Annotated in this window: 112 protein-coding genes and 3 tRNA genes (1 of these 115 cut by a window edge); 63 read left to right on the top strand and 52 right to left on the bottom strand. The window is 63.1% G+C overall.

Going from position 1 to position 109,349, the window contains the following annotated elements; translation table 11 throughout:
- The first annotated feature begins 331 nt into the window (after positions 1-331).
- The 3 genes from JQ573_RS10025 to JQ573_RS10015 all read left to right on the top strand — a co-directional run bounded on the left by JQ573_RS10025 (position 332) and on the right by JQ573_RS10015 (position 2,836).
- Positions 332-700: a hypothetical protein gene (locus tag JQ573_RS10025; RefSeq protein WP_249131578.1), complete on the top strand. Its 369-nt coding sequence runs from the start codon at positions 332-334 to the stop codon at positions 698-700.
- Complete coding sequence (locus JQ573_RS10020) at positions 697-1,545, top strand: alpha/beta fold hydrolase (RefSeq protein ID WP_212309791.1); 849 nt, start codon at positions 697-699, stop codon at positions 1,543-1,545. The genes JQ573_RS10025 and JQ573_RS10020 overlap by 4 nt, the downstream gene beginning before the upstream one ends.
- Positions 1,546-1,678: 133 nt before the next feature.
- Entirely contained in the window at positions 1,679-2,836 is a 1,158-nt protein-coding gene (locus JQ573_RS10015) for a DUF2652 domain-containing protein (RefSeq protein WP_212309790.1), read from the top strand.
- A gap of 36 nt (positions 2,837-2,872) precedes the next feature.
- On the opposite strand, the gene JQ573_RS10010 is transcribed toward JQ573_RS10015, so the two are convergent.
- The 8 genes from JQ573_RS10010 to JQ573_RS09975 form a co-directional block, all read right to left on the bottom strand.
- Positions 2,873-3,406: a hypothetical protein gene (locus JQ573_RS10010; protein ID WP_212310807.1), complete on the bottom strand. Its 534-nt coding sequence runs from the start codon at positions 3,404-3,406 to the stop codon at positions 2,873-2,875.
- A gap of 142 nt (positions 3,407-3,548) precedes the next feature.
- A complete protein-coding gene (locus JQ573_RS10005) occupies positions 3,549-3,779 on the bottom strand; it encodes a hypothetical protein (RefSeq protein ID WP_212309789.1) in 231 nt (76 codons plus the stop codon).
- A 183-nt stretch (positions 3,780-3,962) separates the two neighbouring features.
- Complete coding sequence (locus JQ573_RS10000) at positions 3,963-4,142, bottom strand: hypothetical protein (protein WP_212309788.1); 180 nt, start codon at positions 4,140-4,142, stop codon at positions 3,963-3,965.
- A gap of 85 nt (positions 4,143-4,227) precedes the next feature.
- Positions 4,228-4,416 carry a hypothetical protein gene (locus JQ573_RS09995; protein ID WP_212309787.1) on the bottom strand — a complete coding sequence of 63 codons (189 nt, stop codon included), beginning with the start codon at positions 4,414-4,416 and terminating at the stop codon, positions 4,228-4,230.
- A 721-nt stretch (positions 4,417-5,137) separates the two neighbouring features.
- Complete coding sequence (locus tag JQ573_RS09990; protein ID WP_212309786.1) at positions 5,138-5,317, bottom strand: hypothetical protein; 180 nt, start codon at positions 5,315-5,317, stop codon at positions 5,138-5,140.
- A 102-nt stretch (positions 5,318-5,419) separates the two neighbouring features.
- Positions 5,420-5,734, bottom strand: coding sequence for a DUF5658 family protein (locus tag JQ573_RS09985; protein ID WP_249131577.1), 315 nt, complete (start codon positions 5,732-5,734; stop codon positions 5,420-5,422).
- 176 nt (positions 5,735-5,910) lie between these two features.
- A tRNA-Thr gene (locus JQ573_RS09980) sits at positions 5,911-5,985 on the bottom strand.
- A gap of 163 nt (positions 5,986-6,148) precedes the next feature.
- Positions 6,149-6,595, bottom strand: coding sequence for a hypothetical protein (locus JQ573_RS09975; RefSeq protein WP_212309785.1), 447 nt, complete (start codon positions 6,593-6,595; stop codon positions 6,149-6,151).
- Between the two features lie 150 nt (positions 6,596-6,745).
- On the opposite strand from JQ573_RS09975, the gene JQ573_RS09970 reads away from it, so the two are divergent.
- From JQ573_RS09970 to JQ573_RS09955, 4 genes are all read left to right on the top strand, one after another.
- Positions 6,746-7,462, top strand: a complete 717-nt coding sequence (locus tag JQ573_RS09970; RefSeq protein WP_212309784.1) for a dienelactone hydrolase family protein — start codon at positions 6,746-6,748, stop codon at positions 7,460-7,462.
- A 70-nt stretch (positions 7,463-7,532) separates the two neighbouring features.
- Positions 7,533-8,264 (top strand): urease accessory protein, encoded by a 732-nt coding sequence (locus tag JQ573_RS09965; RefSeq protein ID WP_212309783.1) that lies wholly within the window; start codon positions 7,533-7,535, stop codon positions 8,262-8,264.
- 232 nt (positions 8,265-8,496) lie between these two features.
- Positions 8,497-8,970 (top strand): hypothetical protein, encoded by a 474-nt coding sequence (locus JQ573_RS09960; RefSeq protein WP_212309782.1) that lies wholly within the window; start codon positions 8,497-8,499, stop codon positions 8,968-8,970.
- Between the two features lie 91 nt (positions 8,971-9,061).
- Positions 9,062-9,487, top strand: coding sequence for a hypothetical protein (locus tag JQ573_RS09955; protein WP_212309781.1), 426 nt, complete (start codon positions 9,062-9,064; stop codon positions 9,485-9,487).
- Positions 9,488-9,548: 61 nt separating this feature from the next.
- On the opposite strand, the gene rlmB is transcribed toward JQ573_RS09955, so the two are convergent.
- Positions 9,549-10,373, bottom strand: a complete 825-nt coding sequence (rlmB, locus tag JQ573_RS09950) for a 23S rRNA (guanosine(2251)-2'-O)-methyltransferase RlmB (protein ID WP_212309780.1) — start codon at positions 10,371-10,373, stop codon at positions 9,549-9,551.
- A 194-nt stretch (positions 10,374-10,567) separates the two neighbouring features.
- Between rlmB and JQ573_RS09945 the strand changes: the two genes are divergently transcribed.
- Positions 10,568-10,653: transfer RNA gene (locus tag JQ573_RS09945), tRNA-Tyr, on the top strand.
- 91 nt (positions 10,654-10,744) lie between these two features.
- On the opposite strand, the gene JQ573_RS09940 is transcribed toward JQ573_RS09945, so the two are convergent.
- Together JQ573_RS09940 and JQ573_RS09935 are read right to left on the bottom strand one after the other, a co-directional pair.
- Complete coding sequence (locus JQ573_RS09940; RefSeq protein WP_249131576.1) at positions 10,745-11,056, bottom strand: AlpA family transcriptional regulator; 312 nt, start codon at positions 11,054-11,056, stop codon at positions 10,745-10,747.
- On the bottom strand, positions 11,044-11,388 hold the full coding sequence (locus JQ573_RS09935; RefSeq protein WP_212309779.1) for a hypothetical protein: 345 nt from the start codon (positions 11,386-11,388) through the stop codon (positions 11,044-11,046). Before JQ573_RS09935 ends, JQ573_RS09940 begins: the two co-directional genes overlap by 13 nt.
- A gap of 207 nt (positions 11,389-11,595) precedes the next feature.
- Here JQ573_RS09935 and JQ573_RS09930 point away from each other — a divergent pair, with 207 nt between their 5' ends.
- From JQ573_RS09930 to JQ573_RS09920, 3 genes are all read left to right on the top strand, one after another.
- Positions 11,596-11,823 (top strand): hypothetical protein, encoded by a 228-nt coding sequence (locus JQ573_RS09930; protein ID WP_212309778.1) that lies wholly within the window; start codon positions 11,596-11,598, stop codon positions 11,821-11,823.
- A gap of 430 nt (positions 11,824-12,253) precedes the next feature.
- Positions 12,254-12,427: a hypothetical protein gene (locus tag JQ573_RS09925; protein WP_212309777.1), complete on the top strand. Its 174-nt coding sequence runs from the start codon at positions 12,254-12,256 to the stop codon at positions 12,425-12,427.
- A gap of 18 nt (positions 12,428-12,445) precedes the next feature.
- Positions 12,446-12,838: a hypothetical protein gene (locus JQ573_RS09920; RefSeq protein WP_212309776.1), complete on the top strand. Its 393-nt coding sequence runs from the start codon at positions 12,446-12,448 to the stop codon at positions 12,836-12,838.
- On the opposite strand, the gene JQ573_RS09915 is transcribed toward JQ573_RS09920, so the two are convergent.
- On the bottom strand, positions 12,835-13,161 hold the full coding sequence (locus JQ573_RS09915; RefSeq protein ID WP_212309775.1) for a hypothetical protein: 327 nt from the start codon (positions 13,159-13,161) through the stop codon (positions 12,835-12,837). The two genes, JQ573_RS09920 and JQ573_RS09915, sit on opposite strands and share 4 nt — an antisense overlap.
- Positions 13,162-13,209: 48 nt before the next feature.
- Complete coding sequence (locus JQ573_RS09910; protein ID WP_212309774.1) at positions 13,210-13,770, bottom strand: hypothetical protein; 561 nt, start codon at positions 13,768-13,770, stop codon at positions 13,210-13,212.
- 407 nt (positions 13,771-14,177) lie between these two features.
- Here JQ573_RS09910 and JQ573_RS09905 point away from each other — a divergent pair, with 407 nt between their 5' ends.
- Positions 14,178-14,744: a hypothetical protein gene (locus tag JQ573_RS09905; RefSeq protein WP_212309773.1), complete on the top strand. Its 567-nt coding sequence runs from the start codon at positions 14,178-14,180 to the stop codon at positions 14,742-14,744.
- A gap of 7 nt (positions 14,745-14,751) precedes the next feature.
- Positions 14,752-15,294, top strand: coding sequence for a transcriptional regulator (locus JQ573_RS09900; protein ID WP_212309772.1), 543 nt, complete (start codon positions 14,752-14,754; stop codon positions 15,292-15,294).
- A 157-nt stretch (positions 15,295-15,451) separates the two neighbouring features.
- On the opposite strand, the gene JQ573_RS09895 is transcribed toward JQ573_RS09900, so the two are convergent.
- The 3 genes from JQ573_RS09895 to JQ573_RS40905 all read right to left on the bottom strand — a co-directional run bounded on the left by JQ573_RS09895 (position 15,452) and on the right by JQ573_RS40905 (position 18,136).
- A complete protein-coding gene (locus tag JQ573_RS09895) occupies positions 15,452-17,083 on the bottom strand; it encodes a terminase large subunit (RefSeq protein WP_212309771.1) in 1,632 nt (543 codons plus the stop codon).
- Positions 17,046-17,456: a phage terminase small subunit P27 family gene (locus tag JQ573_RS09890; protein WP_212309770.1), complete on the bottom strand. Its 411-nt coding sequence runs from the start codon at positions 17,454-17,456 to the stop codon at positions 17,046-17,048. Before JQ573_RS09890 ends, JQ573_RS09895 begins: the two co-directional genes overlap by 38 nt.
- A gap of 338 nt (positions 17,457-17,794) precedes the next feature.
- Positions 17,795-18,136: an HNH endonuclease gene (locus tag JQ573_RS40905; protein WP_212309769.1), complete on the bottom strand. Its 342-nt coding sequence runs from the start codon at positions 18,134-18,136 to the stop codon at positions 17,795-17,797.
- Positions 18,137-18,196: 60 nt separating this feature from the next.
- On the opposite strand from JQ573_RS40905, the gene JQ573_RS40900 reads away from it, so the two are divergent.
- Positions 18,197-18,475: a DUF6953 family protein gene (locus JQ573_RS40900; RefSeq protein ID WP_409363118.1), complete on the top strand. Its 279-nt coding sequence runs from the start codon at positions 18,197-18,199 to the stop codon at positions 18,473-18,475.
- Positions 18,476-18,657: 182 nt separating this feature from the next.
- Here JQ573_RS40900 and JQ573_RS09880 read toward each other — a convergent pair whose 3' ends face one another.
- The 5 genes from JQ573_RS09880 to JQ573_RS09860 all read right to left on the bottom strand — a co-directional run bounded on the left by JQ573_RS09880 (position 18,658) and on the right by JQ573_RS09860 (position 22,552).
- Positions 18,658-19,083: a hypothetical protein gene (locus JQ573_RS09880; protein ID WP_212309768.1), complete on the bottom strand. Its 426-nt coding sequence runs from the start codon at positions 19,081-19,083 to the stop codon at positions 18,658-18,660.
- Positions 19,084-19,146: 63 nt separating this feature from the next.
- On the bottom strand, positions 19,147-20,286 hold the full coding sequence (locus JQ573_RS09875) for a phage major capsid protein (protein WP_212309767.1): 1,140 nt from the start codon (positions 20,284-20,286) through the stop codon (positions 19,147-19,149).
- A 10-nt stretch (positions 20,287-20,296) separates the two neighbouring features.
- Complete coding sequence (locus tag JQ573_RS09870) at positions 20,297-20,824, bottom strand: HK97 family phage prohead protease (protein ID WP_212309766.1); 528 nt, start codon at positions 20,822-20,824, stop codon at positions 20,297-20,299.
- On the bottom strand, positions 20,821-22,047 hold the full coding sequence (locus tag JQ573_RS09865) for a phage portal protein (protein ID WP_212309765.1): 1,227 nt from the start codon (positions 22,045-22,047) through the stop codon (positions 20,821-20,823). Before JQ573_RS09865 ends, JQ573_RS09870 begins: the two co-directional genes overlap by 4 nt.
- On the bottom strand, positions 22,037-22,552 hold the full coding sequence (locus JQ573_RS09860) for a hypothetical protein (protein ID WP_212309764.1): 516 nt from the start codon (positions 22,550-22,552) through the stop codon (positions 22,037-22,039). Before JQ573_RS09860 ends, JQ573_RS09865 begins: the two co-directional genes overlap by 11 nt.
- 576 nt (positions 22,553-23,128) lie before the next feature.
- Between JQ573_RS09860 and JQ573_RS09855 the strand changes: the two genes are divergently transcribed.
- Positions 23,129-23,827 (top strand): toll/interleukin-1 receptor domain-containing protein, encoded by a 699-nt coding sequence (locus JQ573_RS09855; RefSeq protein WP_212309763.1) that lies wholly within the window; start codon positions 23,129-23,131, stop codon positions 23,825-23,827.
- 77 nt (positions 23,828-23,904) lie between these two features.
- Here the strand turns inward: JQ573_RS09855 and JQ573_RS09850 are convergent, their stop codons facing one another.
- The 5 genes from JQ573_RS09850 to JQ573_RS09830 form a co-directional block, all read right to left on the bottom strand.
- Positions 23,905-25,215 (bottom strand): hypothetical protein, encoded by a 1,311-nt coding sequence (locus tag JQ573_RS09850; protein ID WP_212309762.1) that lies wholly within the window; start codon positions 25,213-25,215, stop codon positions 23,905-23,907.
- A gap of 10 nt (positions 25,216-25,225) precedes the next feature.
- The gene (locus JQ573_RS09845; protein WP_212309761.1) at positions 25,226-25,543 is read right to left on the bottom strand and encodes a hypothetical protein; all 318 of its coding nucleotides are present in this window, start codon (positions 25,541-25,543) and stop codon (positions 25,226-25,228) included.
- Positions 25,544-25,644: 101 nt separating this feature from the next.
- A complete protein-coding gene (locus tag JQ573_RS09840) occupies positions 25,645-26,967 on the bottom strand; it encodes a hypothetical protein (protein WP_212309760.1) in 1,323 nt (440 codons plus the stop codon).
- Positions 26,968-27,036: 69 nt separating this feature from the next.
- Positions 27,037-28,200: a site-specific integrase gene (locus JQ573_RS09835; RefSeq protein ID WP_212309759.1), complete on the bottom strand. Its 1,164-nt coding sequence runs from the start codon at positions 28,198-28,200 to the stop codon at positions 27,037-27,039.
- 389 nt (positions 28,201-28,589) lie between these two features.
- Positions 28,590-29,465 carry a LysR family transcriptional regulator gene (locus tag JQ573_RS09830; protein WP_212309758.1) on the bottom strand — a complete coding sequence of 292 codons (876 nt, stop codon included), beginning with the start codon at positions 29,463-29,465 and terminating at the stop codon, positions 28,590-28,592.
- A 104-nt stretch (positions 29,466-29,569) separates the two neighbouring features.
- Between JQ573_RS09830 and JQ573_RS09825 the strand changes: the two genes are divergently transcribed.
- Together JQ573_RS09825 and JQ573_RS09820 are read left to right on the top strand one after the other, a co-directional pair.
- Entirely contained in the window at positions 29,570-30,181 is a 612-nt protein-coding gene (locus JQ573_RS09825) for a DUF1989 domain-containing protein (RefSeq protein WP_212309757.1), read from the top strand.
- Between the two features lie 24 nt (positions 30,182-30,205).
- Entirely contained in the window at positions 30,206-31,129 is a 924-nt protein-coding gene (locus tag JQ573_RS09820; RefSeq protein WP_212309756.1) for a LysR family transcriptional regulator, read from the top strand.
- Here JQ573_RS09820 and JQ573_RS09815 read toward each other — a convergent pair.
- Both JQ573_RS09815 and JQ573_RS09810 read right to left on the bottom strand, forming a co-directional pair.
- A complete protein-coding gene (locus JQ573_RS09815; protein WP_212309755.1) occupies positions 31,110-31,994 on the bottom strand; it encodes a polysaccharide deacetylase in 885 nt (294 codons plus the stop codon). The genes JQ573_RS09820 and JQ573_RS09815 overlap by 20 nt on opposite strands.
- 36 nt (positions 31,995-32,030) lie before the next feature.
- Positions 32,031-32,702 carry an FMN-dependent NADH-azoreductase gene (locus JQ573_RS09810; RefSeq protein WP_212309754.1) on the bottom strand — a complete coding sequence of 224 codons (672 nt, stop codon included), beginning with the start codon at positions 32,700-32,702 and terminating at the stop codon, positions 32,031-32,033.
- 297 nt (positions 32,703-32,999) lie between these two features.
- On the opposite strand from JQ573_RS09810, the gene JQ573_RS09805 reads away from it, so the two are divergent.
- Positions 33,000-34,454 carry a cytosine permease gene (locus JQ573_RS09805; RefSeq protein ID WP_212309753.1) on the top strand — a complete coding sequence of 485 codons (1,455 nt, stop codon included), beginning with the start codon at positions 33,000-33,002 and terminating at the stop codon, positions 34,452-34,454.
- A 22-nt stretch (positions 34,455-34,476) separates the two neighbouring features.
- Here the strand turns inward: JQ573_RS09805 and JQ573_RS09800 are convergent, their stop codons facing one another.
- The gene (locus tag JQ573_RS09800) at positions 34,477-35,403 is read right to left on the bottom strand and encodes a LysR family transcriptional regulator (protein WP_212309752.1); all 927 of its coding nucleotides are present in this window, start codon (positions 35,401-35,403) and stop codon (positions 34,477-34,479) included.
- 123 nt (positions 35,404-35,526) lie between these two features.
- Between JQ573_RS09800 and JQ573_RS09795 the strand changes: the two genes are divergently transcribed.
- On the top strand, positions 35,527-36,882 hold the full coding sequence (locus JQ573_RS09795; RefSeq protein WP_212309751.1) for an MFS transporter: 1,356 nt from the start codon (positions 35,527-35,529) through the stop codon (positions 36,880-36,882).
- A gap of 32 nt (positions 36,883-36,914) precedes the next feature.
- Positions 36,915-38,159 carry an amidohydrolase family protein gene (locus JQ573_RS09790; protein ID WP_212309750.1) on the top strand — a complete coding sequence of 415 codons (1,245 nt, stop codon included), beginning with the start codon at positions 36,915-36,917 and terminating at the stop codon, positions 38,157-38,159.
- Positions 38,160-38,418: 259 nt separating this feature from the next.
- On the opposite strand, the gene JQ573_RS09785 is transcribed toward JQ573_RS09790, so the two are convergent.
- Positions 38,419-41,565: an autotransporter outer membrane beta-barrel domain-containing protein gene (locus JQ573_RS09785; protein WP_212408704.1), complete on the bottom strand. Its 3,147-nt coding sequence runs from the start codon at positions 41,563-41,565 to the stop codon at positions 38,419-38,421.
- 474 nt (positions 41,566-42,039) lie between these two features.
- Between JQ573_RS09785 and JQ573_RS09780 the strand changes: the two genes are divergently transcribed.
- Positions 42,040-43,236, top strand: a complete 1,197-nt coding sequence (locus JQ573_RS09780) for an adenylate/guanylate cyclase domain-containing protein (protein ID WP_212309748.1) — start codon at positions 42,040-42,042, stop codon at positions 43,234-43,236.
- Positions 43,237-43,242: 6 nt separating this feature from the next.
- Here JQ573_RS09780 and JQ573_RS09775 read toward each other — a convergent pair whose 3' ends face one another.
- The gene (locus JQ573_RS09775) at positions 43,243-44,556 is read right to left on the bottom strand and encodes a chloride channel protein (protein ID WP_212309747.1); all 1,314 of its coding nucleotides are present in this window, start codon (positions 44,554-44,556) and stop codon (positions 43,243-43,245) included.
- Between the two features lie 169 nt (positions 44,557-44,725).
- Positions 44,726-45,121, bottom strand: coding sequence for an NUDIX hydrolase (locus tag JQ573_RS09770; protein WP_212309746.1), 396 nt, complete (start codon positions 45,119-45,121; stop codon positions 44,726-44,728).
- Positions 45,122-45,569: 448 nt separating this feature from the next.
- Here JQ573_RS09770 and JQ573_RS09765 point away from each other — a divergent pair, with 448 nt between their 5' ends.
- Together JQ573_RS09765 and JQ573_RS09760 are read left to right on the top strand one after the other, a co-directional pair.
- On the top strand, positions 45,570-45,866 hold the full coding sequence (locus JQ573_RS09765; RefSeq protein ID WP_212309745.1) for a hypothetical protein: 297 nt from the start codon (positions 45,570-45,572) through the stop codon (positions 45,864-45,866).
- A 155-nt stretch (positions 45,867-46,021) separates the two neighbouring features.
- Positions 46,022-46,249: a hypothetical protein gene (locus JQ573_RS09760; protein WP_021081740.1), complete on the top strand. Its 228-nt coding sequence runs from the start codon at positions 46,022-46,024 to the stop codon at positions 46,247-46,249.
- A 67-nt stretch (positions 46,250-46,316) separates the two neighbouring features.
- Here JQ573_RS09760 and JQ573_RS09755 read toward each other — a convergent pair whose 3' ends face one another.
- Complete coding sequence (locus JQ573_RS09755) at positions 46,317-46,643, bottom strand: hypothetical protein (RefSeq protein WP_212309744.1); 327 nt, start codon at positions 46,641-46,643, stop codon at positions 46,317-46,319.
- Positions 46,579-47,082, bottom strand: coding sequence for a MerR family transcriptional regulator (locus tag JQ573_RS40895; protein ID WP_212309743.1), 504 nt, complete (start codon positions 47,080-47,082; stop codon positions 46,579-46,581). Before JQ573_RS40895 ends, JQ573_RS09755 begins: the two co-directional genes overlap by 65 nt.
- 301 nt (positions 47,083-47,383) lie before the next feature.
- Here JQ573_RS40895 and JQ573_RS09745 point away from each other — a divergent pair, with 301 nt between their 5' ends.
- Positions 47,384-48,184, top strand: a complete 801-nt coding sequence (locus tag JQ573_RS09745) for a lytic transglycosylase domain-containing protein (protein ID WP_212309742.1) — start codon at positions 47,384-47,386, stop codon at positions 48,182-48,184.
- A 100-nt stretch (positions 48,185-48,284) separates the two neighbouring features.
- Complete coding sequence (locus JQ573_RS09740; RefSeq protein ID WP_212309741.1) at positions 48,285-48,692, top strand: hypothetical protein; 408 nt, start codon at positions 48,285-48,287, stop codon at positions 48,690-48,692.
- A 21-nt stretch (positions 48,693-48,713) separates the two neighbouring features.
- Here JQ573_RS09740 and JQ573_RS09735 read toward each other — a convergent pair whose 3' ends face one another.
- Positions 48,714-49,100 carry a YciI family protein gene (locus JQ573_RS09735; RefSeq protein ID WP_212309740.1) on the bottom strand — a complete coding sequence of 129 codons (387 nt, stop codon included), beginning with the start codon at positions 49,098-49,100 and terminating at the stop codon, positions 48,714-48,716.
- 491 nt (positions 49,101-49,591) lie between these two features.
- Between JQ573_RS09735 and JQ573_RS09730 the strand changes: the two genes are divergently transcribed.
- The 3 genes from JQ573_RS09730 to JQ573_RS09720 all read left to right on the top strand — a co-directional run bounded on the left by JQ573_RS09730 (position 49,592) and on the right by JQ573_RS09720 (position 50,746).
- A tRNA-Gly gene (locus JQ573_RS09730) sits at positions 49,592-49,665 on the top strand.
- Positions 49,666-49,780: 115 nt separating this feature from the next.
- Positions 49,781-50,428: a hypothetical protein gene (locus JQ573_RS09725; protein WP_212309739.1), complete on the top strand. Its 648-nt coding sequence runs from the start codon at positions 49,781-49,783 to the stop codon at positions 50,426-50,428.
- A gap of 36 nt (positions 50,429-50,464) precedes the next feature.
- A complete protein-coding gene (locus tag JQ573_RS09720; protein ID WP_212309738.1) occupies positions 50,465-50,746 on the top strand; it encodes a hypothetical protein in 282 nt (93 codons plus the stop codon).
- 41 nt (positions 50,747-50,787) lie between these two features.
- On the opposite strand, the gene JQ573_RS09715 is transcribed toward JQ573_RS09720, so the two are convergent.
- Positions 50,788-51,390, bottom strand: coding sequence for a hypothetical protein (locus tag JQ573_RS09715; protein ID WP_212309737.1), 603 nt, complete (start codon positions 51,388-51,390; stop codon positions 50,788-50,790).
- Positions 51,391-51,732: 342 nt separating this feature from the next.
- On the opposite strand from JQ573_RS09715, the gene JQ573_RS09710 reads away from it, so the two are divergent.
- The 3 genes from JQ573_RS09710 (at position 51,733) to JQ573_RS09700 (ending at position 53,853) form a co-directional block, all read left to right on the top strand.
- Positions 51,733-52,329 carry a hypothetical protein gene (locus JQ573_RS09710; RefSeq protein WP_212309736.1) on the top strand — a complete coding sequence of 199 codons (597 nt, stop codon included), beginning with the start codon at positions 51,733-51,735 and terminating at the stop codon, positions 52,327-52,329.
- A gap of 252 nt (positions 52,330-52,581) precedes the next feature.
- On the top strand, positions 52,582-53,358 hold the full coding sequence (locus tag JQ573_RS09705) for a hypothetical protein (protein WP_212309735.1): 777 nt from the start codon (positions 52,582-52,584) through the stop codon (positions 53,356-53,358).
- A 345-nt stretch (positions 53,359-53,703) separates the two neighbouring features.
- A complete protein-coding gene (locus JQ573_RS09700) occupies positions 53,704-53,853 on the top strand; it encodes a hypothetical protein (RefSeq protein ID WP_171947620.1) in 150 nt (49 codons plus the stop codon).
- A gap of 501 nt (positions 53,854-54,354) precedes the next feature.
- On the opposite strand, the gene pyk is transcribed toward JQ573_RS09700, so the two are convergent.
- From pyk to JQ573_RS09670, 6 genes are all read right to left on the bottom strand, one after another.
- Positions 54,355-55,770, bottom strand: coding sequence for a pyruvate kinase (pyk, locus tag JQ573_RS09695; RefSeq protein ID WP_212309734.1), 1,416 nt, complete (start codon positions 55,768-55,770; stop codon positions 54,355-54,357).
- 3 nt (positions 55,771-55,773) lie between these two features.
- Positions 55,774-57,069: a glycerate kinase gene (locus JQ573_RS09690; RefSeq protein ID WP_212309733.1), complete on the bottom strand. Its 1,296-nt coding sequence runs from the start codon at positions 57,067-57,069 to the stop codon at positions 55,774-55,776.
- Positions 57,059-58,378: an oxalate/formate MFS antiporter gene (oxlT, locus tag JQ573_RS09685; RefSeq protein WP_212309732.1), complete on the bottom strand. Its 1,320-nt coding sequence runs from the start codon at positions 58,376-58,378 to the stop codon at positions 57,059-57,061. Before oxlT ends, JQ573_RS09690 begins: the two co-directional genes overlap by 11 nt.
- Positions 58,379-58,443: 65 nt before the next feature.
- On the bottom strand, positions 58,444-59,226 hold the full coding sequence (locus JQ573_RS09680) for a fumarylacetoacetate hydrolase family protein (protein WP_212309731.1): 783 nt from the start codon (positions 59,224-59,226) through the stop codon (positions 58,444-58,446).
- Between the two features lie 5 nt (positions 59,227-59,231).
- Positions 59,232-60,248, bottom strand: coding sequence for a 2-dehydropantoate 2-reductase (locus tag JQ573_RS09675; RefSeq protein WP_212309730.1), 1,017 nt, complete (start codon positions 60,246-60,248; stop codon positions 59,232-59,234).
- An 85-nt stretch (positions 60,249-60,333) separates the two neighbouring features.
- Positions 60,334-60,747 (bottom strand): CBS domain-containing protein, encoded by a 414-nt coding sequence (locus tag JQ573_RS09670; protein WP_212309729.1) that lies wholly within the window; start codon positions 60,745-60,747, stop codon positions 60,334-60,336.
- Between the two features lie 238 nt (positions 60,748-60,985).
- On the opposite strand from JQ573_RS09670, the gene JQ573_RS09665 reads away from it, so the two are divergent.
- From JQ573_RS09665 to JQ573_RS09645, 5 genes are all read left to right on the top strand, one after another.
- Positions 60,986-61,828, top strand: a complete 843-nt coding sequence (locus JQ573_RS09665) for an IclR family transcriptional regulator (RefSeq protein ID WP_212309728.1) — start codon at positions 60,986-60,988, stop codon at positions 61,826-61,828.
- Positions 61,829-62,019: 191 nt separating this feature from the next.
- Complete coding sequence (gene gcl / locus JQ573_RS09660) at positions 62,020-63,807, top strand: glyoxylate carboligase (RefSeq protein ID WP_212309727.1); 1,788 nt, start codon at positions 62,020-62,022, stop codon at positions 63,805-63,807.
- 39 nt (positions 63,808-63,846) lie between these two features.
- Positions 63,847-64,632, top strand: a complete 786-nt coding sequence (hyi, locus tag JQ573_RS09655; protein WP_212309726.1) for a hydroxypyruvate isomerase — start codon at positions 63,847-63,849, stop codon at positions 64,630-64,632.
- Between the two features lie 124 nt (positions 64,633-64,756).
- Entirely contained in the window at positions 64,757-65,644 is an 888-nt protein-coding gene (locus JQ573_RS09650) for a 2-hydroxy-3-oxopropionate reductase (protein ID WP_212309725.1), read from the top strand.
- Between the two features lie 151 nt (positions 65,645-65,795).
- On the top strand, positions 65,796-67,388 hold the full coding sequence (locus tag JQ573_RS09645) for a gamma-glutamyltransferase family protein (protein ID WP_212309724.1): 1,593 nt from the start codon (positions 65,796-65,798) through the stop codon (positions 67,386-67,388).
- A gap of 52 nt (positions 67,389-67,440) precedes the next feature.
- Here the strand turns inward: JQ573_RS09645 and JQ573_RS09640 are convergent, their stop codons facing one another.
- From JQ573_RS09640 to JQ573_RS09630, 3 genes are all read right to left on the bottom strand, one after another.
- Positions 67,441-68,178 carry a TetR/AcrR family transcriptional regulator gene (locus JQ573_RS09640; RefSeq protein WP_212309723.1) on the bottom strand — a complete coding sequence of 246 codons (738 nt, stop codon included), beginning with the start codon at positions 68,176-68,178 and terminating at the stop codon, positions 67,441-67,443.
- A 142-nt stretch (positions 68,179-68,320) separates the two neighbouring features.
- Entirely contained in the window at positions 68,321-69,541 is a 1,221-nt protein-coding gene (locus tag JQ573_RS09635) for an amidohydrolase family protein (protein ID WP_212309722.1), read from the bottom strand.
- Positions 69,542-69,558: 17 nt separating this feature from the next.
- Complete coding sequence (locus JQ573_RS09630) at positions 69,559-70,542, bottom strand: polysaccharide deacetylase family protein (RefSeq protein ID WP_212309721.1); 984 nt, start codon at positions 70,540-70,542, stop codon at positions 69,559-69,561.
- 223 nt (positions 70,543-70,765) lie between these two features.
- Between JQ573_RS09630 and JQ573_RS09625 the strand changes: the two genes are divergently transcribed.
- The 15 genes from JQ573_RS09625 (at position 70,766) to JQ573_RS09555 (ending at position 89,178) form a co-directional block, all read left to right on the top strand.
- Positions 70,766-71,887: an ABC transporter substrate-binding protein gene (locus JQ573_RS09625; RefSeq protein WP_212310725.1), complete on the top strand. Its 1,122-nt coding sequence runs from the start codon at positions 70,766-70,768 to the stop codon at positions 71,885-71,887.
- 40 nt (positions 71,888-71,927) lie between these two features.
- Positions 71,928-72,803, top strand: a complete 876-nt coding sequence (locus JQ573_RS09620) for a branched-chain amino acid ABC transporter permease (RefSeq protein ID WP_212309720.1) — start codon at positions 71,928-71,930, stop codon at positions 72,801-72,803.
- A complete protein-coding gene (locus JQ573_RS09615) occupies positions 72,800-75,334 on the top strand; it encodes a branched-chain amino acid ABC transporter ATP-binding protein/permease (RefSeq protein ID WP_212309719.1) in 2,535 nt (844 codons plus the stop codon). The genes JQ573_RS09620 and JQ573_RS09615 overlap by 4 nt, the downstream gene beginning before the upstream one ends.
- 60 nt (positions 75,335-75,394) lie before the next feature.
- Complete coding sequence (locus tag JQ573_RS40765) at positions 75,395-76,291, top strand: DUF2877 domain-containing protein (RefSeq protein WP_312011439.1); 897 nt, start codon at positions 75,395-75,397, stop codon at positions 76,289-76,291.
- A gap of 204 nt (positions 76,292-76,495) precedes the next feature.
- On the top strand, positions 76,496-76,684 hold the full coding sequence (locus tag JQ573_RS09605) for a hypothetical protein (protein WP_050404632.1): 189 nt from the start codon (positions 76,496-76,498) through the stop codon (positions 76,682-76,684).
- Positions 76,685-76,694: 10 nt separating this feature from the next.
- A complete protein-coding gene (locus JQ573_RS09600) occupies positions 76,695-77,945 on the top strand; it encodes a DUF1116 domain-containing protein (protein WP_212309717.1) in 1,251 nt (416 codons plus the stop codon).
- The gene (gene fdrA, locus JQ573_RS09595; protein ID WP_212309716.1) at positions 77,942-79,450 is read left to right on the top strand and encodes an acyl-CoA synthetase FdrA; all 1,509 of its coding nucleotides are present in this window, start codon (positions 77,942-77,944) and stop codon (positions 79,448-79,450) included. Before JQ573_RS09600 ends, fdrA (JQ573_RS09595) begins: the two co-directional genes overlap by 4 nt.
- 4 nt (positions 79,451-79,454) lie before the next feature.
- On the top strand, positions 79,455-80,414 hold the full coding sequence (gene arcC / locus JQ573_RS09590; RefSeq protein WP_092115048.1) for a carbamate kinase: 960 nt from the start codon (positions 79,455-79,457) through the stop codon (positions 80,412-80,414).
- Positions 80,363-82,180, top strand: a complete 1,818-nt coding sequence (fdrA, locus tag JQ573_RS09585; protein WP_212309715.1) for an acyl-CoA synthetase FdrA — start codon at positions 80,363-80,365, stop codon at positions 82,178-82,180. Before arcC ends, fdrA (JQ573_RS09585) begins: the two co-directional genes overlap by 52 nt.
- On the top strand, positions 82,180-83,625 hold the full coding sequence (locus tag JQ573_RS09580) for a DUF1116 domain-containing protein (protein ID WP_212309714.1): 1,446 nt from the start codon (positions 82,180-82,182) through the stop codon (positions 83,623-83,625). The genes fdrA (JQ573_RS09585) and JQ573_RS09580 overlap by 1 nt, the downstream gene beginning before the upstream one ends.
- Positions 83,626-83,726: 101 nt before the next feature.
- The gene (locus JQ573_RS09575) at positions 83,727-84,713 is read left to right on the top strand and encodes a BMP family protein (protein ID WP_212309713.1); all 987 of its coding nucleotides are present in this window, start codon (positions 83,727-83,729) and stop codon (positions 84,711-84,713) included.
- 3 nt (positions 84,714-84,716) lie between these two features.
- On the top strand, positions 84,717-86,270 hold the full coding sequence (locus JQ573_RS09570) for an ABC transporter ATP-binding protein (protein ID WP_212309712.1): 1,554 nt from the start codon (positions 84,717-84,719) through the stop codon (positions 86,268-86,270).
- A gap of 13 nt (positions 86,271-86,283) precedes the next feature.
- Complete coding sequence (locus JQ573_RS09565) at positions 86,284-87,372, top strand: ABC transporter permease (protein WP_212309711.1); 1,089 nt, start codon at positions 86,284-86,286, stop codon at positions 87,370-87,372.
- Positions 87,369-88,292: an ABC transporter permease gene (locus JQ573_RS09560; RefSeq protein WP_212309710.1), complete on the top strand. Its 924-nt coding sequence runs from the start codon at positions 87,369-87,371 to the stop codon at positions 88,290-88,292. The genes JQ573_RS09565 and JQ573_RS09560 overlap by 4 nt, the downstream gene beginning before the upstream one ends.
- 58 nt (positions 88,293-88,350) lie before the next feature.
- Positions 88,351-89,178, top strand: coding sequence for a cysteine hydrolase family protein (locus JQ573_RS09555; protein ID WP_212309709.1), 828 nt, complete (start codon positions 88,351-88,353; stop codon positions 89,176-89,178).
- 28 nt (positions 89,179-89,206) lie between these two features.
- Here JQ573_RS09555 and plsY read toward each other — a convergent pair whose 3' ends face one another.
- Entirely contained in the window at positions 89,207-89,893 is a 687-nt protein-coding gene (plsY, locus tag JQ573_RS09550) for a glycerol-3-phosphate 1-O-acyltransferase PlsY (RefSeq protein ID WP_212309708.1), read from the bottom strand.
- 197 nt (positions 89,894-90,090) lie between these two features.
- Between plsY and JQ573_RS09545 the strand changes: the two genes are divergently transcribed.
- The 3 genes from JQ573_RS09545 (at position 90,091) to JQ573_RS09535 (ending at position 91,441) form a co-directional block, all read left to right on the top strand.
- Positions 90,091-90,606 (top strand): GNAT family N-acetyltransferase, encoded by a 516-nt coding sequence (locus JQ573_RS09545; protein WP_212309707.1) that lies wholly within the window; start codon positions 90,091-90,093, stop codon positions 90,604-90,606.
- A gap of 107 nt (positions 90,607-90,713) precedes the next feature.
- Positions 90,714-91,169 (top strand): cupin domain-containing protein, encoded by a 456-nt coding sequence (locus tag JQ573_RS09540; protein WP_212309706.1) that lies wholly within the window; start codon positions 90,714-90,716, stop codon positions 91,167-91,169.
- A gap of 89 nt (positions 91,170-91,258) precedes the next feature.
- Positions 91,259-91,441 (top strand): hypothetical protein, encoded by a 183-nt coding sequence (locus JQ573_RS09535; protein ID WP_249131574.1) that lies wholly within the window; start codon positions 91,259-91,261, stop codon positions 91,439-91,441.
- 27 nt (positions 91,442-91,468) lie between these two features.
- Here JQ573_RS09535 and JQ573_RS40600 read toward each other — a convergent pair whose 3' ends face one another.
- Positions 91,469-91,597 carry a hypothetical protein gene (locus JQ573_RS40600; RefSeq protein WP_283815061.1) on the bottom strand — a complete coding sequence of 43 codons (129 nt, stop codon included), beginning with the start codon at positions 91,595-91,597 and terminating at the stop codon, positions 91,469-91,471.
- A 119-nt stretch (positions 91,598-91,716) separates the two neighbouring features.
- Complete coding sequence (locus JQ573_RS09525) at positions 91,717-92,712, bottom strand: phosphotransferase (RefSeq protein WP_212309704.1); 996 nt, start codon at positions 92,710-92,712, stop codon at positions 91,717-91,719.
- A 109-nt stretch (positions 92,713-92,821) separates the two neighbouring features.
- On the opposite strand from JQ573_RS09525, the gene JQ573_RS09520 reads away from it, so the two are divergent.
- The 4 genes from JQ573_RS09520 to JQ573_RS09505 all read left to right on the top strand — a co-directional run bounded on the left by JQ573_RS09520 (position 92,822) and on the right by JQ573_RS09505 (position 96,486).
- Positions 92,822-93,325, top strand: a complete 504-nt coding sequence (locus JQ573_RS09520) for a copper chaperone PCu(A)C (protein ID WP_312011438.1) — start codon at positions 92,822-92,824, stop codon at positions 93,323-93,325.
- A gap of 143 nt (positions 93,326-93,468) precedes the next feature.
- Positions 93,469-95,241 (top strand): PQQ-dependent dehydrogenase, methanol/ethanol family, encoded by a 1,773-nt coding sequence (locus tag JQ573_RS09515; RefSeq protein WP_249131573.1) that lies wholly within the window; start codon positions 93,469-93,471, stop codon positions 95,239-95,241.
- A 79-nt stretch (positions 95,242-95,320) separates the two neighbouring features.
- Entirely contained in the window at positions 95,321-95,863 is a 543-nt protein-coding gene (locus JQ573_RS09510) for a c-type cytochrome (protein WP_212309702.1), read from the top strand.
- Positions 95,860-96,486 carry a hypothetical protein gene (locus JQ573_RS09505; RefSeq protein WP_249131571.1) on the top strand — a complete coding sequence of 209 codons (627 nt, stop codon included), beginning with the start codon at positions 95,860-95,862 and terminating at the stop codon, positions 96,484-96,486. The genes JQ573_RS09510 and JQ573_RS09505 overlap by 4 nt, the downstream gene beginning before the upstream one ends.
- A gap of 43 nt (positions 96,487-96,529) precedes the next feature.
- On the opposite strand, the gene JQ573_RS09500 is transcribed toward JQ573_RS09505, so the two are convergent.
- Complete coding sequence (locus tag JQ573_RS09500; protein WP_212309701.1) at positions 96,530-97,468, bottom strand: IclR family transcriptional regulator; 939 nt, start codon at positions 97,466-97,468, stop codon at positions 96,530-96,532.
- A gap of 309 nt (positions 97,469-97,777) precedes the next feature.
- On the opposite strand from JQ573_RS09500, the gene JQ573_RS09495 reads away from it, so the two are divergent.
- Entirely contained in the window at positions 97,778-99,553 is a 1,776-nt protein-coding gene (locus JQ573_RS09495) for an acyl-CoA dehydrogenase family protein (protein ID WP_249131568.1), read from the top strand.
- Between the two features lie 36 nt (positions 99,554-99,589).
- Positions 99,590-100,810, top strand: coding sequence for an ABC transporter substrate-binding protein (locus JQ573_RS09490; protein ID WP_212309700.1), 1,221 nt, complete (start codon positions 99,590-99,592; stop codon positions 100,808-100,810).
- A gap of 120 nt (positions 100,811-100,930) precedes the next feature.
- Here JQ573_RS09490 and JQ573_RS40760 read toward each other — a convergent pair whose 3' ends face one another.
- The 3 genes from JQ573_RS40760 to JQ573_RS09475 all read right to left on the bottom strand — a co-directional run bounded on the left by JQ573_RS40760 (position 100,931) and on the right by JQ573_RS09475 (position 104,446).
- On the bottom strand, positions 100,931-102,634 hold the full coding sequence (locus tag JQ573_RS40760; RefSeq protein ID WP_212309699.1) for a bifunctional protein-serine/threonine kinase/phosphatase: 1,704 nt from the start codon (positions 102,632-102,634) through the stop codon (positions 100,931-100,933).
- 30 nt (positions 102,635-102,664) lie between these two features.
- The gene (locus tag JQ573_RS09480; protein ID WP_212309698.1) at positions 102,665-103,924 is read right to left on the bottom strand and encodes an MFS transporter; all 1,260 of its coding nucleotides are present in this window, start codon (positions 103,922-103,924) and stop codon (positions 102,665-102,667) included.
- Between the two features lie 321 nt (positions 103,925-104,245).
- Positions 104,246-104,446, bottom strand: a complete 201-nt coding sequence (locus JQ573_RS09475) for a hypothetical protein (protein WP_212309697.1) — start codon at positions 104,444-104,446, stop codon at positions 104,246-104,248.
- 114 nt (positions 104,447-104,560) lie between these two features.
- Between JQ573_RS09475 and nirB the strand changes: the two genes are divergently transcribed.
- The 3 genes in view from nirB to JQ573_RS09460 are tightly spaced (at most 21 nt apart) and all read left to right on the top strand, a layout consistent with a single transcriptional unit that may run on beyond the window.
- Positions 104,561-107,020 carry a nitrite reductase large subunit NirB gene (gene nirB / locus JQ573_RS09470; protein WP_212309696.1) on the top strand — a complete coding sequence of 820 codons (2,460 nt, stop codon included), beginning with the start codon at positions 104,561-104,563 and terminating at the stop codon, positions 107,018-107,020.
- Positions 107,017-107,346, top strand: a complete 330-nt coding sequence (nirD, locus tag JQ573_RS09465) for a nitrite reductase small subunit NirD (protein ID WP_212309695.1) — start codon at positions 107,017-107,019, stop codon at positions 107,344-107,346. The genes nirB and nirD overlap by 4 nt, the downstream gene beginning before the upstream one ends.
- A 21-nt stretch (positions 107,347-107,367) precedes the next feature.
- Positions 107,368-109,349, top strand: the 5' portion of a protein-coding gene (locus JQ573_RS09460) for a nitrate reductase (RefSeq protein ID WP_212309694.1). Its footprint extends 682 nt past the window's final position; the window shows 1,982 of its 2,664 coding nt (coding positions 1-1,982); its start codon is at positions 107,368-107,370; its stop codon lies beyond the right edge, outside the window.

The following is a 109,349-nucleotide window of genomic DNA, read 5'->3' as shown; positions in this document are numbered from 1 at the left end:
AACCCCGGAAAAAAGAATCTCTGGGACTCCTCGGGTAGAATCGCCGGATGCTCCGAGCCATGAGAGCGATCCACCAGCCCCCCTACGAACGCGTGCAGCTCGCGCTTGCGGTTGTGCTGCTCGCAGCCTGTGCCGCCAACGTGGCGCTGGTCTGGTCGTGGCTCTAGGGAAATTTGGCTCCAGCCAAAGCCTGTATGTAGCGGCCCACGCGAAAACGCCGTGGCCGCGCGACGCCTGTAACGATTGACGGCCCAGCCATTCCTTCCATCATTGTCGGCAGAAGTGCCCGCTGCGGCCTGCGCGGACGGGCCGCGATCGGGGGGGAGCTGTCATGATCGAGATGCTGAAGGAACGGGTCAATTGCGACGCCGGCCTGGTGCGGCGCGGCCGCTACCTGACCACGACTTTCCTGCTCGAGATCGGCAAGGCCGCCTGGCTGATCGCGATCCATGAGGGCCGCATCGTCGCTGTGACGAGGGGCCCGTTCGTGATGCCGTCGTCGTCCTTCGCGCTGCGCACCTCGGACGAGGAGTGGGACCGGTTCTGCGAAAAGCGGCCGCCGCCGGGCTCGAACGACCTGATGGCGCTGATCAAGCGCCGTGTGCTGAAGGCCGAGGGCGAGCTGCAGATCTTCATGGCGAACCTGCGTTATTTCAAGGAGGCGCTCGGCAAGCTGCGCCGCGAGGGAGCGGCCGCATGAGCGCCAGATTCGAACCGATCATCGGCCGCTACATGCATCTCGAACTGTCAGGCCGGGCGCACCGCGTCTATGTCGAGGAGGCCGGCGAGGGCACGCCACTGCTCTGCCTGCACACCGCGGGCGCCGACGGGCGGCAATATCGCGGCCTGATGAACGATCCGCGGGTCACGCGCAACCATCGCGTCATCGCCTTCGACATGCCCTGGCACGGCAAGTCGTCGCCGCCCCAGGGCTGGCACGACGAGGAATACCAGCTCACCTCGGCGCAATACACGGCGATGATCCTGGCCGTGATGGAGGCGCTCGACCTCGACAGGCCGATCGTGATCGGCTGCTCGATCGGCGGCCGGATCGCGCTGCATCTCGCGCTCGAGCATCCCGAACGCTTCCGTGCGATCATCGGCCTGCAGGCCGGCGCGCATGTCGATCCCTATTACGACCTGAATTTCCTGCACCGGCCGGACGTGCATGGCGGCGAGGTCGCGGCCGCCATCGTCTCGGGCCTGGTCGGGCCCGACGCGCCCGACAATGAGCGGTGGGAGACGCTGTGGCACTACATGCAGGGCGGGCCCGGCGTGTTCAAGGGCGACCTCTATTTCTACAAGATCGACGGCGATATCCGCGCCCGCGTCGCCGAGATCGACACCCAGCGCTGCCCGCTGTTCCTGCTGTCGGGCGAGTACGACTATTCCTGCACGCCGGAGGAGACGCTGGCGGTGGCGAACAGCATTGCCGGCAGTGAGGCCACCATCATGAAAGGCCTCGGGCATTTCCCGATGAGCGAGAACCCAAGCGAGTTCGCAAAGCATCTGCTGCCGGTGCTGCAGAAGATCGGCGGCCGCTAGAGCGTTTTCAAGCGAAGTGGGTACCGGTTCGCGCTCAGAAAACGCGTCAGAACAAGGAGCGCCGCCCTCGACCTCGTATGGCGCGGTGTGACAGACTGCGCCATCGCACGAAAAGGTTACGCGGGAGGTCTCCATGCTTCCGAAGGCTGAAGCGGCGTATTTCGCGATTGCCGACATTTCCGGCTACACCAACTTCCTCGCGGCGGTCGAGCTCGACCATGCGCAGGACATCATCGCCGATTTCATGGACGTGGTGGTGAAAGGGCTGCGCCCGCCATTTCGCCTCGCCAAATTCGAGGGCGACGCCGCGTTCGTCTACTCGACCGGGACAATCGACGGCTCGCTGCTGCAGGACGCGATCGAGGGCGCCTATTTCAAATTCCGCCGGCGGCTGCGCGACGTTCGCCAGGCCTCGACCTGCGAGTGCAAGGCCTGCGTCGCGATGGGCGATCTCGATTTCAAATTCGTCGTCCATCACGGCGAGATGGTGAAGCAGAAGATGGGCGGCCGGGAAGAGCTCGCCGGGCGCGACGTCATTCTGGTCCACCGGCTGCTCAAGAACAGCGTCGGTGAGAAGCTCGGCGGCCGCGCCTACGCGCTCTACAGCGACGCCGCGATCCGCGCCATGGGCGTCGACCCGGTGGCGCAAGGTCTCATCCCCCATCACGAAACCATCGACATCATCGGCGATGTGACGCTGTGGGCGCGCGATCTCGAAACGGCGTGGCAGCATGACGACGCGCAAACGCGGATGGAGGTGACGCGCGAAGACGCCTACGCGATACTGGAGTTTGACATCGCCGCGCCGCGGCAGACGGTGTGGGAGTTCATCACCGTGCCCGGGCAATGGCGGAAATGGTGGGACGCCGACGACATCATCGAGGAGTCAGGCAAGGGGCGACGCGGTGTCGGCACCAAAAATCATTGCGCGCACGGCAACCATACCAACGTCGAGGAGACGCTCGACTGGCGTCCGGTCGACTACTTCACGGTCGGCATCACGCTGCCGGTGCCCGGAGCCCCGCGCATCATCATGACCCGCGCCGTTCTGGACGGCCCGGACGGAACGTCCCGCTTCGAGCTGCGGATCGCCAAGCCGAAGCCGAAGGACAAGGCGTTCCTCGATGGCGCCGCGGCCAAATTCGCCGAACGGATGACCCAGGCCGTGGCCGGCCTGCGATCGATTTTGGAAGGCAAGCAGCCTGCTGTCGACGCTGTGGAGGAGCCGACGCCGGCTCGATCGAGCGGACGCTTCCTGACCGAGCCGGTGAAACCGGGCGCGCGCGGCTGAAGGTCAGCGAACGATTCGGAGATTAAAGGGGGCCGGTTACTTGCCGGAGCGCGGCAACTCGCTGTTGTCGCGGATCGCAGCGCGGACCTTGGCCATGGTCGTGGTGCAGTATTCCTCGCGCTCCTTGAGGAAACGCTGCTGCTGCGCGCGGAAATTGGCCACCCGCTCGCGCACCTCGGATCCGAAGTCGCCGCTGATGTCGAGCTTGGCAAATTGCGGCGGCTGCGCCGGCGGCGGGACTTCCACGACGGTCACCGTCAAAGGCGGCGGCGCGGGGGGCAGGCCCTCGAGCACGGTCGGCACCGGCAGCGGCGGCGGCATGACCACCCTTTGGACCTCGGCCGCAGGCTTGATCTCCAGGGCGGGCTTTGCCTCCACGGCGGGCTTTGCGTCAAAGGCTGGCTCTGCGTCAAAGGCTGCCTCGACCGACGCGGTGGCGGGCAGCGGGGCAGGTGCTGGTGGCACGGCGGTCCGCGGGGCAGCCGTCGGCAGCTCGGCGTCGGGCAGCTTGCCCTTCACCGACTGTACGAAAGCCATTGTCTGCGCGATCAGGAGATCGCGTTCCTTCATCCACTTCATGGCGCACCTTGAGCGCGCGGATTGCATCAGAGCAACCCCGCGGAATCAAGCACTCGCCATCATGATGGTTGATGAAGACGCCTGTTTTGCAGGCGCGGTGACAAAATTGTGACGTGCCTGGGCGCGAGGGCGGTCAGCGCTGGCGGGGATTGGTGTTCGGGACGAACGGGGTACCGACGATCCGGACCGGCGTCTGGGCCGGTGCTTGGCTTGGGACCGGCGCCTGATTCGCGGCCGGCCGGGGCGCGGCGCTGGCCGGCGCGGGCGCCGGATCGAGCAGGGCGACGATGCCGGCGGCGGCCACGCTCAGCAGCGTGAAGCTGCCCAGAAAGAGTAAATTGCGGTTGATTTCGCGAACCCTCATGCGGGGAAAATCGCGTGAGGGCGCATAATGTTCCGAACAAATCCTCAGACGCTTTCGCGCGGTTTGGCGGCAGGCTTTAGAAAGTGCGTCAAGAGCAGACCTGAAAGCTTGGGTCGTCGGTCTCGCGAGGTGCTTCCTGGCCGCGATCGGCCCGGTGCGCCGGCGGGAGCGGGCGGGCTGAGCCTAATGAGCCATCGCCTGGGCAGGTGCCGGTTCGATGCTGCGGGCTTCGATCTGGTCGGCGTAGCGGCCATACTCCTCGGCCATTTCGAGCAGCTTTTCGCGCACCGCGGCGTCGGTGACCTGGCGGGCCAGCCGTCGCGCCTGATCGGACTGGAAGCGATAATGGGCTGTGTCGGACATCGTAGGCTCCTCACACATGTGTAAGGGCCGTCCGGCAAAGGTTCATCGAGCCGTCATGGAGGGAAGACGCCATGAAGGGCAGGCGTCATTGAAGGGTGTTGGGCCGATCGGTCACCGTAGCCGTAACCGGGTGGCCGGCCTTGTCCTCGCGGACCTCGACCTCGAACCAACCCATCTCCTTCAGCTCGCGCGCCTTCTTCTCGGCCGCGTCTTCGCTGTCGCGCTTCAGCACGATTTGACTGGTGCCGTCCCGGGCAAGGATCAAATAGGTCATTGGCTGAGTCCCATCCTACATTCTGCATACCGCGTTTCGGGCTGCAAGGACAGAAACAAGGCAAGGGATGGGGGATGCTACGGGGACGATTCCACGATTCCTGCCAATGCACAGGGCGTCCGGCTGTTCCCGGCTGCGGTCGATATCGACCGGCTAGGCTGGATGATCGCCGACATCCGCGGCGCGCTTGGGTTGCGTTTCGCGAAGCATGCTGAGATGACGGTCATCATCCAACCTTGCTGGCGAGCGAGCGAGGCTCATTCGACGAGTCACCCGTGCCTTGCGTACTCCCGTGCGTGCCGTAGACGGTGTGAGCCATCTCGTGGAGACCGGAAGACTACGGCCTCCGTTAAACGTTGTGGGTAATCCAAGCGAGTCTCTTTGATTGAACCGCGAATACATGCTCGGCTTGGTCAAAGGACAACGCGCGGCGCAAGCCGTGTCGATATGGATGGAGGACTCGATGCCCAGGCACTTCGGTTTGAAGGCAACACCGGCGGCGGCACGGTCGGCATTCACGGGATCATCAAGAGATTTGCAGCAGCGGACTGCGTCGGCATCTGCGTCGAAGAACCGTGCTGCGGTCAGTTCGCCGCCGACAAAGTCCGCTTCGCCATGCTCGGAGCTGCCGTATTCTCCGACGAGCTGGCGGGGCTGCTGCGGTCGACGGTCGATCTCGGCCGACTGAAGCTGCGCGCGACGAGGCCTGGTCCGCCGGTCTTCATGGCTCGGACGGCTCGTGCTTGTCGCGCTTCAGGTCCAGGCGATCGATGCGTTCATCGATCAGCCGATTCAGTCGCTCGTCGCGCAGCTTGTCCTTCCTGTACAGCCCGCCATGCAGGCGATAGGCAACCAGGAGCAGGACAACGGCAACGCCGACGAGATAGTAGGACCAGTCCATTATCAGAACCGCGTCTGGCCGTGTCCATTGTGAAACAGCGAGCTTCGGCAACTCTGCCAAGCAGCGCGACCGGCGGCTCGTCAGCACAACCGCAAGGTCGGCTCAGTTGGCGCCCGCGAGGATGAACAGATTGTTGTAGACGGGCAGTGCAATGAGGGCCACCACATAAGCCATTTGACGTTCGCTGTTGCCGTGCCAAAGCAACCATATCACGAGGTAGGTCAATCCCAGTTTGGCAACAAGCCACCATTCACCCAGCCACTCCTGGGTGAGCCACATGAACGGGTTCAGCTCGCCCATTCCCCGCTGCAGGATCTCGTTGGTGGTGATGAGATCCGAGTAGCCCATCAGCAGGGCAGAGACCAGCAGCATTGCCTTCAGCAACGACGTCCTCACCCGCAACTGCTTTTCCGTCATCCGGTGCCTGCCCGAAATCCGCTTGTGGCTCCCTGTTGCGCAATTTTGCGGGATGTTTTCGGCGAGTGCAAGCCTCCACCACCGGTTGTCCAACGCTCCGGCCTCCAAAGCGACCACGTTGGGTACCCCGTACCGGGCACGGTCAACTGACCCGCTTCATTGATTTCGTGAAAAGATGGTGCCGGCTGAGGGGATTGAACCCCCGACCTTCAGTTTACAAAACTGCTGCTCTACCGCTGAGCTAAGCCGGCGACACGGGTATGATTTGCGCGCTCGCATAGCAGACTTGGTGCGCCGGGGCCAGAACCTGAAGGCCAGAACCCGGGAGGTTGGGATCGACCCTTCGCCTCCACCGGCCAGGCGGCAAAAAGGCGGCCCGAAGGCCGCCTTTTGCGCGTCAGCGGTTCGCCTGAGCTACTGGCAGGGATGTCGCAGGCCGTCGCCGCCGCGGAACCAGGTGCCGGGGGTGCAGACAAAGCCGTTCTGCCGGGCATATTCCTCGCCGCCGATCGGGGTGCGGGCATAGTCGGGGCCGCCGAACGGGGCGGTCGCGATCGCAGCCGCCGTGCCGACCGCGCCGCCGACCACGCCGGCCGCGGCGTCGACGGGCCCGAACGGGCCAGGGTCAACCCGATTGTAACTGTCTTGCCAGCCTGGATTCTGCCAGTCGCGGTCCCGCCGGTAGATATGATGGCGATAGGCGGTGTCTGATCCCATCGCCTGGCATCGGGCGTCCGGATTGGCGTTCGAGCAGCGCATAGCCGTGGCAATCGTCTGTTGCGCCATCGTGGGGCCTGCCAGCACGGATGCGAGCAGGGCCGCTGCGCCAAGGAAGGCACCGTGGATTTTGAATCGTGTCATGCGAGATTCTCCTCTTGTCGTCGTGGAGAGCTAATCTCGCCGTGCCGCGACCGTTCCGACGCGGTCTTGCCCTGCGTTCAAACCAGTGTGAAGTTCCGTAACTCTCGCGCATGATGCGTCCCGGATGATGCGGTCTTTAACGAGAATTGCATGCACACTGGTGACGTCGACTACGCTGCCGGCGACGCCAGTTTGCGCGGCTATCTTGCGTTCGAGGACCGCGGCGTGAAACGTCCGGGCGTGCTGGTGTTCCACGAAGGGCTCGGATTCGGCGATTTCGCGATGGAGCGGGCGCGCAGGCTTGCCGAGCGTGGCTATGTGGCGTTCGCCGCCGACATGTTCGGCGAACGGCGGCAGGCGGCCGATCTGCAGCAGGCAATGACGCTGATCGGTCATTTGCGCACCAATCCCGCTACGCTCCGCGCACGTGCCCGCGCCGCGCTCGCGACGCTCACGGCATTGCCCGAGGTCGACGCTACCCGTTGCGCGGCGATCGGCTTCTGCTTCGGCGGCACGGTCGTGCTTGAGCTCGCACGCGACGGCGCCGATCTCAAGGCCGTCGTCAGCTTCCATGGCGTGCTCTCGACCACGCAGCCTGCGGCAGCGGGTAGGGTGAGGGCGAGCGTGCTGGTATTGACCGGAGCCGACGATCCGCTGGCGCCTTCCGACCAGGTCGCGGCGTTCGAGAATGAGATGCGCGCCGCCAAGGTTGCCGACTGGCAGGTGATCAGCTACGGCAACACGCTGCACGGTTTTGCCAACCCGGCCGCCGACGGCTCGATCATGAAGGCGGCGCTCTACGATGCGCGGGCTGACCGCCGCGCCTGGTCGGCGATGCAAGGCCTGTTTGACGAGGTGCTGGTTTGACGAGGTGCCGGCCTGACAAGGTCAGCGATGTGGTGTTTGATCTGCCGTCACGCGCCGGCGCGGGGGATTGATGTTCGGAATCTTGAGTCTTGGCTTTCTGCTCGGCATGCAGCATGCGCTTGAGCCGGATCACATCGCGGCGGTATCGAGCATCGCGGCGCGCCGTACCCATGTCGGTGACATTGTCAAGCACGGCCTGACCTGGGGCCTCGGTCACACGCTCACGCTGTTCGTCTTCGCCGGCGCCGCGATCCTGCTCGGGCACGCGATCCCCGCGACGGTGGCGCAGCCGATCGAGACCGCGGTCGGCGTCATGCTGGTCGGTCTCGGCGCGCATGTGTGGTGGCGGCTGTGGCGCGATCGCGTGCACTTCCACACCCATTCGCATGGCGACGGCATGACGCATTTCCACGCCCACAGCCATGCCGGCGAAACCGTGGCGCGTGCGTCCACCGTGGCGCTTGCGTCCACCAGCCCGCACGTCCGCACGGCGCACAGCCACGCCCACGGCTTCCGCTGGCGGACGCTGCTGGTCGGCCTGATGCACGGCATGGCGGGCTCGGCGGCGCTGTTGGTGCTGACGGTGTCGCAGGCCCCAAACCCGGTGATCGGGCTCGGCTATGTTGCGCTGTTCGGCGTCGGCTCGATGATCGGGATGGGCGTGCTGTCCAGCGTGATCGCGGTGCCGCTCGCGGCCTCCGCGCGCTGGCTGACCTGGGCCAATCGCGGCCTGCAAATGGCGGTCGGCGCGGTCACGATTGCGATCGGCATCCACTCGATCATCGAGAATGCCTTCACCTGACGCAGCAACGGCTCTTTTGAGCATGATCTCTTCGGAAAACCGCTTCGCACTTTTCCGGATCATGCTCCCGCGCCGGACCGCCGTTAACGATTTCTGATCCCGCACGGCCGCATTGACCGGATGCCGATGCTTACGCGTTAGGCTTACCGCCAGTTTGGCCCGCGTCCTTAACCCTTCCGCCAAGCCGTTGGATTAGGCTGCGGGTGGAACAATTCGGGACGCTGGGTAGAACATGCGCGGAAGTCTTGCGCTGGCGATATTGGCTGCGATGACCTCGACGGCGCTGGCCGGCGGCGGTTTCGACATCGTCGTGCCCAATCGCCCCGGCGTGCCCATCATCATCAATGGCGTCGACGCGTCCTACGCCGTGGTCGAAAGCGCGATGGGGCTGGCCCGCAACGACTCGATGGTGCCGACCGTCTATGGCGGCCGCCCGATCGATCCCCAGCCGAATGTCGGCCATTATTATCCGAGCCTCGGCCACATGCCGGGTTACGGCCGTCTCGAGATCGAGCCACCGGCCAACCGCCGCCTGCCGCAGCCGGCCGAGAGCTATCATGAATCGTGGTCGGCCCGGTCAGCGCCACTGCCGGCGCAGTCCAGCGTGCCGGTCGATCCGCCGCCGGTGATCTACGCGCCGCAATTCAACGGGCCGCAGCCGCTGCCGGGACCGGTCCCGCGGCCACCGCGTCCCCGAGGACCCTAAATCAACTGCTCCAAATCAACAGCCCCTCGCGGGGCGCCTTCATAGCCACCAAGAGCTAAGCGACGAACAGAGAGACCATCAGGAGAGAGTAATGCGTCAAATGATCAAAGGACTGATTGCGGCCGTGGCCGTCATGGTGACCGCGCCCGCAATGGCGTGCGGTTTCAACCCTTGCGGTGCGCCGGTTTATGCCGCGCCTGCCGTGACCTATGGCTGCGGCGGCTGCGGTGGCTACGGCTACGGCTACGGCTATGGCGGTTACGGCGCAGTCGAACGCCTGCCTGACCCGGATGCGGCCTACCCCGATGCAGCGCAGCAGTACTATTACGTCAACCAGGGACCGAGCTACGCCGGCCCGGGCAATTGGGCGCCGCGTCCGTACTACCGCCAAGGCTATGGCCGCCCGTATTACGGCTATCGCCACTACGGCTACCGCCATCACTATCGGCACTACGGCTATCGCTACGGGTACGCGCCGCACCGCTACGGCCATCCGGTGCTGCGCCGCTACTACTGATCCAACGATCGATCGAAAAGATATCAGCGCCCGTTCGCGTCAAGCGAGCGGGCGTTTTCGCTTACATCAGCCCGAGCCGGCTGGCGCCGATATAGAGCGCGAGCACACAGGCGTTCGAGACGTTGAGGCTCTTGATCTCGCCCGGCATGTCGAGGCGGGCGACGACGCGGCAGGTCTCGCGCGTCAATTGCCGCAAGCCCTTGCCTTCGGCGCCGAGCACCAGCGCGATCGGCTGCTGCAACTGAACCTTGCCGAGATCCTCGGTGCCCTCGCTGTCGAGGCCGACGGTCTGGAAGCCGTGGTCGTTCAGTTCGTTCAGCGCGCGCGCCAGATTCTGCACGGTCACCATCGGTACCAGCTCGAGCGCGCCGGAGGCGGACTTCGCCAGCACGCCGGTCGCCTCCGGGCTGTGGCGGGCGGTGGTGACGATCGCCTTCACCGCAAATGCCGCTGCCGAGCGCAGGATGGCGCCGACATTGTGCGGATCGGTGATCTGGTCGAGCACCAGCACGATGCCCTCCTGCGCCAGCGTGTCGATGCCGGGCGAGGGCAGGGGATCGGCCTCCGCCAAAAGGCCCTGATGCACGGCATCGGGGGTGAGGCGCCGGTCGATATCGCCGGGCCGGACGATCTCCGGGGTGACCCGGGTCGCGATGTTTTCGTCGGCAAGGCGCTTGGCGGCGTTCTCGGTGAGGTAAAGCTTGCGGATCTGGCGGTCCGGGTTGGCAAGCGCGGCCGCCACCGTGTGCCAGCCATATAGAATCACCGGCCCGTCGGAACCGGATTCGCGCTCCCGCCGGGCCGGCGGGCGGCCGAATTTCGGCCCTTTTTGGAAGGGTTTACCGCCCTTGCCTCGGAAATTGGGTCTGCGGTCGCGATCACTCATGTGAGGCTTGTGTCACGGCTCCCGAATATTGGCAATTTAACCGGCAAATAGGCGGCCCGCTTGGTTGACTTTGGGGACCGCCTTCGCCCATAAACGCGCCCGACCGCGCACCCGTTTGGGGTCGGCCGGTTATCAGCGTCATTTCGATGACCCGGTCCGCCGCCACTCGCGCGGCCGGTCTGATGCTGTTGGACGGGGGAGTGTCCCGAGTGGCAAAGGGAGCTGACTGTAAATCAGCCGCCTCATGGCTTCGCAGGTTCGAGTCCTGCCTCCCCCACCAGCGTTTTCAATAAGTTACATGGTGGGTGCTTCCCAGTTGCTACGTGCTTCCCAAATTTGGGAAGCGCATGGGAAGCATTGCAAAATCGACGCTACGCAGCGCGACTAGCGGCCCGCTGTGCAATCCAATCGTCGATCTCGGATTCGATCCAGCCAACACGGTTCTCGCCAAGCTGAACGCGCCTGGGAAATTTGCGCTCGGCCTCCAGCGTATAGAGATGACGGCGGGTGTAGGTGATGCCGCGAGTGTCGTTCAGTTCGCAATATCGAAGCAGCTTGGCCGGCTTTCGATTGTCGTTGGCAGCTAAGGGTGACGTCAAAATTGGCTCCTTTGAAAAATAGAAACCGCTCGCGCTAAATCGCACGAGCGGGGCGTGAAGCTGGCAGACGTTCAGTTTGTCCAAGCTGGCTCAAGGTCGGAATTGAGCCAGGTTTGCGGACGGACGAAGCCGGGCCATTTGACCAGCGAAGTTTTGTCGCCAGCTTCAACAACGACGCCCGTAACGCATTCGTCATTGCCAGCTTCAACAACACCTTCACCGAACTGCGGTGCCCAGCGGGACAGCTCATCGGCGCGATAGAAGGCTTCCTCGGCTCGCGTGATCCGCGCGACCATGTAGCCATCTTCACCGCCACCGATGATCGAAACGACTCCATCTGTGGTTCTGGCGTACGCGCCGGCCTCGAAAGAGCACGGCTCAGCGCCGGAACGACCCGGTTGGATGCTCACATTCATGTCTACTTACCCCAAAGGACCGACGCGTCCCGAGCGCAATGTATGGCACATTGTCGCCAAGAAAGCAACTAAGTCATTGAAATAGCTTAATAAGTAGGATCGACGGTCCTATCAGTCAGAACATCCTGAAGAGATGAAGCTTTCGGCTACTTGCCTTGATGTTCTATTTTTGTTCTTATCAATCTCGATCCTTCGAAGGGGCCGAGAATGCCAGACCTCGATTACATCCGGCGAGAAATCGAACACATGCGCGTCCAGGTCGGACGCCAGCGCAGGGAGATTCTTCAGCTGCAGAGAGCGGGTCTTTCGACAGCCTCAGCCGAGCAGCTGCTTGGACGGATGCATACCAAAATTGATGATCTTTGCGTTCAGCGGGATCGGCTCAAAAAGGAAATGCCCAAGCCCAAGAACGCGCTTGGCGGCCGAAGCTGGTGATGCAGTCAGGTTGCCAGCATTAGCAAAATTGCGCTGCAGGGTTACTCTGCAAAAGTAATCGCGGAAAATGACGACGCGTGAACTACTTATGCACATAGCGCTGGACGGCGATAGAGAAGATTATCGGCGCGAGACCAAATGTAAATTTTCTATGAAGAATTTTTCGTATCGCACTGTCGCTTGTGACACGCGTGAATCTGCGCGCTGATTCAAAACCTTGCTTTCGCAACTCTGCGTCGGCAACACCGCAACAGTCGCGAAGAGTCTCGACCCCCGTCGAATCCACGGATTGTCAGAAAATTCCCTTGGTGTAACTGTCGTTTCTGCAAGGACGACTTGAATCGCCCTTTGAATCCGAAGGGTTAGTTCGAAATCTCTCGAAGCCAGCTAAGTCGCGCGATGTCGTCTCGCGCCACGGAGAAACTCGGTCATGTCAGACAAGCTGTTGGTTAGTTTGTGGGGCCTGAGCATCAACGCTGAGGGCCTTTGGGCGATTGGTGCCGCAACGATCATTGTGGGTATGGTTGCAGCGATCGTTTTCGCTCGGTCCACCTTGAGCAAGCCGCACTCAATTCGTGGTAGTACGAAGGATGAAATCCATTGAACACTTTAGGGGCGTCTGATGTTTGGGTGGCGAAAGAAGCCGGACGTAGTGCTTGAGCCGCGTGTCGAAGAGTTCCCCGACGAAGCTGAAAAGGTGGTGAAGATAAAACACTTCTGCTGGATGGGTAAAATGAGTGCGGATGCGTACGCCGGTTTTTCAAAGGAAGAACGCAAAGAAGAGTTCGGCCAATACGAATTGAACCGCTATCAAAAGATGTTGCTCGAAGCGACCAATCTGGCCCGTGAGCTACGTGATGAGTTCTACCGCGACAGCGCTTTGCATTTCATTATCGGCCTGCTCATGGCTTTTGGTGACGAGGCCCAAGCAAAGAAGCTCTACTCGGTCATCGAAGTGGACATTATCCAAGACGCGATACTGAAGGACTACCCACGCCTCGCGGCAAGGTTTTAGGTGGTCTCTTTCCAGGCGGAGAAACAGCCGAAAGCCATAAAGCCCGGGATGCTCCATAGCGGTAAGTCAAAAAGCCAATCGATGATTTTCTGTGCGCCAACCCACGTTGTAGAGGGTACGTGCCAGCCTAGAAATTGAATGCCGTACGAAATCGGAAGCGGCGTCCAATGGCCGGTCTGAAGCCACAGGACCGCTTGGTAGGCGGGTACACATGAACCGATCAGCAGAAAGCCAACGCCCATCCAAAGGGCGCTCTTGTCCTCTTCGCGCGGTTTGACGTTCGCGAAGTATTTTAGAACCTCTTTTTCTTCAGGTGTGGTCATAAGAGCCCCCAAACTTGGAGCACATCTTACAACCACAACGGCAGATTCCTAGGCCGTGAATTCGCGCCCATGTGGCGTGGGCCTCATCTCCATACGCTTGAACTCGCGCAAATAACTTCGGCCCATGGCAAGCCGCTCCCGCCGCGTTGATGCCTTGTATCTTTCGACGGCAATCTTGAAGTCGTTGTAGCCCTCATGGCCCGGTTCAGGGTGAGAATCCCATACCTCGGGATCGGAGAGCGTCATGAGAGTTTCCCACGCCCTCATTTCAGGCGAGTACGTGCTTGTAGCGCGACTGTAGAGGATGATGCTGAACCCGATGCCAGTCCTTGCGTGAACCTCATCCGGCTCCATTTGTGCTTCCGGGTCCTTGTCCGCGTGCTTTAGAAAATTTGAGATCGCGTTGAACTTGTGCCAACCAATCTGCTCAATAAGTTTCGAAAGCGGTCTCTCGAAACCATCGTTGGCGATAGTCGGATAGATATCCCACAGGAGCCTGAACGAAGCGCGGGACAGCGTAATCACCGAACTTAGGTCATCATCGTTCAAATAAAGTCGGATGGCGCAATTTAGCTGTCGCTTCGCCGCTTCTAGCTTTGATATTTCCATTCTGAGATTCCGAAGTCGAATGCAGAAGATTCTCTTAGGGCTTCCGGTGTCCTCGATACCATAGACCAGCCTGTCCAAGTTCTATCCCGCATATTGATCCCAAACGGTAGACGCCAACTCTCTCAATTAACAAGCCAGAGTCAGGAAGAGGGAAGCGGCGGCCTACGGGCCGCCCCATTGTCATTGTCTTGTCCGGTAAGGTGCTAGGCGGTTCGGAGTTGGCGATGCAGTGGTCCGACGACAACGCCGACAAACCACCTTCGGCGTGGGGCTATCAGCCCGTCCACGCAATCATCTTGGCGATCGACCAGTATGCGGAGTCTGCTCTGGGGCACCGGAACTCTTTTTGAATAAGCCGCGCTCAATTGGTGGTAGTAGAAAGGTGGATATTTCCTGAGGGCTACTTTATGGACGTTGATAGGTTTTTGAAGGCCAGTGTCGATTTGTATTACTCGGCACCCGGCTTTTTCAACTATAGCATTCCGATTCTCATCGGTGGATACCTTGGATTTCTCTGGGCCGGATATGGATTCGGCAAATGGGTCCAGCAGTCGGAAATAGCGGGACTAAAAGCTACCAACGATGCGGGCAAAGCCCAGAATGACGCGCTGAAAGCGCAGAACGATGTCGGAAAGGAGAGGGCGATCGTTATGGAGGAGCGTCTGAAGCTGGCGAAAGAACAGCAGGATATCTCAACGAAAGAAGCTGCCGCGCTGAAAAACGAACTAGGAAAACTGAAAGGGCAGATTGAAAGCAGGGCACCGCAGCTCGAACTCCAAAATTCCACATCGGTTATCGAAGGCAATTTAAACCGCCTGATAGGCGCCAGCACCGCTGCCTCACACTATCTTGGACATGTAAGCACGGGATTCGACGAAAATGGTCGGCTAACCTGGAGGCCCATACGTCCTGACGAGGAGGAAAAGCTTCTTGGTCTGAAGCCTAAAACTGGCGCCCCTTCTCCAAAGCGCTGAGGTTCATATGCCAAAGGATGAGAAGATTCAGGTAGAGTTCGGCTTCAGTCCCGTTGAAGTCTCGCACCCGCACATGAAGCAGTTCTTGGAGTTTCTTGAGGACTTCAACAAAGAGACGGAGCGAGGCACGGCATTGGCCGCTACGGCCTTCATTGATGACCTACTAGAACGCACTCTCGTGGCGTTTCTAATTCCCAACGATAGTGGTCAGGCTCTGACGAGCGGCTTCAACGCTCCACTGGGCACCTTCGCTGCCAGGATTGCAGCCTGCCACGCTATGGGTTTGATTTCAGAAAGCGAGTTCAAGGAGTGCCAGATTCTGAGAAAGGTAAGAAACGAGTTTGCTCACAGGGTCAGAATGTCCTTCGATGATCCAAAAGTGAAAGGACTCTGCTCTGGCCTGACCTTGTTTGGTGAGTGGGAGGACGGTCAGCCGCTCTTACCAAGAGTTAAATTTAGCATGTCAGCAATTGCGATCATCATGAACCTAACGAACCGCCCATATCATGTTGGCCAGCAGGCTTTAAAATATCGCGATTGGAAGCGTTAGTTTGACCAACCTCCTTGCGCTACGAGCTCGCGCAGCCTGGCGCGGGCGACTAAGCGAACTTGACGCTAGTTACTATCAAGGAGTTAAGCCGTAAGCATCAGAATTGCGAAGCAACAGAACCTCAGTAAGGCAACTAGAGCGAGAGTCGAAGACCTACTTAAGCGAACGCCAATCCATTCGCCCATTCTTCAGTAACGTATGATGTAGACACGCCGGCATTCGCTGCTGCGCGTCCCACGGCCATGATGCTGGCCACGGCCGGGTCGATGCGGTCGATCGACCTCGCTTTATGCGGACGCCGGTTACCGCTGGCGTCTTCCATGAACACCAAGTTGCCGACTGCCCAGCGCAGCAGTGGGTTGCCACCGTGAACTAAGCGCCGCTCGAATAGGGCTTTCTCAAATTCGATGACAGGCGCAGCAAACGTGGCAAGGTTCTGCGGAAACTCAGCAACGGGCAGGCCGTCTTCGGCTAGCGAGTCCATCATCTGCCGTGCCGACCACCGGTCAAACGCGATTTCCTGCACGTCGAAAAGCTCGCACATTTCACGAATGGCGGACTCTACAACGCTAAGATCAACAGTGTCACCCGGAGTGGGGCTCAAATAGCCCTGATCCCGCCACAGGACGTATGGCACGTGGTCAACATCCGATCTTTTTCGGATGCCTTCCTCCGGAGCGAACGAACGGACGTGCAAGGCGTACCGGGGTGACGGCTCGTTGTCGTTCGCTGGCGTCGGCATCTGAATGCAGGCCGTCACTGCGGTGAGATCGGTTACCTTACTGAGATCGGCCGCCAGCCACGCCTTACAGCCCTCAAGGTCCGCGATATCAAACGTCTCGCTGCCTTCGTCCCATACTGCCAAGTCAAACGCGGGAGATGCTGCACCATCAAGCCACATGCCGAGGTGCAGACGCTTGAATACTTCCCGCTGCGCCGGCCTGTGTTCGGCTTCTCGAACGAACTTCCGTAGTCCGTCCATGTCTGGGTAGCCATGGGCGAGGCCAGGATTTGTATCCCGCCATACCTGCTCGTCCCGCCAGTCCGCGCCATCAGCAGCCTGAAACAGAATCGGCAGGAACGAGTCGTCAATGACCGTGCCATCAGCAACGCGTTTCGCGTACTCGTACATGTCCCACGCAATCGTGGTCTGTCCAACGCCGGCCGTGGTTGCGATGAATAGGAGCGAACCGGGTGTTTTGTTCAGACCGGATGTAATGGCGTAATAAAGGTCACCCTTCTTGAACTCGTGAAGTTCGTCCACAAAGGCAAGGTTCGGTGTGCGCCCGTGGGCAGTGGCGGCATCGGCCGACATGGCCCGATACTGAGCGCCGGACTTCTCGTGCGTGATCCTGTTGTTGGTCGACTGAACACGGGTTGCCTCCACCAGGCGAGGATGGGCGGCAATCATGCCTGCCATCTCATCAAGCGTTAGCCGTGCCTGGTCGCGATCGTTGGCGATCGACACCGCCAAGCCACGCGGCACGCGCTCTGGTCCGACGGTGTGCAGCAACTCGATCGCGGCGGCGAGGGTCGTCTTCCGGTTGCCGCGTCCTATCAGCATGAAGACGGTTTTGATGCGCCGCTGCCTGTTCGGAAGGGTGTCACCGTAGATGCGGCGAACAATCCGTTCCTGCCACGGGTCAAGTTGAAACTGTTTCTTGGGCAGGTTGCTCTTGGGGTGCCGAAGAGCCTTGATGAACCTTACTGCACGCTCGCCGTAGCCGTGAGGGTCGGGTAGGGGGCTATTGTCAAATATCCATGCCAGCGAATTCGTCGGTGTCTTCATCGTCGGTAGCGCCGCCTTTATTCTTTGAGCGACTAGCTGGTGTGATCCCGCATTCAGCCGCGAGCCGTCTAGCGGCCTCGATATTCTCTTTGAGCAATGTTGTTTCTGGCCGGCGTTTCGACTCACCGGTTGGGCTGACGTATGTCAGGCCAGACCTTTGAATGACGGCTTCGGATTCGCGGATGCGAGCAACGGCCAGGCAATAGGACTCGACGGTGGATAGTTCGTGCGTCGCTAGGCTTCTGGCCTTCACGAGCGCCGGCACGACGCGCGCCCATTCAGCCTTGGCGAACTTGGGCAGCCACCTAGGCGCCGCTGGTGCCGTTTCTAGTGCGCCGGATAGGGCGGTTATGTTAGGCTTGCGGCCTTTCATTGTGGAGCTTTCTCGCAATTCGAATGACGCCGGGCTCTAACCAGATGTCGGAATACGCGGTAGTGACGGTCGGTGCAGAGGATGTTTGGCCTCCTGCCAAGTTTAACGATCTGGAATCGGCCTTTCGTCATGCAATTAGAATCGCAAAAACGTTTAAGGGTGTAACGGGAAGTCCGCGTTTTCAGGTCATCGGACCTGGCTCCGATCCCGGCGTCTGGTCGGTGGACGGACTTTTGTTCATGGAAGACGTAATTGACCAGTTTGCCCCTGTGACTGGTGGCTGAAATCTCCAATTCGGCAAAATACCGAACTTTGGACCCATGCGGTCAGGGCTCCCTTTAAGCAAAGTTGGCGAGCCGTACCGGGGTGTGCCCAAAGCCACCATCCTTTTTAGCGGTCTTGCGCGAGTGGCATGGATGACAGAGCCAATGCAGGTTGCTCGGCTCATCGGTACCGCCAGCATTGCGGGCTAGCTTGTGGTCCAGGTGGAAACCGGGCTTCCATGGCCTAGAGCAAGCCGCACAGGGCGTGTGCGGCGTAGCGGCCCTTAGAACCTGCCAGTCCGTGCCATAGCCTCGCTGGCTCGCGCTGGGCCGTGCTGCCCGCCTTCGTTGCTGGCATGCGCAAAGCGCACCACCGGCCACGCGGAAACCACACGGGCAGATGCGTGCGTGCTTCATTAGGTTTGCCGTTGAGAGTGTCGAAATGCGTGGTATCGGTGATACGGATTGTCGACCGGGATGATGATGGCAACACCTACGGATGTGGCGGACTGGATGCTAGCCGAGTTGCTAAAGCGTGAGCCAGATGGCTTTCGCCAGAACGATGCCGCGATAGCTATTCAACGGCGCTTTGGCGAGGCTTATGTTTACCGAAACGCCAACTTCAATCTCGCCATAGACAAGTTGGTCCTGGCGGCGTTTCGTCACCTAACACGAGATACGGTGGTGTGGGATAGAGAACGACGGCACTGGCGACTACGACGGCCAGACGACACGCCGGGCAAGCGACAGTATTAAGCCCGTTGACGATTCTACGCGTAGTGATGGCTAGTGCGGGGATGACGCACTAGCCGTGACCGCTCGGCGAGGATTTGAGACTCGCTCTGTGGTTGTTGGATATCTGAGCCACCCGGTTACACAGGTCGAGGGCGGATGACCCGGGCTATCCTTAGCCCTTTGCCTTCCCTCGAATTAGATTACTACTGAGGCGGGTTCGGCGTAGGCGAACTAGCCGGATTACCCTGAACCCACATGCCCGCAACAAACAGATTGCCTGTATTGTTGGAAGGGGTGATCGTCGCCTGAATGTATCGCTTCGATCCGATGTAGCCGATCTTGCGGCATTCGATATCGTCAGCAAACGTGAAGCTCGCTAACGCTGGCGTTCCGGTCAAATCGGTTGCAGCAACTGCGTTCGCGCCGGCCATCGCGGGATCGTTCGATTCACTGATTGTCAGGGCGAACGTCGCGTCCGCATCCGTCAAAGTGCCTGTGACAAGTGCCAGCACGGCGGAGCCGAAACCAAGCACGTCCAGAATGGTGGAAACCTGGGCGGTGTTGTCGGTGACTGCAGCGGCCGGAGCAAATGCCGGCTTGAAGTGCACCTGATTCATGAGATCGCGCAAAAATAAGTCCTTCGAAAATGAAACAGAAAAGGGGCCGGGAAGGTGAGTCCCCGGCGCAGGATATTAGGTGGTCGAGATTTTCAGCTTGCGAAGCGCTTCTGCCTTACCGACACCACCGGCCACACGTCGGCGCCCATGGAACCGGGTCATGCCGTTGGTGGCCTGCGAGTAGGGGTCACGAAGGACCGAGAGCGAGATGCGATCGAAGATGCGATAGCCCTGCGAAAAATCGCCGAACACGATGGGAGTAGTGTTGGCACCGATATCGGGCATATCGGGAGCTTCGATCACAGGGCGACCCAAGATCGTCGTGACAGGGGTATTGTCCAGTCCGGCAATATTTACGAGGTAGCGGCCCTGTCCGTCCTTGAACTTCCGAACCGTGCTCAATGTGGTGCTATTCATCATCCAAACACCGTTGGCGCGATACGGCACCTTCACGGCATGGAAGAGGTCAATCAACGGGTCAGGCGAGGTTACGTTGCTAGCGCCGCCAGAGGGCGTGTAAGCGATCGTGGTGTCTGAAAGGAAACCCGTGGGTGAAAGCTGGCTGGCACCGCCGACGAATGCCTTACCTTCCTCGTAGCCGAATTCTTCACCGAATTCGAAAGAGAGCAGCGAGTTAATATCGAAGGCGCTATCTTCAAGCGTGGAATTCGCAACATCGACATAGGCCGCAAGCTCGCAAACCGTGTATCGGTTCTGGCCGAACGTCACGGTCGTTTCTGGACGCGCACCGGTTTCACCGACCCATGCCGCAGTCATGCCGCCAGTTCGCTTGGGCCAAATCACGGCAGGCGAGCCAGTCGGCAGTACGCGAGCCACCTGACGAACAGGCGAATATAGGACGACGTTACGATCGAGTTCTGTATTGAACTGGTCAGGCGCCAGGTAACCGCCAGCCGTGTTGTCGGACACGCGGAGCGACTTAGCTTCCTCACCCAAGGCTTCAGGGCCGCGTCGAATGAATTTCTCAAACGCCTTGGTTTCGGCTGTCGGTTCCTTGTTGTCGTTGGCGTGCGAGCCGGGGCGGTTGAGTTTCAGTTCTAGATCGTCAATCCGCTTCTTAAGCGCGGCCTCGTTGTCGTTGGCGGTCTTCTTGTTTGCCTCAAACGCAGCCGTCATATTGGCAAGAGCGGTTTCAATCGCCTTGGTTTCGTCACCTTCGCTCTTGGTCTCAAGTCGCAATGAATTCGTGTTCAAAAATGTAGTCCTAATGTAGGGCAGCAGTAGCCCGGTTGATTGCCTGTAAAAGGCGAGAAAAATCCGTGTGCTTCACACGACTAATGGTCGCACTGGGCAGCATTGGAAACGTGACGACCGAAATTTCGTGAAGTTCAAGTTCGTTCAGCAATCGAACTTTTTTGGTTTGATCGTAGCTTTCTTTCTTGGTTCGGTAGCCAATCGAAAGACCATCCAACGCACCGGCTTTGAGCAGGGCGTAAGTCTCGCGACCTTTGACTGTTTCGAGGATCAACTGACCTGTGGCCTTGAGGCCGCGCGAGTCTTCCTCGATCTTCGTCCATACTCCGATAGGTTCTGACGTGTCATGACCGCGAAGCATTTTCACTTTGGCGGCCGGCTTGCTTTTCAGGCTCTTAGTGAAGGCGCCTGGCTGAACAGAATCTCCGCCAAGATCGGTGAGTCCAAACAAGCTGGCATAGCCGGTGAAAGTGCCGTCTTCCGCGACGGCTTTAATATCGAATTCGAAACAGTCGCCTGTTTCCTTGGTGGTGGTCATGCCGCTTGTTTCTCCGGCGCGTTGTTATCGTTGGCTGCATTTGGTGCTGCGCCAACTGGTTCGTTTAGGGTCTCGCCACCCGCAATCGGTGCGCGGTTTTCAAGCGCACGAGCCTCGTTTGCGAGAAGATAGGGGCCGCCGACGGCCTTCACCATTGCGGTTGTGCGGTCCTGGAGGTTGGCCGCTGTGAGTTCCGACGTATCAAATGCAATGAACGTGTCGATTCGCTCTTCTGTTGTCAGAAGTGATCGGCTCAAAGCGCCGGTCCAGTTCACGAGCCACGGTCCAAGCGTAAAGTCGATAAAGTTTCGTCCCAGCTCTGCGGCGTTTGCCCAGGTGACTCGGCCAAGCTCGCTCAACAAATGAGGCGGCACCCGGAAGGCGCGCGAAATCTCGTCAAGCTGAAATCTGCGAAGTTCAACGAACTGCATGTCAACGCTGTTGAACGCGAGCGGCTGAAAATCAGTTTCGCTATCGAAGATAGCGGTACCGCCCGAAGATCCAGCGTTGTGGCTGGCTTGCCATTGTCCCTTGATGCGCTCTAGCTGTTCCTTGGTGAGCTTCTGACCCTTAAATTTTAGGATTCCGCCAGGCCGTGCCGCGTTGCCCATGAGCCGTGCCGCGTGGCCTTCTAGCGCCAGAGCCAGCGCGATTGCTTCACGTGCGCTCTGAATTGGCGCAATGCCAGTGAATCCGTTTGTTGACAGCGCCTTGATATGGATGATGTCGGTGTAGGGGTATTTGCGCCGTTCGCCAGCTTGATTGGTGATTTCGTACGTGGGCTCACCGCTGTTGATGTCGACCGTTACAGCGACCGACGTAGGAATAAGCCGCAGTATCTCGCGGACCTCACCGCCGACGCGATTTACGAAGGCGTATGCGTTGCCGTGCAAGAGGGTGTCGACTTGCATCTGTAGGCGAAAGTCGTAACTGCTTGTCCAACCGTTCGGCTCGAAATAAAGAAGCCGGTAAAGTGGATGATCCTTTGCCACGGTCTTGGCGGTGCCGTTGCCCTTCAAGATATTGACCGGCAGCGAAGCCACCGACTCGGCGATAACACGCACCGCAGCGTTCACGGCAGGAACACGAAGCGCTGTTTCCGGGCCGACGTTGACACCGGAGAGAGTAGAAACTCCCTGGCCGAATATCGCAGCTAGGAGCGGGTCGCTAAGGTCGTACGTCGCAGACTTGGTCCCAAACCACCTGAGGGGATTAAGCTGCATACGCGGCGCCTCGAATTCCAAGGTCGGCGCCGATCTGCGCAACTACACGGCCGGGAATCTCAATAGAGCGTCGGACGGCCAACAGGGCGTGCTGTTCGAAGATGGTACCATCGGCATAGAAATGCTCACCGTGACCGTCGCGATCATGCAGAATGACTTCCGGCCACGTCTGCACAATGCGTAGGGTCCTCTCGGCTTCATCGCGGTCGCCAGCCCATATGCTAGTGACCCATGCCTCAATCGCGTCGCCGGCCTTGTCGTGTTCGGCTTCAACAAGCCGCGTGAGGCCCGAATATTGATTCACGGTCGCTGGCGCCTGGCGAACCTTGTCGGCGGCAAGGGCGAGGAGGATGTTGGCCAGGTCGATCGGCTTGGCGATGGCGCCGCGCCCAAGCTGCAGAAGGCCAGCGTTCTGAACCTCGCGTGCCGTTTGCTCGACTTTGGTTCTTGATAAGTTGGTCCGGTCAATAATGGCGCGGACCATCGTCGCGACGGTGCGCGTCATAATGGAGTCCAGTTTAAAAAGTTGCGGAGTTCGAATTCAAAAAAAATAGCCAGACGCACGGGCGGTCAGCCGAGCGCTGGCGTTAAGGCAATAAAAAACCCGCCGAAGGGGCGGGTGTCGGTGTCCTTGAGACACCTTCGGCAGGCAACTACATTATGCGCACAGAAATGTACAAAAAGCAAGTTGAAGTGACCGCACCAAGGTATATCGTTGATAAAGCTAACGTTTATTACAGGCGTTTTTCCAGTATTGGCGTTTCGAAATACGACTGAATAAAGGCGAATACTTTCGGCGGGGGCAGGCGCATATCACCGTAACTATCCGGTAGCCGACTGTCTCGGCCGCCAATGAGTGCAGGTTTAGGAGAGCCTCGGGATCACCTTTTGGTGGCCTCACGCAAAACCGACGCTTGCGATCTAAATGCGTTTTTTCGCGCGAAAGTCGCTCCAAAGATATCGTTGATTGATGAGCGGCGAACGAAGCAAGGAGTAGACCGGCCTCTCGGCAAGAATCCATCTTTGGTTGTCCTTGTCCGTGGCGTATAGTGTTTCCATCCACTGGCCGGGGCCTCAATAAATGCCCAAGATATTCGTCTCCTACCGAAGGGGTGATCTTCCCGATCTGGTAGATCGGATTATCGACCATCTCGGCTCCCATTTTGGCAGGGAGGAGGTTTTTCGAGACATCGATGGCATTGAGCCTTCAACGGATTTCGCAAAGAAGATTGGAGAGGCACTACGTGAATGCAAAGTGCTCGTAGCGTTGATAGGTCCCGATTGGACGGCCATTACGCCAGACGGAAAGCGCAGGATCGACCACGAGGATGACTGGGTTCGCCTTGAATTGTCGGTCGGAATGACAATTAACCTCCCCGTCGTGCCCGTAATACTCAATCAAGCCGCGTTACCGGTCGGAGAAGCGTTACCCAGCCAAATCCGCAGCTTGAATCAACTCCAAACTCTTCGCCTCGAGTCGGGCAGAACCTTTCCAGCGGACATCGCCAAGCTGATATCCGCTATCAGCCGATATGCGTCGGATGCGCCGCAATGCCGCGCTGACGTTGAGTCTACTCGAACCTGGTTCGCCGCCTTTTTGGCGATAGGAAAATTGAAGATATCTCTTTCAATTGTTGCAACGTGTCTGTTCCTTGTTGTTGCCGCAGGTCTGCTCATCGGCAGAACTACGAACACGGACTATAGTGCGACTGCGACGCATGTTATCAAGGCTGGGAAGCCCGTTGGCATTACCAACTCGACAAACTCAACGGTGCGATAGCAATTCTTGGCATCTTGTCGCCAGCGACGGCCCCCGGAAAGCGCCAACCCGGTTGTAGCCGGGTTGGCCTGCAGTTTTTATAAGGCCGCGTACTCGATGCGCCCCATTGCTTTGACGGTAGCCAGCAGAGTCTTACCGTGGAAATCCGACGTGTCTTCTGGCTCTAGTATGCCGGTGGCATGCCGCACCTGCGCATAGAATTCCTGACCTTCGCTCTGCGCATCTTCGTCGGCAGATAGAAGTTTGAAGGCATGTGAAAATTCAATGCCCTCGTGGATTCCCTCCTCAATGCGATACGCCAATATTAACGGTCGTTCTTCGCTGAAACTGCTGCCAGTGATTTCACTTGCAACAATCTTGACCAGATGCCGCCCGATCGGCGTTTTCGGTGACAGACCTGACTTGCCGATCTCATTTGGCTTGCCGGCCTTGCGCGGGCCATTCTCTCGTTTGCGGGCTATAGCCGCCTCCTTGGGGTTTTCGTACGGCTCTGGCAAGTCTTCTAGATATCGCTCTTCTGCGAGCCAGACGTGTAGGTGCTTCCACCACTTCCGTTCGGTGCCTGTTTGCTCGTAGTGGGAAGCCCAGGCAGTGGCTTTCGCCACGAGGTCGGTATGCAGCGCAGATGACGGCGCCAACGCTCTGTACGCGGCCTGTGCCTTGGCACGATGGTGTTTGCGAGGAAAGGCAGCCCAAAGCTCTTCGAAGCTTCCCGGGTCCACCGCCGAAGCCGCCGGGTCGGCCTCTAGGCCGGACACGGGCGGTGCCGCAGGCACGGCGGGGGTATCTTCATTCCTACTTACCGTAAGCCCGCTTGTCAGCGGGTTACGTAAGTAGGATTCGGTATCGTCAGCAATACCGCTAGAAGCGCTAGAGGTATCGTCAGCGATACCGCGAGGGGTATCGCCTACAATACCGCTAGTAGTGGTATCGCCCGCAGTACCTCTAGAACCGTCATTAGAGGTATCGTCCGGAGAACCTCTAGAGGCGCTAGCGGTATTGTCCACGAAACCGCTATCAGAATGTCCGTTTAGTTTTTTGTTTTTTGCAAGAGGTTTATTGTTTTTTGCAAAATCGAGTTCTAGGCCATATTCCGTTGGCCGGGTACCGACGCCCTGCCGAATGATGCTGAGTACGCCTTGATCGACGATACGTCGCAAGGACGCAATAATATTTGGGCGAGTCGCGGCGGTGGCCTGTTGCAGATAGCGAAGGCTGACTCGGGCGTTTCCGTGCTTGCTCCAATAGCGGTCGATAACGTGGCTGGTAATCATCATATCCAAGCGCGTGGCCCACGGCGCGTCAATGACGGCACGGAGCAATTTGTATTGGCTCAGAAGAGAACCCGGGTCGGTGGCCGTCGAACCGACGGCTAACGATTGCTTCATCTGTCTGCGATCAAGCGCGAGTCAGATTAGTGTGCAGGTTGTCGAACCATGCCGCAAACGTGGCAGGATGCGTACGAAAGCAAACATCACGGTTTGCGTCGGTTACAGCAGCTAGGAAGTGGCTGTCGCTCTCGTTGTAAAACGGTGCGATCCTTTCCCACATTTGGTCTGTAATTTCGATTTGGGATTCAAGTTCAAGCAATCTCTGCGCTGCTCGATCGTTGCGCGGGTCTTGAGGGAAGTTCTTTTGCTTGACCTGGCGCCAAGACGAGGTGCCGATAAAACGGTTGGAGCAATAGAAATGAAAATCTTCTCTGGTATTGGTCATTACGTCTTTTCAAAAATGATGATGATGAAATTCCCGCAAATCGGCGGGTCGATTGCAGCGCAAGAGAAAAAGCCGGGCGTTGCGGACCGGTGGACGACTCGTTAGCCTGTATTGCCACCCAGCTTAATGTGCGGTTCGGCCGGCTCGATCTTTTGTTCGTCAATGGAAGCCGCAACGATATCGCGGCTGTACACCTTGCGGTGCTCCGTCCCATCAAATTCAAAGACGAAGCTAAAGGGTGACCATTGCTTTGAGAATTCAGACTCTTCTATGCCGTCGGTGCCGTTCAGTTCGGCACTGAATAGGTTGATCTGAGCGTTGGGTGGAATCACTCCCGCGTCTCTGACGGGCACCAGCATTACGTTGCGTCCATCAACGACCTTTATGGTCGCCTCTAGACGCACTCCCGTGATGCCAGATATCAAGTATGCATTGTTCAGTTTTATTTCTGTGTCGCCAATATTCTTCCCTTCGATGTTGATTGAAATAATGTCTCTCCCGCCATCACCTCGCGGTGACCAACGAAGATGCGGAATTGCTGCCCACGCGAGTGGCGTGCCTTCCAACTTCCGTTCGGCTACTTCGTACTCATAGATAATGTTGGGCCGGGCCGGTTTCGCAGAACCGAATTGCGAAGTTCTGATGAAGTCGGCGGGAATACTGACTGGCCCGCTATTCGGGTCCGGTGCCCTCCCATCGTAGGTGACGATCAATTCGTCACGAGCATTCAAGGTCAATCGGAAATTCGCGACTGTCGGCGTGCGGGTCCCGTATATCGTGACCTCCAGGTCACAACTCTTAAAGCCGGGGATGTAATACATGTACTCGTCTTTGCCCGGCTCGAAGAACATTTGTAGTGTTGGGTCTCCGTCTTTACGGGCACAGACGCTGATCTTTTTTGTTTGTCCGGGCCTAAGATGAAACGGGCCGCCGCCATCTCTCTCTCGATTTCTTGCAGTCCGCAGAGGTAGTGGAAGATTCGGTTTATAGATGGTGGTCATGTCGTCGACTTGGTTGCCGTGCGGGCCAGACGATCGAATCGGCCTCATGTCTGTGATTACCGCTAAGCAGTTCTGCAGGTCGTCTCCCGAATCGTTCTTGATCTCAAATTCAAAAACGCGACTGTCCATGAGCGGAAGAAACCCGCATTGGAAATTGACGACCTTGATCTTGGCACGAAGTTGGTCTTCGAGTTCGGCTATGCGCAACAAGTGCGAATTGCGTCGGTCGAGCCATTTCTTCGACCCATCCAGAATGATGATTGCACAAGCGGCCGCGACAAATGCCAGGCCCATGATGACGGATGGCGGAAGACCCTTGAACCATGAAAGCCACGCGCTCACGAGGGCCGCCGCTGGCGGGCAAACGTATTGTACAATCGTCCACAGGTTTGAGGGAGAAAATAAATCCTTCAGCCAAGACATACTTTGTCTCCACGCCCGAACTCTAAGATGAGTTGCGAAGCCAGACGATACGCGATTTGCGGTCCATGTTCAGCCTGCCTTCACGGCCTTTATCACATGTTCCTCCCATTTGGTCAGCGCGGCAAGCTTCTGACGGAGATAGTTCGCGTTGTTGTACACGCGATCCATGTCCTTCTTTGAGTGGTTCAGAATCGACTCCGAAACTTCACCCATCACGTCTAGGTCTTCGGACATTTTGGTTTTGCCGGTGCGCCTAAGATCGTGGAGAATCCACGGCTCGTTGAATTTCACAATTTCGTCGAGCTTCTCTTTCATGTGCGTGTAATTGGCAAAGCCAGTGTCCCACCTGCCAAATACCATCGTTCGATCGTCAAGCTTGCGTGACGATATTATTTCGTAAGCAAGCGGGGCGAGCGGGATGATGTGCTTTCCGCCCTTCTTGTTCTTGACGCGGCTCTTCGGAAACTCGACTCGCTTCTCAGCGAGATTGATTTCCGACACCCGCATGCCGCCAATTTGGCTCTCACGCTGCAGGGTCAACACCATAAGCTTAAGGACGTCGCGTTCGTCGTCGGAAAACACGTCGCTGGCTAGAGCGGTCCAAAGACGCTGCAGTTCGCTAGCACTTAGTTCGCGGTCGCGTTGAACCTCTGGAGCCTTGTTCGTCTTGTCGACTGGATTATGGGTGCAGTGGCCTTCACCGATCGCCCAATTGAAGAATTTGGACAGAGCGGAACGAGCGCGGTTCATAGTAGTTGTGCCCGTCTTGCGGATTTCCGCCAGTTGTAGGGCGACGTCAGTAATCTGTATGTCGTCCAGCGGCATGCCGTGGAGCGCCTTGAAGTGGACGTTCAACGCGCGCTTGTTATCGTTGTAGTACTTCGGCGCCCATTCTGACTTGAAGGCTTCAAGGAAGGGGTCAATGTAAACGTCGAAGGTCTTAGCCGCTTTGGCCACCGCCTTCTTCCGCTGGGTCGCTGGATTGATCTTTTGGGCGACTAGGTCAAATACGGCCTTCGCATGGACCTTGGCGTCAGTGAGGCTCACCTTACTGGCGTTGCCCAGCGTGGTACGACCAGACTTCGTGCCGATGCGGTATTGAGCAACATAGTATTTCCGTCCACCGCTGCGCACCCGTAGACCGAAGCCGGGCATGCTTTCGTCAAACTCGATATGGTCGGACTTTCCGGCTGGCGCCTTGAATGCCCTGACGTTGGCTTCGGTGAATTTCATGTAGGCGGCCCCTCGAATTGGGAAGCATATGGAAAGCACTGAGAGTGCGTCCGACTGCTTTCCAGCTCCCAATAATCAGCCACCTTTCCATTATGGCCGCGAAAAACGCAAGGGGAGTGCTTCCCAGTGCGCACCACTTCCTATTGAGAATCTGACTGTAAATCAGCCGCCTCATGGCTTCGCAGGTTCGAGTCCTGCCTCCCCCACCAGCCTTCGCTCGCTTCGCGAGCTACGGCTGGGCAAGCCAGCAAAAACTCCATCGTAGCGAAGTGAGCGAAGGCTTCCGCGCCGAAGCCCGGAGGGCGAAGGCGGGCTGTATCTGACGCGCACCAACTCCCACTCCATATGCGCGCACATCTCCACCAGCATCTTGCTGCCGCAGGCGCCACTCACCCTCGCAAACCACGCCGCAGCAGCTTGGCGAAATCCAGCGCCATCTGCGACTGCGCCTCGTGCGTCGGGGAGAGGATCGCGATCTGGTACTGGATCTTCGGCTTGAACGGGCGGATGGCGAGGCCCTCGGTGAAGGGCTTGCTCACCACCGGATCGACGATGCCGACGCCGCGGCCCTCAGCGACGAGCTGGCACGCGGTCGAAAAAAACTCGGTCTCCGCCACCACGTTCCAGCGCGCGCCATATTCGGAGAAGGCGGATGCCAGTTGCTGGTAGATCGGATCGCCGCGAAACAGCGTGACGAACGGGACGCCGTCGAGGTCATCAGGGGTGATCTGCTTCAGCTTCGCGAGCGGATGCGCATGCGGCAGCATGCACACGCACTCATACGAGAACACCTCCATGTGCGAGGTCGGATAATCCAGCGGCAGCTCGGCGACCGCGAGATCGAATTGCTGCGTCGAGATCAGCTCGCGGACGGTCGCGGAATTGCGCGTGATGATCTTGATCTGCAGTTCGGGCTTGTCCCTGGCGAACTGCGACAGCAGGCGCGGCAGCAGGTTGATCGAAATGCTCGGATAGGCCGCGATCGCGAGGTGACCGCGCCGCCCGGACCTGATTTCGGCCGCAACGCGCGACGCGTTCTCGGCGGCTTCGAGGGCGCGCGCCGCCTCGACATAGAACAGCTTGGCTTCCGGGGTCGGTTGCAGGCGGCCGCCGCGGCGCAGGAACAGATTGAGGCCGGTCTCGTGCTCAAGGCCCGCGATCATCGTGCTGATGCCGGGCTGCGACATGCCGAGCAGTTCGGCAGCCCTTGTCATGGTGCCGTGGAGCATCAGGGCGCGGAAGCATTCGAGCTGTCTGAGGCGCATGAGCGACTATACGAATCTGCTATAATGGACACAATTAATATTATTAGAATTACATGACGAGCGGTGCTCCAATGGCGCGCAACGAGCCATTGAGGAGGCACCAAATGAACGCAGCGACCATCGATCTGACCGGCGCCCGTCTGATTCCGGCCCGCAATGGCGTGGCGGCTCGCCTGGACGCGGGAGCGACGGTCGTGGTCGTCAACACGCATGGCAAGCAGGTGGTCGATACCTGGGCCTTCAATGCCCGCGACACCGGCGAGTTCATGTCGATGGAGCACAGCCGTGCATCGATGCTGCGGCTCATCCCGCGCGTGGGCGACACGCTGACCACCAACCGGCGCCGCGCGATCCTCACCTTCGTCGCCGACACCACGCCGGGAATCCACGACACCTTGATCGCGGCCTGCGACATTCACCGCTATCGCCAGCTCGGTGCGGTCGGCCATCACGACAATTGCACGCAGAATCTGGCGCACGCGCTCGAGAGCGTCGGCCTGTCGGCTGCGGTGACGCCGGCGCCGCTCAATCTGTTCATGAATGTCCCCGTCACCGACAATGGACAACTGGACTTCAAGTCGCCCGTCAGCGAGGCCGGGCAGTATGTGGCGCTGCGTGCCGAGATGGATCTGGTCATCGTGTTCTCCGCCTGTCCGCAGGACATGGTGCCGGTGAACGACATGCGGCCGACCGACGCTCATTTTCTCATCGCCTGATCCAGGCCGCGCGGAGAACCGATCATGCGCAAGCTGCCGCCGCTCAATGCCGTCCGCGCGTTCGAAGCCGCGGCGCGTCACGAGAGCTTCACCGCCGCCGCCAATGAACTCTGCGTCACGGTGACGGCGATCAGCCACCAGGTCCGGCAGCTCGAAGCGATTCTGGGCCACAAGTTGTTCGAGCGTTCCGGCCGCACGGTCGTGCTGACCGCGGAGGGCCATGCGGTGTTCCCCATGCTGCGCGACGGCTTCGACCGTATGGCGAGCGCGTTCGCCGCGATCCGTCCGCCGGCCGATGGCGATGCGATCACGGTATCAACCACGCGTGCCTTCGCCGAGCGCTGGCTGATGCCGCGGCTCGCGCGCTTCAACGCGGCGTTTCCTCACCTCGTCGTCCACATCGATGCGACCGAGGAGGTGCGGAAGCCGGGCGCCGACGGCGTCGATCTGGCGATCCGCTACGGACGCGTTGATCGCGCCGGCGAGACATCTGTGCTGTTCAGCGATCGCTACATTGCGGTTGCGGCGAGCGCGATTTGTCCGCCCGGTGTTCGTCTCGGCATTGACGACGTCCGCTCGCGCTCGCTGCTGGCGTTCCGCTGGAAGAACGCCGCGCTGGATTCGCCGGCGTGGTCGGCCTGGCTCGCGGGGGCCGATCATGATCCCGGCCGGGACTTCCGCATCTCCTGGTATAGCGAGGAGCCGCTGGCGTTGCACGCCGCCGAGCGCGGGCTCGGGCCGCTATTGTGCAGCGATGCGCTGGTGGACGAGCAATTGCGTCAGGGCACGCTGCGCCGGCTCGACGGTCCCGCGCTTGCGGGCTTCGCCTATCGTCTTGTCGATGCGCCGAGTGCTACCCGGCGCAAAGCGGCGTTCATCGACTGGCTGCGGGCCGAGGCGGCCACCTTTCGTGCGGCTCCCGAACAGGTCATGACACGGGCTGCGTGAAATAGGGCAGGGTCTCGACGCGGACCTGGTAGGTGCCCGCCTTGACCAGGCCGTCGAGATGCGCGGCGATGTCCTCGAGCGATGCGAACCAGACCTTGCGTTCGGCAACGACCCGCTCGAGCCAGCGCTCCACCACGCGCCAGCGGGCGAGCCGGCCGGTCAGGAACGGGTGCCAGATCCCCATCCAGAATCCGCCGGCCTCATAGGCCGCCTCGAACTCCTCGAACGAGGCGGCAAGGCCCTCGCTCGGCGATTTGACCGGCATCATGTAGCCGATCTCCGCGTAATGGGCGAAGGGCGGCCAATCGTCCGATCCCCAGTGCGGCGGCATCTCGTAGAGCGACCCGCGCGCGGTGCGCATCTGGTACGGGATGTCGTCGGCCATCAGCGACGAATCGTAGACAAAGCCGTGCTCGATCAGGAGGTCGATCGTGGTCTGGTTGGCGTTGTAGACCGGTGCACGGTAGCCGCGCGGCTTGCGCCCGGTCATCGCGACATGAATGTCCAGCGCGCGTTCGAAGGCTTCGCGCTGCTGCGCCGAGGAAATCTCGGTCGGATCCTCGTGGATGTAGCCGTGATGGCCGATCTCGTGGCCGCTCTTGAGGATCGCCTCCACCGCATCCGGATAGCGCTGCATGGTCCAGGCCGGCATGAAGAACGATTGCTTCAGGCCGAGCCGGCGATAGGTCTCCAGGATGCGCGGCACGCCGACGGTCGGCCCGTAGCGTCCCATCGTGATCGGGTAGAGCCGGTCGAAGGAGTCCTTCGGCCGGGCGATGTGGATCAGACTGTCGGCGTCGACGTCGAACGTGATCGCACAGGCGCAACGCGCGCCGTTCGGCCAGGGGATGGGATTCTTTATCATCGGATCATCCTCGTGCAGCCGACAGGCATGGGCGCATCATTCCGCCGCGACATTAACAGGCTCGTCGATTCCAAGACACTGCCGGACCAGCACGGGGATCGCGGCAAAGGCGTCGGCGAGCGAGCGCCGGTGGCGTTCATCGTTGAACTCCTGGTAGTCGACCGCGATCAGATGGCTCTCCTGCACCCCGAGATAGTGCGCGCAGGTGAAGATGTGGGTCTCCAGATGGTTCATGGTTTCCCGCACCCCGCCGGGGCCGAAGCCGAATTCGCCGCGCGAGCTCAGCACCACCAGCGTTTTGCCGCGCATGATCGGCTCGAGCGGAAAGTCGCCGCGCGCGAGATCGAAGCTGAAGGTCTTGTCGATGCGGATCACCTTGTCGAACCATGACTTCAGCGCCGCCGGCATGCCGTAATTGTGCATCGGTGCGCCGATGACGATCACGTTGGCGCGTTCAAGCTCGTCGATCAGTTCGTCGGAGAGACGCAGCTCGTCGCGCTGCTCCGCGGTGCGGTCGCCCGGCGCGGTGAACGCAGCGGCCACCCACGCCTCCGTGATGAGCGGCGGCGGAGCGCGGCCGACGTCGCGCGAGATGATTGTCGCGCCGGGCTCGTGCGTCAGCCAGTGCTCAATAAACGAATTGGAGAGTTTTCGGCTGACCGAACGGTCGCCGCGCGGGCTGGCATCGATATGCAGAAGGGTCGTCATTCCTGGCCTCGGCTGATTGGGGGCAATGCGTCGGCTTCACAATGACCGAGTGCCAGGGGCGGCGTGATTGACGAATCCGGCAGCTGAGTTGAGAAAATCTCAACAGTGAAGCGGCGCGCCATGATGACGCGGTCTGCGAGCGTGATCGCGGCGGGATCTGTCGCCATTCAGCAAGCAAACTTCACTCTCGACGCCGTCTCAACCCGGCTTGAGGATTCCTCATTATCGCCTTAACGCTGCCTGCTGCTCAGATGCCCCATCCGGCCCAAACCAACGCGCCGGACAAACGGGGGAAACATGTTGCTCAAGCAGACACAGCTTCCGGTGCAGGATGAGGCCGGCTTCGATGCCCACGGAATTGAACCGGTGCCGGCGGCGCACCGTACATCGTCATCGTTCGATCAGTTCTGGATCTGGACCGGCGCGAACATCGCGCCGATCAACTGGGTGCTGGGCGCGCTCGGCATCCAGCTCGGCCTGAGCCTGCTGCAAACGCTTGCCGTCATCGTTGTCGGCAATCTGTTCGGCGCGGCCCTGTTTGCCGCCTTCTGCCTGATGGGACATCGCACCGGCGTGCCGCAGATGGTGTTGGGCCGGCTGGCGTTCGGCCGCCGCGGCGCCTATCTGCCGGCATTGGCGCAGGTGCTGATGCCGATGGGGTGGGTCGCGATCAACACCTGGATCGTGCTCGACCTCTGCATGGCGGCGCTCGAGCGGATGGGGATTGGCGGCGGTATCGAGCTCAAATACGCGATCGCGGTGCTGGTGATGCTGCTCCAGATCGGCATCGCGGCCTGGGGCTTCAACGCCATCAAGGTGTTCGAGCGCTACACCATGCCGTTCATCCTGCTGATCATGGCGGTCATGACCGCGCTTGCTTTCCTGCGCGTCGATATCAAGTGGCAGTCGGCCACCGTCACTGGCATGCCGGCATTCGCCGCGGCGACGCAACTGATGACAGCGATCGGCATCGGCTGGGGCATTTCATGGCTGACCTATGCCTCCGACTATACGCGTTTCACCAGGCCATCGCTCAGCGCCGCCAAGGTGTTTCGGGCGACATTCCTCGGCATGTTCCTGCCGACGGTCTGGCTCGCTTTCCTCGGTGCGGCCATTGCATCGGCCGGCGCCGGTTCCGATCCGTCGAAGCTGATCATCGCGGCGTTTGGCACGATGGCGCTGCCGGTGCTGCTGGTGCTGCTGCATGGCCCGATCGCGACCAACATCGTCGTGATCTATTCCGCGGCGCTGTCGTCGCTTGCGCTCGACCTGCGGCGGCCGCGCTGGGTGATCTCGGTGCTGTCCGGGCTGATCGCCTCCGCGATCCTCTACGGCTTCCTGCAGTCCGGCGATTTTGCCCATGCCTTCGACAATTTCATGGTCGCCCTGATCGTCTGGATCAGCCCATGGGCCGGCGTGACGCTCGCCGACTTCTACCTGGTGCGACGCGGCCGCATCGATGTCGCCTCGCTCTACGAGGAGCCTGGTCGGGATCGTGATTTCAACTGGGCCGGGCTGATCGCCTTTGCTGCCGGCTTCGCGGCGGCGTGGGCCTTCCAGATGGGCACGATCAAGGCCATGCAGGGGCCGCTGGCGCTGGCGACCGGCGGGGTTGACCTGTCGTGGCTCACCGGCATCGGCGTTGCGATGGCGAGCTACCTTGCGCTGCATCGGCTGTTTGGACGCCCGCTGGCGCGGAGCGTTCCGTCGCCGGCCGCGGCGTCGATCGAACCCGCGCCCACATCGACCTGACAGGGGCACGCCTTGCGCCCGCTCACTCGATCCGCGCGAACAACTCCACCAGCGTCTCGCGTAGCCAGCGCTGCGCGGGGACGGTGTCGTTGCGCTGGTGCCAGAACAGGCTGACGATGCGCGGCGGCGCCGGCAGCGGCACCGGCGCCGCATGCAGATGAGGCGCATGACGGGACTGCGCGCTGAGATCGCGCGGCAGCACCGCGATCAGGTCGGACTGGCGCACGATCTCGTAGGCGGCGTTGTAGTGATTGACTGTCGTGACCAGATTGCGCGACAGCCCGCGCGAGGCGAGGAACTGGTCGTAGGTCGGCAGCGTCTTGCCGGCGAGGCTGACATCGACATGCTTGGCGCTGAGGAAGCTGCGGGCGTTGAGCCGCTTCCTGTTCGCCAGCGGATGATCCCGCCGCATCATGCAGGCATATTCGACGGTCCATAACGAGCGTGAGCGGATCGCGGCCGGCGGCTGCTGCGCCTCGTTGACATAGACGCTCAGCACGCAATCGACCCGGTTGTCCTCGAGCCGGTCACCGATCTCGAGGATGGTGTTGGGCAAAGTGTGGATGCGCGCGGAAGGCGCGATTTCGCCGAAGCGGTTGATGAGCCGCGGCATCACCAGCGAGGACACGTAGTCAGACATCGACAGGCTGAACTCCGCCTCGGTGCGCCGCGGATCGAAAGCGTCCTCGTCGAGCGCGTGGCGGACGTGCTCCAGCGCGTCGCCGATCGGCTGCCACAGCGCCACCGCGCGCTGCGTCGGGCGGATTCCGCTGGCTGATCGTACGAACAGGGGATCGCCGAGCGCGTCGCGCAAGCGGGCGAGGGCGTTGCTGACGGCGGGCTGGGTCATCGTCAGCGCGCTCGCGGCGCGGGTGACGCTGCCCTCGGTCATCAGCGCCTCGAAGACTTTCAGCAGGTTGAGGTCGAGGGTGCGGAAGGACACGAGCAATATTCACAATGGTGATGTGCCAGATAACAATTATAAATTATTCCCATAATATTGATTTGTCTATCATTCCCCCGGACCGACCTCGCGGCGCGTGCCGACCGCGGGGCGGAGGGGGGCTATTTCATGTCGATGATTTCGGCGCGCATCGAGCGCCTGCCGTTCGCGCGTTTCCATGTGCACCTGCTGCTGATGGGCGGCCTGGGCTATCTGTTCGACGCGATGGATGCCGCCGTTCTGGCGTTCATCCTGCCGGTGCTGCGCACCGCCTGGGGGCTCACCAATGTCGAGACCGGCGTGCTCGGCAGCAGCACCTTCGTCGGCTATCTGTTCGGCGCGCTGCTCGCGGGGACGCTGGGCGACCTGATCGGCCGCCGTGCGGTGATGATGTCGGCGCTCGCGCTCTACAGTGCGGCTTCGCTGGTGAGCGCGACGGTGGACAGCTGGCCGGCGTTCTTCGCCGCGCGCGTCGTCGCCGGCATGGGCACTGGCGCTGAAAGCGCGATCATCGCGCCCTATCTCGCGGAATTCGTGGCGCGGCGTTACCGCGGCGCCTTCACCGGCGCGCTCGCCGGCTTCTTCTCGTTCGGTTTCGTCGCCGCTGCCTTGCTCGGCTATTTCATCGTGCCGGCCTACGAGAATGGCTGGCGCATCGTGCTCGTGATCACCGCCATACCTGTCGTGATGCTGCTGTGGTGGCGGAGGTCGCTGCCGGAATCGCCGCGCTGGCTGGAAAGCCGCGGCAGGGTGCAGGAAGCCGAAGCGGTGCTCGACAAGGTCGAGGCCAGCTTCGCGCGCGAGGGCCGCGTGCTGCCGCCGCCGGTCGTCGAGCCGGCTGCGCCTGCCGTATCGTCGGGAACGCTGCTGAGCAATTTTGCGGCGCTGTTGGCCGGCCGGCAGGCGCGGATCACCACCATGACCTGGATCATGTGGCTGTCGATCACGTTCAGCTATTATTCCTTCTTCGTCTGGATTCCCGGCTTGCTGGTGCAGAACGGCATGAGCATCACCAAGAGCTTCGGCTATTCGCTCGCGATGTATTGCGCGCAGGTGCCGGGCTATTTCACCGCCGCCTTCTTCAATGAGCGGATCGGCCGGCAGTCCACGATCGCGACCTACATGATCCTCGGCGGCGCCAGCGCGCTCGGGCTCGCCTTTGCCGCGAGCGACGGACAGATCATGGCGGCCGGCCTGCTGCTGTCGTTCTTCATGAACGGCACCTATGCCGGCGTCTATGCCTACACGGCCGAAGTGTTTCCGACCGCGATCAGGACTACGGGGGCAGGGCTCGCATCCGCCATCGGCCGCATCGGCGCGATCATTGCACCGATCCTGGTCGGCTATCTCTACCCGAATTTCGGCTTTGCCGGCGTGTTCGGCGTCACCACGACCGTGCTGTTGATCGGTGCCGTCACCGTCGTGCTGATGGGCGTGCCGACGCGTGGCCGATCGCTGGAAGACATCGCAAGCGAAGCTGCGTGATCGCGGCCGCTGTATCTCGACAGGAGACCCTTATGTCCACGACCCTCTTCAAGAATGCCGCGCTGCTCGATCCGCTGCGCTCCGATCTGCTCGAAGGGCACCACGTGCTGGTCGAGGATCGCCTGATCAAGGAGGTCTCCGACCGGCCGATCGAGGCCTCGGTCGATCGCGTCATCGACCTCAAGGGCAAGACCCTGATGCCAGGCTTGATCGACCTGCATGTGCACGCGGTCGCGGTCGAGCTCGACCTGTCGCAGCAGGCGCGGATGGCCAACGTGCTGGTGACGCTGCGCTCGACCATGCTGCTGCGGGGCATGCTGAAGCGCGGCTTCACCACCGTCCGCGATGCCGGCGGCGCCGGCTATGCGCTGAAGCAGGCGATCGACACTGGCCTCACCGACGGTCCGAGGCTGTTCGTCTCCGGCCGTGCGCTCAGTCAGACCGGCGGCCATGGCGACGGACGCGCACGCTCGGACTATCTGGCCGACCCGACCTGCTCCTGCTGCGTGCGGGTCGGCGCGATCGCGCGCGTCGTCGACGGCGTCGATGCGGTGCGCAAGGCGGTGCGCGAGGAACTGCAGATGGGCGCCGACCAGATCAAGATCATGGCGTCCGGCGGCGTCGCGTCGCCTACCGATCCGATCGGTGCGTTCGGCTATTCCGAGGACGAGATCCGCGCCATCGTCGCGGAGGCCAAGGCGCGTCACACCTATGTGCTGGCGCATGCGTACACCGCCGAGGCGATCGAGCGCGCGGTGCGCTGCGGCGTGCGCACCATCGAGCACGGCAATCTGGTCGACCTTCCCACCGCCCGCCTGATGGCGGAGCAGGGCGCCTATGTGGTGCCGACGCTCGTCACCTACGAGGCGCTGGCCACCGAAGGCGCCAAATACGGCCTGCCTGCGGCGAGTGTCGCCAAGGTCGCCGACGTGCGCGACGCCGGCTTGCGCTCGCTCGCGATCTATCGCGAGGCCGGCGTCAAGATGGGGTTCGGCACCGACCTGCTCGGCCCGTCGCAGCGGCTGCAGAGCGACGAATTCCGGATCCGCGCCGAGCTGCTCGGTGCGCAGGCCGTGATCCATAGCGCGACCATTGTCGGCGCCGAAGTGCTCGGCATGGAAGGCAAGCTCGGCCGCATCGCGCCGGAGGCTTTTGCCGACCTGCTGGTGGTCGAGGGCAATCCGCTGCGCGAAGTGACCTGCCTGCTCGGCCAGGGCGAGCACATCCCGCTTGTCATGAAGGCCGGCAAGGCCGAGGTCGACCGGCTGGGCGGGTAGACGGGGAAGAGATCAGGTCGAACGGGTGCGCTAACCTGCCGCCGCAGGGGCGCACGGCCAAAATATCGAAAACAACCCCATGCAAAGTAGCCGGCGGCTGCCGGCGAACACGGCAGCTTGACTCGTCGGGCAAATCGGCGGCATTATTCCATTATTCAGAAATCGTGCAGCTTCGTTCGTCTCGACCCCGCAAGCGGGAGAGGCGCAGCCTTCCTGAGACCGCTTCAATCCGATTTCATTGCGCTTTGGTCTTCCGGCCTCACCACACCACGCGGAGGCCGGCAGTGCTCTTGTAGCTGTGGTTGTTGCCGGCATCCTGCAGGCTGGCGCGATAGGTGGCTTCGCCGAACAGCGTGTAGCGGCCGTTGGCCCAGCTGTAGCTGCCGCCGCCGCCGACGCTGCCCCAGAGCCGGTCGTTGGCGCTGGCGAAGCTCGTGCCCGCGACATCGACATTGCTGCCGTCGAGGAACTCGTAGTGCAGATTGCCGATCGCGTAGAGGTCGGAGCGTGCGCCGTCGCTCCAGCTCTTCTGGTGATTGAGCGACAGCCCGACGCGACCGAGCAGGCTGTCGGCATTGCCGAGCGAGACCAGCGCGCCGAAGCGGTCGGTGAAGCCGTCGAACTCGACTTTGGAATAGGCGAGTTGCGCCTGCGGGGTCAGCGAGAAGCCGTTGCCGATGGTGATGCGCTTGCCGCCTTCCACGCTGAACGCATAGCCGAGGCCTTCATTGCCATGGGCCATGCTGCCGACGAGGTCGGAGGTGAGATCGCCGCGGTAGAACATGGTCTGCATCTGGCCGTCAAGATAGACGCCATTGTCGCCATACCAGGTGGCGGTGGCGCCGACGCCGATGCCCTCGGCGCGGATGCGGCCGTTGCCGAAGAACGAATTCACGTACGCTGTGGTCAGCCCATACTGCAACGTCAGGCCGACGATCAGGCGGCCATAGCTGTTCTCGAGAGCGAGGCCGTCGAGCCCGGCCTGCGCCTTGAAGTCATCGCTGTTGGCGGTCGAGCCTGTGATGTTCGACGGCCGCAGGCTGGATTGACCGCCCTCGACGCGGCCCCAGAACGCCGATTGCGTCCATGAACTGTCGGCCTGCGCCGCCGGCGTCACGCCCATCCGCGCCATCGCCTCGCTCGGGCCGCCGCCGCCCCAGTAGCGGTTGCCGACGCGCTCCTGCATCGACGGCGGCGCGTTCATGCCGAGCAGCACCTGGGCGTAGTTCTCGTAAAGCGGCACGCCGGGCTGGTATAGCGGCGTCGGCGCGGCCGGGTCGCTCGACGGCACCAGGGTCGAGCGCAGATACCAGTCGCCGTCGGTCGGCGTCGCGACGCCGTTCTTCTGCAAGGTATAGGCATAGGCGCCGGCGACGATCGCCTGCTGCCCCTGCAGCGAGTAGTTGCCCGCCAGCGTGAATATGCCGTTGGAGGCGCCGGTGACGTCGATCAGCTTGATGCCATCGCCGGTCTGCGCGCCGCCGCCGCCGGCATTGTTGATCCGCACGGTCGAGCTGCCCGACGTGCTGCCCGCGACCAGGCGGTCGGTGGCCGAGCCGTCGCCGCCGAGCACGGTGTTGAACAGCAGCGTGCCGCCATTGCCGGCATAATTGCCGGCAACCGTCAGCGTGGTGCCCGGCGTCGTGCCGAACTGCAATGTGCCGGCATTGCTGAAGCCGCCGATGGTCTGGTTGAACCCGTTGAGGTCGATCGTGGTGCCGGCGCCGGCCGTGACGGCAGATGCCGCGCTGAAGGCATTGACCGCGCCGGCGCGCAGCGTGCCGCCGTTCACTGTGGTGGCGCCGCTATAGCTGTTGGTGCCGGACAGCGTCTCGGTGCCGCCTGCGAACGTCAGCCCGCCAGTGCCGCCGATCGCGCCGGCGAACGTGTCGTTGGCATTAGTCAGCGTCAGCGTCTTGGCGCCGAGCGCAACGCTGCCGCTGCCGGCGAGGCTTTGGATGCTGGTGCCGGTCCCGGCGAGGCCGGAAATGTCGAACGCGGCATGCGTCACCACGCGGGAATTGCTGATCGATCCTGCGCCCGTCAGCGCCAGCGTGCCTGCGGTGATCGTGGTCACGCCGTTATAGGTATTGGCGCCGGACAGCGTCTCGCTGCCGCCTGACAGCGTCAGCCCGCCGGTGCCGCCGATTATGCCGGAGAACGTGTCTTTCGCGGCCGTAATGGTCAGCGTCTTGGCGCCGAGATCGACGCCGCCGCTGCCCGACAGCCGCTGGATGCTGGTGCCCGCGCCGGAAAGGCCTGCGATGCTGAACGTGCCGTTCGCGATCACTTGGCTGGAGGCGGCGATCGAGCCCGCATCGGTCAGCGCCAAGGTGCCTGATGTGATCGTGGTCGCGCCCGTATAGGCCTGGACACCGGAGAGCGCCTGCGTGCCGCCGGTGAGTTGTAGCCCGCCGGTGCCGCTGATCGTCCCGGCAAAACTGTCATGAGCGTTGGTGAGGATCAGGTCCTTGGTGCCCAGCGTGACGGTGCCGGCGCTGCTGCCGGCGAGGCTCTGGATGTGGGCGTTGGTGTCGGGGGTGAGCGAAAGATCGAAGATTGCGTTATCGACCACCCGGCTCGAACTGGCGAGCACATTCCCCGAGCCGGCGGCCGACCCCAGTTGCAGCGTGCCTTGCTCGATCACCGTGTCGCCGGTGTAGCTGTTGCCGGCGCCACCGAACCTGAAGATCCCGTTGCCGGTCTTGGTCAATCCGCCGACGCCGCTGAAGCCAACGGAGGCGATAACGAGGAACCCGTTGCTGTCGATGGTCAGTCCGCCCGCGGCGATGTTGTTCTGGGCAGCCGTTCCGCTGGTGAGGGCGGCGGTATTGGCGGCCGCGCGGATGACGGCGTTGTCGTAGTTGGCCTGACCGCCCGCGTTGAGAATGCTGATGCCGAAGCCACGCTCCACCAGCGTGGCGTTGCTGACGTTGAGGGTACCAGTGCCGGTGCCGCCAGGGCTGGTGACGACGAGCCTGCCTGCTGCGACAACGGTCGCACCGTTCTCGATGTTGAGGGTGTTTGTGCCCACAGCGGTGATATTAAGGATGCCATTGATGATCCACTGCGATCCGGCTCCGGTCACGGTCACGGTGGACGTCGTGCCATTGGTGTTGCCGATCGAAAGCGAGTTGCCGGTGGTTGTCAGTGTCGCGCCGTTTTGAATTGTGAGGTTGGCATCCACCCCGGCCGTGACTCCGCCGAACTTGAAGTTACCCGTTGTGCCCGTCGCTCCAGCGGCCACGCCGAGGACGATGTTTGAGGTTTTGTCGACGGCGACCGCGCCACCCGCCGGCGCCGTTCCGCCGGTCCAGTTCGAGCCGACCGTCCAGTCGTTGCCGGTGGCGCCGGTCCAGCTCTGCGCCGCGGCGGACCGCGGCATCAGTGCCGAGAGCGCGGCCACCGAGGCGCTCATCAGCAGCAGGCGCTGGAAGTGCGCGCGGGTGCGGGACGGCGATGCAGTCCGGCGTAGATTGGGTGGATTGTCATCCGCGTGTCGCGGTTTCGTCGCAGCCCCGATGCATTCGCGCATGGTGCTTTTGCCCCTTGTTCTTGCCGCGGCCTGGCAGGTTGCATTCCGGCAAACCTTCGCCGGCGGCGGATGCGTGTTACGTTATGTGACTCACTGTGAGCAGACAAATGAAGGTTGTATCGTTTACTGCGAAACAAAACGCAGTGTGCCTGCAATGCAACGTCCGCGCGTTGCAATTAATCGATCGCTAACCAGTTGGGTTGCGCCCGGCGACCCGGACGGAGCTTGGGCAGGCCGACAGCATCTCAGCCGTCGCCCGCCATCACGATACCGCTGGCGGCGTTGACGTTGCCGGGCGGAAACACACATATCGTCGTGCCAATCCCAGCCGCTCCGGAGTCAGCCATGAACGCCCCCAACATCGAGTCCGTCACGCCGCAGTCCGATGGCGACGTTGTCAGCTGGTTGACCAACGAGACGCGTGACCAGCGCTTTATCGACAATATTTTCGCCGAGCTGTGCATCCGGCTGCAGCGCACGGGCATTCCGCTCAAGCGGGCGACGATGAACCTCCTGATCCAGCATCCGCAATGGCTCGGCGCCCGGATCATCTGGGCCGACGGGAAACGCGAGGCCGAGATCACGCGGGTCGACTACGATGTCCAGCAGCGATCGGAATATATCGGCAGTCCGGTCTACGAAATCCATCAGGGTGCCGACGAGGTGCGCGAGAAGCTCGAACGTGACCCGTCGCAGGGCCGCAAGCACGCGCTCTATGACGACATGCGCGCGCAGGGCCTGACCGATTATGTGGCGTGGCCGCTGCTGCATACGCTCGGCAAGCGGCATGTCGTGACCTTCGCGACCGACCGTGCCGGTGGTTTCGATGATGCGCATATCGCCAGCCTGAAGACGGTGCTGCCGGTGCTGGCGCTGGTCAGCGAGATCCGGATGAAGAACCGCCTGGCGCGGACGCTGCTCGAGACCTATGTCGGGTCGCATGCCGGCGAGATGATCCTGGCCGGCGCGACGCGGCGCGGCAGCGGCACGACGGTCCGTGCCGCAATCATGATCTGCGACTTGCGGGATTTCACCCGGATATCGGACTCGTGGCCGCGCGATGACGTCATCGATCTCCTGAACGACTATTTCGACGCGATGTCGGAGCCGATTACGCGGCATGGCGGGGAAATCCTGAAATTCATCGGCGACGGCCTGCTCGCCATTTTCCCGCTCAGCGATCCCAAGGCCTGCGCCAACCTGCTGCACGCGGTGTCCGAGGCGCGGCTGGCGATGGCGGCGCTCAGCGAACGGAACGGCATGATGGGCCGGGCGCCGATGAATTACGGCATCGGCGTCCATGTCGGCGACGTCATGTACGGCAATATCGGATCGCGCACCCGGCTCGACTTCACGGTCATCGGTCCCGCCGTGAACATGGCATCGCGCCTCGAAACGCTGACCAAGCAGTTGAAGAAAACGGTGCTGCTGTCCCGTGCCTTCGCGGATCTGGTCGAGCACGATTTCGCGCTCGAACATGTCGGCGAGCATGCGGTGCGCGGCTTCAGCGAGCCGATCGAGCTGTTTGCCTATAGCGGCTGAAGAATCTCAGGCCGGTGTCGTCGCCTGCGCCGGCGCAGCCCGATCGATGAATCCTTTGGCGAGGGCGTGATAGACGCCCTCCTTACAGATCAGGCGCGAACTCGCATGCGCGATCAGGGCCGCGGCCATCAGCGGCACCACCATCGCGTGATTGTCGGTCATCTCGGTGACGATCACGAAGGCCGTAATCGGCGCCTGAACCACGCCGGCGAAATATGAAACCATGCCGAGCAGCATGATGGCCGCAAGCGGCGCGCCGTGAAACAGCGGCGCGATGTTGGAGCCGAGCCCGGCGCCGACCGCGAGCGAGGGCGCGAAGATGCCGCCCGGCATGCCGCTGATCGAGGCAAATGTGGTGGCGAGGAATTTCCAGACGCTGAAGCTCGCGGGCAATTGTGACCCGGCTTCCAGCGCGGATTTGACCTGCTGATATCCCGTGCCGTAGATCGCGCCGTCGGAAGCAACTCCGCAAATCGCCGCCGCAAATCCGCAGATCGCCGCAAAGCCAACCGGATAGCGCTTGATCGCGCGTCCGACCGGATTGGCAAATCCGCGCGCCATTGCGATCAGGATGCGGCTGAACAGGCCGCCCGCCAGACCTCCGGCCACGCCGCAGAGCGGGACCGCGAGCCAGTCGGCGCCGTTGCGCAGGGCCGTCGCGCTGGTGCCGAAATAGGTGTAGTTGCCCATCAGAGCGAGCGACGTCAGGCCCGCGGCGATCACCGCGCCGATGATCAGGCTGGAGGTTCGCGTCTCGAAGGCGCGGCTCATCTCCTCGATGCCGAATACGATCCCGGCCAGCGGGGTGTTGAAGGCAGCCGCGACGCCCGCGGCCGCACCGGCGAGGATCAAGCCCGGTTGACGCCGGGGCGAGAAGCGGCCGAGCGCAAACATGATCGACGCGCCGATCTGCACCGTTGGTCCCTCGCGCCCGACCGACGCGCCACACAGCAGGCCGAACAGGGTCAGCAGAATCTTGCCGGCGGCAATGCGCAGCGAGACCAGGCTTTCGCGCGCGGTCTGGTCGGTCAGATGGCGTGCAGCGATGGCCTGCGGGATGCCGCTGCCCTGAGCGTTCTGAAAAAAGCGGTTGGTCAGGTAGACCGACAGCGCGAAGCCCATGGGCGTCAGCACCAGCGAGGCATAGCGGACATGCGACACCAGTGCGGAGAAGGCGACCTGCGCCAGATCCGCGAGCTGTGCGAGCGCGACAGCCGCCGCGCCGACCGCAATGCCGCCCAGCAGGAAGATAGCCCGGCGCTGCCAACGCGCGGAAACGATTCTGAACAGCCGCCTCTGGCGGTTGGAGGGGAAGCCCATTCTGACGCAATTCCGGCTGATGTCGTGGTCCGGTCCGGACGGATCACGTCATTCCTAGCACGCGTCGGTGGTGGGTGAAGCTCAACAAATCAGCAAGGCGTGCCTGCGCAGCCGCCAAATGCCAAAGCCGAAATCTGTGCTTTTCCGCGGGCAGCAGGTATCCCGCCGTCTATCTCCGGCGCTGCTGCTTCCTTGGAAACAGCCGATCGCGGATGTAGCGCGAGGTCGGCGTCAGGCGAAGTCCGCGCGGCTTCTGCCAGGCGGCGCGGTCGATCTCCTTCTTGTCGCCGATCGCGAGCCTTCCCTTGGCGTTCTTGGCGATGAAGATCGCATCGCTCATCCTGCGGCCGGAACGCTTGTTCTTGGCCGTCACTTCCTTCCACAGGCTGAGCCTGCCGAGCTTGAGCTTCGGCAGCTCTTCCTTGATCTCACGCTTCAGGCAGTCCTTGCCGGTCTCGCGCGCACGCCTGCGTCCGCCGGGGAACATCCACAGCCCGTCAGATCGACGTCGGACCAGAAGGACCTTGCCGCGCTTCGCGGCAACCAGTTTGGAAGACTTCGTCATGTACTGCGCAATGATCGAAACAGAATCGACCCCATTTTAATTTGTCTATTTGAGTAGACAAGTTCCAAGGGCGAATTGTTCCACAGTCTTGTGTCGACCGTTTGTCTGTGACGGATGGCCGGAGCGCTGAGGAAACGCTGACGACCCGATCCTCGCAAGAGGAGGCCGAAGTGAAGAGGCGGCCCGCTGTGGCGGTCTGTCGCGGCTTCACTGCGAAGGCTTGCGCGCGTTCGCCGTGATCCCGGCTTCCGCGTTCGTCGTGGCTCTCTGATCTCGCTTCATCGAACATCCTCACGTTGAGTTCGTGAAAATGGTGATCCTCCTGGTTCCCGCGGCAGGAACCGGGCACGGACTTCGATGACAAAAATCCATGACAGGCAGGCTCCGCCGCTTGACTGTATGTTCTTGTTTTGTTCTAATTGCCCTCCACCGTGAATAGGAGGCCGCCATGGACAACCGTATCAGCGAAATTCGCAGGCAGATCAGGGCGCTGCGCGTCAGCATGCTCGAGGCCGAGGCCATCGTGCGACAGCAGATCAACCGGGATGAGGACTGCGCCTTCGTGGCCGGGGACCTCCTGAAGATGCGCCTCGTGATGAGCCGTCTGGTCGAGGAGCGGGGCATGCTGGGCGACCGCGAGCCGATCATCGTGCATGCGAGCGTTGCTCCACGCCGCCGCGCCGCGACGCCGATCTTCCTTCGCGCGGCGAAGCGAGAGCTCGTCGCCGGCGAAGCGCGTGGGTGATGACGCACCCAGGATGCAGCGGCTGCGCGCCGAGTTGCGCGAGCTCGACGCATCCGTGAACCGGCTCAGGCAGGCCGGACGCGATAGTGCATCGGCGCAGCTTCTGCTGTCGCGCAAGCGCGCCGAGCTGGAGGACGTGATCTGCCGGAGGAAAGATGAGAGAGCCGCTTCGGTATTTCCACGACAGCGATGATCATGCGCCCTGGATCAAGGCGCTGGCCGAGGTCCGGCACATGGCGACGCGGGAAGGCTGGTGCTTTCACCACGTGCAGGCGATCATCGTGGCGATCGACCAGTATGCGGAGGCCGCGCTTGGCAACCGCGAGTTCTTCCTCAACCGCCCGCAGACCGTCGGCCCGCTGCGGCGAGGCGAGGTGCCGTAGAACGCAGCATCGCGTACGGCAATTTCGCGAGCTGGCGCTGCCGCATCACCGCCGTCTGCTGACGTGCTCAAGGCAATACATCGGCGGGATGCTTGTCGCGATGCTCGACATATTCGACGCGGGTCTGGTCCGGATGCAGCACCAGCATGTTGCGGCCGGTCGGGACCGGCTTGGGGGCCTCGAGTATCTTGGCGCCGACGCCGGGGAGATGCGCGGCGAATGCGTCGATGTCGTCGACCAGAAACGTCAGATGCGTCGCCGTGAACGGCTTCAGGCTCCGTTCCGTCCCTGCAATGAACAGAATCGAGGCGACCTGCGCCAGCCTGAGATCATATTCGGGATAGTCGAAGCGAAGCCGCGTCGGCTGGCCAATCAGGGCTTCGTGGAAGGCCACGGCCTCGTCCAGGCCCTCGAGCGGCAGGTAACGTCTCGCCAGGATATTGAGTATCTTCATCGCCAGGTCCTGATGTTCTCGTGTTGTTGCTGCGACCGCCATCCGGTTCAGCCAGACGACGCGACAAGGCGCGCCGCCGCTTGCGCAGCGCCGCGATCGCTCGATCGATCTGGTCGAGCTTCTCCTGCATCACGGCGGAGCAGCTCACGCGCGCGCCGCGCCGGCCGTCTTCAAGCGCGGTCAGAAGATTGCGGAGCTCGCGGGTCGAGAAGCCCGCGGCGATGAGGTCTTTCACCCACGCAGCCCGTTCGATCTCCAACACAGAGTAGCTTCGATAGCCGTTCGAATTCCGGCGCGGCACGATCAGGCCAGCCGACTCATAATGCCGAAGCGCCCGTGCACTCACGCCAAGATGGTGTGCCGCCTCCTGAATCCGCATCGCGATCTCCTGTCGGGGGTCGGCCTAGCACCTTCCCATTAACGTCAATGTCAAGCGCCGTGTTGCGGGGCCGCACCGGGCGCAGCCGCTGAACTCCGTCAATCCGCCGACACGGACGCAGGGGCCAAATGTCCCGGCCTGCCTGATCAGGCCGGGATGGCCAATCCGCTGCCGGCGACCTATCGTGACGGTCCGCGGCCGAATCTGAGGCGGATCGTTCATCGCCGGGTCATCTACATCAGGCCATCGTCAGCGCCGCACCCGCGAGGGGCGGCGGCACATTTTTCGGAGGAGGTTTCGGATGATCAAGGGCTGGCAGATTGCGACGTCGGCGCTCGCCATCGTCGTGATGGTTGCAACGCTGGGCGCAGAAGCCAACGCGGCGCAGTGCGGCAACGGGCCCGGCGGATTCGAAGCCTGGAAGGAGCAGTTTGCCGGCGAGGCGAGGGCCAAGGGCGTCGGCGCCACCGCGATCGACGCGTTGATGCAGGCACATTACGCCAGTGCGACGATCGCCGCCGATCGCGGCCAGCGCAGTTTTGGCCTGTCGCTCGAGCAGTTCATGGCCAAGCGTGGGTCTGCGACCATCGTGGCGCGCGGCCGTTCGCTGAAGCAGTCGCAGGCGGCGCTGTTCGCCTCGATCCAGCAGCGCTATGGCGTGCCGCCGGGACCGCTGATCGCGATCTGGGGCATGGAGAGCGGCTTCGGCAGCCAGCGCGGCAACCAGAACATGCTGTCGTCGATCGCGACGCTTGCCTATGACTGCCGCCGTCCCGAGTTCTTCACCGACCAGCTCTATGCCGCGCTGAAGCTGATCGACCGCGGCAGTCTATCCGGCAGCACGCGCGGCTCGATGCATGGCGAAATCGGCCAGACCCAGTTCATGCCGAAGAACGTCCTCGCCTATGGCACCGGCAATCTCGACGTCGCCGCCAACGCGCTGAGCTCGACGGCGAACTTCCTGCGCGCCAATGGCTGGCGCGCCGGCGCCGGCTATCAGCCCGGAGAACCCAATTTCGCGGCGATCGAGGCGTGGAACGCGGCAGGGGTCTATCAGAAGGCGATCGCGATCATGGGACGGCAGATCGACGGCGGCCAATGAGCGCAGGGCCAAGTTCTTTCACTCCAGGTTCCTTCACCGCCTGTTAACGCAACGGTGCCCAGATCGTTGCGGTGAAACGGAGCGAGTGGAGACAGGCTCCATGCTCAAGAACGGCACCTATGCGGCATGGTTCCGAACGTCGCTCGCCGACGGTACCGGCATCGTGCACGTGGCCGATGGCAGGCTGTGGGGCAGCGATGCCATCATGCTCTACAGCGGCACCTATGAGGTCGACGGCGAGCGCTTCTCCGCCGTTCTCACGGCCAGGCGGCACTCCGAGGGACATGCGACCGTGTTCGGCACCGACGATCTCGTGGTGCGGCTCGAGGGTATCTTCAGCGGCGCGATCGCGACCTGCAAGGGCAGGGCTGATGCCGTGCCCGATCTCGCCTTCGAGGTGACGCTGATGCCGAGCCACGAGGTGACACCCGAGCCGCCGCCGGATCTGCCGCTGCCGAAGTTCGATCCGAGCAAGCTGCCGAAATTGCCGAAACGCTCCAGCCGTTGAGCGGCTCTCCGGGCGCGATCTCTACGCGTCGCTTGGGCCCGCGGTTTCCGGAAACGGTGCGCCGGGGGTGTAGCGCTTCAGCGCGCGGATCTCGTAGACCGCCGACGGGTTGACGCTGCGCAGGTCGCGCGCCGCGGCGATCGCCTCGGCTTCATCGGCGCAATCGATCACGTAGAAGCCCAGCAGCTGCTCCTTGGTCTCCGAGAACGGGCCGTCGATCACGATGCCGTGGCCGGGCCCGCGCAGGGTGCTGGCGTTGCGGGTCTCGCCGAGCCGTGCAGCCGGGCCGAGCCGCCCCTTCAACCGTTGACGGACCTCGCGCAGACCCGCCATGACGGCTGCGTCCTCATCGGCGCTCCACGACTTGACCTCGGCTTCGACGTGATAGGCCAGGATGGCATAAAGCATCTCGTGAGCTCCTCATTTCTGTTGCGGCAGGCCCAAGGACGGCCCAAAGCCGGCCACGCCGACATTTCATGTGTAGCGGGCCGGCCGGTTTTTGTGCTGCGACAAGGTATCCCGCCGGCGGCATGGCGGCGGCGAATCGCGCGGCCCGAACAGCCAAAAAAGGCGCGGCGGAATCGCTTCCGCCGCGCCCCCGGATTTGTTGTCTCGCTGGTCAGGGCTGAGAACGCCCCGATGCCAGGCTGATTACTCAGAGCCTAGCGGGCGATCCCAGCGAGGTGACAGCGCTTGAGACAAGACACTAGATCACCTCCTTTCTTTGTTGGTGGGACCAGCAATATAGGTGGCGAATCTGCCGCTGTTAAGGCCGCCGTCCGCCCCATCCCGGCCAGGAACCAGTGCATTACGCGAACATATTTTCGTTTACCGGCGCATAAGGACGCCCGCCGAGGCAGTTGAGACGGCCGTCCGGCCGTGTTAGGTGATCGCTCGATGCGGGTGTAGCTCAATGGTAGAGCAGCAGCCTTCCAAGCTGAATACGAGGGTTCGATTCCCTTCACCCGCTCCAATGATTTCAGGCACTTGCAGCTTAGCCAGCCTGCCGTTCGGACAAACCGGCTGGTGCTCGTTCGGACAAATTATCAGGTTTTGTTCGCTTGCTGGATGTGTGACGGGCGATGCGATTGAACAAGAGCTTCTTGTCAAGACTGATTGGTGTCAGTGAGGCCGACATTGTTGGCCTGGAAGGAATGACATTCGCACTTGCCAACGCCACGGAGGAAATGGCGTCGTTCAAAGGGCTACTAACCAGCCGGGTTAAGACGAAGGTCCAAGCGCTCACCCAAGCGCTGATCACGGAAGATGATCTCGGAAAGGTCATTCGGGCTCACATTCACATCGAACATGAACTGTACGATTTGATTTTTTTTGCTGCTCCATGTCCGGAACAGTTGTTGAAGTCTAAGGACATGGAATTCTCGGAAAAAGTGCGCTTAGCGCTCGTACTTGGACTGAATGCCGAACTGAAGCCTGCACTAACGGCTGTATCCAAATTGCGAAACAACTTTGCCCATCGGATAGACATGAGGCTTGAGGAGAAGGCTGCAACGCAATTGGTTGATCTGTTGCCGCGGAGAGTTAGCGATAGATTTAAGAAAATTTTGAAAGAAGCCCTTTCCGAATTGACGGTTCGCGCACTGAAAGGAGAGGGGCTTTCGTACTTTCGCACGCAAACGCAGATTTTGGTGTTTTTCCTAGGGCTGTTCGATGCGGTCGCCGAAGAGCGGCATCGATTGGCGTTTGAAAAGCTCGAAACGATGGCTTGGCACTAGACGGATGGTGCGCCGAGCCCACCTTATTGGACAACGATGACCGCGCCATCCGTGAACTTGGCCGCCGTGTCGGACGCCGTTCCTGAGCCCTTGCTGGGCGATCTGGCGGCCAAGATGGCGGCGCTCGATCCGGACGCCTTGGCATCGACCTTGGCCGTGCGCGCCCGCGAAGTCGCGGCGGACGGCCTGCGTTACGATGACGCGACGGATTTCGTACGCGCATTGATCGGGGAGTTGCAGGGCTATGTCGATGAACCCGAGGTCATGGCGGCTGCGCTGGCCGAACTCAAGCGCCGGGAGCGTAGCAGCATGCATTAGGTTCGGCTCGGCAGCCGATGCGCCACAAACCGGCGACGTGATTACTTGAGTGAGGGCGGCTGTTTCGATCCGATCATCAAGACGGGCGCACCTTGAATAGTGGCAATGTTGAAAGCCACCCCACTTTGTTGCAGCACGTCATTCGAGTATGGGACGTTCGCCGCCGTGAAGGCCGCTCTCAACGATTTCGCCCCAGGCACGTCCGCAATTGAAATTCCAAACATGATCATGCCGCTTGGCTTTACCGCACCGGGAGCGACTTGCCATTTCGCCTTGCCGAGTATGTTGCCGATTTGAATGGCGAGATAGAGAGCTTCAGGATCGCCGTCTGTGTATCGAAGGTTAACTGATCCCGGAGCTTTAGAGAGTTCCGCTTCCAGTTTTTCGGCCACATCGATTGGAAGAGTGCGCCAAGTGACCGCTTGCTTCAGTCTCTCCGTTTCCAGTCTCGCATTGGCAGCCTCTTTCTCAAGAGCGGCTGCCCGCTCGTGGGCCTGTCCAGCCAATTCATTGGCATGGGCGGCCTTTTCTTCGGCGTGAGCTATGCCTTCCTCCGCGCTCTTGTCGAAGAAATATGCTGCGCCAAGGGTGGCAATCGCGGCGATTGCGGCGCAAATCCAAGCAAAGAGAGCAGTCATCGCCATTTCAACCTCAGATAAGTATGTATCAGCGGTATCACGCCTGAGATGGGCTCAGGCGCAGGAGGGAAGCCACGACGCGATTTATCCCCAGCCATTGGCGTGGGTCCTGTAACCAAAAGCCAATGCGGTCGGCGCTTGCGCGTCTTAGAACCCTAAGTATAAAATCCTATAGGGGGTTGATATAACTCCGGCTGAGGGGTTGTCAGTCTGATTGTGGGCAAACGTGCGACCGCAGAAGTTGCATCGCAGACTACGTGCATCTATTCTCGGTTGGGTGTTTCCTTACGAGTATTTTCAAAAATGTATTGCGGTATCCGATGGCACCGGGTTTTTGCGGGTGCCGGATTGAGCCTCGCCCTCGTTGCGTTCGCAGCGCTCAGTGCAACGGCACAAACGGCAAGCGGCGGTGACAAGCAAGAACAGACGATCTATCAATCAATCTGCGGCGACACGCACAGTCACGACGTAGCGGACTTGTGCGAGCAGAAGCGCATGTCGAGCGCGGCCGAGCGCGCCGCTGACTACGCATATTGGCAGCTTTACATTAGCGCCGTTGGTCTTGCGGCTGTAGTGGTCTCGCTTGCGTTTGCCGGTATGGGTGCGTTCGCTGCTAGAGACGCTGCCAAGATCGGGACACGGGCCACTCTCATCGCTCGAAATGCTGAGAGGCCCTACGTTGTCTCAATCAACCCGATGATCTTGGAAACCAGACGCAACGTTGGCAAGGACTATGACCCGGTCTTGGTGCGGGACTTTCCTACTGTTTTAGATATTCACTTTGACCTGAGTAACGTGGGCCGAGGGGGCGCGGTAATTCTTGGTTACGGCATCAATCATGAAGTTTGTGCTGCAAGTTCGCACGGCAGCAAGGACCTCATCACGCGCGATGGGTTTGGCGGCTTCGTGCTGTCTCCTGGAAGCGTTTTGAAAGTCGGAGGCTAGCTTCCACAACTTCGGCATTGACGAAGATGAATTTCAAGAAATCGAAACTACGCAAACGAAGACCCTCTACGTGTTTGGCTACCTTCGGTATGCCGATCTGTTCGGAGTGATCCGACGAACGGGTTTCTCCTATGAGGCACATTTCAACTCGGGCTCCTTCGGCCCACTAGTGGTGGACGCATCAAATCGTTCGCTTTGGTACGACGTGGAAGAGGCCGGAACTAACCCGGCCGCGCGGATATAGGTTATCGAATGAACGGCAAGCAGAACCTACCAGGGCTGACCCCTGCGTGGCTGATATCACTCGCGATGGCTTTGGGCTGTGTGATCGTTGTTATGATCCCTGCCTCCATAGCGACAGGGGACGCTATAAAGTCGTCGGATTGGATCGGGTTTTCGGGAAATGTTGTTGCTGGTGCTGTGACGGTGGTAGCCGCGATCATAGCGTGGTTCGCGGTTCAGCGACAAATTGAAGCCCAAGAGCAGGCGCAAGGACGTGCCCGCGAGCAGCAAACCACGGACCTCGCGAGCATGCTCCATGCCGAATTGGCGCACGTAGTCGCGAGGTGCTGCTTCGATTGTGAAAGCCCATGGAAGAAATATTGGCCGAAGAATGCTACCCCCGGCAAAATGGGGCCGGTGAAGCTACTGAAGTTCGTCCCCGTCGAGCCGGTGATTTATCTTTCAACAGCGGGACAGCTCGCTCTGCTCGGAGGCGCGGCCCAGCATTTGATGGAATTTCACTATCGACTATCAGCTCTACGCCGTGAGATCGAAAACACAGCTGGCAGCGCGGACGCGTCTACGAAACTCGTCGAGGAGGGGGCGTTGAAGCTCGTGGCCCGCCGGTTTCGTGAAACCCTACAGCCTGGGGCGAGAGCGCTCGATGCGCTTGCACCTCTTGCGCGAGGCCCGATCGCGGCGGAAGCCCTCGCTCGTGCTCTATACTACGAAGCAAGGCCGCACGAGGACCTTAACAAGACGCTTAAACAACGGATCGACGAACTCTTGCTCATTCGGATAGAGTAGAATTCTCTTTTCGGTTCAAAAGGATCGGTAGCCGCATTTTGTCCGAATAACCCTTGAAAGTATTCAGCCGCCGAAACCCTTCCAAGCTGAATACGAGGGTTCGATTCCCTTCACCCGCTCCAATGTTTTCAATCACTTGCGGCACTGCCTCGACTCCATTCGGACGAAGGTGCAGCCGCTCCTTCGGAAAAAATCCGCGCTTTTGTTCGCGCGGCGCGGCGCTTCCTGGTGCCGGCAGGTCACGCCGAGCGCTGGAGGGGGCGCGCTGCAATGGCGTGCGGCATCCGTATTGAACTCGGCCCAAGATAGCGGCGACCAATTGTCGGTAGACTGGAGGATCACGACATGCCCGACTGGATTCTCGCGCCGATCTGTGTGGTCGCACTGGGCGGCTTTATCTGGTTCGCGTTTCGACAGGGTTTCAGGGTCAAGCCCGACGAGAACAACCGCGACCACCCGACTTTGCCCCTAGGGCCGGACGGGTCGTGGCGCTAAGGGCGGCGTCGAGCGACAGGTGCTGCCGGCGCCACACCTGCGTGACCCATGCTCGTGGTGAGATCGTCATGCGGCCGAGGGTGCCGAGGATGGGTGTCAACGGCGTCCCTTGCGGTCGGCGACCCTACGCCTTTTGGCGGCATGCCGATCGTCACGTGAACCTTCCGCCCAGATGTGTAGACGTAATAGCTACCGGGATTTTGCATTTCCTTCCTGGGGCTAGAGCCGACGCCGTCCGCATGCATTTTAAGCGGGCGGTGTTGTGCTGATGTGAACCATCGCCCCGTCGCAGCATCCCGCTCCCGCGCGCGGAGGCGGCCCATGAAGCGGATACCTACGAGCGAAGCGATCATCACCGTCGCCTTGTTGGTGATATTCGCGCTCGTGATCTGGTTTGGCGCCATGCCCTGAGACTCGGGCGCCCGGCGCAACGAGCCCGAGAAATCCCGACGGGCCGGATGCGCAGGGTGTTTGGGACCGCGATGCTGACGGATGGCGCTGTCAGGGGAGCGAAACGACTCGCAGGTTGTTGGTGCTTCCTGCCTGCCCAAAGGGAATGCCGGCGACAACGACCAGCAGGTCCCGGCTTGATGCAAACTGCTCGGCATGCGCGAGAGCCGTCGCGCGCTCGACCATCTCCTCATAGCTCCCGACATCGTCGGAAAGAACGCTGTGCGCGCCCCAGAGCAGGCACAAGCGGCGCGACACTTCGCGGCTTGGGGTGATGGCGAGGATCGGCAGGCTCGGCCGCTTGCGCGCGACGCGTGCGGCCGTGGTGCCGCTCGAGGTGTAGGCCACGATCGCCGCGGCGTGAATGACGGAGGCGAGATCGGCGGCGGCCGTTGCAACGGCATGCGGCGGCGTCTGCTCTTCGCCGGGCTGGGTCGCCTCGACGATCGAGCGGTACATCTTGTGCTGCTCCGTGCTGCGGATGATGCGATCCATCATCTCTACGGCCTCGCGTGGATAGCGGCCGGTTGCAGATTCCGCCGACAGCATCACTGCGTCCGCGCCGTCATAGATCGCGGTCGCAACGTCGGAGACTTCGGCGCGCGTCGGGGTTGGCGCTGCGACCATGGAGTCCAGCATCTGCGTGGCGACGATCACGGGCTTCACCGCGAGACGGCAAGCCCGCACCAGCTCCTTCTGGCGCCCGGGCACGTCCTCATGTGGAATTTCGACGCCGAGATCACCCCGCGCAACCATGATGGCGTCGCAGAGCTGGATGATGTCGTCGATCCGCTCCAGCGCTGCCGGCTTCTCGATCTTGGCCATCAGACCGGCGCGGTCGCCGACGAGGCCTCTCGCCTCGATGATGTCGGAGGGCTTCTGCACGAAGGACAGGGCGACCCAATCCACGCCCAGGTTCAGGCCGAACTCCAGATCGAGGCGGTCCTTGGTGGTGAGCGGCGAAAGGTCGAGCACCGTCCCCGGCAGATTGACGCCCTTGTGGTTCGAGATCGTGCCGCCGACGATCACGCTGGCTTCGATGAAATCGTCACCGAGCCCGACGACGCGAACCCGGACCCTGCCGTCATCGATCAGAAGGTCGTGGCCGGGAGCCACGGCGGCAAAGATTTCCCGATGCGGCAGCGGAATCGAGGTTCGCCCGCCATCCGATCCGGACAGCACGAACCGGATGGTCTCGCCGGCCGCCACTGTAATCCTGCCATCGCGCAAGGTGCCGACGCGGATTTTCGGACCCTGAAGGTCCATCAGAATGCCGATCGGTCGGCTGACTTCCTGTTCCAGCTTTCGGATCGCGGCGTGGATGCTTGCGTGGTCGCTCTGGGTTCCGTGGCTGAAGTTGAGACGGAAGGTATCGACGCCGGCCAGCAGCAGCGCCTTGAGCATCTCGGGGGAACTGCTGGCGGGGCCGACGGTTGCGACGATCTTGGCCCGTCGATGACGACGCATGGGTCACCTCATTGCTGGCTTGCCGGCTGCGATCAGCACGGCGCGGATATCGTTGACATTGGTAAGCGTTGGGCCGGTGCGCACGAGATCTCCAAGGCGGTCGAAGAACGAGTAGCTGTCATGGGCTGCCAGATAGGCCCGTGCGTCGAGCCTGCTCGCGGCTGCGCGCCGCAGCGTATCCGGACTGATCAAAGCTCCAGCCGCATCTTCCGTTCCATCAATACCATCGCTGTCTCCGGCAATCGCCCAGATATCGGACGTACCGGACAGGGCGATGACAAGCCCCAGCAGGAATTCGGTGTTGCGGCCGCCGCGCCCCGCCGGCCCGCGTCCGATCGTCACCGTCGTCTCTCCGCCGGACAGCAGCACGGCGGGGGCAGGGCCGGGCTGCGCACGGCTTGCGACCGAGCGGGCGATGCCCGCCATCACGGTTCCGAGTTCGCGGGCCTCGCCTTCGATCGCGTCTCCAAGGATGATCGGGGTCAGGCCTTCACCCCGGGCGGCGCCGGCCGCAGCATCGAGCGCATGGAACGGCGCGGCAAGGATACGGACATCGGCCTCGATCTCGCCGGGTTTTGGGGTCTCGCCGGCTTGCGCAAGGACAAGCCGCGCCGTGTCCGGCAGGTCGATTGCAAACCGGTTCACGATCTCCTGCGCATCGGCTTTTGTGCTGCTGTCCGGCAGCGAGGGACCGGAGCCAATCGCCGCGGGATCGTCGCCGGGAATATCTGAAATCACGAGCGTCGTGACGTGGGCGGGGCGGGCGGCGAGCGCCAGCCGTCCGCCCTTGATCGCGGACAGATGTTTGCGGACGACGTTCATCTCGGCAATCGTTGCGCCGCTTGCGAGCAGCGCCCGGTTGACCGCCTGCTTGTCGGCGAGGGTCATCGGGGATGCGGGAAGCGTCATCAGGGCCGAGCCTCCGCCGGACATCAGGGCGATGACCAGATCGTCCACTGAAAGTCCCTGAACGGCATCGAGCATGCGAAGGGCGGCGGCCTTGCTCGTGTCGTCAGGCACGGGATGAGACGCCTCGAGCACTTCGATGCGGCCCGCGCGAACTGAATGGCCGTGGCGCGTGACCACGGCGCCTGAAAGGTCGACATCGGGCCAGGCCGCGTCGAGGCCTGCGGCCATCGCGGCCGAAGCCTTGCCAGCGCCGACGACGATGCATCTGCCCTTCGGCTTTGCCGGCAGGGCGCGCGCAATGGTTATCCTTGGATCGCAGCTGGCGATGGCAGCATCGAAGATCTTCCGGAGCGCCGTCCGAGCCCGCAAGTCCGTCCAATCAGTGTTCAATCGCCGCGCTCCGGCCAGGTGCAGGCGCGATTGCGGCCTTTGCTGTCGTCTCACTGCCGAGAATGAACGCGCGCCGCATCGGCTTGATCACCAGCAAGGCGGTGAGGGCTGCGGTGGCATTGAGCGCAACCGCGACGATGAACACGGCCTGCCAGCCGAGCTGCGAGGAGATGATGCTCGCGAGCGGCACGAGCAGTGCCGCCGTGCCCTTCGCCGTGTAGAGCATGCCGTTGTTGGTGGTTGCGTATTTGGCGCCGAACGTGTCGCCCGACGTCGCCGGAAACAGGCTGTAGATTTCGCCGAAGACGCCGAAATAGATCGCCGTGGCCAGCACGAAGACAACCGGAATGTGGCCGTAGGTGGACAGCGTCAGCAACATCAGCGCCGCAGTCGCGAACGCGATGAACATCGTGTGCTCCCGGCCGATCGTGTCGGAGACCCAGCCGAAGAACGGACGGCCGAAACCGTCGAACACACGATCGAGCGAGATGGCAAAGGTCAGCGCCGCCATCTGGAAGCCCGCCAGGGTGACCGGCGTATCCGCGATCTTGAAGTCGTGGGCGATCGGCCCGATTTGCGCAGCGGTCATCAACCCGCCGGAAGCCACCATGACGAACACGAGGTACATGACCCAGAAGATCGGCGTGCGCAGGACCTGGGGCGGCGTGTAGTCGATTGCGCTCTGCGGCAGATTGAGCTGCTTTTTCCTGGGAGCCTCGACGCCATGGGGCGGGCGGACGAACCAGGCCAGCAGGAGAACGATGAGGCCTTGCCCGATGCCGAACGTCAGGAAGGTGCTTTGGTAACCGCTGGCGGCAATCATGTTGGCGATCGGCACGACGGTGAGGGCTGCGCCGGCGCCAAAGCCTGCGGCGGTCGCGCCTGCGGCGAGGCCACGCCGGTCCGGAAACCATTTCAGCGCGTTGCCGACGCAAGTGCCGTAGACGGCGCCGGCGCCGATGCCTGCGACAACAGCGGCTGCATAGAGCATGATGAGAGAAGAGGCGTATGAGTTCAGCACCCAGGCCAATCCGATCATCAGCCCGCCGAACATGATCACGATGCGCGGGCCGTATTTGTCCACGAACCAGGCTTCGACCGGCACCAGCCATGTCTCCGTCATCACGAAAATCGTGAAGGCGAGCTGGATAGCCGGACGGCCCCAGTGAAATTTGGCGTCGATCGGGTCAACGAACAGCGTCCACCCGTATTGCAGGTTGGCGATCATCGCCATGCAAACGATGCCGATCGCGAGCTGGAGCCAGCGGAAGCCGCCGGGCGACGATGCCGCTTTCGTGCTGGAGATCATGTGCGCTCCCAAAAGAGATGGTGGTCGTTTGGTCCGGCTGCGTCGGGCTGTCGTCCTGCCGCCGGCTACTGACGAAATTCGTTGGTCAACTCGCCGATTCCGTCGATCGCGACGGTGACCGTATTGACCGGCTCCTTCATCACTCCGACGCCGATCGATGTCCCGCAGCAGATCAGATCGCCCGGCAACAGCGTCATGTCGTGTGAGATCTTGCTGACCAGCGCCTGCGCGCTGAAGATCATGTCGGCGATCGGGTAGTTCTGGCGCTCCACCCCGTTGAGGATGGTGCGCACGACAAGGCGTGCGGGGTCGACGCCCGAGGCAATCACCGGACCGAACGGGCCATATCCGTCAAAACCCTTGGCCCGCGCCCATTGCGGGAAGGTCGGGTCGCGATTGAGGATGTCGGCGGCGGTGACGTCGTTGGTGCAGGTATAGCCGAAGATGAAGCCGTCGGCCTGTTCGGGTGTGACGGCCGTGCAGCTCTTGCCGATGACGATGCCGAGTTCGCCTTCGTAGGTCGTCTTGCCATCGTAGCCCCGGGGACGCGTGATGACGGCGCCAGGCGCGGTCACGCTGGTCTGCGCCTTCAACAAATACAGCGGTTCGGCCGGCTCAGGTGATTTCAGCTTCGCCGCCAGCGCGTGGAAATTATTCCAGAGCGCGACGATCTTGCTCGGCTCGGTGGGCGCGAGCAGCTCGACATCGTCAAGCGCCAGCGTCTGTCCGGTCGGTCGTGTCTCGCCGAACATCTCGCCCGTGTGCACGGCGATGCCGGACGGGGTGAGTTGCCCGAAGCCGATTTCGGCATGGTGGCGGAAGCGGACCCAGCGCGTCACATTGGCCATCGTGATCACGCCACCGCAAGCGATTGTGCTTCGACGCCGGCCGCCCCGTCATAGAGGCCTGCCAGTCTGGTGCGCTGCGCGACCAGCGCCAGCACCGCATCGAGAGCGGGCGTCGCAATCTCTGTCATCCGGCCCATCTCCTGCACTACGGTGATCAGCGGATCGATCTCGACGGGACGTCCACGCTCGAGATCCTGCAGCATCGAGGTCTTGTGCGCGCCGACCTTGCGTGCGCCCTCGATGCGGCGTTCGACATCGACCCGAAACTTGACGCCGAGGCTTTCCGCGATCGCCTGGGCCTCCAGCATGATCGCCCTGGACAGCGCGCGCGTGCCGGGATTGGTGCAGATCACATCGAGGGTCGCGTGGGTGAGGGCGCTGATCGGGTTGAAGCAGACATTGCCCCACAGCTTGAGCCAGATCTCGTCGCGGATGCGGTCGAGGACCGGCGCCTTCATGCCCGCTGCCGCGAACAAGGCGGCAAGCCGCTTGACATCAGGTGTGATCTCACCGGAGGGTTCGCCGAGCGGAAAGCTGTTGCCGTAGACGTGGCGGATCACGCCGGGCGCCTCGATTTCGGTGGCGGGATAGACCACGCAGCCGATGGCGCGCGCGGGGTCGAGCTCGTTCCACTGCCGTCCGCCGGGATCGATGCTCTCGAGCGCCGATCCTTCGTGCCGTCCGCCATGCTTGTAGAAATACCAATAGGGAATGCCGTTGACGGCGGTGACGATGCGGGTCCGCTCACCCAGCAGGGGGCGCATCGGTTCGATGACGCCGGTGATCGAATGCGCCTTGAGGCAGATGATGACGAAATCCTGCTCGCCGAGTTCGGCAGGGTTATCGGTACAGCGAGGGTGCACCACGCGCGCCTCGTCGCCGATCAGAAGCTTCAGGCCGTTCTGCCGCATCGCGGCGAGATGAGCGCCCCGCGCGACCAGGCTGACATCGGCGCCAGCGCGCATAAATTCGACACCGAGATAGCCGCCGATGGCACCGGCGCCGTAGATGCAGACCTTCATGAAATCCTCTCGAGCAGAGTGGGGACACAGCATGAGCCGCAACGGCTCGAACCGGGTTGCGTGGCAATGGCCTTGGGAGAATCCGTCACGCCGCGCAGGCGGCTTCCTCCAATGCAAAGCCAATGTCCCGCATGCTCACGACGCCGACGAGCCGGCCGTTGTCGATGACGGGGATATGGCGGATGTCGTGACGCACCATCAGACGCTCGACATCGGTGAGCGCGTCCTGCGAAGTGCAGGACACCAGCGGCCGCGGCGAAATGAACTGCGCGACTTTCGCGGCGAGGCCGCCCGTGCCGCGCTCGGCGATCACAGCGACGACGTCGCGCTCGCTGAACATTCCGACCACGGCGGCGTCGACGCTGCGCGAGGCGTTCCTGACCACGAGTGCGCCGACATTGCTCGCGTACATCAGGTTCGCCGCAATGCTCACGGTTTCCCTTGAGCCGATCGTCACCACGTGCGCACTGTTGGTGCGAAGGATGTCCCCGACATACATGGCATGGTCCTCCCGGTTGCATCATTGGGTCGTTAAGAAACAATCGTGGTATACATTATCCCAGAAGTCAAACAAAAGAATCACCGTGCTTTGCAGGAACAATGGCAAAAATGCTGACCTATCCTTCGGTTCTGCTGCCTTGACTCAAACGTGGTTTGGTATGCCATATGCCAATTGTGACGCTCGTTGTCGGCGAGCAATTTCGTTCTGAACCGCAACCGGTTAGGGGCAGGTCGTGATGAAAAGAGAGCCGATCCGGCGCAAGCCGTCCGATCCCGATTTTCGCGCGCAGCCGGATCAGGACGCGCGAGACGGCGGCGTTCAATCGGTCGATCGCGCGATGCAAATCATGGAAGCGCTTGCAGAGGATGACGAAGGCTATCGGCTGACCGATCTTGCGATCCGCATCGGCTTGCCGCCGTCGACGGCTCACCGGCTGCTGACGACGCTGGAGAACCGCAGGTTCGTGCAGTTCGACCGCGAGGAGTCCAAGTGGCACATCGGCGCGCAAAGCTTCGTGGTCGGCTCGACCTTCATGCGACGGCGCAATTTTTCCGCGCGGGCATTGCCCTATCTGCGCAAGCTGCGCGACCAGACCAGGGAAACCGCCAATCTTGCAGTGGTCGATGATGATTCCATCATCGTCGTATCCCGCATCGAAAGCCGGGAGATCATGCGTTCGCTGACCAAGGTCGGCGGACGCGTGGCGTTGATCGCTTCGGGCGTGGGGAAGGCGGTGCTGGCCGCGTATTCCGATGCCGACATCAACGCGATCATCCGCCGTCGCGGCATGCCGCGCCTGACGGAAAAGTCGATCATTCGGCCGGGCGAGCTGTTTCGGGAATTGGAGACCGTGCGACGCCAGGGCTATGCGGTGGACGACGAAGAGGCGCGGCTCGGCCTGCGCTGCGTGGCCGCAGTCGTCTTCAACGATTGCAGCGAGCCGTTCGCCGCGGTTTCGGTGTCGGGGATGGCGGATCGGCTGACCGACGCGCGCTTGCCGGAGATCGGCGCCATCGTGCACCAGATCGCAGCTGAGCTCTCGGCAGAGCTTCGCGGCAGCAGCCGCACGCAACCGTAGCGGGCGCAAGGCCTGCTGCTGTTCTCGGCTTTGCCGGTTTCCATTGTTTCGCAGGCGCTAATCTCTTGGAGAGATGCAAGAAATCGCAAGCGCTGCCACTGGGCGGAAAATCCAATCGATTGCGTTGAGATCGATGATCGCGGGCCTGATGATCATACTCAGGCCAACTCATAGCGAAGCGGGATCATCAGATGAAGATGCGAGCAATCGATGCAGCAGTGCGCATTCTCGAACGCGAGGGGATCACTTGTGCGTTCGGCGTTCCCGGCGCCGCGATCAACCCGCTTTACTCCGCGCTGAAGCGCAACGGCTCGATCCGGCACATTCTGGCGCGCCATGTCGAAGGCGCCTCGCACATGGCGGAAGGCTACACCAGGGCGAAAGCGGGCAATATCGGCGTTTGCATCGGCACGTCGGGCCCGGCCGGAACCGACATGATCACCGGCCTCTATTCAGCGATCGCGGATTCGATTCCGATCCTCTGCATCACCGGTCAGGCGCCGCGGGCGCGGCTCTACAAGGAAGATTTCCAGGCCGTCGACATCGAGGCGATCGCAAAGCCGGTGACGAAATGGGCCGTCACCGTGCGCGAGCCGGCGCTGGTGCCGCGCGTGTTCAGCCAGGCCTTCCATATCATGCGGTCGGGGCGGCCGGGACCGGTGCTGATCGATCTTCCCGTCGATGTGCAGCTGGCCGAGATCGAGTTCGACGACGAGACCTATTCGCCGTTGTCGGTCTATAAGCCTGCGGCGACACGCAAGCAGATCGAGAAGGCGCTCGAAATGCTCAACGCCGCCGAGCGGCCGCTGATCGTGGCCGGCGGAGGCGTGATCAACGCCGATGCATCCGAGCTCCTCGTCGCCTTCGCCGAAGCCGTCAACGTTCCGGTCGTCCCGACGCTGATGGCATGGGGCGCCATTCCGGACGATCACGCGCTGATGGCCGGCATGGTCGGCTTGCAGACTAGCCATCGCTACGCCAACGCCACGATGCTCGAATCCGATTTCGTGCTCGGCATCGGAAACCGCTGGGCCAACCGGCATACCGGTTCGGTCGAGACCTACACCAAGGGTCGCAAATTCGTCCATGTCGACATCGAGCCGACACAGATCGGACGGGTCTTCAATCCGGACCTCGGCATCGTGTCGGACGCCAAGGCCGCGCTGGAAATGTTCGTGACCATAGCCCGGGAGTGGCGGAAGTCCGGCAAGCTGCGCGATCGGCAGGCCTGGCCTGCGGCCTGTCGCGACCGCAAGCGCTCGATGCTGCGCAAGAGTCACTTCGAGAACATCCCGATCAAGCCGCAGCGCGTCTACGAGGAGATGAACAAGGCGTTCGGCCGCGAGACCTGCTACGTGACGGTGATCGGATTGTCGCAGATCGCGGGTGCCCAGTTCCTCAACGTCTATCAGCCGCGCAACTGGATCAACGCCGGGCAGGCCGGTCCGCTCGGCTGGACACTGCCTGCTGCGCTCGGCGTGCGCGCCGCCGATCCCGATCGCGACATTGTCGCGCTGTCTGGTGATTACGACTTCCAGTTCCTGATCGAGGAGCTCGCGGTCGGAGCGCAGTTCAATTTGCCCTACATCCACGTCGTCGTGAACAATTCATATCTCGGGCTGATCCGGCAGGCGCAGCGCGGGTTCGACATGGACTATCACGTCCAGCTCTCGTTCGAGAACATCAACGCACCCGAGATCGGCGCCTACGGCGTCGACCACGTGACCGTCGCGGAGGGGCTGGGCTGCAAGGCGATCCGTGTAACGGATCCGAACGAGGCACAGGCCGCGTTCGCGACCGCGCGCGAGTTGATGGCCAAGTATCGCGTGCCCGTGGTGGTGGAGTTCATTCTCGAACGGGTCACCAATATCGCGATGGGAACGGAGATCGACAACATCGTCGAATTCGAGGAGGTGCTCGATCTTCCGCTCGATGACGTGCCGAGCGCACAACGATCCGGCACGCTATTGCCGGCTTGACGACCTCATTCAGCGCTGCCCCAAGCGGAGATACCACCCGTGCCTCAATTTGCCGCCAATCTCACCATGCTCTTCAACGAGCTGCCGTTCCTCGATCGGTTCGCAGCTGCCAAGGCCGCCGGCTTCAACGCAGTCGAGTATCTCTTTCCGTACGAATTCGAAAAGGGCGCCTTGCGGGAGGAATTGGCGCGCTGTGGGCTGACCCAGGTGCTGCACAATCTTCCGGCCGGCAATTGGGCTGCCGGCGAGCGGGGCATCGCGATCCTGCGCAATCGGGTCGATGAGTTTCGCGACGGCGTGGTGCGCGCGATCGACTACGCGAAGGCGCTGGATTGCCGGCAGCTGAACTGCCTGGTCGGCATCGCTCCGGCCGGCGCTGATGCGGCAGAGCTGCGTGAGGTCCTAGTGTCCAATCTGCGCTTCGCCGCCGGCGCGCTCGGCCAGCATGGCATCAAGCTCCTGATCGAACCGATCAACACGCTCGATATTCCCGGCTTCTTCCTGAGCCGGACGGAACAGGTGGTGCAGCTCATTGCCGACGTGGGCTCATCCAATTTGTTCATCCAGTACGACATCTATCACATGCAGATCATGGAAGGTGATCTGGCGCGGACCCTGCAAAAACATCTCGACCGGATCGCGCATGTCCAGCTCGCCGACAATCCTGGCCGTAACGAGCCGGGGACCGGCGAGATCAACTATCCCTATTTGTTCAAGCATCTCGACAGCATCGGATATCGCGGCTGGATCGGATGCGAATACAAGCCGCGGACGACCACGCTCGAGAGCCTTGCCTGGCACGCCGCGCAGACTTTCGTGACCTAGAGCTCTCCCGTTCCGATTGAATCGGAATGGAGTTCTGGATTTTTGCTTTGACGCGTTTTCTCCACGCGAAGCGGTATCCGCTTCGCAGGAAAACATCCAATCCGCCTGACAGGAGCGACGACAAATGAAAGACATAGGATTCATCGGGCTCGGCACCATGGGACGTCCGATGGCGAGCCACCTCCTGGCTGCCGGCTATCGCCTGTTCCTGCACGACGTCGCGCCGCTTCCGCCGGACCTGATTGCCGCCGGCGCCGTCGCTTGCGAGTCCGCGAGGCAAGTGGCGCAGGAAGCGGATGCCGTGATCATCATGGTGCCGGATACGCCGCATGTCGAAGCCGTGCTGTTCGGTCAGGGCGGCGTCGCGGAGGGGGTGTCCAAGGGCATGATCGTGGTCGATATGAGCTCGATCTCGCCGCTGGCGACGAAGGAGTTTGCACGGAAGATCGATGCGCTCGGAGCCGACTACCTCGACGCGCCGGTCTCCGGCGGCGAGGTCGGTGCAAAGGCGGCAAGCCTGACCATCATGGTCGGCGGGCGGGAGCGGGCGTTCAACGCGATGAAGCCGCTGTTCGACGCGATGGGGAAGAATGTCACGCATGTCGGCGGCAATGGCGACGGCCAGACCACCAAGGTTGCGAACCAGATCATCGTGGCGTTGACGATCGAGGCGGTGAGCGAGGCCCTGCTGTTCGCGTCCAAGGCGGGCGCCGATCCCGCGCTGGTGCGCAAGGCGTTGATGGGCGGCTTTGCCTCGTCCCGGATCCTTGAAGTGCACGGCGAGCGCATGCTGAAGCGCAATTTCGATCCGGGCTTTCGCATCGAGCTGCATCAAAAGGATCTCAACCTCGCGCTGGAAGGCGCACGGGCACTCGGGTTGTCGCTGCCGGGCACAGCGGCCGCCCAGCAATTGTTCAACGCCTGTACTGCGCTCGGCGGTAAGGCCTGGGACCATTCCGCAATTCTGAGGGCGCTGGAGGTGATGGCTAGCCACGAGGTGGCGGCTGCCTGAGCTTCATGCAATGATCACGGTGCCGAACTGCAATGGCCAGTCCTGGTGACGAGATCGACGGCCCGGCACCCGTATCTCAAAGAGCGGTCTCTGGCGCCTTGACACGGTAAGTAAAAATATTATTACATACCGTGCTTGGGAGAGACGGCTGATGTTGCAGACAAAACGAAGCTATGGCGGCATGGTGACCGCGCCGCACCACCTGGCGGCGCAGGCTGGACTCGCGGTCCTGTCGGAAGGTGGCAATGCCATTGAGGCGATGATCGCCGCGGCCGCGACGATTGCCGTGGTCTATCCGCATATGAACGGCCTCGGTGGCGACAGCTTCTGGCTGGTCGGCCGCGCCGGTTCGATGCCGGTCGGGATTCAGGCTTGCGGACGCGCCGCGATGGCGGCGGATCGCGGCTGGTATCGCGAGCGTGGCTGCAGCAGCATTCCTGGCCGCGGCCCGCTGGCCGCGCTCACCGTTGCCGGGACCGTCGATGGCTGGCAGAAGGCCTATGAACTCAGCCGCGATCGTCATGACGGCCGGCTGCCGATGGCGCGGCTGCTCGAGCCCGCGATCCGGCATGCCGAGGAGGGCGTGGCCGTCACCAGCACGCTACACGAGAACATCCGCAAGAAGCGGCATGAGCTCGAAGGTGTGCCCGGCTATGCCGAGGTTTATCTGCCGCAAGGCACCCCGCTCGCGCTCGGTGCGCGGCTGCGGCAGCCGCGTGTCGCCGAGACGCTGCGGCGTCTGGCCAAGGCCGGGCTGTCTGATTTCTATCGCGGCGAACTGGCGCGCTCGATGGCGGCCGACCTCGATCGGGTGGGGAGCCCGCTGCGGCTCGCTGATCTGGAGCGGCATCAGGCATCGCTGGTGACGCCGCTGTCGGTCGAGGTGTCCGGACACAAGGTCTTCAACATGCCCCCGCCGACGCAGGGGCTGGCCTCGCTCCTGATCCTGGCGCTTTATGCCCGGCGCATCGCTGGCGAAGCCGATGGCGTCGATCATCTGCACAGGCTCGTCGAATGCACGAAAGCAGCGTTCCGTATTCGCAACGGCCATGTGACCGATCCCGACTACATGAAGCGGCCGGCCGCTGAATTCCTGTCCGAGGAGTCGCTCGCCGCGCTTCACGAAACGGTCTCCGACCGCCGCGCCGCGCCGTGGCCCGATCCGTCCAAGCAGGGCGATACGGTGTGGCTTGCTGCGACCGATCGCAACGGACTCAGCGTCAGCTTCATTCAAAGCGTCTACTGGGAATTTGGTTCGGGCGTCATCCTCCCCGAGAGCGGAGTCACCTGGCAAAATCGCGGAACGAGCTTCAGCCTCAGCGAGACCGATACCAATCGGTTGGATCCGGGACGCCTGCCGTTCCACACGATCCAGCCGGCGATGGCCGAACTCGGCGATGGGCGGCTGATCTCGTTCGGCACAATGGGCGGAGAGGGCCAGCCGCAGACCCAGGCCGCCATCTTCTCCCGCTACGCTATGCACGGCCAGGAGCTGCAGTCCGCGATTACGGCGCCGCGCTGGCTGCTCGGTCGCACCTGGGGAGAGGAAAACAACAATCTGAAGATCGAGTCCCGCTTCGATCCCGCGATCATCGACCGGCTCCGCGCGCTCGGCCACGACATTCAGGTGACCGGCCCGTTCGAGGAGATCATGGGACACGCCGGCGCGATCGTCTGGCATCCGGACGGCCTGATGGAAGGGGCCAGCGATCCGCGCAGCGACGGCGTCGTTGCGACCCGCTGAGGGGCACTCCCGGCGCATGATCCGCACGACACCGCGTCGTGCGGCTGACCTCTTAGCGTGACGGCTTGCCGAGGCGCGCCGTCGCCTTCGATCCTGCTGACTTGTCCTTGCGTCCCCCGGCAGGGGCCGTCAGCCAGGTCAGGATCATGTCCTGCGCATGCTCGCGGCGCAGTTCAAGCCAGTCCGACGCGCCGAGGTCTTTGTCGAACATCGCCGACAATGTGTACCGGTTAGAAACGTGGAAATAGCTCATCGCAGTGATTGAGACATAGAGCTGGATGGGATCGACGTCACCGCGAAACAGGCCCGCTGCCACGCCGCGCCGCAGAATGCTTTCGATGCTTGCAACCAGGGGCAAAGTGAGATCGGCAATCTTGCGCGACTTGCGCATATTGCGCCCGCGCTGAAGGTTCTCGGTGTTGATCAGCGCGATGTAGTTCTGGTGCTGTCCGAAGAAGGTGAATGTGAAATCGATCAACCCGCTCATTGCGGCGATCGGCTCGAGATCATCCAGGTTCAGCCGCTGTTCGGCCGCGCGAATTTCGGTGTAGACGTCCTCGAGGACGGCTATGTAGAGCCCGTTCTTGTCGCCGAAATAGGCATAGAGCAGGCGCATGTTGGCCTTGGCGCGCTGCGCGATGGCCTCGACCCGTGCGCCGCCGAGGCCATTGTGACAGAACTCGAAGGTCGCGGCGCGCAGGATCGCTTCCTTGGTGAGCGCGGAGTCGCGAGGCCGCTTTCCGCGTGTGGTGGTGCGGGTGGGGCTGGTCGGTGCTGTTGTCTCTGTCACGGCGTCAACCTTGCCTGGGCTCGGGTATTCACGCAGGGCACGTCCGCATCAGGCCACATCGGGCAGCGGACCGGTTCCCGGCGCAAGCAGCTGGGATTGAGATCGGCATTGCGACTGTTCGTCAAGTGCGATTCCTCCATGTTCACTGCTTCCGGGCGCCGGCCGCCACCATCGCACCGGCGTGCGCGACGAGCCGGCCAGCCTTGTAGACATCGCGTGGCTTGGGACGAGCGACCACGGCCTCCTGGACATGCCGGGCATCCAGCACGACGAAATCCGCGATCCCGCCGACCGTGAGGCCGTAATCCTTGAGGCCAAGCGCGCGCGCTGCGCTGGTCGTCACCATGTCAAACGCCGCGGCCAATTGATCGTCCGTGTTGAACCCTGAGCGATAGCCGACCATCATTGCGCGTTCGAGCAGGTCGCCGTCGCCGTAGGGCCACCAGGAATCGCGGATGTTGTCGTTACCTGAGAACACGGTGACACCGGCATCGCGAAGCAGCAACACGGGCGGAAATGCGTGCGCACCGGGAGCATTGGTGAAAATGGCGACGCCGGCCTCGGCAAGCTGCTGCGCGGTACGCTGAGCCACGTCGCTAGCCACTTCGCCGAGCGCGTAGGCATGGCTGATCGTGACCTTGCCGCCAAGACCCGACGCTTTGGTTCGTCGCGCGATCTCCTCGATCTCCGAGATACCCTGCAGACCGCCGTCATGCAGGTGAATATCGATGCCAACGCCATGCCGCTCGGCGATCCCGAAGACGACGTCGAGATGCCCGGCGACGTCACCATCATGGCCTGCGGGATCAAGCCCGCCGACCAGATCGGCGCCGGCGCGAACGGCTTCCTCGAGCAATCTGGCCGTTCCGGGCGACGTCAAGATGCCGCTCTGGGGAAACGCGACGATCTGGATCGAAAGCTTCTCCCGGTGCGCCTCCCGCGCGGCGGCGATCGGTTCGAAATGTCGCAGGCCGACCTCGGCATCGACATCCACATGGCTGCGCATGTGAGTGGTGCCCTGCGAGACGCAAAGGTCGATCAGGGCTGCGGCCCGAACTGGGATCGGCTTGGCGCCGGCGAGCGCTTCCTTCTCGAATTTGACGCGCTCGCGCACATTGAAGCCCGCGGTACAGGGCCGGTGCGGCTTCCAGTCGTCGCCGATGAAGCATTTGTCCAGGTGGATGTGACCTTCGACCATGCCGGGCAGCACCAGCCGCCGGCCAAGATCGCGCCTTTCGCCGACTGCGCCGTAGCTTTGCGGGGACGACGCGATCGCCACGATCTTGCCGCCACGGACGGCGATTTCGACCAGCTGGCCGTCGGTGAGCCGCGCGTTCTGAAAGAGTGTGTCGATGGCTGTCACTTCAAGTCTCCAGTTTCTTATGTCGGCACGATGCCGTCGGGCAGGGCGCGCGAAAATGCCGCGATCTCGCCGGCGGTGGTGATCCAGATGTCCTCGCGCCGTGCGACGATCGCCTGCAGGGCGCGTCGCAGCGGCCGCAGCCGGTGGGGCTGGCCGACCAGATATGGATGCAGCGCGATGCCCATCACCAGCGACTGCTTGGTGGATTGCGTCAGCATCTCCTCGAATGTGTCCGTGATCATGGCCGCAAACTGTTCGCCGCTGTCCTTGCGCCCGACAATCGAGGGGATGTCGTTCAGTTCCTGTGGATAGGGCACGGACAGGATCCGCCCGCCATCCCTTGTCGAGAACCACACCGGCTGATCGTCCATGCACCAGTCGAGCAGGTATTGGTAGCCCGCTTCGGCGAGAAGGTCCGGCGTGACGGCTGATTGCGAGATCCATGGACCGAGCCAGCCGAGCGGCCGTCGTCCCTCGGCCCGCGCGATGACATCCGTCGCCTCCGCGATCAGTTGCTGCTCCTCGGCAGGTGCGAGCACGCCCTGCCGTTCGGAATTGGTCCGTCCATGGCCGACAACCTCGTCGCCGCGCACGCGAAATGCGTCCATGACTTCCGGGCAGTAGTGATAGATGCTGCTGTTCGCGAGCACAGAGACCGGCAGTTTCAGTTCATCGAACAGATCGATGAGCCGCCACACGCCGACCCGGTTGCCATAATCGCGCCAGGCGTAATTGAGGACGTCCGGATGTGGACCGCCCGGGCAGAGTTCGGCGCCGAGTCCATCGCCGAAAGCGAAATGCTCGAGGTTGAGCGCGATGTAGACCGCGAGCCGCTTTCCGTTTGGCCACACGAAGTCGGGGCGGCGCGTGATCGCGCTGTAGCGGTAGCGGTCATGCGAGAGCAGACCGCGCGCTGGATCCGCCGCTTGCGCGGATGTTGCACCGCCGAGAACGCCACGTGAGGTGGCCCGCTCCGGTTCCGCTCCAGTCTCCCGTTGCATTGCAATCTCCATCCGGCGCGCGATCAGCAGCTTGACATTCGTCAATTTGTGAAGAAAGTTTTTACTTCCGTCAAGGCCGCGGAGACAGCGGCAGCGGACCAGAGGCGGCTTGGGAGCCGTCGGAGCGGGAGGAATTGCAGAAATGAGCTACGCTTGTACCCCCATCACCGGGTTGTGCCGCCGCGTTGTCTTGCAGGGCGCGCTCGCCATTCTCATCGGCGCTATGCCGCTCGCGGAGCGGGCACGGGCCGCCGAGCCGATCAAGATCGGCCTCGTCACCGCGCTGTCGGGGCAGTCGGCGCGCGCCGGCGAAGCATTGACCCGCGGCGCCACGATTGCGATCGAGGAGATCAACGCGAAAGGGGGCGTGCTCGGCCGTCCCCTGGAGCTGGTGCGCCGTGACGATGAAAGCAATCCTGCGAAGGGGCTGACCGCAGCGCGCGAACTGATCCAGCGCGAGAAGGTCGCGGTGCTGCTCGGCGGTCTCGATACGCCCGTCCAGCTCGCGATCGTGCCGTTCGTCAACAACGTCAAGATGCCATTCGTCGTGCCGTGGGCGGCCGGGACTAACATCACGCAGAACGGCGCCGCGTCCAACTACGTATTCCGCGTCTCGGCGATGGACGACGAGGTCGACAAGGCGATCGTTGCGTTCGCCGGCAAGACCTTCGCAGCGAAGAAGCCGGGCCTCATCCTCGTCAACAATCCCTGGGGCGAATCGAACGAGCATGGCCTGCGCGCAGCGCTGAAGGCGGCCGGGATCGAACCGGCGGGTGTCGAGAAGTTCGAAGGGAACGACGTCGACGTGGTCGCGCAATTGTCCCGGCTCAAGCAGGCCGGCGCCGACTCCCTGTTCCTGGTCGGCAATGTCGGTCCGTCCTCGCAGGTCGTGAAATCGCTCGACCGGATGGGCTGGGCGCCGCCGATCGTGTCGCATTGGGGACCGGCCGGCGGCCGCTTCACCGAGCTCGCCGGGCCGAGCGCCGAGAGCGTCGTCTTCGTCCAGACCTACAGCTTTTTCGGCAACCTCTCGCCGGTCGGCAAGCGCGTGCTCGCCGAGTTGCAGGCGAAGTATCCGGACATCAAGGGACCGGCGGACGTGACGCCCGCGGTCGGCTTTGCCAACGCCTATGACAGCGTCCTGGTGATCGCCGGCGCGATCCAGAAGGCCGGCAGCACCGATCCGACCGCCATTCGTGACGGCTTCTACGGAATCGACCGGCTGGAAGGCCTGATCAAGACCTATGAGAAGCCGTTCGCCCAGGACAAGCACGATGCGCTGACGGCGCAGGACTACATCTGGGCCCACTTCGAAGACAATCACATCCTGCCGTTCAAGAACTGACGGTAGCGGTCGTCCAGCAAGCAGATCGGGGTGATCATCGATGTCGTTTCTTTCGGCGATAATAACCGGAATGGCGCTGGGGAGCATGTACGGTCTGCTCGCGCTGGGCTTTCACGTCACGTACGCCGTATCCGGCACGGTCAACTTCTCGCAGGGCAGCTCGATGACCCTGGGAGCCGTTGCCGGATACTTCTTCCTCATCGTGTGGGGCTGGCCGGCCGCGATCGGCATCCCCGCGGTGTTGCTGGTCTGCGCGGTTTACGGCGTTCTGATTGAACGCTTCGCGGTTCGTCCGTTTGTGCTGCGCGGGTCGGACAACTGGCTGATGGCGACCGTTGCGGTCGGCATCATCATCGACAATGTGATGCTGTTCGTGTTCGGCAAGGAGCCGCGCAGCTTCCCGTCGATGCTCGCGGCCAAGCCGATCCAGATCGTGGAGGGCGCAGGGGTCTACCCGCTGCAGCTCCTGATTCCCGTGGTCGGCCTGTTGCTTGCGCTGGCGCTGCATCTGATCACCCGCCGCACGCGGCATGGCGTCGCGATGCTTGCGGTGGTGCAGAATCCCAATGCCGCGCGGCTGATGGGCATCAATGTCAGCGGCGCCATTGCCGCGAGCTACGCGGTGTCGGCGATGCTGGCGGGCGTCGCTGCGCTGCTGATCGCGCCGCTGTTCAACGTCTCGTCCGAGATGGGCACGCTGTTCGGCATCAAGGCGTTCGCCGCCGCGATCATCGGCGGCCTCGCCAACGCCTGGGGCGTCATGCTGGCTGGATTGTGTCTCGGCCTGATCGAGGTTTTCGCGACCAACTATCTCGGCTCGGTCTACACCCAGATCATCACGTTCGCTTCCGTCATCATCATCCTCGTCGTCATGCCGCACGGGCTGCTCGGCCGAGCTGGAGTTAAGAAGGTATGACCTCGCGCGCCTCCCTTCTCGTCGCGGTCGCGGCGTTCGCGATTGCCATCGGTTATGCTGCGGTCGCGGACAGCTATTCGGTGTTCCTGATCGCGACGATTTCGCTGACGGCGATCGGCTGCATCGGCCTCAACGTCCTGCTCGGCCTCGCGGGCCAGATCTCGCTCGGCCATATCAGCTTCATGGCGATCGGTGCGTACACCACCGTACTGCTGATGGAGAAGGCAGGCTGGCCCTACCTCGCCGCGACGGCAGGGGCCATCGTGCTGGTCAGCATCGTCGGCGGCCTGCTCGCGATGCCGGCGCTGCGCGTGCGCGGGCCGTATCTCGCGATGGTGACGATTGCCTTCGGCTTCATCGTCGAGCATGTCACGATCGAGTGGCGCGATCTCACCGGTGGCGGCAACGGCCTGATGCTGAGCGCGCCGCCGAGCGTGTTCGGTTATGCGTTGTCCGAGCGTTCGCTTGCCATCGCCGGCGTCGTGCTGGTGTTTGTTGGTCTCTTCCTGTTCGAGCGCCTGAAGCGCAGCGGCTGGGGCTATGCCATGCGTGCCGCCCGCGATACCGAGGTCGCGACGCGCTCGCTCGGCATCGATCTGGTTCAGGTCCGCGCCGTGGCCTTCGTGATCTCGGCGGCCGCGATGGCGCTGGCCGGCGCGCTGTTCGCACCGCTGCAGGGCTATATCAGCCCGAGTTCGTTCCCGTTCCTGCAATCGGTGCTGCTGTTGTTCGCGGTGATGGTCGGCGGCGCCGGCTCGGTGCTCGGTCCGGTGATCGGCGCCGCGCTGGTGGTGCTGCTGCCGGAAGCGCTGTCGGATCTGGCGGAGTATCGCCTGCTGGCGTTCGGCGTGCTGTTGTTCCTCGTGCTGCGCGCCGCGCCCTCCGGCATCGTTGGCCTCGTGGAGCAACTCGCGGCAAGAGTCCTGCCGGCGCGCAAGCCGGTGGCCGAGCCCGCGATCGCGGCGGCGGAAGCCGATGCGGCGATCCTCGAGACCCGCAGCGCGGTGGGGCTCGACGTGACGGATCTCTCGATCTCGTTCGGCGGCGTGCGCGCCGTCCAGGGCGTATCGTTCAAGGCGGCGCCCGGTGCCGTCACCAGCATCATCGGTCCCAACGGCGCCGGCAAGACCAGCGCGCTCAATCTGCTCTGCGGCTTCTACCGGCCGCAGGCGGGGACGGTGAAGCTCGGCGATCGCGATGTCACGGGCATGACGTCGCATTTGCTGGCGCGGGTCGGCGTGGCGCGCACGTTCCAGACCACGCAGCTGTTCGGCTCGCTCACGATCCTGGAAAACATCCTGCTGGCCGAGCGGGTCGGCCGTCTCGGCGGCGTGGTCTCCGCGCTGCGCAATGCCGAGACCGAGGGTTTCGCCCGGTTCCTGCTGCGCTTTGCCGGTGTCGACGGCGATGTCGATCGACTTGCGGATTCGCTGTCCCATGGCGAGAAGCGGCTGGTCGAGATCGCGCGCGCGCTCGCGCTGCGGCCCCGCATCCTGCTGCTCGACGAGCCGGCGGCGGGCCTCTCCAAGGGCGACAAGCAGCGCCTGACCGCACTGTTGCGCCGGATCGCCGATCTCGGGATCGCCGTCATCATCGTCGAGCACGACATGCCGATGATCATGTCGCTGAGCGATCTCATCGTCGTGCTCGACGGCGGCAAGCGCATCGCGATTGGCGATGCGGCGGCGATCCGCAACGATCCGCTGGTCCGCAAGGCCTATCTCGGCGATGCGACGGCCGGTGAGAAGAGCCGCGCGCCGCGGCCGGCGCGGCAGGGCACTGCACTCGAGGTCAAGACGCTCGATTCGTTCTATGGCCTGTCGCGCGCCTTGAACGGGATCGATCTGGTGGTCGCTCCCGGCGAGGCGGTCGCCGTGCTCGGTGCCAACGGCGCCGGCAAGACCACCCTGATGCGGTCGATCGCCGGTCTCGAGCCGCCGCGCTCCACGGGCGAAGTGCGGCTCGCCGAGACGCGCATCGACCGGATGCCCGCACATGTTCGTGCCCGCAATGGCGTCGTGCTGGTGCCGGAAGGGCGGCAGGTGTTTCCGGAACTGACGGTGAAGCAGAACCTCCAGCTCGGCGCCTATGCCCGCAAGGGAATAGACCTCGATGCCGAGATCGAGGCGATGTTCGTGCGCTTCCCGCGGCTGAAGGAACGCATCGACCAGCGCGCCGGCCTGCTGTCTGGAGGCGAGCAGCAGATGCTTGCGGTGGCGCGCGGGCTTCTGACCGGGCCGAAGATCTACATGCTGGATGAGCCGTCGCTGGGATTGGCGCCGCTCGTGGTCGATGAACTGTTCGCGTCCTTTGAGCGGCTGCGCAGCGAGGGCATGACCATCATCGTGGTCGATCAGATGGCAGGCCACGCGCTCGCGCTGGCGGACCGGGCCTATCTGCTGGAGACCGGCGCGATCCTGAAGAGCGGCGCCGCCGACATCATCGCCGAGGATCCGCTGCTCGAGGCGGCCTATCTGGGCGGTGAGGCCCAGGCCGGCGCGACGCAGCGGTTCGCGGCCCAGGCACGCTGAGGGAGGCGAGGGCGGATGTTCGTTGGAGGGCACGAAGCTGACGGAAGGCAGGCAGGTCGCGTGAGTGCGCCCGGCGAGCAGCGTCCCGAGCCCGCAGCGACGATCTGTGCCGATGTGGAAGTGGGGCTCCTCGCCGACAGGGCGCTTCGCGATCGCGCCGCGGGCCAGGTCGTCGCCGTGTTCGAACGTTCGTTCTACGCCGTGATCGACGGAATCTGGATCTGCGTTGGACGGAGCGGCATCGGATCGGGTCCGTTGCACGTGGTCGGCGACTTCCGATGGTCGGGACTTGTGGTCGGCGACCCCGTGCGGGTCGCGGACTCCATTCTGTGGATCGGAGCGACGCCGCTCGCGAATCTGGCCGCGCGGTCCGTCTGGGCGCCGCCCGCCGCACCACACTGGTCTACGGCCAGCCTGCGACGCGGCCTTGATGCTGTCGACGAGGTGTGGGGCGGTGATCTGATTACGGAAGGCCTCGCTGTGGCCGGGTCCGGACGTGCTCCGGGCGACGCCTCTGCGCTGGTTCGGGCCGCCATGCCCGGTCTCGCAACGCTGGAGCTAATCCTCGCATGCTCGGACGACGATGCGGATCGCGAGTCCGGGCTTGCCAGCCTGATCGGTCTCGGGCCGGGGCTTACGCCGTCCGGCGACGACCTGATCGGCGGTGCGCTGATCGCGCTGGCAGCGCTCGGACGCATCGAATGTCGCGATGCATTGTGGGACGATTGCCGCGCACTGCTCGACGGCACCAACGACATCAGCCGAATCCATCTGCGCGCGGCGGCGCTGGGTTACGGCGCGGCGGCACTGCACGCTGCCATCCATGCAACGATGAGCGGCGAGGCCGCCGGATTTCGTCGCGCCCTCACGGCCCTGACGGCGATCGGGCATACATCCGGACTGGATGCATTTGCCGGCAGTCTGATCGTCCTGCGCCACGCCCTTCGCGAACGGTGACGCCGTTGCAGACCGAATTTCGAGTTCTCCCAGACTGCTCCGAACGAAGTTCGGAGCACTTTTTTTTAAGGCGGATTGCGCTTCGGCCGGTCCGCTGTTCGAGCGGATACGGAAACTCGCATTTTCCGGGAATCCGGTCTTGACGAAGTAAGTGTTTTCTTATTTACTCGAGACAACGAAAACGAACTTGTTAGGGCGGAGACGATGACGGATCAGGATAGGCCGCAGTATCAGCAGTTGCTGGCGCGCAAGGTCGAAGTCGTGAATGTCGGGCTTGAGGGGTTCGTGAAGGACCTCCGCGACTGCGGCATCGACGTCGTTCACGTCGACTGGAAGCCGTCGGCGGGCGGAGATCCGCAGATGGCGGCCCTGCTCGCGAAGCTCGGTGTGTGAGGGCGCACCGATGAAACTGATCGAAGACGCAAACCAGCAGGCGCTCACCCGGATCCTCGAAGGGGAGCCGCGGCTGATCGACATCGTTCCCGCCCGCGAATTGATCCCGGGCCTGCGCGAACGGATCATCCTCCACGCCGGACCACCGATCTCCTGGGACAGGATGTGCGGTCCGATGCGCGGTGCGGTCGCCGGTGCCATCGTGTTCGAGGGATGGGCGCAGGATCTGCCGACTGCGACCAAGCTTGCCGCCAGCGGCGAGATCGAATTTCACCCCAACCACCATTTCGGGGCAGTCGGCCCGATGACCGGCATGACCACGATGTCGATGCCGCTGTTCGTGGTCGAGAATGCGCGCTTCTCCAACCGCGCCTATTGCGCGATCAACGAGGGGCTCGGCAAGGTGATGCGCTTCGGCGGCAACGACGCCAGCGTGCTGAAGCGGCTCGCCTGGTTGCGCGACGTGTTCGGGCCGACGCTCGGCAAGGCGATCCGAGCTGCCGGCGGCATCGACCTGAAATCGATCGTCGCGCGCGGCCTGTCGATGGGCGACGAGCTGCATCAGCGCAATCTGGCATGTTCGAGCGTCTTCCTGCGCGAGGTCGCGCCCTGGATGGCGCGAACCTCGATCGACAACGCCGTTCTCGCCGAATGCCTCGCGTTCATCGGGCAGAACGATCAGTTCTTCCTCAACATCGCGATGGCGATGGGCAAGGCGATCACCGATCCCGCCAACGGCATCCGGGGTTCGACCATCGTCACCACCATGTGCCGCAACGGCACCGATTTCGGAATCCGCGTCAGCGGGCTCGGCGAGCAATGGTTCACCGCGCCGGTCGAAATGCCGGAAGGGCTGTATTTCGCTGGCTATTCCGAGAAGGACGCCAATCCGGACATGGGCGATTCCGCGATCGTCGAGACGATCGGTCTGGGCGGATTTGCGATGGCGGCGGCGCCGGCCGTCGCAGGCTTCGTCGGGGCCGGCGCACCGTCCGAGGCCGGCAACTTCACCCGCTCGATGGGCGAGATCACGGTAGCGCAGAATCCGGAATGGACCATCGCCGCAATGGACTTCGCGGGCGTGCCGACCGGCATTGATATCCGTCTGGTCGTCGATTCCGGCGTGGTGCCCGTCATCAACACAGGCATCGCGCATCGCGAGCCCGGCATCGGCCAGGTCGGTGCCGGCGTGGTCAAGGCGCCGTTGGCGTGCTTCCAGCAGGCGATCGTCGCGATCGCCAAGGATTTGGGTGTGTCATGAACGTCGTTGTCCTGAACGAGGTCCGCAAGGGATTCTATCTCGACTCGGTCGCGCTGATGCGGCTGTCGCGCGAGGTGGCCGGCTCGCCCGGCGTGATCGAGGCGGCGTTGATGATGGGAACTCCGTCGAACGCGGCGATCATGCGCAATGCGGGGCTGCTGGAGGAGGGCACTGCCGTGAAGGGCAATGACCTCGTGATCGCGGTCAAGGCCGAGTCCGAGTCCGCTGCCCGCGAAGCTCTCGACAATGCGATCAAGTCACTCGACAAGCCGAAGACCCAGGGCGAGGCGCAGGCTGCCTGGCGACCGCACTCGATCGCCGCTGCGGTGAAGGTCAGGCCGGAGATCAATCTTGCGCTGATCTCCGTGCCCGGCGAGTTCGCCGCCGCCGAGGCCCGCAAGGCGCTCAATCGCGGCCTGCATGTCCTGATGTTCAGCGACAACGTGTCCCTCGAGGACGAATTGTCGCTCAAGCAGCAGGCGCGGGCGGCCGGCCTCCTGATGATGGGGCCGGATTGCGGAACCGCCGTGATCGGCGGCGCACCGCTGGCGTTCGCCAACAAGATCAGGCGCGGCAGGATCGGCATCATCGGCGCGTCAGGGACCGGAACGCAGGAGGTCTCGTGCCTGATCTCGGAAGCCGGCACGGGAATCTCCCACGCCATCGGGGTCGGCGGGCGCGATCTGAAGAAGGATATCGGCGGCATCTCCACGCTGATGGCGATCGATGCATTCGAGTCCGATCCGGAAACCGATCACGTGGTGCTGATCTCGAAGCCGCCGCATCCCGATGTCGCCAAATCCGTGCTTGAGCGGATCGGCAGAAGCCGGAAGTCGTACACCGTGTGCTTCATCGGTGCTTCGGAGATCGAGCTGCCGCCGAACGCCCGCTTCTCGCCGACGCTGAAGGGCGCCGCGGAGCTGGCGCTGGGAGACAAGAAGATCGGCGCGGGCTTCGATGCGAGCGCTGTCGCATCACGGCTTCCGCGGAGCGGCCGAGGCGGGATCGAGGGCTTGTTCGCCGGCGGAACGCTGTGTGCCGAAGCTCAGGTGATCCTCGCTGCCGCAGGTCGGAAGGTGGCGTCGAACGCCGCAATCCCCGGCGTGGTCAAGCTCGGCGTGGAGCCGAATGCCGGACGGGACCGGCTGATCGACCTCGGCGACGACGAATATACCCGTGGCCGGCCGCACCCGATGATCGACCCGTCCGTGCGCGACGATGCGTTGCGTGCTGCGCTCAGGAATCGCGACCTTTCGGTGGTGCTGCTCGATCTTGTGCTCGGCTATGGCGCGCACGCCGATCCCGCCGAGCATCTGACGAAGATCGTCGCCGATCGCGGGCAAGATGCGCCGGCGTTGATCGCGTCGGTCGTCGGCACGGAGCAGGATCCGCAAGGGCGCTCCGCGCAGGTCAGGAAACTCGAGCAGGCCGGAATCCTCGTTGCGCCGTCGAACGCGCAGGCGTGCGAGCTCGCGGTTGCCATCGTCCAGAATGCCGGGAGGTAAGGAAATGCGTACACTCAATGACGTGCCGCGTCGCCTGGTGGTCGCGATCGGTGGCAATGCGGTTCACCCCGAGGATATCAGGGGCACTTCCCAGGAGCAGAAGTCCGTCGCGCGGATCACTGCGGAAGCGCTGCTGCCGCTTGCGCAACTCGACAATGAGCTGGTCATCACGCACGGCAACGGCCCGGTCGTCGGCAAGATCATGATGCGCCAGATGCTGACGATGAGCCGAATCCCGCCGATGGACATGGACATCTGCGTCGCGCACAGCCAGGGCGGCATCGGCTATCTCCTGATGCAGGCGATCGAGAATGCCCTGCGCGAACAGGGCAACCAGCGACATGTGGCAAGCCTGCTGACCCAGGTCGAGGTGGACAAGGACGATCCCGCGTTCAAGAATCCGACCAAGTTCGTCGGACCGTTCTTCTCCGAGGACGAGGCGAAGAAGATCAGCGCCGAGCTCAATTGGGCGATGCGTGAGGATTCCGGGCGAGGCTGGCGTCATGTCGTGCCGTCGCCGAAGCCCAAGCATGTCTGCGACATCTCGCTGGTCGACGCCTTGGTCAAGCGGGGAACGATCGTCATTGCGGGAGGCGGCGGCGGCGTCCCCGTGGTTCGTGACGCGAAGGGCGTGCGCACCGGCGTGCCGGCGGTCATCGACAAGGATCTGACGTCCGCTCATATCGCCAATGTGCTTGGCATCGAAGAGTTGCTGATCCTGACGGCTGTTCCCCGCGTTGCGGTGAATTTCGGCAAGCCGAACAAGAAGGAACTGGACCAGGTCAGCCTCGAGGAGATCAAGGCCTATCACCGCGAAGGACATTTTCCTCCGGGGAGCATGGGACCCAAGGTCGATGCGGCAATCCGGTTTCTCGAGGGCGGCGGCAAGCGCGCGATCATCAGTCACCTCGATTGCGCCATGGCGGCGCTGCGGGGCGAGACGGGGACGCACGTCGTTCAGTAACCACCGGGATCGGCGCATCGGCGGGATATTCGCCCGCGCCTCACCGAGTTGAAGCAGTTGAGGCGCGTCGGCGCCTCATTCTGATCAAGCAATCGAGCTGGCCGCCGGCTCAAGCTCAGACACAAGACAAGCAACCGGCCTGCGGGATTCAAGGGAACGACAAGGCAATGGCCATTCAATCCAGCATAAAGGCGAACCTGTACAAGGATTCCGTGTCGTTGATGCGGATTTCCCAGGTCACGGTCGCGCGGACCGGCGTGCAGCGGGTCACGCTGCTGATGGGAACGCGCAGCAACAAGGAGTTCCTGCAGCAGGCCGGGCTGATGAGTCCGGCGCTGGAGAGCGCCAAGCCGGGCGACATCATGATCGTTGTGGCGGACGATGCGACCGACAAGCTCGCCGCCGCGGAGCGCGAGATTCATTCCCAGATCGCCGGCGAAGAACCGAAGGGCGGATCGACTGAAGCCGCGGCGGAAGCACCGCCGCGCTCGATCTCCGGCGGCGTCGCGATGGCCCATCATGCCGACCTCGCATTGATCTCGGTGCCCGGCCCCTATGCCGCCGCCGAAGCCCTGAAGGCGCTGCGCCAGGGTCTCAACGTGCTGCTGTTCAGCGACAACGTCCCGATCGAACAGGAGCGGGCCATCAAGCGCGTTGCGGCGCAGAAGGGCCTGCTGGTGATGGGACCGGACTGCGGCACGGCCATTATCAATGGCGTGCCGCTTGGATTTGCCAACGTCGTTCGGCGGGGCGTGATCGGGCTCGTTGGAGCGTCCGGCACGGGCCTGCAGGAGGTGATGTGCCAGATCCATCGTCATGGCCAGGGCATCTCGCAGGCGATCGGCACCGGCAGCCACGACGTTTCAAGCGAGGTCGGCGGCATCACCATGTTGCAGGGCCTGGAGCTGCTGGCCGCCGACGCGCAGACCAAAGTTGTGGCCATCGTCTCCAAGCCTCCCGCGCCCGATGTCCAGAAGCGGGTGATCGAGCGCGCTCGCGCGATCGGAAAGCCGGTCGTGATCTGCTTCCTCGGCGGCGAGCCGGCCGCGTCGGCCGGCAATGTTCACCGCACATCCTCGCTCGAGGAGACCGCGCGGCAGGCCGTCGCGCTTGCGGGCGCGCGCCAATCCGGAAGCGACGAGCAGTCCATCGAAGCGTTGGCAACGAAGGTTTCTGCGTCGTTGGCGCCGTCGCAGCGCTACCTGCGCGGTCTCTACTCCGGCGGAACGTTTTGCTCGGAAGCCCAGACCATTTGGCGGGCGGCGGGCATTCGTGCCCAGTCAAACGCGCCGCTTGCCGGCGGAGATCGTCTGGCCGACCTCGAAGAGAGCCACGGGCACACGGCGATTGATCTCGGCAGCGACGAATTCACGGTGGGACGTCCACATCCGATGATCGACTATGGCGTGCGGATCGAACGGCTGCTCAAGGAAGCGGACGACCCGACCGTTGCCTGCATCGTCCTGGACGTCGTGCTTGGTTACGGCAGCCACCCCAATCCGGCCGAGATCCTGGCTCCGGCGATCCGCCGGGCGAGGGCCGCGGCGCGCGCTCAGGGGCGGGAGCTTCCCGTGGTCTGCTTCGTCTGCGGCACGGGTTCAGATCCGCAGCCCTACGAGACCCAGAAAGCCATGTTGGCGGACGCCGGCGCGGAGATGGTCGGCAGCAGCACCGGCGCAGCCCGTGCCGCACAAGCCATCGCGAGCCGCATGGCCGCGGACGACAGCGCCACAGCGCGCCGTGCGATGCAGGGTGGAGAACGATGATGAACGCAGCCCCTTCCGCGCTCCAGAACAAGACATCGGTCATCAGCCTCGGCGCCTCCGGCCTCGATCGCGGCGTCGAGAGCAGCGGTGCCCCGCTGGTGCGTCTGCTTTGGCAGCCGGTCGGCGACGGAAGTCCCGAGGTCGCCTGGAGCCTCGCGCAACTGGTTGGCGACGCCGGCGATGCCGACTGCCTCGGATCGCGGATCGATCGCGCCAATGCGGAGGTGCTCGAGCGCATCCTGACCGCGCAGCCGGTATGGGTCGACGTCGCGGCGCACGCATCCGAGGTCTGGCCGGACATGGGCCGGACGCTGCTCCACGCCGGTCCGCCGATCGCCTGGAACGACATGTGCGGCCCGATGAAGGGGGCGGTCGTCGGCGCAATTCTCTACGAGAAATGGGCGACGACCCAGCAGCAGGCCGAGCAGCTCGTCGCGGCAGGTGGCATCCGCTTCGCGCCGTGCCATGAATTCGGCGCGGTCGGGCCGATGGCCGGGATCATCTCGCCCTCGATGCCGCTGTTCGTGGTGGAGAACCAGACCACCGGCAATCGCGCCTATGCGCCGATGATGGAATCCGGCGGCGCCAAGACCCTGCGTTTCGGAGCCTTCGCGCCCGAGGTGATCGAAGGCCTCAAGCTGATCGAGAATGTGCTGGCGCCATGTCTGAAGGCCGCGGTCGCCGGCATCGACGGTGGATTGCCGTTGAAGCCGCTGATGTCGCAGTCGCTGCACATGGGCGACGACGTGCACAATCGCAACACGGCCGCGACCCTGCTGCTGTATCGCGCCGTCACGGAATCGCTGCTCAAGTTCTCGATCTCGCGCGATCTGGTTCACGAGACGCTGCGGACGATCGGAGCTGACGACATGTTCTTCCTCAGCCTGTCGATGGCGGCATGCAAGGCGACCATGGATGCCGCGCACGGCGTGCCGTTCAGCAGCATCGTCACCGCAATGGCGCGCAACGGCGTCAATGTCGGCATCCGGGTCAGCGGGCTGAACGGGCAATGGTTTGTCGGTCCGGCCGACATTCCTGTCGGCCTGTTCCTGCCCGGCTTCAGCGAGGCCGATGCCAATCCCGATATCGGCGACAGCGCCATTACCGAGACCGCGGGACTGGGTGCGTTTGCGATGGCGGCGGCTCCGGCGATGGTGCAGTTCGTCGGCGGCACGCCGCAGGACGCGCTGCGTTACTCGCGCGAGATGGCGCACGTCACGATCGGCCGCAATCCCGGCTTCACCCTGCCGATGCTCGATTTCATCGGAGCGCCTGTCGGCATCGACGTCCGCAAGGTCGTGGACGAGAGCAGGCGGCCCCTCATCAACACTGCGACCGCGCACAAGGAGCCGGGCATGGGAATCATCGGCGCCGGCGTCGTACAGGCTCCGATGAAGTGCTTCGTCGACGCCGTCGGCGCATTGGCGGCGACGGCCGGGAGATGACGTTGCCTCGAGTTTGAGAACGACGGCGCGGTCGCGCCGCCGATTGAAAAAATGCCGCAACAAGCAATGCGGCGACACCGGGAACGAACAGGAGGAAACACATGAACGGTACCCGTCGTGCATTTCTGCAAACAAGTCTGCTCTCGGCAGCCTTCATCGGTTCATCGGGCCGGCTCGCCTTCGCCGACGATGCGAAGCCGCTACGCATCGGTATTCTGATTCCGGGCTCGCGGGCCGACCATGGCTGGATGGAGTCGGCCTACAACGGCATGAAGGCGGCCGAGCAGCGCCACGGCAAGAATGTCGTGATCACGTCGATCGAGAACGTCAAGTTCGCCGACATGGAGCAGGCGCTCGTCACGCTCGCGACCAAGAACGACATGGTGATCGGCGCCGCGGGGCAGACCCAGGCATCGGTGCTCAAGGTCGCCAAGCGATTCCCGAAGGTAAAGTTCTCCATCGTCGGCCCGACCGGACAGCCGACCGAGAACGTCGCGCAATACGACGTGCTGCAGGCGCAGATCGGCTTCGTTGCCGGCGCGGTCGCCGCGATGATGTCGAAGAACGGCGCGGTGAGCTACGTCGGCGGGCTTGAGATCCCGGCCATCGTCAACACCGGAACGGAATTCGCGAACGGCGCCAAGCACGTCAAGCCGGACACCAAATGCTTCGTGACCTACACCGGCGACTTCGACGACGTCGCCAAGGCGAAGGAAGCGACCCTTGCCGCGATCGCGCAGGGGGCCGACGTCCACTACAACATCCTCAATCTCGGCGTGCGCGGAATGGAGCAGGCGGCGCGCGATAAGGGCACCAGGATGATCGGGAGCTATACCAACTACTGCTCCGACAACAATCCGCTCTACATCGCCTACACGGTCAGCGGCATCGGCTTCATGGTCGAATATGCCATCGACCAGGCCGTCGCCGGAACGTGGCACCCGGAGTACAAGCAGTTCGGCCTCGCCATGGGGCCGCGCTCGGCCGACATCGAGATCTGCGCCGGAGCAACGCCTGAGATCCAGGCCAAGATCAAGGAGCTCAAGGACGACCTGCTGTCGAGCAAGATCAAAGTCAAGGTGGGCTGACCCGTGGCTCTTCTCGAACTGTCTGGCCTGACCAAGCGCTTCGGGGCTTTCACCGCGCTCGACGACATATCGCTGCTGATCGAGCGCGGCGAGGTGCATTGCCTGCTTGGCGAGAACGGCGCCGGCAAATCGACATTGTGCAACCTGGTGTTCGGGGTGCACCGGCCGGATGCCGGCACGATGACGCTCGGCGGCGAGCCGTTCGATCCGCGCGGCCCGGCGGAAGCGCTGCAGCGCGGCGTCGTGATGGTGCATCAGCATTTCAGCCTGGTGTCCAACATGAGCGTGGCCGAGAACCTGATGCTCGGCCGCGCCAACGCGGTGTTGAAGCCGCAGGACATCATCGTGCGGATGGAGCAGCTCGCAGCGGAATACGGGCTCGAGATCGACCCCGGGGCGCGGATCGATGAGCTTTCGGTCGGCGAGCGGCAGCGGGTCGAGATCATCAAATGCCTGCTCGGCGATCCGCAATTGCTCGTGCTCGACGAACCGACGGCCGTCCTGCAGCCGGACGAAATCGATGCGCTATTGGCGATCTGTAGCCAGGTGGCGCTGCGCGGCAAGTCCGTGATCCTGGTGACGCACAAGCTCGGCGAAATCAGCCGCGTGGCTGATCGCACGACGGTGCTGCGGCAGGGCCGCATCATCGAGACCGTCCCGATGGACGGTGCCGACATCCGATCGCTGGTGCGCTCGATGGTCGGCCGCGACGTCCAGTCGGCAGGTTCGGTGCTCGCCGCCGCGGTCGACGTCGAGGGCAAGACGCCGGCGAAACCCGCAGACGCGGCCGGTCCGGCGTCGGCGGCCGAGGCGGTGCTGCAGATCTCGGACCTCGTGTATCGCGACCCGCATGGCGTGCCGCGGCTCGACGGCCTGAGCCTCACGGTCGGCACCGGCGAGATCGTCGGGATCGCGGGCGTCGAGGGCAACGGCCAGACCGAGCTCGGACTGATCCTGGCCGGGCTCGCCTCGCCAAGCGCCGGCGCGATCGTGGTCGGCGGCACGCCGGTGGGCGGTTGCACGCCGCAGGAGATCACGGATGCGGGTGTCGGCATCGTTCCCGAGGATCGCCATGCGGTGGCCTGCATCAGGGAATTGTCGGTGGCCGAGAACCTGTTTCTCGGCGCCATCGGAAAATTCAGCCGCTTCGGGCTGCTCGACAAGTCGGCGCGCCGCAAGGCGGCGGACGCGATGATGCGCGACTTCGACGTACGGGCGAGCAGCCCTGATGTTTCGATGGCGAGCCTCTCCGGCGGCAATCAGCAGAAAGCGGTGCTGGCACGCGAGCTGTCGCTCGACCCGCTGGTGTTCCTGCTCGCCGCGCAGCCGACGCGCGGCCTCGACGTCGGTGCGATCGAAGCCGTCTACAATCGCATCCGTGCGGCACGCGATGACGGCCTCGGGGTGCTTTTGATCTCCAGCGAGCTCGAGGAGCTGATGGCGGTGTCGGACCGGATCGCGGTGATCTACCGCGGCAAGCTGGTTGGCGAGCTCGCGGCCGGGTCGTTCAGCCGCGAGGCGATCGGAGCGATGATGTCGGGGCATGCGCATGTCTAGGTTGGCCATGGTTATGAAGAATCCGAAGCTTGCGCGGGTCGCAAAGGGCGCGAGGCTCGAGCTCGTGCCGTTGCAGGTTCTGGTTCCGGTGATATCGACCATTATCGCGCTCGGGATCGGCCTGCTCATCATCGCCGCCACTGGCGCATCCGTCCTCGAGGCGATCGAAGCCTTCTGGGACGGCATGGCGGGAAGCGATTTCAACATCGGTGCTTCGATCAATCGCGCCATCAGCCTCGCGCTGGTCGGTCTCGGCTTCATCTTCGCCAACCGTGCCAACCTGACCAATGTGGGCGGCGAGGGGCAGATCGCGATGGGCGGCATGTTCGCGACGGCAGCGGCTCTGCACGGCGCCGGCGACCTGCCGTTGGGACTGGCGTCTATCGTGCCGCTCGCCGTGGGGACTATCGCGGGAGCCGTTTGGGGCGGCCTGGCGGGCTTCCTCAAGGCGGCACGCGGCACCAACGAGGTCATCAGCACATTGCTGTTGAGCTTCATCGCGCTGCCGCTCGTGTACTGGTCGGTCGAATCCTTTCACCTGCTGCGCAAGCCGATCAGCGATGTGTCGTCGCTGCCGGAATCGGCGGAGATTCCAGATTCGACCAAGCTGCCGCTGCTGTTCCCGGACAATGGATCTCCGCTCCATATCGGTCTGCCGATTGCGGCGATCGCCGTCGTCGTGGTGTGGCTGGTGCTCAAGCACAGCACGCTCGGTCTGCGGCTGCGCGCCGTCGGCTTGAATGCGACGGCCTCCCGCCGCGCCGGCATGCGAACTAGCTTCTACGTGATCCTGGCCATGACGGTCTCCGGCGGCCTGGGCGGTCTCGGCGGCGCGATCATGATCCTCGGCCAGCAGTTCTATCTGACGAGCGATTTCTCGTCCGGATACGGATTTGACGGCCTGGTGGTCGGCTTGCTGTCGCGCGGCTCGGCCGTCGGCGTGGTGATCGGTGCGCTGCTGTTCGGCTTCCTGCGATCGGGATCCATCAACATGGAAATCTCGGCGCATGTCCCGTCCGCCGTCGTCCTGATCTGCCAGGGCCTGATCGTCATTGTCATTGCAGGCTCCGCAATCCTCACCAACCGAAAGGTGACCCGATGATTGACGAACAAATGGCCGTGTTCATCGGTTCCGGACTTCGTCTTGCGGTTCCGATCATCTTCGCCGCAACCGGCGAGATGCTGAGCGAGCGCGCCGGCGTGCTCAATCTCAGCCTCGATGGCATGATGCTGATGTCGGCCTTCACGGCGGCGCTGGCGTCGTGGGCGACCGGCTCGCCGCTTCTCGGCGTGGCGGCCGGCGTATTGGTCGCGATGGCGGTTGCCGCGGTCCAGGCCGTGCTGAGCGTGACCTTGCGCGCCAATCAACTGGTGGTGGGGATCGGATTCAACATCCTGGCGCTGGGAACAACCACGTTTCTCTACCGTGAGATCTTCGGGCCGCTGTCGCGCGATCCGATTCCCGGTTTCGCGCAGCTCAATCTGCCGTGGCTTGCCAGTATCCCGGTGATCGGGCCGGCATTGGCGAACCAGACCGGGCTTGCCTATGTCAGCATCCTGATGGTCGTCGTGACCTGGTTGATCCTGAAGTACACGTCGTTCGGGCTGGCGGTGCGGGCGGTCGGCGAGGATCCGCGCGCCGCGGACAAGGCGGGCATCAGCGTCGCCAGGACACGTTATCTCGGCGTGCTCTACGCCGGTGTGCTGGCGGGCCTCGGCGGTGCGTTCATGTCGGTCGCGGACAGCAATACGTTCACCGAGAACATGACCAAGGGAGCAGGCTATCTCGCGATCACGGCGGTGATCTTCGGCGGCTGGAATCCCTGGTACACGCTGGCGGCATGCCTGCTGTTCGGCTTCGCGACCGCGTTGCAATTCCTGGTGCCGGCGCTGCAGCTCGATGTGCCGGTCGCGCTGCTGTTGCTGCTGCCATATCTGCTGGCGCTGGTCGCCATCGCGGGCTTCGTCGGCAAGAGCAGGCAGCCCTCGGCCCTGACCATTCCGTTCGAACGCGGCGGCTGATCGCAACAGACTTCAAGAAAACATAGGCAAGAAAACATAGCCAAGGGAGGAAAGTCCGATGACCAGTTCCACTTTAGCAAAGGCCGCGGAATCCGCCGCGCCCAACGCCGCCAATCCTCTTGGATCCGCTCCCGGCTACAAATGGCTGGTCGACGACAACAACGTCAACATGGCGATGGCGCCGCCGCCGCCCAGGGCGGTCACGATCGACGCGCAGCCGCAAACGGTGACGGTCGATCTGCACCGCACCGCTCTCATCGTCGTCGACATGCAGAACGACTTCTGCGCCAAGGGAGGATGGGTCGATCATCTCGGCCTCGATCACACGCCGGATCGGGCGCCGATCGAGCCGCTGCAGAAGCTTCTCCCGGTGTTGCGGAACGCCGGCGTGCAAATCATCTGGCTGAATTGGGGTAATCGGCCCGATCTGAAGAACATGGCGCCGAACCAGCTCCATCTCTACAAGCCGAAGGGCGTCGGCATCGGCCTTGGCGAGCCGTTGCCGGGCAGTGGCGCGCGTGTGCTGCAGAAGGACAGTTGGGCCGCGGCCGTTGTCGACGAATTGAAGCAGGAGCCCGAGGACATTCACGTCGACAAATACCGGATCAGCGGCTTCTGGGACACGACGCTGGATAGCATTCTGCGCAATCTCGGAACCAAGACGATCCTGTTTGCCGGCGTCAACACCGATCAATGCGTGCTGCATTCGCTCACCGACGCGAATTTCCTGGGCTACGGTTGCCTCCTGGTCGAAGACTGCTGCGCAACGACCTCGCCGGGCTACTGCGTTGAGGCAACCCTGTTCAACGTCAAGAAATGTTTTGGCTTTGTGACGCATTCGTCGGACGTCATCGAGGCCATTTCAGGAGCAGATCCAACGGCGTGACAGATCGGTCGCGCTCCGAGTGCACACACTAGCCTTGTGACGCCGCTTGCGATTCTCGTCCACCTGATCCCAGGCGCGGCTCGGTCCCGGCCAGCAGCCGCTGGATGTTGGCGCGATGGCGCGCGATCACGTAGAGGCCACCTGCGATGACCAGCAGGCGATAGGGCAATGGCTGCTCCAAGGCGCAGACCAGTGCGATCGCAGTGAGCGCCGCCATCATCGAGCTCAGGGAAACAATCCGGGAAATTGCCAGCACGCCGGCAAAGGCCGTGGCGGCGCCTAAACCGACGGGCCAGGACAGCGCCAGCAACACGCCGAGCCCCGTCGCTGCGGATTTGCCACCGGTGAAATTCAGCCAGATCGGACGGCTGTGGCCCAGCAATACCGCAAGTCCGGCCAGGCAGACCGCCCAGGGCAGCAAGGTTTGCAGATCGATCGCCGTCGGTGGCGTGACGGACGGTAATGTCCCGAGCCAGGGATAGAACCAGCGGGCAAACGCGATCGCGCCGGCACCCTTCAGCACATCGACCAGCAGGACCGCCAACGCGGGCCACTTGCCCAGGGTACGCAAGACGTTCGTGGCCCCGGTAGACCTGGAGCCGTGCTCCCGGATGTCGATGCCTTTGAGCAGTTTCCCCGCGAGATAGCCCGCTGGTATCGAACCGAGAAGGTAGGTAGTCGCCAATCCAGCCGCACTCGCGATCCAAAAAACCATAGGCTTCTCCTCGATGCGCCAGTGTCAGGCAAGCGTCAGCCGGAGTCTACCTCCATGCGACGGCCGAAACCGTGGATACGAGGGGTGGATTCCCTTGCCCGCTCCAATCCTCTTTGAAATAGGCTGGCCGCGCGATAGATACCGCGTCGACATGCCGATCGAGCGGCGATGCTGCCGCGACGGAGACAGGACACGGAATGACGACGCAATCAATCGAGATTCGCCGCCTCTTGCCTGCAGACGCTGCGCTTTATCGCGACATCCGTCTCGAGGCGCTGCGCTTGAGTCCCGAGGCGTTCGGCAGCGCGTATGAGACGGAGAGCGTGCATCCCGTCGAATGGTTCGCGGAGAGGCTCGCGCACGGGGCGGCGATAATTGGGGCGTTTCGGGGCGGCGAACTCGCCGGCATCGTCGGCTTCATCGCGGCGCAAGGGCCGAAACAGCAGCACAAGGGCATGCTGGTTGGGATGTATGTGCGGCAGCAGGCGCGACGCGCCGGTGTCGGCCGGCTCCTGGTCGATGCCGTGCTCGAGCTCGCCGCGCAATCGGTCGAGCTGGTGCAGCTTGCCGTGGTGAAGGGCAACGAGCCGGCCTGCGAGCTCTACCGGCGCGCCGGCTTTGTCGAGTACGGGCTGGAGAGGCATGCCCTGAAGATCGACGGCCGCTACTATGATGACATCCTTATGGTGAAGGATCTGCTCGGGGGCGCCTGACGTCGCACAAGGTGGAGTGTCACAATTCAGGCGGCTCGTTGCGATAGCCGCACATCCAAGCTTAGGGCCACGCATTCATTTGCTGTCATCGCCCCGGGGACGCTGCCATGCCGAAAGTCGATCTGACAAAGGTGCCGGAACGCAAGGGGACCGGCTATCCGGCCGAGTTCGCCGCACCGTGCGCGGAACGAATCCGGCAGCGCCTCGGCGACGCCGGCGGGCTCGCCGATTTCGGCGTTAATCTGATGCGGCTGCCGCCGGGCAACTGGTCGAGCCAGCGCCATTGGCATTCGGACGAGGACGAGTTCGTCTATGTGCTTGCAGGTGAGGTGGTGCTGATCGAGGACGGCGGCGAGACGGTGCTGCGCGCCGGCGATTGCGCGGCGTTCCCGAAAAATTCCGGCAACGGGCACCATATGATCAACAGGTCGCAGATGACGGCGACCTATCTCGAAGTCGGCTCGCGCTCGCGTGCCGACGTCATCACCTGTTCCGACATCGATATGATGAGCCCGAGCTCCGACGGTCGCTTTCTGCACAAGGACGGCCGGCCGTACGAATAGGCCCTGGACCGCAGGCCGGCCCGAAATCCGGCGTTGCGGATTGGCCGGCGAAGGACCAATCTTCCGGCCAGGGAGATTTGGTCGCGTCCATGACGGAATGGTATTTCATCTGGATTGATGGTCCGCGCGGACCCGAGCCGCAGAAGTGGTCGTCGGACGCGCTGTGGGGGCAGGTGGCCCGTCAGGATATCATCGTCCGTTTTCCCTTGAGCGATCGCGAGGCCGGCCTGTCGCTCGATCAGCTGGCGCGGCTGCATCCGGTGCCGCAGTGAGCTGCGCCGCGAGAGCGTGCGGCAGTCTCACACCACCAGCCGTCCCTCGCGCTCCGCGACTGTGATCTGCGCTTCCGTCCCCGAGTTGAAATCGAGCCGGTCGGCCTCGATGCCGTCGCTGAAGATGACGCCATTCTCGGGCATCAGCGAGCGCACGCTGAGGCGCTCGGCGCGTTCGAGGCTGCCACAGACGAGCGTGACCCGCGAGGTGCGGCTTGGAAACGGCTGGCCCGACGGTGTTCTTTGCGCGCACGTTCAATCCGCCGGGTTGACCGTCAAACCGAAAGATCGAAGCCCGGCGTCGCAACCTCGGTCAGGAACGAGGCCAGGAACATCTTGCCGAACACGTGCTTGGCCGCGGGTGTGCCGATCCTGAGCCGGCCGGCGCTTGTGGCCGCTGCGAGTTCGGCAAGCGTCGGCGCGGCGAGGCTGGTGTCGGGTGCGGCGCGCGGCGCTGTCGCGGATGCGCTGAACAGTACGCCGGCATAATAGAGACGGGAGAGGGCGCGGACCAACCGCAACCGGGCGCGCAGCGCCTCGTCGAGCGGGCGGCCGAGCCAGGCGCGATGCAAAACCGCCTCCAGCTCCGGCGTTCGCGCGAAGCTGTCGCCGACAACAGCGAGATCAACCAGCGGATCGGTGCGATAGGCCGATTCCCAGTCGATCATCCAGAGCCTGTTGCCGTCGAACAGGATGTTGGCGGGAAGCGAGTCGTTGTGGCTCGAGACCGAGTTCGCCTCATCCCAGACATAGGCCGCGCGAATGCGTTCGAGACGCTCGTTGCATCGGTCGAGCACGCCGGGCGCGAACAGGCCGGTGCGACAGACATGAGCCCAGAGCCGAGCCACGATATCGGGATAGCGCACGAAAGCCGGAAAGGTCGGCGTCGCCTGCAACCGCGCCAGTAACTCGCCGAGCGCCTTTGCCAACGCCGGCGGGCCGCCGGGATAGCTACCGAGCGGCTGCCGCTGGATAAAATCCATCACCGCGACGCGCGACGCTTCGTCGACGTAGTAGAGTCGCGGTGCGATGCCGGCCTCGGCCGCGATACGCAACGAAACATATTGGTACGGATTGCGCAGTGGGCTCGGCCCGCCTTCGATCCGTAGCAAATAATTCTTGCCGCCTGCATCGATCCGAAACAATCGCGCCGACGTGGCGCCGCCTGAGATCGGCGTCACGGCGTCGATCGCTGCCCTGCCGATCACCTCACGCAGCGCAGCATGAGCTGCATCGCGCTGTTCCGACTGAAGCGTATCGAGATTACTCATGCACAAAAAGTTAGCATGACGGCTATGCGTTCCGAAATTGCATTGATGCAGCGTTCTCGATCTATTGCTGGTCGCGCGCGACGAAGCATGAAACAATGCCGCAAAAATCATGTCGGGAGAAAACTTGATGTCGTTCGAGCGGGGGTTGCATTGCGCCGTTGCGTGCAGGATCGTGAGGTGCAGATCATGGATCGCGTTGCCATTATTCTGCCTGATCAGCACGTTCGGAGTAATGCATGACGCCGTCGCGAACGAATCCATGGCGATCGTGGATGCGCGCGTACCGGCTGCCGACAAAGAAGGCGGAGACCTTCCCTTGACGATGACGATCAGGAATGAGGCCGACAGCGCCGACGCGCTGCTCCGTGTCCGCTGCCCGGTCGCGAATTTTTCCGAGCGCCACATCGTCGATCGCGGCGAAGGCGCGCCCGCCATGCGCTCGATATCCAATATACCAGTCCCGGCCAAGGCGACGCTCGAGCTGAAGCGCGACGGCTATCACGTCATGCTGCTGCAGTTGCGTCAGGCGCTCGCGCCCGGCGAGACCTTCAAATGCGCGGTCGTTTTTCAGAAAGCTGGAACCATCGAGACGGAGGTGCAGGTCCAGAAGTGACCCAAGACAAGTGAAGACAAGTGACTAAGGAAGGCGGCGGGCGGCACAGCCGATCGCCGGGACGCAAGGCTTCTCGCGCGACCGCCCGTATGTGACGGGCGGTTCGATCAATGAAGAACGCTGGATCCGGAGGAAATGAACGCATGACAAGGTTGAATTGGGTTAAATCGCACATGCTCGCGGCGGCGGTAGCATCCGCCGCGACCTTCGCGGGCTCTTTCGCGCTCGCCGACGATGTCAACCAGGAGCGTCTGCTCAATGCTGACAAAGAAGCAGGCAACTGGCTGCACCATCACAAGAACTATTCGGCGACCCGCTTCTCGTCGCTGGCGGATATCAACAAGGACAACGTCAAGAACCTGAAGGTCGCCTGGACTATGCATCTCGGCGGCGTCGAGGGCGGCGGAATCTGGGGGCACGGCGGCCTGGAGGGAACTCCGATCGTCGAGAACGGATTCATGTACGTCACCGACGGCTGGGGGTCGGTCTACAAGATCGACGCGCACGGCGGCAAAGGCGTGCTGCTCTGGAAGATGGATCCCAAGACCGACCACGACTGGGCCGGCGCGGTCGCCTGCTGCGGCGTCGACAACCGCGGCGTCGCGCTGTGGGACAACCTCGTGATCTCGCACACGCTCGATGGCCGCCTGATCGCGACCAACAAGGAGACCGGGCAGGTCGCCTGGCAGCGTCAGGTCGCCGATCCCGACAAGGGTGAAGTGATCACCGGCGCGCCACTGATCGTCAAGGGCATGGCGATTACCGGCGTCGCTGGCGCCGAATACGGCATTCGCGGCTGGATCGCCGCGACCGACCTGAAGAGCCAGAAGGAAGTGTGGCGTACCCACACCATCCCGGGCAAGGACGAACCCGGTTCCGAGACCTGGAAGGACGACAAGAACGCCAAGGCGAGCGGCGGCGGATCGACCTGGGTCACCGGCAGCTACGACCCGTCGACCAACACCATCGTCTGGGGCGTCGGCAATCCCGGACCGGACTGGGACAATGAGTACCGGCCCGGCGACAACCTCTACACCGACTCGTCACTCGGTCTCGATGCCGACACCGGCAAGATCAAGTGGCACTACCAGCACACGCCGAACGATCCCTATGACTATGACAGCGTGGCGGAGAACGTGCTGGTCGACGTCCCCGGTCCGAACAACACGACGCTGAAGCTCGCGCTCGAGGCCGACCGCAACGGCTTTGCCTATGCGGTCGATCGCAACAGCGGCAAGTTCATCTGGGGTCTGCCCTTCGTCAAGAAGGTGACCTGGACCAAGGGACTCGATCCCGAGTCCGGCAAGCCGGTGGAGTATGATCCGAAGCAGGGCGTGCAGAAGTACAACGCATCGGTGACGCCGAGCCGGACCAACAAGGAGACGGATATCTGCCCGGGCAACATGGGCGGCAAGAACTGGCCGCCGACCGCCTACAATCCGACCCTGAAGCTCTGGTACATCCCCGTCATCGAGAGCTGCAACCACATCAAGGTCGAGGAGATGACGCCGGACAAGGTCAAGGCGCGCGAGTTCTTCACCGGCGGCGGGCCGAGCCAGAACGTCAAGATCACCGGCAGCGTCACTGCGATCGACGTCACCACCGGCAAGGTGGCGGGGAAGGCGGAGACGCAATTCCCGAATCTCGGTGGCATCCTGGCAACGCCTGATCTCGTGTTCTCCGGACAGCCGTCCGGCGAGGTGATCGCCTATGATGCGAAATCGCTGCAGCAGCTCTGGCAGTTCAACACCGGCGGTGGCGTCAATGCGCCTCCGATGACGTTCTCGGTGGACGGCAAGCAGTATGTCGCGATCCTGGTCGGCCTCGGCGGCGCCTGGGACAAGTGGTTCATCGACGCCACGCCCGAGCTGAAGCGGATGCAGCCGGGCTCGATGCTCTACGTGTTCGCGCTCTGACATCGCAAGCGCGGGAGGCCTCAGCGAGAGGCCTCCCGCGTCGATCTGGCCGAGAGAAGCAAGACAAGAAACAGAACAAATGAAACAAACATGGCTGGTTGGCGCGTGGCTCGGCTGCGCGCTGGTGACGGGATTTGTCGGTACCGTGCACGCACAGTCGGCAAGCGATCCGACCGATGCGGGCAAGGCGGTGTTCAAGCGCGGCAATTGTGTCGGCTGCCACAAATGGCACGGCAATGGCGGCGGCGGCTATGGCGGCGACGCGCTGTCGCTGCGCAAGACCGAGCTGACCCGCGAGCAGATCATCGAGACCGTGACGTGCGGGCGGCCGGGCACCGGCATGCCGTTCTTCGTGCGCGGCTCTTATGACACCACGAAATGCTACGAGATGACCCGGCAGGATGTTGCGGATCGCATGCCGCCCGAGGCGAACGTGTTCCTGCGGCCCAACGAGATCGAGGCGGTCGCCGATTACGTGCTCGCCCACGTCAAGGGCAAGGGTGAGCCGAACTATGACGAATGCATCGCCTTCTTCGGCGACGGTTCGCGTGTCTGCAATATCTACAAGGAGGCCGGCCACGCCGCCGCGTCGTCCGACCAGAGCGAGAAGGCAAAGCCATGAGCAAGCAGGGATCGGCAATCCGCGGGTTGGTCTTCGCCGCGTCAGTCACCGCGGCGGTGCCGGCGATGGCCACGGCAGGTGACCTGCGCGACATCAATGTCGGCATGGACATCAGCAGCGTTCCCGACGCGGGATACATCAACCTGACCTGCGTCGGTGAGAAGACGCACCGATTGGCGGAATGGGCGCAGTGGGCGGCTTGCCCGGCCGGACCGGACCAGCTGCGCGGCATCCGCTTCGAGTATGACCGCGAGACCGCGCGGGAAGGCACCATGGTCGGCGGCCATCCCGCGATCCTGACCGTGATGATCGACAAGGACGCCAGGATCGCGGCGCTGACGATCGAGACCGATCCGAAGGCGCGGCTCTATCTGCGCAAGAAGGCGTTCCTGCTCGGCCTGCAGGCGAAGTCGCGCTACGGCGAGGACGGCTGGACCTGCTCGGAGGCGAAGCCGGGCGCCGGCAAGCAGGAGGTCGGCGGCGTGTTCGTCGACGAGACCTGCAGCAAGACCGCCGATGGCCGGACGGTCCAGATCGAGCGTCACCTCTATCGCGAGCCGAACAAGGAGCTCAAGGACATGACCGACGAGACCCGGATCACGATTCGCCGCGCGGGGTCGTAGGAACATCGATTGGGCGCGTTTGCGCCGCGTAGCCCGCCCGATCTTAGGTCTCGATCGGCGCTGCGTCGATGTCGATCTGCGGCAACAGGCCGGGAGACTGCCGTTCGACCAGCTCGCGCATCTTTCCGATGATCGCTTTGGCTTCCGCCGAGACGATCGAGCTCGGGCCTGCAACGGTGATGACAAGCGGAGGCGTCTGGTCGGCCTCGGTCAGCCGCATCGCAATCGCGCTCAGGCCGGGCGTGCCCATGTCGCGCGTATAGGCGAAGCCCTGCCGGCGGATCGTCGCCAGCGCATGCTGGATATCGCCGAATCGGACGGCGGATGACGGTGCTTCCTCGGCGTTGATCCGCTGCACGATCCGCCGCGCATCCTCGTCGTTCATCAGGCTGAGAAACACCCGACCCGGGGTCGAGTGAGTCAGGAGCCGCCGCGCGCCGGGCTCGAGATAATAGCGCACCGGTGTCGTGCCCTGCAGCACGCGGATGTACTGGCTGTAAAGCTGGTTGCGCGCCACCACGAAGGTGGTCAGCCGCGTCGCCTCATGCAGCTCGCGCGTGATCGCATCGAGCGTGACGCCCGGCAGCCTTTCGCTCGTGAGCCAGCCGCCGAGCAGGGCGATGCGGACCGTCGGCCGGTAGGTGCGCGCCTGCCGGTCGTGGTCGAGATAGCCGAGCTCGACGAGGCTCTTCAGCAGTGCCGACGTGCTCGACGGCGGATAGTTCAACCGGCGCGCGATCTCGGTCATGGCCGCGGGCCGTTCGATCTCGGCAAAATACTCGAAGATGCGGAGCACGCGATGCGCCGACTTGACGATTGACGGATCGGGGCTGCCGTCGGCGGCGCGAAACAATTCGTCATGCCGGTTGGCCTCGATCACCATCGCCGCGGGATCGTCCGCTTGCGTGCGCACGCGGTCGGCGACGATGCGCCTGCGGCCCCGCCGGGACGGGGGCTGGGTATCGGAGCGAACTCCCTTCATCTCTGGCCGCTCGTGTCCTTGAACGCAGCGCATACTTGGTGCGCTGCAACATTCATTGTCGCCTTCTCCTGTCGAATGTGCAGCGAAACCAATGAAGGTCAAGCGTCCGCGGTGCAGCATGACCGGACGTACGATCCGCGCGCGACCGGCATTTCTTCCACGTATCTGAAATTATTCTCGCAAGCTGCTCCGCCGATGGACATCGCCGCGATCGTTCCCGATGTTGCAGGCGAAGTGTGTACACCGAGCGATGACATCCCGCGCACCGGCACGGCTGCTGCGACGTCATCCCGAACAAGGAGAGCCTCGATGCAGATGAGCGCGCGCGACCTTCGCAGCTCCAACGATGCCGCCGATCCGGCCCGCCACATCTCGCATGATTGCGCAGGCCTCAATTTCTATGATCTCGATCGCGGACTTCGCGGCCTTCTGGGGCTCTATCTGGCGCGCGAGGATCGCGAGCGGCTGGAACCGCATTTCCGCCGCCTCGGCGAACTGGCAGGAGGCAGGCTCGACCGGCTGGCACGGATCGCCGACAAGCATGCGCCGGTGCTCAATCCGCGGGACGCCTACGGCCGCGACGAGGACTGGATCGACTATCACCCGGCATACCGCGAGATGGAGGCGATCGCCTTCGGCGATTATCAGTTTCACGCCATGAGCCATCGCGCCGGTGTGCTCGGCATGGACCGGCCGCTGCCGGCCGTGGCCAAATACGTGTTCCAGTATCTGTTCGTGCAGTCCGAGTTCGGGCTGATGTGCCCGATCAGCGTCACCGACACCTCGACGCACCTGATCCGCAAATTCGGCTCGGACGAGCTCAAGGCCTATCTGCTGCCGAAGATGCTGTCGGACGACATGGCGACGCTGTGGAAGGGCACACAGTTCATGACCGAGCGCGCCGGCGGCTCCGATGTCGGCGCCGTCGAGACCGTTGCGCGCCGGGATGGTGACGTCTGGCGTCTGACCGGCGACAAATGGTTCTGTTCGCACGCCGATGCCGACGTCGCGCTGATGTTGGCGCGGCCGGAAGGTGCGCCCGATGGCACCAGGGGGCTCGCGCTGTTCGCGCTGCCGCGCCGCCTGAAGGACGGCCGGCGCAACAGCTACCGGATCGTCCGCCTCAAGGACAAGCTCGGCACCAAATCGATGGCGTCAGGCGAGATCCGGCTCGACAACGCGGTTGCCTATCTGGTCGGTGATCCCACGCAGGGCCTCAAGCAGATGATGGAGCAGGTCAACCTCTCGCGCCTGTCGCACGGCGTGCGCGCCGCTGCGATGATGCGGCGTTGCGTGAACGAGGCTGTCGTCAGCGCCTCGTCGCGGGTGGCGTTTGGCCAGCGCGTCATGGATTTTCCGTTGCTGCGCCGCCAGCTGATGAAGTTGATCGTGCCGACCGAGCAGGCGCTGTCGGTGATGCTGGTGGCCGCGCGCGCGATGGACGATGCCAGCGCCGGCTCGGCGCAGGCGAGGGATCTGCTGCGCATCCTGACGCCGCTGTTGAAGTACCGCGCCTGCCGCGACAACATTCCGGTCGCCACCGGCGCGATGGAGGTGCGCGGCGGCAATGGCTACATCGAGGAATGGGTGCAGCCGCGGCTGGTGCGAGACGCCCATGTCGGCGTGCTCTGGGAAGGCACCAGCAACATCAACGCGCTCGACATCATTTCGCGCGCCGTCGGCAAGAGCGGCGCGCATCGGGCGCTCGCCGCTGTCCTCCAGTCGCGCCTCGAAGAGGCGAAGGCGTTGCCGGAGCCGTTCCGCGAACGCCTGCGCGTCGCGCTCGATCGGGCGATCGGCTTTGCCGAACGGGTGGCGGCCGATCCCGGCTCGGAGCACACCGCGCGGCTGGCGGCGAGCGCGCTCTACCATGCCACGTCGGCCATCACGCTCGCATGGGAAGGATCCCAGCCGGAGGTCGATGCGCGGCGGCTCCTGCTGTCGCGCTTCGTGCTCGAGCATCGCCTGACCGCGAAGGACCCGCTGGCGCCGGTCGCCGACGCATGGGAGCGCGAGGCCATCGATCTGATGCTGAGCAATGCGCCGGTCACATTCGGTCAAGCGGTCAGGTCCCTGACAGCCTGACTACAAGAGAACAAAAAACATCGCGGGGAGGTCTCTATGCGATCGATTGCGGCCGCGCTCACGGCGGTCTTGTGTCTGGCTGCGGTTGGGTCCGTGAGTGCGCAGGTGTCCGGCGACGTGGTGCGCATCGGCGTCATCAACGACATGTCGGGACTCTATTCCGATCTTGGGGGCGAGGGCTCGGTGGAGGCGGCCCGGCTCGCGATCGAGGATTTTGGCCCGACCGTGCTCGGCAAGAAGATTGAGCTGATGTCCGCCGACCATCAGAACAAGCCCGATATCGCCTCCGGCATCGTGCGTCGTTGGATCGACGAGAACGGTGTCGATTTGATTGCCGATGGCGGCAATTCGGCGACGGCGCTGGCCATTCAGGCCATCACCCGCGAGAAGAAGCGCATCTTTGTGATTTCTGGGCCTGGTAGTTCCGATCTTACCGGAAAGCAGTGCTCGCCTTATGGGTTTCATTTCACCTACAGCACTTACGCTGAAGCCTCCGCCGTCACCAGGGCCATGCTCAAGAAGGGCGCGGATACGTGGTTCTTCCTGACCGCGGACTACGCCTTCGGCCATGCGCTGGAGCGTGACGCATCAAGCTTCGTCACGACCGCGGGGAGCAAGGTCGTTGGCTCGGTTCGCCATCCGCTCGGTGCGTCGGACCTATCGTCGTTCCTGCTTCAGGCACAGAACTCGAAGGCGAAAGTCATCGCATTGGCGAACGCGGGCGGCGATACGGTCAACAGCCTAAAGCAGGCTTCGGAGTTCGGCATCGGAAAATCTGCCGACCAGAACATCGTCGCTCTTCTGATGTTGATCACGGACGTGCATTCGCTCGGCCTTGAGGCGGCGCAGGGCATCATCTACGCGACGTCGTTCTCGTGGACCCAGAACGAGGCAACCCGGACCTTCGGTCATCGCTTCATGGCGCGTCGGCGCGGGCAGGCGCCGACCATGATCCAGGCCGGCGTCTACAGTGGAGTGATGCATTATTTGAAGGCAGTGCAGGCGGCCGGAACCGACGATCCTGGCGCCGTAGCCGCCACCATGCGCAAGCTTCCGGTCAACGATTTCATGACGCAGAATGCACAGATCCGCGAGGATGGGCAGATGATGCGTTCGATGTATTTGGTCCAGGCCAAATCGCCATCCGAATCGCGCGAGCCTTGGGATTACGAAAAGGTGATCGCGACGATTTCGCCGGACGAAGCCTGGCGGCCGCTCGCGGAAGGCGGTTGTCCGTTTGTGACGAAGGCTCAGTGACGTTTGCGTTCGCAGCGCTCGATCGTTTTCGAGCGAAGTGGACGCCGGTTCGCGTAAAGAAAACGCGTCAGAACAAGAATCTGGAGCTTCGGTTCTGATTCAATCAGAACCGAAAATGCTCTAGTGCCGCGCCAGCAGCACCACGATGATCAGGGCGAGGATCGCGCACAGCACCTTCCAGAAGGTCACGGGATCGCGGTCGTGCAGTGATTTGCGGGTCGCGACGGCGGGGCCGGCCCAGGTCGCGCCGTTCTCCAGCTCGTGCGCGAACTCGATGGCGTCGCCGAAGCGTTGCGCGGGCTCGATACTGAGCGCCTTGCCGATCACGGCATCGAGCCAGGCCGGCAGGTCCGGCCGGTAGCGTGACAGCGGCGCCGGCTTGCCGAACCGTGGCCGCGAGAACGGCTCGATCTCGCCGAACGGGTAGTTTGCGGTGAACATCCGGTAGACGGTGACGCCGAGCGCGAACAGGTCGGAGGCCTCGTCGCCGGCCTTGCCGCCGAACAGCTCGGGCGCCATGTAGCTCGCGGTGCCCGGAATGTCCTCGGCGGGGAAATCCTCCAGCAGCGGAACGCGCGCGACGCCGAGATCGACGAGGCGCAATCCGCCGTCTTTCAGCAGGATCACGTTATCGGGCTTGATGTCGCGATGGATGATGCCGGCGCGGTGCAGCGCCGTGACCGCGCGCACCAGCTTGGTTGCGATCGCGATACCCTCGGTGAGCGACAGTCGCGGCGCGCGGCCAAGCCGCTGCTCCAGCGTTTCGCCCTCGTAGAGCGGCATCGCCGAATAGAGCCTCGTCTGCCGCTCCGCCGGCACCTCGATGATCTCGCCGATCCAGAGGCTGCGGACGCGCGCGGCGACCCAGGCCTCACGCACGAAGGCGAGGCGGTAGGAGCCTTCGCTGGCGACCCGCGGATGCGGAAACTTCAGCACGACCTCACGGCCGGCGCGCCTGTCGGTCGCCTTGAACAGGCGGCTGTAGCGTCCATCCGACAGCACGTCGGAGAGCGCGAAATCGTCGATCGTGTCGCCGCTCTCCGGCAAGTCCAAAATGGGCAAGGTCGCGATCGCATGGGTGAGGTCGTCGCGATCCGCCGGCGGCAGGTCGACGACGTCGAGCACCAGCGCGGTGGTGTTGTCGCTGCTGCCGGCCGCGAGCGCGGCATCGACGATGCTGCGCGCCGATTCGTCGGGCGGCGTGCGCTCCTCCAGCAGCTGCTGGAGGCGGGAATCAGAGAGTGCGCCGTGAACCCCGTCGCTGCAGATCAGGAGACGGTCATGCTGGCGCAGTCCGACCGAGGTGTAATCGAAGCGGGCGAACTCCTCGAAACCTATGGCGCGGTTGAGCAGATGGGCGAGGTCGCCGCGGCCGGCGATATGGTCCTGCGTCAAGCGTTCCAGCCGTCCGTCGCTCAGGCGGTAGGCGCGGGTGTCGCCGATATGGATCACATGGCATTGCCGCCGCGACAGGATGATCGAGGAGAACGCGCAGGCCATGCCGCTGCGCGCGGCATCGACGCGGCCCTGTCCGTAGATCCAGCTGTTGGCGGCTTCCAGCGCCCGCGCGGCGCGGCGGCGGACGCCGAGCGTCTCGGGCAACGAATAATAGGCGTCGATGAAGCTGCGAACCGCGACCTCCGCGGCCTCGCGTCCACCTTTGTGGCCGCCGACACCATCGGCGACCGCAGCCACCACGTCGCGATGCAGCGCGCCCGGCTGGCCGAGGCCGGCCGCGACATAGTCCTCATTGGCGGCGCGCTTGCCGGTCTCGCTGGCGAAACCGACGCGTACGCCTAAATCGTGTTGCGCGCCGTTCGCCACGTCCTAGCCCGTCTTCTTTGGAGCGAGCCGTCAGACGCGCGCTCCCGACACCGCGCCCCAGGTGGTGCGCCAGCGGACCTTGACCATGGCAAGTCCGATGAAGCCAAGCAACGCCAGCGCGCCGAAGAACAGGAAGCCGGCGCCGAAACCGCCGGTCATGCCCTTGGCGAAGCCGAGCGTCTGAGCGAGGAAGAAGCCGCCGATGCCGCCGGCGCAGCCGACCAGCCCGGTCATCAGGCCGATCTCGTGGCGGAAGCGCAGCGGGATCAGCTGGAACACCGCGCCATTGCCCATGCCGAGGGCCAGCACGCCGATCGAGAACAGCAGCACCGAGATCCAGGCGATGCGCGGCAGCTCGGTCAGCGCCCAGCCGCCCGCAGCCGGCGCAATCGGGCCCTCCGGCATGAAGGCGATCACGAGATAGGCCGCGACGACGACGCCAAACAGGATCGACAGCGAACGAATGCCGCCGATGCGGTCGGCAATCATGCCGCCGACCGGGCGGAAGCCCGAGCCGAACGCGACGATCAGCGCGACCAGCATGCCGGCCGCGACGCCGGAGACATGATACTGCACGGTGAAATAGAGCGGCAGCGCGTTGGCGAGGCCGACAAAACCGCCGAAGGTGATGAAGTAGAAGAACATGAACCAGCGGCTGTCGGAATCCTTCAGCAGCGCACCGTAGGCCTGCAGCGAGATCTTCTTGCGCTCGCCCGGCGCGTCCTTGGCCGCGACGGCGTAATAGGCGAGCACCATCAGCATCGGAATCAAGAGGCAGCCAAATACGGCCTGCCAGCCCCAATGTTCGGCAATGCTCGGTGCGAGCAGCGTGTCGAGCACGACGCCCATATTGCCGGCGCCGGCGATCCCCATGACCACGCCCTGATATTGCGGCGGATACCAGCGGCTCGCCTGCGGCAGGGCGACCGCGAACGAGGCACCACCGACGCCGAGTGCAAGCCCGAACAGCTCGATCGCGAGCTTGCTGGTCAGCCCGAAATGCCACACCGACGCGGTCGCGGCGATCACGACGAACTGGGCGATGATGCCAGTGCGCTTGGCGCCGATGATGTCGGCGAGAATGCCCATCGGCACGCGGAGCAGCGCGCCGGCCAGCACGGGGATGGCGACCAGGGTGAACTTCTCGTTCACGGCCAGGTTCATGTCGCGCGCGATGTAGACGATCAGCGGTCCGAGCGCGACCCACGCCATGAAACTGATGTCGAAGTACAGGAACGCGGCGAGCAGGGTTGGCCAGTGACCTGCCTTCTTGAACTCGGCTAGCTTCATCGCAACGTCTCGCGCTGATGCGGCGGAGATGGCCGCTGACGTGCGACTCTCTCGGGCGCAGATAAATCGAATGTGGGTGAATGCGTGAGCGCGCTCGCCGTTGAGACGCACTCCGTCGAGAGGTCAGGTCAGCAATTTGCGTGCCATCGAATCGATCGCGTCGCTTTGCCTTGCAGTCGCAAGACGTTGCCGCGAGATCGCGAACCTGGTCCGGCGATCGGAATTGGCGTGGCTTGCAGCAAGCGCCGCCGCACAAACGCGCATGCTGATGCTTTCTTGTGCGATGCGCCATGGACGCGCGATGGCGCATCAATTGCGGGTTCACGATTGCGGCCGCGGCCGCTGATGCTGTGCTGCACAAGAGATCATCGGCGTGGCTAAAAATTCGGCCAGGCCGCCGCGCGCCGCGGCATCAGTCACATGTGAGGTCGCAGGAAACCTGTTGATTTTGCTACCAGATTCGTTCGTGCCGAGTTGGCACGCGTTTTGAATATCAATCAATAACGGAACATCGGTCGTCATCGAAGACGGTCTGCGCCCGCGGCTGGGCTTCCTACAACTCCAAACCTTTATCGGTGCCCATCAACGACGCACATCGCGTCGCTGCGTAGCGCCGTCGGAATTGAAAGGCAGACCATGCTCGACAAAGTGACCAAGCAGAAGCTCGTGGTGATCGGCAACGGGATGGCCGGCATCCGCACGGTGGAGGCGCTGCTCGAGCGCGCACCCGATCTCTACGACATCACGGTGTTCGGCTCCGAGCCGTACGGCAATTACAACCGCATCCTGCTGTCGCCCGTGCTCGCCGGCGAGAAGACCGTCGACGACATCATGCTCAACACCGTCGACTGGTACGAGGACAACAACATCACGCTGCGCAAGGGCGAGACGGTCTCCATGATCGATCGCCGCACCTGTGAAGTCGTCACCGATGCCGGCGACCGCGTGCCCTATGACCGCCTTTTGATCGCGACCGGCTCAAACCCGATCATGCTGCCGCTGCCGGGCAAGGACCTGCCGGGCGTGATCGGCTTCCGCGACATCTATGATGTCGACCGCATGATCAAGGCCTCGACCGACTATCGCAACGCCGTCGTGATCGGCGGCGGCCTGTTGGGCCTCGAAGCCGCCAACGGGCTGATGAAGCGCGGCATGAACGTCACGGTCGTGCATCTGCTCGACACCTTGATGGAGCGCCAGCTCGATCTGGTGGCCGGCGGACTGCTGCGCAAGTCGCTGGAAGAGCGCGGCATGGTGTTCAAGATGCCGGCGCAGACCCAGGCGATTTTGGGCGAGGACCGCGTCACCGGCGTGCGTTTCGGCGACGGCACCGAGCTGCCGGCCGATCTCGTGGTGATGGCGGTCGGCATCCGCCCGAACTTCGAGCTCGCCAAGAAGGCCGGGCTTTATTGCGAGCGCGGCATCGTCGTCTCCGACACCATGCAGACCTATGACGGCCGCATCTATGCGGTCGGCGAATGCGTGCAGCACCGCCGTCAGACCTACGGCCTCGTCGCGCCGCTGTTCGACCAGGCCAAGGTCTGCGCCAACCACCTCGCGATGAAGGGCTTTGCTACCTATGACGGCTCGGTCACCTCGACCAAGCTGAAGGTCACCGGCATCGACCTGTTCTCGGCCGGCGACTTCGCGCCGGGGCCGGACAAGGAGGAGATCGTGCTGCAGGACGCTAACCGCGGCGTCTACAAGCGCATCATCCTGAAGGACAAGAAGATCGTCGGCGCCGTGCTCTATGGCGACACCATCGACGGCCCCTGGTACTTCCAGCATCTGCGCGACGGCACCGACGTCTCGCACATGCGAGAACGCTTGGTGTTCGGCGCCGCCAATCTCGGCGACGGCGGCGTCAACGGGCAGAATTCGGTTGCCGCGATGAGCGACGAGACCGAGATCTGCGGCTGCAACGGCGTCTGCAAAGGCGCGATCGTCAAGGCGATCTCCGAGAAGAAGCTGTTCACGCTCGACGACGTCCGTGCCCATACCAAGGCGTCGTCGTCCTGCGGCTCCTGCACCGGCCTGGTCGAGCAGGTGCTGGCCTTCACGCTCGGCGGCGACTATTCGGCGGCGCCGAAGGTCAAGCCGCTGTGCAAATGCACCGATCACAGCCACGACGACGTCCGCCGCGTCATCGTCGAGCAGCAGCTCAAGACCATTCCCGCCGTCATGCGTTTCATGGAGTGGAAGACGCTCAACGGCTGCCATTCCTGCCGTCCGGCGCTCAATTACTATCTCCTCGCGACCTGGCCGGGCGAATATCGCGACGACCAGCAGTCGCGCTTCATCAACGAGCGCGTCCACGCCAACATCCAGAAGGACGGCACCTATTCGGTTGTGCCGCGGATGTGGGGCGGCGTCACCACGCCGAGCGAGCTGCGCGCCATCGCCGACGTCGCCGAGAAGTTCAACATCCCGACGGTGAAGGTCACCGGCGGCCAGCGCATCGACCTGCTCGGCGTCAAGAAGGAGGACCTTCCGGCGGTGTGGGCCGATCTCAACGACGCCGGCATGGTGTCGGGCCATGCCTACGCCAAGGGCCTGCGCACGGTGAAGACCTGCGTCGGCTCGGAATGGTGCCGGTTCGGCACCCAGGACTCCACCGGCCTCGGCGTCAAGCTCGAGAAGTTCATGTGGGGTTCGTGGACGCCGGCCAAGGTCAAGCTCGGCGTCTCCGGCTGCCCGCGCAATTGCGCGGAGGCGACCTGCAAGGACGTCGGCGTGGTCTGCGTCGATTCCGGCTACGAGATCCATTTCGCCGGCGCCGCGGGCCTGCACATCAAGGGCACCGAGTTCCTGACCAAGGTCGAGACCGAGGACGAGACGCTCGAGGTGATCGTGGCGCTGACCCAGCTTTACCGCGAGGAGGGCTGGTATCTCGAGCGCATGTACAAATGGTGCGACCGCGTCGGTCTCGAGCAGATCAGGAAGCGGGTGGTCGACGACATCACCAACCGCAAGGCGCTGTTCGCCCGCTTTGCCCATTCGCAGCAATTCGCGCAGACCGATCCGTGGGCCGAGCGCGCCAGCCGCGGCGTCGACCGCAACGAGTTCGCGCCTCTTGCCGAATTGGAGCTCGCATGACCAACTGGATCGAAATCGGCGCGCTCGACGACATTCCGCGGCTCGGCTCGCGCGTGGTGCGCACGCCGGGCGGCAACATCGCGGTGTTCCGGACCGAGAGCGACGAGGTGTTCGCGCTCGATGACCGCTGTCCGCACAAGGGCGGGCCGCTGTCGCAAGGCATCGTGCACAACAAGCGCGTGACCTGTCCGCTGCATAATTTCGTCATCGAGCTGGCGAGCGGGCAGGCGGTCGCGCCCGATGAAGGCTGCACGCATACTCATCTGGCCAAGGTCGAGAACGGCGTTGTCTGGCTGTCGGTGCGGCAGGCGGCGGCGGTGAGCTGAGCGGGCAGGGATCGGCCAGCCATGTCCGTCAAGACCACGTGTCCCTATTGCGGTGTCGGCTGTGGCGTCATCGCGTCGAGGGACGCGGCGGGCGCCGTTCGGGTCGAGGGAGACAAGCAGCATCCGGCCAATTTCGGCCGGCTCTGCAGCAAGGGCTCGGCGCTCGCCGAGACCATCGATCTCGACGGGCGTTTGCTCGCGCCTGTCGTCGACGGCGCGCCGGCGGGCTGGGATGACGCGCTCGATCGTGTCGCCGATGGCTTCAGTCGCGTTATCCGCGAGCACGGACCTGACGCGGTCGCGTTCTACGTCTCCGGCCAGCTCCTGACCGAGGACTATTACGTCATCAACAAGCTCGCCAAGGGCTTTGTCGGCACTGCCAATATCGACACCAATTCGCGGCTGTGCATGGCCTCCAGCGTCGCCGGGCACAAGCGCGCGTTCGGCAGCGACACCGTGCCGGGCTGCTACGAGGATCTCGAGCAGGCCGACCTGTTGGTGCTGGTCGGCTCCAACGCCGCGTGGTGCCATCCAATCTTGCACCAGCGCATGCTGGCGGCGAAGGAGAAGAACCCGGCGTGCAAGATCGTGGTGATCGATCCGCGCCGCACCGCGACCTGCGAGGGCGCCGATCTGCATCTGCCGCTGCGCTCCGGCAGCGATTCCGTGTTGTTCAACGGGCTGTTCGCGTTCCTTGCCGGCAGCAATGCGGTCGATCGCGGCTTTGTCGGCAATTGCACGACGGGAATCGTCGACGCCCTCAAGCAGGTGGCCGGCCAGACCCTGGCGCAGACCGCTGCGACGTGTGGGCTGAGCGAAGGCGCGGTCGGGCTGTTCTTCGACTGGTTCACCCGGACCGAGCGCGTCGTCACGCTGTACTCGCAGGGCATCAACCAGTCGTCGAGCGGCGTCGACAAGGTCAACGCCATCATCAATTGCCATCTGTTGACCGGACGCATCGGCCGTCCCGGCATGGGGCCGTTCTCGCTCACCGGCCAGCCCAACGCGATGGGCGGCCGCGAGGTCGGCGGGCTCGCCAACCAGCTTGCCGCGCATATGGAGCTCGAGAACCCCGCGCATCGCGAGCTGGTGCAGCGGTTCTGGCGTGCGCCTGTGATTGCGGAGAAGGGCGGGCTGAAGGCGGTCGACATGTTCGATGCGATCGCCGATGGCCGGATCAAGGCGGTGTGGATCATCTCGACCAATCCGGTGGTCAGCCTGCCCGATGCCGACCGTGCGCGCGCCGCGCTCGACGCCTGCGAGCTCGTCGTGGTGACGGACTGCATGCGCGACACCGACACCACGCGTCACGCCGACGTGCTGCTGCCGGCGCTGGCGTGGGGCGAGAAGGACGGCACCGTCACCAATTCCGAGCGCCGGATCTCGCGGCAGCGGCCGTTCCTCGCCGCGCCCGGCGAGGCGCGCGCCGACTGGCGGATCATCTGCGACGTTGCCGCCCGCATGGGCTATTCCGGCTTCGACTACGCGTCAGCCGCAGAGGTGTTCCGCGAGCACGCCGAACTGTCGGGCTTCGAGAACAACGGCCAGCGCGATTTCGACATCTCGGCGCTGGCTGCGCTCGATGACGGCGCCTATGACGCGCTGGCGCCGGTGCAGTGGCCGGTGACATCGGACCATCCGGCCGGCACGCCGCGGATGTTCGAGAGCCAGAAATTCTTCACGCCCGACCGCAAGGCGCGTTTCGTGCCGGTCGCGCCGCGCGCGGCGCGGCATGCGACCAGCCGCGATTTTCCGCTGGTGCTCAACACCGGCCGTATCAGAGATCAGTGGCACACCATGACCCGGACCGGGAAAACCGGTCGGCTGCTGTCGCATATCTTCGAGCCCTATGCCGAGTTTCACCCCGAGGATGCGCGTCAGGCCGGCCTGCAAAACGAAGGACTGGTGCGGCTGACGAGCAGCTGGGGCGAGATGATTGCGCGCGTCGTGGTCAGCGCCGACCAGCGCCGCGGCTGCGTGTTCGTGCCGATGCACTGGAACGA

Source organism: Bradyrhizobium sp. AUGA SZCCT0105 (genome assembly GCF_018129565.1).
Classification (GTDB): Bacteria; Pseudomonadota; Alphaproteobacteria; order Rhizobiales; family Xanthobacteraceae; genus Bradyrhizobium.
This window is presented reverse-complemented; position numbering and strand designations above follow the sequence as displayed.

What these genes read in the sequence shown, in the direction of transcription:
- JQ573_RS09505 (WP_249131571.1), top strand. Translation starts at nt 95,860, where the DNA reads ATGAGCAAGCAGGGATCGGCAATCCGCGGGTTGGTCTTCGCCGCGTCA.
- JQ573_RS09625 (WP_212310725.1), top strand. Translation starts at nt 70,766, where the DNA reads ATGCCGCTCGCGGAGCGGGCACGGGCCGCCGAGCCGATCAAGATCGGC.
- nirB (WP_212309696.1), top strand. Translation starts at nt 104,561, where the DNA reads ATGCTCGACAAAGTGACCAAGCAGAAGCTCGTGGTGATCGGCAACGGG.
- JQ573_RS09990 (WP_212309786.1), bottom strand. Translation starts at nt 5,317, where the DNA reads ATGGACTGGTCCTACTATCTCGTCGGCGTTGCCGTTGTCCTGCTCCTG.
- pyk (WP_212309734.1), bottom strand. Translation starts at nt 55,770, where the DNA reads ATGCGTCGTCATCGACGGGCCAAGATCGTCGCAACCGTCGGCCCCGCC.
- JQ573_RS09510 (WP_212309702.1), top strand. Translation starts at nt 95,321, where the DNA reads ATGAAACAAACATGGCTGGTTGGCGCGTGGCTCGGCTGCGCGCTGGTG.
- JQ573_RS09670 (WP_212309729.1), bottom strand. Translation starts at nt 60,747, where the DNA reads ATGTATGTCGGGGACATCCTTCGCACCAACAGTGCGCACGTGGTGACG.
- JQ573_RS09970 (WP_212309784.1), top strand. Translation starts at nt 6,746, where the DNA reads ATGCACACTGGTGACGTCGACTACGCTGCCGGCGACGCCAGTTTGCGC.
- JQ573_RS09975 (WP_212309785.1), bottom strand. Translation starts at nt 6,595, where the DNA reads ATGACACGATTCAAAATCCACGGTGCCTTCCTTGGCGCAGCGGCCCTG.
- JQ573_RS10025 (WP_249131578.1), top strand. Translation starts at nt 332, where the DNA reads ATGATCGAGATGCTGAAGGAACGGGTCAATTGCGACGCCGGCCTGGTG.
- JQ573_RS09810 (WP_212309754.1), bottom strand. Translation starts at nt 32,702, where the DNA reads ATGACGACCCTTCTGCATATCGATGCCAGCCCGCGCGGCGACCGTTCG.
- JQ573_RS09525 (WP_212309704.1), bottom strand. Translation starts at nt 92,712, where the DNA reads ATGAGTAATCTCGATACGCTTCAGTCGGAACAGCGCGATGCAGCTCAT.
- JQ573_RS09905 (WP_212309773.1), top strand. Translation starts at nt 14,178, where the DNA reads ATGGACGTTGATAGGTTTTTGAAGGCCAGTGTCGATTTGTATTACTCG.
- JQ573_RS09960 (WP_212309782.1), top strand. Translation starts at nt 8,497, where the DNA reads ATGCGCGGAAGTCTTGCGCTGGCGATATTGGCTGCGATGACCTCGACG.
- JQ573_RS09545 (WP_212309707.1), top strand. Translation starts at nt 90,091, where the DNA reads ATGACGACGCAATCAATCGAGATTCGCCGCCTCTTGCCTGCAGACGCT.
- JQ573_RS09675 (WP_212309730.1), bottom strand. Translation starts at nt 60,248, where the DNA reads ATGAAGGTCTGCATCTACGGCGCCGGTGCCATCGGCGGCTATCTCGGT.
- JQ573_RS10005 (WP_212309789.1), bottom strand. Translation starts at nt 3,779, where the DNA reads ATGAGGGTTCGCGAAATCAACCGCAATTTACTCTTTCTGGGCAGCTTC.
- JQ573_RS09815 (WP_212309755.1), bottom strand. Translation starts at nt 31,994, where the DNA reads ATGATAAAGAATCCCATCCCCTGGCCGAACGGCGCGCGTTGCGCCTGT.
- JQ573_RS09605 (WP_050404632.1), top strand. Translation starts at nt 76,496, where the DNA reads ATGACGGATCAGGATAGGCCGCAGTATCAGCAGTTGCTGGCGCGCAAG.
- JQ573_RS09900 (WP_212309772.1), top strand. Translation starts at nt 14,752, where the DNA reads ATGCCAAAGGATGAGAAGATTCAGGTAGAGTTCGGCTTCAGTCCCGTT.
- JQ573_RS09490 (WP_212309700.1), top strand. Translation starts at nt 99,590, where the DNA reads ATGCGATCGATTGCGGCCGCGCTCACGGCGGTCTTGTGTCTGGCTGCG.
- JQ573_RS09870 (WP_212309766.1), bottom strand. Translation starts at nt 20,824, where the DNA reads ATGACCACCACCAAGGAAACAGGCGACTGTTTCGAATTCGATATTAAA.
- JQ573_RS09700 (WP_171947620.1), top strand. Translation starts at nt 53,704, where the DNA reads ATGCCCGACTGGATTCTCGCGCCGATCTGTGTGGTCGCACTGGGCGGC.
- JQ573_RS09840 (WP_212309760.1), bottom strand. Translation starts at nt 26,967, where the DNA reads ATGTCTTGGCTGAAGGATTTATTTTCTCCCTCAAACCTGTGGACGATT.
- JQ573_RS09965 (WP_212309783.1), top strand. Translation starts at nt 7,533, where the DNA reads ATGTTCGGAATCTTGAGTCTTGGCTTTCTGCTCGGCATGCAGCATGCG.
- fdrA (WP_212309716.1), top strand. Translation starts at nt 77,942, where the DNA reads ATGAACGTCGTTGTCCTGAACGAGGTCCGCAAGGGATTCTATCTCGAC.
- JQ573_RS09920 (WP_212309776.1), top strand. Translation starts at nt 12,446, where the DNA reads ATGTTTGGGTGGCGAAAGAAGCCGGACGTAGTGCTTGAGCCGCGTGTC.
- JQ573_RS09935 (WP_212309779.1), bottom strand. Translation starts at nt 11,388, where the DNA reads ATGAATGTGAGCATCCAACCGGGTCGTTCCGGCGCTGAGCCGTGCTCT.
- JQ573_RS09630 (WP_212309721.1), bottom strand. Translation starts at nt 70,542, where the DNA reads ATGCAACGGGAGACTGGAGCGGAACCGGAGCGGGCCACCTCACGTGGC.
- JQ573_RS09745 (WP_212309742.1), top strand. Translation starts at nt 47,384, where the DNA reads ATGATCAAGGGCTGGCAGATTGCGACGTCGGCGCTCGCCATCGTCGTG.
- JQ573_RS09860 (WP_212309764.1), bottom strand. Translation starts at nt 22,552, where the DNA reads ATGACGCGCACCGTCGCGACGATGGTCCGCGCCATTATTGACCGGACC.
- JQ573_RS09620 (WP_212309720.1), top strand. Translation starts at nt 71,928, where the DNA reads ATGTCGTTTCTTTCGGCGATAATAACCGGAATGGCGCTGGGGAGCATG.
- JQ573_RS09555 (WP_212309709.1), top strand. Translation starts at nt 88,351, where the DNA reads ATGACCAGTTCCACTTTAGCAAAGGCCGCGGAATCCGCCGCGCCCAAC.
- JQ573_RS09580 (WP_212309714.1), top strand. Translation starts at nt 82,180, where the DNA reads ATGAACGCAGCCCCTTCCGCGCTCCAGAACAAGACATCGGTCATCAGC.
- JQ573_RS09575 (WP_212309713.1), top strand. Translation starts at nt 83,727, where the DNA reads ATGAACGGTACCCGTCGTGCATTTCTGCAAACAAGTCTGCTCTCGGCA.
- JQ573_RS09930 (WP_212309778.1), top strand. Translation starts at nt 11,596, where the DNA reads ATGCCAGACCTCGATTACATCCGGCGAGAAATCGAACACATGCGCGTC.
- JQ573_RS09770 (WP_212309746.1), bottom strand. Translation starts at nt 45,121, where the DNA reads ATGACGAAGTCTTCCAAACTGGTTGCCGCGAAGCGCGGCAAGGTCCTT.
- JQ573_RS09615 (WP_212309719.1), top strand. Translation starts at nt 72,800, where the DNA reads ATGACCTCGCGCGCCTCCCTTCTCGTCGCGGTCGCGGCGTTCGCGATT.
- JQ573_RS10000 (WP_212309788.1), bottom strand. Translation starts at nt 4,142, where the DNA reads ATGTCCGACACAGCCCATTATCGCTTCCAGTCCGATCAGGCGCGACGG.
- JQ573_RS09985 (WP_249131577.1), bottom strand. Translation starts at nt 5,734, where the DNA reads ATGACGGAAAAGCAGTTGCGGGTGAGGACGTCGTTGCTGAAGGCAATG.
- JQ573_RS09825 (WP_212309757.1), top strand. Translation starts at nt 29,570, where the DNA reads ATGAACGCAGCGACCATCGATCTGACCGGCGCCCGTCTGATTCCGGCC.
- oxlT (WP_212309732.1), bottom strand. Translation starts at nt 58,378, where the DNA reads ATGATCTCCAGCACGAAAGCGGCATCGTCGCCCGGCGGCTTCCGCTGG.
- JQ573_RS10020 (WP_212309791.1), top strand. Translation starts at nt 697, where the DNA reads ATGAGCGCCAGATTCGAACCGATCATCGGCCGCTACATGCATCTCGAA.
- JQ573_RS09780 (WP_212309748.1), top strand. Translation starts at nt 42,040, where the DNA reads ATGAACGCCCCCAACATCGAGTCCGTCACGCCGCAGTCCGATGGCGAC.
- JQ573_RS09775 (WP_212309747.1), bottom strand. Translation starts at nt 44,556, where the DNA reads ATGGGCTTCCCCTCCAACCGCCAGAGGCGGCTGTTCAGAATCGTTTCC.
- gcl (WP_212309727.1), top strand. Translation starts at nt 62,020, where the DNA reads ATGAAGATGCGAGCAATCGATGCAGCAGTGCGCATTCTCGAACGCGAG.
- arcC (WP_092115048.1), top strand. Translation starts at nt 79,455, where the DNA reads ATGCGTACACTCAATGACGTGCCGCGTCGCCTGGTGGTCGCGATCGGT.
- nirD (WP_212309695.1), top strand. Translation starts at nt 107,017, where the DNA reads ATGACCAACTGGATCGAAATCGGCGCGCTCGACGACATTCCGCGGCTC.
- plsY (WP_212309708.1), bottom strand. Translation starts at nt 89,893, where the DNA reads ATGGTTTTTTGGATCGCGAGTGCGGCTGGATTGGCGACTACCTACCTT.
- JQ573_RS09805 (WP_212309753.1), top strand. Translation starts at nt 33,000, where the DNA reads ATGTTGCTCAAGCAGACACAGCTTCCGGTGCAGGATGAGGCCGGCTTC.
- JQ573_RS09720 (WP_212309738.1), top strand. Translation starts at nt 50,465, where the DNA reads ATGACCGCGCCATCCGTGAACTTGGCCGCCGTGTCGGACGCCGTTCCT.
- JQ573_RS09830 (WP_212309758.1), bottom strand. Translation starts at nt 29,465, where the DNA reads ATGCGCCTCAGACAGCTCGAATGCTTCCGCGCCCTGATGCTCCACGGC.
- JQ573_RS09760 (WP_021081740.1), top strand. Translation starts at nt 46,022, where the DNA reads ATGAGAGAGCCGCTTCGGTATTTCCACGACAGCGATGATCATGCGCCC.
- JQ573_RS09835 (WP_212309759.1), bottom strand. Translation starts at nt 28,200, where the DNA reads ATGAAATTCACCGAAGCCAACGTCAGGGCATTCAAGGCGCCAGCCGGA.
- JQ573_RS09495 (WP_249131568.1), top strand. Translation starts at nt 97,778, where the DNA reads ATGCAGATGAGCGCGCGCGACCTTCGCAGCTCCAACGATGCCGCCGAT.
- JQ573_RS09500 (WP_212309701.1), bottom strand. Translation starts at nt 97,468, where the DNA reads ATGAAGGGAGTTCGCTCCGATACCCAGCCCCCGTCCCGGCGGGGCCGC.
- JQ573_RS09790 (WP_212309750.1), top strand. Translation starts at nt 36,915, where the DNA reads ATGTCCACGACCCTCTTCAAGAATGCCGCGCTGCTCGATCCGCTGCGC.
- JQ573_RS09600 (WP_212309717.1), top strand. Translation starts at nt 76,695, where the DNA reads ATGAAACTGATCGAAGACGCAAACCAGCAGGCGCTCACCCGGATCCTC.
- JQ573_RS09995 (WP_212309787.1), bottom strand. Translation starts at nt 4,416, where the DNA reads ATGACCTATTTGATCCTTGCCCGGGACGGCACCAGTCAAATCGTGCTG.
- JQ573_RS09565 (WP_212309711.1), top strand. Translation starts at nt 86,284, where the DNA reads ATGAAGAATCCGAAGCTTGCGCGGGTCGCAAAGGGCGCGAGGCTCGAG.
- JQ573_RS40895 (WP_212309743.1), bottom strand. Translation starts at nt 47,082, where the DNA reads ATGCGGATTCAGGAGGCGGCACACCATCTTGGCGTGAGTGCACGGGCG.
- JQ573_RS09645 (WP_212309724.1), top strand. Translation starts at nt 65,796, where the DNA reads ATGTTGCAGACAAAACGAAGCTATGGCGGCATGGTGACCGCGCCGCAC.
- JQ573_RS09845 (WP_212309761.1), bottom strand. Translation starts at nt 25,543, where the DNA reads ATGACCAATACCAGAGAAGATTTTCATTTCTATTGCTCCAACCGTTTT.
- JQ573_RS09475 (WP_212309697.1), bottom strand. Translation starts at nt 104,446, where the DNA reads ATGACGACCGATGTTCCGTTATTGATTGATATTCAAAACGCGTGCCAA.
- JQ573_RS09535 (WP_249131574.1), top strand. Translation starts at nt 91,259, where the DNA reads ATGACGGAATGGTATTTCATCTGGATTGATGGTCCGCGCGGACCCGAG.
- rlmB (WP_212309780.1), bottom strand. Translation starts at nt 10,373, where the DNA reads ATGAGTGATCGCGACCGCAGACCCAATTTCCGAGGCAAGGGCGGTAAA.
- JQ573_RS10015 (WP_212309790.1), top strand. Translation starts at nt 1,679, where the DNA reads ATGCTTCCGAAGGCTGAAGCGGCGTATTTCGCGATTGCCGACATTTCC.
- JQ573_RS09540 (WP_212309706.1), top strand. Translation starts at nt 90,714, where the DNA reads ATGCCGAAAGTCGATCTGACAAAGGTGCCGGAACGCAAGGGGACCGGC.
- JQ573_RS09740 (WP_212309741.1), top strand. Translation starts at nt 48,285, where the DNA reads ATGCTCAAGAACGGCACCTATGCGGCATGGTTCCGAACGTCGCTCGCC.
- JQ573_RS09705 (WP_212309735.1), top strand. Translation starts at nt 52,582, where the DNA reads ATGAACGGCAAGCAGAACCTACCAGGGCTGACCCCTGCGTGGCTGATA.
- JQ573_RS09560 (WP_212309710.1), top strand. Translation starts at nt 87,369, where the DNA reads ATGATTGACGAACAAATGGCCGTGTTCATCGGTTCCGGACTTCGTCTT.
- JQ573_RS09820 (WP_212309756.1), top strand. Translation starts at nt 30,206, where the DNA reads ATGCGCAAGCTGCCGCCGCTCAATGCCGTCCGCGCGTTCGAAGCCGCG.
- JQ573_RS09715 (WP_212309737.1), bottom strand. Translation starts at nt 51,390, where the DNA reads ATGGCGATGACTGCTCTCTTTGCTTGGATTTGCGCCGCAATCGCCGCG.
- JQ573_RS09915 (WP_212309775.1), bottom strand. Translation starts at nt 13,161, where the DNA reads ATGACCACACCTGAAGAAAAAGAGGTTCTAAAATACTTCGCGAACGTC.
- JQ573_RS40900 (WP_409363118.1), top strand. Translation starts at nt 18,197, where the DNA reads ATGATGATGGCAACACCTACGGATGTGGCGGACTGGATGCTAGCCGAG.
- JQ573_RS09795 (WP_212309751.1), top strand. Translation starts at nt 35,527, where the DNA reads ATGTCGATGATTTCGGCGCGCATCGAGCGCCTGCCGTTCGCGCGTTTC.
- JQ573_RS09955 (WP_212309781.1), top strand. Translation starts at nt 9,062, where the DNA reads ATGCGTCAAATGATCAAAGGACTGATTGCGGCCGTGGCCGTCATGGTG.
- JQ573_RS09520 (WP_312011438.1), top strand. Translation starts at nt 92,822, where the DNA reads ATGTCGGGAGAAAACTTGATGTCGTTCGAGCGGGGGTTGCATTGCGCC.
- JQ573_RS09910 (WP_212309774.1), bottom strand. Translation starts at nt 13,770, where the DNA reads ATGGAAATATCAAAGCTAGAAGCGGCGAAGCGACAGCTAAATTGCGCC.
- JQ573_RS09890 (WP_212309770.1), bottom strand. Translation starts at nt 17,456, where the DNA reads ATGAAAGGCCGCAAGCCTAACATAACCGCCCTATCCGGCGCACTAGAA.
- JQ573_RS09850 (WP_212309762.1), bottom strand. Translation starts at nt 25,215, where the DNA reads ATGAAGCAATCGTTAGCCGTCGGTTCGACGGCCACCGACCCGGGTTCT.
- JQ573_RS40905 (WP_212309769.1), bottom strand. Translation starts at nt 18,136, where the DNA reads ATGAAGCACGCACGCATCTGCCCGTGTGGTTTCCGCGTGGCCGGTGGT.
- JQ573_RS09765 (WP_212309745.1), top strand. Translation starts at nt 45,570, where the DNA reads ATGGACAACCGTATCAGCGAAATTCGCAGGCAGATCAGGGCGCTGCGC.
- JQ573_RS09665 (WP_212309728.1), top strand. Translation starts at nt 60,986, where the DNA reads ATGAAAAGAGAGCCGATCCGGCGCAAGCCGTCCGATCCCGATTTTCGC.
- JQ573_RS09855 (WP_212309763.1), top strand. Translation starts at nt 23,129, where the DNA reads ATGCCCAAGATATTCGTCTCCTACCGAAGGGGTGATCTTCCCGATCTG.
- JQ573_RS09925 (WP_212309777.1), top strand. Translation starts at nt 12,254, where the DNA reads ATGTCAGACAAGCTGTTGGTTAGTTTGTGGGGCCTGAGCATCAACGCT.
- JQ573_RS10010 (WP_212310807.1), bottom strand. Translation starts at nt 3,406, where the DNA reads ATGAAGGAACGCGATCTCCTGATCGCGCAGACAATGGCTTTCGTACAG.
- JQ573_RS09895 (WP_212309771.1), bottom strand. Translation starts at nt 17,083, where the DNA reads ATGAAGACACCGACGAATTCGCTGGCATGGATATTTGACAATAGCCCC.
- JQ573_RS09735 (WP_212309740.1), bottom strand. Translation starts at nt 49,100, where the DNA reads ATGCTTTATGCCATCCTGGCCTATCACGTCGAAGCCGAGGTCAAGTCG.
- JQ573_RS09515 (WP_249131573.1), top strand. Translation starts at nt 93,469, where the DNA reads ATGACAAGGTTGAATTGGGTTAAATCGCACATGCTCGCGGCGGCGGTA.
- JQ573_RS09680 (WP_212309731.1), bottom strand. Translation starts at nt 59,226, where the DNA reads ATGGCCAATGTGACGCGCTGGGTCCGCTTCCGCCACCATGCCGAAATC.
- JQ573_RS09865 (WP_212309765.1), bottom strand. Translation starts at nt 22,047, where the DNA reads ATGCAGCTTAATCCCCTCAGGTGGTTTGGGACCAAGTCTGCGACGTAC.
- JQ573_RS09650 (WP_212309725.1), top strand. Translation starts at nt 64,757, where the DNA reads ATGAAAGACATAGGATTCATCGGGCTCGGCACCATGGGACGTCCGATG.
- JQ573_RS09480 (WP_212309698.1), bottom strand. Translation starts at nt 103,924, where the DNA reads ATGAAGCTAGCCGAGTTCAAGAAGGCAGGTCACTGGCCAACCCTGCTC.